The following is a 115,343-nucleotide window of genomic DNA, read 5'->3' on the forward strand; positions in this document are numbered from 1 at the left end:
GCTTCTCTTCTTTGGTAAATTTTCTCTTTTCCATCGTACAAAATTATAGATTTCTATTTATAATTGTGTCCGATTATTTAAGGGGCTGAAACACTAACCAATAGGTCAAATACTATAATGTAAAGTTCATGTTTTTAAAACGAGTGGATGTTACACATTCGTGGAAATAAATTATAACATTCACACTTTTTTATAAATGGCCGTAATTAAATAAGTTAACAGCCTCAGTTTAGGGTTTAATCACAATGGACATAGAAGGTGAAAATAATTTAATTTATTTCTAACAGGTCATTTAGCAAAAGCATTTGCAGGTGCCGAATTTCATTGTCAAAAATATAAGAATGTTTCCGTTTACGATGGAATTTGAGGTTACATTATTCGTACCGATACAGGTATATTCAGTACGCATAATGACCAATATTGGTTAATTGATATAGCAGCAGTTGCAATAATTGATGTTTTATGTAGAAAAACCGCTTATTGTTTGTATGAAAAATTACTTTTCGAAAAAGAAAAAAAACTGCCGTTTTAGTAATTCCTTTTTTTGATGGAAACCAAAAAGTTGCATTTGTAACTTGAATCCAGCTTTAAAAAAAATAAAAGTTAAATATATTCCCCCATTTGAAATAATAATAATAATAATAATAATAATAATAGTAGTAATAATAATTGCCGGTCTAAATTTTTTTATTCTGTTCTAATGTACTCGTACATGCAAACCCTTTTTTGAGGTATAAATTTTGTAGTTTTGTCCTGATACACCTAAATTATAAGTGAAGAATAAACTACTAGACATACCACCAATACCCGCTGTTCTTTTCGCTATAATAAGTGTTCAGTCTGGTGCAGCAATTGCAAAAAGTCTTTTCCCTGTTATTGGCGCAGCTGCAACTGCATCCCTGAGAATTGGTATATCAGCAATACTATTATTAGCAGTTTACAGACCCAACTTATTCCAGATTACTCCTAAGCAATGGAAAATTGTAATTCCCTATGGTTTGTCTTTGGGGGCAATGAATTTAATTTTTTATCTTGCAATAGAGAGAATTCCTATTGGACTGGCTGTTACACTGGAATTTATAGGTCCGTTATTAGTAGCTGTTTTTGGCTCAAAACGTTTCATCGATTATTTGTGGGTGCTTCTGGCGGCAGCAGGAATTGTTTTGATTGCTCCGTGGACAAATAACGGAATAGACCTTTTAGGCGTATTGTTTGCGCTATTGGCAGGTGCTCTTTGGGCCGCTTACATCGTTTTAGGAGGGAAAATTTCGAAAATAATGAAAAGCGGAGAGGCCGTAGCTACAGGAATGCTCTTTGCTTCGCTATTGATTGTGCCTTTTGGAATTATAGGAAACGGACTCAACAGTCTCACACCAACATTTTTTTATTTAGGTTTAGCCCTCGCTCTTTTGTCCAGTGCCATTCCTTTTACATTAGAAATGAAAGCACTTGGCCAACTTCCTGCCCGTACATTTAGTATTTTAATGAGTTTAGAACCAGCAGCAGCTTCTATTTGTGCCTTTTTATTTTTGCAAGAACACCTTACTTTCAATGAAGTTTTGGCAGTTCTTTTTGTAGTTATAGCTTCCGTAGGATCAACGCTTACATCTAAATCATAAGAACATTAATATTTTCAGAAGTCTTTAAACATCTTTTTAAAATTTAATCTAAAAAGGCTGCAGATTATAAAATATAGAGCCTGTTATACATCATGAAAGAAAAACCGGTCTTGACAAAATCTCGGATGTGCATAAAAAAATTGATTTTTTCTTATTTAGAGTATTCTAAACCTTTCATTTTTCACAAAAACCGAATCATTACTTTATAATCTCCGGTTGCATTTTTTCATATGGTTTATAAAAATAAAAGCGATTCCCTTTTGCTCAAAAATGACCTTGTAATAGATAAATAATTCGCGAAATGTACAGTTAGTACTGATTTCATTTTTTTTCTCTCTTTACTAATTTATTTCTTGAAAAAAATCACCTATGTGATAAATGTTACTGTATGCGAAATTTTAACTGACAATCTTTGCAGTATAAAATTTTACAATTATGGAATATATCGGTTATTTTGCGTCAATCCTTATTGGCGTTGCCTTGGGATTAATTGGCGGTGGTGGTAGTATTCTAACAATTCCTATATTAGTTTATCTGTTTCAAGTCAATCCAAAATTAGCCACCACCTACTCCTTATTTGTGGTTGGTTTTACTGCTTCCATTGGTGCGGTCCAACATTATCGCATGGGAAATATCAAGTTAAAATCAGCAGTATTATTTGCCATTCCTTCTCTAATTACACTTTTACTAGTTAGAAAAATCATTTTACCATTAGTTCCAGAAACATTATTTACTTTTAATGGGTTCCTGCTTACAAAAGATGGTTTTATAATGGCATTATTTGCCGTGCTAATGATCGCTGCTTCTTATTCTATGATTAAAAATTCTAAAGAACTTTTTGTCACGTCAGATACAAATCCTTTGAAAGTGGCACTTATTGGAGCGTTGGTGGGAATTGCTACTGGTTTTTTAGGAGCTGGTGGAGGTTTTTTAATTATTCCTGTCTTACTATTTTTTACAGGTATTACCATGAAACAAGCAGTAGGCACCTCCATATTGATAATTTCTTTCAATTCCTTATTAGGATTTTTGGGTGATGTTGTAAATGGCGTCACAATAGATTATGAATTTTTAATTCTTGTTACTGCTTTTGCAACTGTAGGTATTTTTATAGGCACACTTCTTTCTAAAAAAATAGATGGTAATAAACTGAAACCTGCATTTGGCTGGTTTGTTTTAGTGATGGGATTTTATATAATAACCAAAGAGCTTTTTCTAAAATAAAAACCTTTTGTGACATAAGTCACAAGATAAGAATGAAATAAACAGTACTCTTGATAGTTTTATTATTATAAAAAATCTAAAAAATGTCAAACCATTATCAAATACTTGTCATAGGTGGGGGAAATGCAGGACTTTCTGTCGCTTCAAAATTGCTTCGAAAAAGAAGTGATTTAAAAATTGGAATCATTGATCCTTCTGAAAAACATTATTATCAACCTGCATGGACACTGGTTGGCGCTGGCATATTTGATATAAATAAGACCGTTCGAAATGAAAAAGAAGTTATTCCAAAAAATACTACGTGGATCAAAGAAGCCGTGACTGAATTTACGCCAAAAGAAAACAAAGTAAAATGCCTTTCTGGCGACGAATATACTTACGATTACTTAGTGGTATGTCCTGGAATTCAATTGGATTGGAATAAAATAGAAGGACTCAAGAACACATTAGGAATAAATAATGTAAGCAGTAACTATTCTTTTCAACACGCTCCATATACTTGGGAAATGATTGAAAATTTCAAAGGTGGTACAGCGGTTTTCACCAACCCAACTACTCCTATTAAATGCGGAGGAGCACCTCACAAAATTATGTATTTAGCTTGTGATTATTGGCGTAAACAAGGAATTTTGGATAAATGTGATGTTCATTACATTTCTGGAGCAAACTTGATATTTGGTGTCAAAGAATATGCAGAGACATTAAATAAAGTACTGGCCAAATATAATATTCACGTTCACTATGGAGCTAATGTCACAGCTATAAAGGCTCAAAACAAAACGGTGGAATTTGAAATCAAAGAAATGGATGAAAATCTAAATAAAAAACTATCCTCTGAAAACGCAGGCTGTTATGGTATCGTAGAAAATAGTGAAATGGAAGAACTTAAAAAAGTGACCCTGAATTTTGATTTATGCCACGCCGTCCCCCCGCAATCCGCTCCTGATTTTATAAAAAATAGCCCTTTGAGAGATATAGAAAACCCATTGGGATATGTAGAAGTTGACAAAAACACGCTTCAACACACTCGTTTTCCAAATGTATTTGCTCTTGGAGATTGCACCAATGCTCCTTGCAGTAAAACGGGCGCAGCAATTAGAAAGCAAGCCCCAGTCGTGGTAGAAAATCTTTTGGCTGTTATGGATAATAAAGTTGCAACAGCTCAATATGATGGGTATAGCGCATGTCCTATTCCAACGCAATACGGAAAATTAATGTTGGCTGAATTTGATTATTCAAATACACCAAAAATGACTTTCCCTTTCAATCAGGCAAAACCAAATTGGGCTATGTGGATTCTTAAAACTAAGATTTTACCATGGTTGTATTGGAATAAAATACTAAAAGGAACGGCATAATAATCATTACTATTTTTTAAATTATCTTCCCTTTCAAATAAACTTGAAAGGGATATTTTTATTAAAATGGTAGCTAAATTAACAACATAGCAATTACACTAAGAACACAAAAATTTATTTTTGGTAAAATAATCAAGTTATAAAACCCTATGTAACATTAGTCACCAACTTTACCAGAAGTACGCCCTAAATTTGTCGAATAAATTAGAAACTTAAAAAATAAACGATATGTATTTTCAACACATTTACGACAAGAGTCTTGCTCAAGCAAGTTATTTTATTGGCTGTCAAAAAGCAGGAGTAGCCGCGGTAATCGATCCTAAAAGGGATGTAGACACCTATCTGGAAATTGCTAAACAGAACAATATGAAAATTACCCATATTTTAGAAACACACATCCATGCTGATTTTCTTGCTGGCTCAAGAGAACTAGCGGCTTTGACCGGAGCAAAAATGTACCTTTCAGCGGAAGGCGGACCAGATTGGAAATATGAATTTCCTCATGTTGACATAAAAGATGGTGATATTTTAAAAGTAGGAAACTTAAAAATTGAAGTAGTTCACACCCCCGGACATACGCCGGAAAGTATCAGTTTTTTATTAACCGATACGCCTTCCAGCGATGAACCTGTAATGCTATTCACTGGTGACTTTGTATTTGTTGGCGATGTAGGAAGACCTGATTTGCTTGAAAAAGCGGCCGGAATGATAGGAACGCAGGAAATTGGTGCTAAACAAATGTACCAATCGATTAATAAATTTGATGCATTATCTGAATATATTCAAGTATGGCCAGGCCATGGAGCAGGTTCTGCTTGTGGAAAAGCATTAGGGGCAGTACCAAGTACCACTGTAGGATATGAAAAAATAAGAAACTGGGCTTTTCAACATAAAAATGATGAAACTGGATTTGTAAAATATTTATTGGAAGACCAACCGGAACCACCAAAATATTTTGCGATGATGAAAAAACTAAATAAAGTTGATCGTCCGCTTCTTACGGCTGTTCCAAAATTGAAAAAACTGGATTACACCGAATTGACAGCAGCTTTAGTCAATGGGACTAAATTGATTGATGCCAGAGATAAAACGGAATTTTCTACAGGATTTATTCCAGGAAGTATCAACATTCAAGGGAACAATTCTTTTGCCACTTGGGCTGGATGGTTTCTGAGTTATGAAGAACCTTTTATCATTCTTGCCGATGAATCTCAATTGGATGACCTTACCCGAAAACTAATGAGAATAGGATTAGATAACATTCAAGGTTACATTCCTTCTACAAAAATATGGGAAGTAAATGGCGGTTCTTTGGAAAAAGTGAATCAGATTTCATTAGAAGAATTTAAAACTTTAAAAGAAGAAAAAGATGTTCAAATCGTTGACCTTCGAGGTGTTGCTGAATACAATGCAGGTCACATCAAAGGAGCTGACAATCTATTTGTAGGTACTCTATTAAACAATCTGGACAAAATAAGTAAAGATAAAAAAGTATTAATCCATTGCCAAGGCGGGGACAGAGCAGCAATTGCGTATTCTTTATTAGCTAGAAATGGCTATAAAAATGTACTCAATTATTCTCCAGGAATGAATGAATGGGTGAGCCAAAACAATGCTGTTGAATACTAAAAACCACAATTATGTTCGGAATTTTTAAAAATATGTTTTCAAAAAAAGATACAACGCAAATGAAAAAAATACTAAAAGAAGGTGCGTTCCTTGTAGATGTTCGCACACCAGCAGAATTTGCTGAAGGTCACGTAAAAGGATCAACCAATATTCCTTTGGATCAAATACCAAATCAGTTGGCTAAATTTAAAGGAAAAGAGCAAATTATTGTTTTTTGCCGAAGCGGGAATCGCAGCGGGCAAGCCAAAATGATTTTGGAACAAAATGGTTTTAAAAACGTTACCAATGGCGGTACTTGGCAAGATGTGAACGAAGCCATAAGCAAATAAGCAGAGATGGTATTAAAATAATGTGCAGTTTAAAACAAGAAATAAATTTGTTTTAAACTGCACAATTATTTATCTAAAATCAGAATTTAATTTTTGTTTCCCTGAAAAGGATTTAAAATTAATAAAAACCTTAATTGAAAATGAATACAACCAAACTCGGACTGAAAGAAAATTGGAAACAATTTACTATTTTGGTAATCGTCAATGCCTTTGTTGGCGGAATGATAGGAATGGAAAGAACTATTATTCCAAAGTTTGCTGAGATTGAATTTGGCATTGCTTCAAAAACGGCTATTCTATCTTTCATAATTGCCTTTGGAATTACTAAAGCAATAACCAACTATTTTACGGGCAAACTGGCGAATCGTTTTGGCAGAAAAAATTTGCTTTTATTTGGTTGGATTCTGGCTATTCCTATTCCTTTTATTTTGATATATGCGGAATCGTGGAATTGGGTGATTTTTGCCAATATTTTATTGGGCATCAGCCAAGGACTAACTTGGAGCAGCACGGTCGTGATGAAAATTGATTTGGTAGGAGAAAAAGATCGCGGACTGGCGATGGGACTCAATGAATTTGCCGGTTATTTTGCCGTTGGTCTAGTTGCTTTTCTGTCAGGCTATATCGCCCAAAAATATGGAATTACACCCTACCCTTTTTACCTTGGAATTGGAATTTCCATAATTGGTTTTTTATTGACTTTGTTTTTTGTGAAAGACACGAGAAAATTTGTAACCAAAGAAAACACGACCAGTCAAACCGAAAAATTAGAAAATATTTTTCTAGAAACTACTTTCAAAAACAAAACATTAAGCTCGATAACTCAAGCAGGATTAGTTAATAATCTGAATGATGGAATGATTTGGGGTTTGTTACCTATTGTTCTTCTTTCTTTGAATTATGATTCTCAAAACATCGGAATTATAACAGCCATTTATCCTACCGTTTGGGGATTTGGACAATTGATAACCGGAAAAATGTCAGATGTTTATTCGAAAAAAAAGATGCTGTTTTGGGGAATGTTATTACAGGGAATAGCGATACTTTTTATTCCTTTTGCTATAAAATTCTATCAATTGGCAACCATTTCGGCATTTTTGGGATTGGGAACTGCGTTAGTTTATCCTACTTTTTTATCGGCTATTGCCAAGGCCACAACTCCAACTCAAAGAGCGGAAAGCATTGGTACATTTAGACTTTGGAGGGATTTAGGTTATGCAATAGGCGCGATTATTTCTGGAATAACAGCCGATTTATTTGGAGTAAATTATGCCATTGTGCTAATCGGAATTATTACTATTTTGTCGTCCGTGGTCATAAAAACCCGGATGCCACAAGACACTTTATAAAACAACAAAAAATTAAAAAATCAACATATAATTAAAATCCTCTCTTGGTAGCATGGATCTAAAATAAATCTAAAATGAATTGGAAAACACCAAAAAAATCTACTATTCAGAATATTGCTTTTATCGTAATTATAGCATTACTTCTGTTCCCTCCTATAGGCACTTTTGTAAAAGTACAATTGAACCGTCTAATTGCTTTTTCTCCCAAAACAATAGCCGTAACAGATCAAAAAATGTTGTCCAGTTACCAATGGAAATTGGTTGATGCTACTGGCAAGATTGTGAACTTGCAGGAATACAAAGGAAAAATCATATTTATTAATTTCTGGGCGACATGGTGTCCGCCATGTATCGCTGAAATGCCAAGCATGCAAAAGTTATACACTGATTATCAGGATAAAATTGTCTTTCTATTTGTCACTAATGATTCCTTTGAAAAGGCAAATGCGTTTTTAACCAAAGAAAACTTAACGCTTCCAGTCTATCAGTCACTTACAAATTCTCCAGTAGAAATGGAATCATCAACTATTCCGGCAACCTATCTTATTGATCAGTCAGGAAATGTGATTGTAGCCAAAATTGGCACAGCCAATTGGAATAGTGATTCGTTCAGAGAAAAACTAGATGAATTACTAAAAAATTAATCCGATAAGAAAAACACGTCGCAAACCGGTGGGAAAAATCAAAATATAAAAAAAACAGTAGCCAGTTGGACCTAATGTAGCAAAATATTAATTTTTAGGATAGTTATTAGAAGTGTTTGAAAAATCAAACGCTTTTTTTTGGATAAATATTACTTATAAAATGGTTTTTAGAATATTAAATTATTGATTATCAAATATCTACATAATAAAAAATAATTACCATTTTTTTTTAAAATTTTTTCAGTTGTGTGACAAAAGTAACATAACTACTCATTTATAAATTTAATCTTTGCATTAATAAATCAAAAAATATGGAAATTTTAGAATTAATCAGACAACCTTGGCCATGGTACATTGCAGGCCCATTAGTTGGACTTACTGTTCCTGCTCTATTAATTATAGGAAATAAATCGTTTGGTATTAGTGCCTCTTTACGTCATACTTGCGCCATGTGCCTACCTGCAAATATTAAATTTTTCAATTACGATTGGAAAAAAGAAATCTGGAACATGTTTTTCGTATTCGGTATTTTATTTGGTGGTGTGATTGCTTTCAGTTTTTTATCAAATCCAAATCCAATTATTATCAATGCGAACCTAAAAACAGAATTAGCTACTTATGGAATTACAGCCATTAATGGCATGTTACCGGAACAATTATTCTCGTGGGAAAATTTATTTACATTAAAAGGATTGTTTATGATGGTTCTCGGAGGCTTCTTTATAGGTTTCGGTTCTCGCTATGCGGGAGGTTGCACTAGTGGCCACTCTATTTCAGGTTTGTCTAATTTACAAATGCCATCTCTGATTGCAACTTGTTGCTTCTTCGTGGGTGGATTAACTATGGCTAATCTCATTTTACCCTTTATCCTTTCACTTTAAAAAATTAAATATGCAAATTAAAGATCAAAATACAGATTTCGAAACTCGTTCCTTAGATACGGTTTGTATCAACGACAGTCAATTAGAACACAATTGGTACCATAATTTAAAATACTTAGTCATCGGTTTATTATTTGGAATTGTTTTCATTAAAGCCGAAATCATCAGTTGGTATCGCATTCAGGAAATGTTTCGTTTTCAATCCTTTCATATGTATGGCGTTATAGGAAGTGCCGTTGTTGTTGGGATAATATCCGTTTTTCTGATAAAAAAATTCAATATTAAAACCATTTATGGCGAAAAAATTGAATTTCACGACAAAACGTTCAACAAAGGACAAATTTACGGCGGACTCATCTTTGGATTGGGTTGGGCCATAACGGGAGCGTGCCCAGGACCCTTGTTTGCACAAATTGGAACTGGTGCCACAGTGATGATTGTTACCCTGTTTTTTGCTATTGTGGGAACTTGGGTTTATGGTTATTTAAGAGACAAACTACCTCATTAAAGAAATATGAATTCAGAAAAACAAAATTTAGTCCAATTTAGATCCCTAGTAAAGAGATTAATCTATCTTTTTACAACTATTATATTCTTAGTAATGGCACTGTTCATCGTTTTGTTTTTCAATTCATCAATTACCTCTTGGTTTCAAAATAGTGATGCGGATTTCGATTCCCTTTACATTGAAGCAGAAAAAAAGGTGCTTTTACAAAATGAATTGGCAAAAGTTTGGAAACCTGCTGATATTAGTCTGATTAAAGATGCGAACTTAAAACAAGAAGTAGAATATGGCAAAGATTTAATTGCACATACGGCTAAATATTTGGGTCCAAATGGTAGTGTGAAACAAATCACCAACGGTATGAATTGCAACAATTGCCATCTGGATGCCGGTACAAAACCTTGGGGAAATAATTACGGTTCTGTATATTCTATGTACCCAAAAATGAGAGCGCGAAGCGGGCAAGTGGAAAACCTTTATAAAAGGGTAAATGATTGCATGGAAAGAAGTTTAAATGGTCAGCCTCTCAAAGAAGGCGACAAAGAAATGAAAGCCATGATTGCCTACATAGAATATATAGGCAGTAATGTTCCTAAAGGTAAAGAAGCAAATGCTTCTGGAATTTATGATCTAGAATATTTAAATCGAGCTGCTGATCCTGTAAAAGGAAAGGCATTATATGATTCAAAATGTGCCAGTTGTCATCAAGTGAATGGTCAGGGAATTTTGGCAGAAGATAAAAAGGAATATACGTATCCGCCACTTTGGGGTAAAAATTCGTATAATAGTGGTGCCGGTTTATTTAGAATTAGTCGTTTTGCAGGGTATATAAAATACAACATGCCATTAGGTACAACCTATGAAAACCCGCAATTATCAGATGAAGAGTCTTGGGATATTGCAGCTTATGTAGAAAGTCTGGACAGACCATCGAAAGATTTAAGTCAGGATTGGCCAAAAATTGCCAAGAAACCAGTAGATCATCCATTTGGGCCTTATTCCGATAAATATACCGAAATACAACACAAATATGGACCATTTAAACCTATAAAAAAGGAAAAAAAGAAAATGGAAGAAGCAGAGGTAAAATTAAAATCTAAAACATAAAAACAAATGAAAAATTTAAAACTAATAACTCTAATTCTAATTGGATTATTTACCGTTAGTACTTTTGCTCAAAAAAGACCGAATAAGCACAAAGTAGTATTTCAGTTTACCAATGCCAATGATACTTTACAACAAAAAGCATTTGCAAACCAACTAAAAAATTTAACAGACCATTGGCCTAATGCAAAATATGAAGTGGTGGTTTACAATATGGGATTAGAATTTGTTATGGCAACAAAATCAAAGCATATCGCAGCAATTAGAGCACTTCATGCAAAAGGAGTTCGCTTTGTAGTTTGCGAAAACACCATGAAAAATCGAAAAATAACTAAAGAACAACTGATCCCTGAAGTAGAATATGTACCCGCCGGAATTGCTGAAATTGTTGAAAAACAAGAACAAGGTTGGAGTTATATTAAGGGCGGATTCTAAATTAAAATTGTAAATTATATTTTGCACAATCCTACACCATTAATTTGGCTGTAGGTTTTCCTGCAAAAACGCTAAAAACTAAACCAACAAACCTAAAAAAAATGAGTAATAACCGAAGAGATTTTCTGAAATCAGTGGGGACATTAGGTCTGGGTGCTGCGATTATTTCGCCTATTTCAGCTATTTCAAATACAAATCAGACTGAAGAAATAAACTTGGATGCAGCAATCGATAGCACAAAACCTCAAACGATTTCCATTCTTCAAACCACCGATGTCCACTGTCAGATTCATCCACATGATGAGTTGTTTTGGGAAAACGGTAAAATGGTTTTTAGAAAGACGGGTGGCTATGCCTATATGGCAACTCTACTGAAACAATTAAAAAAGAAAAACCCAAACACCTATATAATCGACACGGGCGATATGTTTCAAGGCAGCGAATTAAGCGTAGAAACTACCGGTGAAGCTTTTGTTCCCATTTTAAATGCATTGAATTACGACTTATATCTTCCGGGAAATTGGGAAGTAATTTACGGAAAAAGAAAAATGCAAACACTATTGGGTTCTCTTGATGCACCAAAAATTTGCACCAATATGTACCACGATTTAGGCGAAGGAAAACGAGGTGAACTTATTTTTCAGCCGTATACCATTTGGCATATCGCCGGAGCAAAAATTGGTTTTTTAGGTTACACTGATCCTTTAGTACCCTTAAGACAAAGCCCCAATTACAGCAAGGGAATTCTGTACACTAATCCCGAAGAAAATCTGGCTCATTATGTGGATGTACTAAGAAATCAGGAACAATGCAGTTATGTAATTATAATTGCGCATCTTGGTTTATCACAGCAAATAGCATTGGCAAACCGACCGGAATGTGAAGGTGTAAACTACATTTTGGGTGGCGACACGCACGAGAGAGTTCGTAAACCCATTGTTTGCAACTATTCTAAAGTGGTGGAACCGGGAGCTTTTGGTTCGTTTATTGGAAAATTAGATTTGACTATTCTCAACGGAAAAGTGGTTGAGGATAAGTATGAATTAATAGAGGTTGATTCTCCAAAAATAAAACCAGATCCTAAAATTGAAAAATTATTAAAAGACACAGAAGCTGTTTATCAAGAAAAAATCAATCAGGTTATTGGATACAGCACGATTCCTTTGTACCGTTATTTTGTGGTAGAAAATCCTATTGACACGATGATTTTGAATGCTCTAAACTGGAAATTCCCTGAAATAGACATTAATCTTTCTAATGGATTCCGCTTTTGTCCGCCAAAAACTACACCGGATAATACCGGAAACATTCCCATCACAAATGGATTTATTTTCGACATGTTACCAGTTGACAGTACCGTAAGAACCGCAAAAGTAACCGGAAAGCAATTGAAAAACTGGCTCGAAAAAGAACTGAATAATGTTTTTGCGCAAGACGCTTCCAAACGTTTTGGCGGTTGGGTCGTAAAATTCAAAGGAATGGAGGTTCGCTTCAATGCTTTTGCAGAAATGGACAAAAGAGTGCAAAGTATTACCGTAAAAAATATTCCGATAGATTCTGAAAAACGATATACAATCATGGCTTGTGAACGCGATGGCGATCCTGTGGATATGCTTTGCAGAATGAAAGGCGTAATGGATGCCAAAAACACAAACTCAACCTTGCATACGGTAATGAGAGAATATCTAAAACAAAATTCTCCAGTTACGCCTACACCGCAAAAAAACGCCATAATTCTGGATGCTCCTGAAACCCTTTTAACGCAAGTTACTGGTGTTGATTATACGTTTAGATAGTTTTCAATCGTAAATTAAAAAATCATAAAGTCGAATGTATAAAGCATTCGGCTTTGTTTTTTTTAAGGCAACTGTGATAAAAGTTACTTCCCATTTGTAATGATGGGAGTATTTTTGTACCAAATCTAAACGTTCAAAAATGAAAAAGTTTTCCACTATAATTTATATACTTACCTCCCTACTTTTTGCTATAAATATAAGAGCGCAACATCAGGAAATTTTAGATAAACCAACCGTTTGGAAAGAAAAAAGTAACGAAAAAATTGATTCCACATCGATTTTAAATGCTTTCAAAAACGGAAATTTCAGCGGCCATTTTCGCTATTTTTTTATGGGCACCAATAATGAAAAGGGCTTATCTGATTATTATGCGAATGCCCTTGGCGGAGGCGTAAAGTTTGAAACCGCTAAATTTCATAATTTCCAATTTGGCGTCAGCGGCTATTATATTTTCAATATTGGCTCTTCTGATTTTACTGAAAAAGACTCCATTACCAATGCACTCAATCGATACGAAGTGGCACTTTTTGATATTCAAAACCCATCAAACAAAGACAATCTAAGTCGGTTAGAAGAATTATATTTGAAATACAATTATAAAAATTCAAATGTAACCCTTGGAAAACAACTGCTCAATACTTCCTTTATAAACCTACAGGACGGGAGAATGCGTCCTACAGAAGTGAATGGAATTTGGGTGGATTTTAATGAAATAAAAAAAACTAAAATCAATCTGGGTTACCTCTACGGAATCTCACCACGAAGCACACTGAACTATTTTGAAGTGGGAAAATCAATAGGAATCTATCCAACTGGAGTAAATCCTGATGGAACAAAATCTGATTATGCGGGGAATATAAATAGCAACGGAATTTTTATCATTGGCATACAAAACGAATCGATACAGCATCTAAAAACACTTTTGTGGAACCAATATGCGGATAATTTATTCAATTCGGCATTGTTCCAAATGGATTATACATACCCCATAAATTCAAACTCAAAACTGATTTTTGGATTTCAAACCATATACCAAAGCGCGCTGAATTTTGGAGGAAATGAAGATCAAAGCAAAACTTATTTTCAAAAAAATGGCAACTCACAAACTTTTGGAGGAAGATTCGGCTGGAAAAACAACACACTGGAATTGACTTTAAACTACAACCGAATAACGGCAAAAGGAAGATATTTAATGCCTCGAGAATGGGGACGTGATCCGTTTTACACCTTTATGGCCAGAGAACGAAATGAAGGTTTTGGCGATGTACATGCGGTAATGACTAAAATACAATATACAAATCCTAAGAAGACATTCAAATCTCATCTGGCAGTGGGCTATTTTGATTTGCCGGATGTTAAAAACTTTGAATTAAATAAATATGGATTGCCTTCCTATGTGCAGACAAATGCTGACATTCGATATCAATTTCAAGGATTCTTAAAAGGTTTTGATGCGCAACTATTGTATGTACAGAAATTTAATGTGGGTAAAACTTACGGCAATAAGAATTATGTTTTCAATAAAACTAACATGAGTAATCTCAACTTTATACTCAATTTTAATTTTTAATACTGTTTATTCAATTCCGTAGGATCAACATTTACATCCAAATCATAAGCTTAATTTATACCCGCAAAAAGAAGGTTTCTTTTATTTTTTTAAATTATATAAACCAAGGTGCCACTACAGTAGTTTGGTTCTTTAAGCAATTTTATTCCCCACCTCTCGAATCTCTCTTCTCAACTCCCTAACCATATCTTTTAAACTCTCCGTACTCAAATCATCAGGCGTAAACTCCTTAGTGGCGATACTGCAGGCATACTCCCAAATTTCCAGAATCTCTGAAGCTTTTACTTGATAAGGCAAATAAACCGTATTATCAGAGTGTAACATCAATGCATTCTTTCCGTTTTTGTTTAACCGTTTATAAACGATTCCCTCGCTTTTAGTTACGATTATATACGTTTTTCCATCCATAACATCGCCCAAACGTTCCACATATTGGCCCACAATAAAAGAACCTTCTTTATGAGGAGGCATCGAATCTCCTTCTACCGGAAATGCCCTGAATTTTCCATTCCGCAGAAACGGAAATGAGATATGCTGCAAATTTTCTATAAATTCTGGATCTGCATATCCTGAAGCATATCCGGCTCTCGCTTTGTGTGGTATAATTTCTATAATATTTTCGCCTTGTGGGTCAACGGTTATTGGCAATAATATCCTGTTATCGCCTAGTTTTAGTAAGTCATCAATAGGTATTTTTTGTACGTCAATCGAAAGTAAAACATCAATACTGACATGAAAATAATAGGATATTTTCTTCAAAATATCGTAAGGAGGTTCAGAACTGCCATCTTCATATTTGACATACCTTCCTCTTGTTATCAAAAGATTTTGAGCCAGTTTTTCCTGAGAAATACCCTTTTTAATTCTTAGCTGTCTGATGTTGTCGGAAAATAAAGACATAGTTATTTTGTTATAATTTGTAACAGCAAATATACTTTATTTTGTTATAATCTGTACTAATTTTGTAGTTCAAATTTGCCGATGAATTTTAAGATGAAATGGATAAATGTATAATTATGAAAAATAAATCAGTATGGCAAGGTCAATAGTACACATGGATATGGACACTTTTTTTGTGTCCTGCGAAAGGTTAACCAATTCAAAACTAAATGGTTTACCGCTGATTATTGGTGGTGGTGACAGAGGCGTGGTCGCTTCTTGTTCCTATGAAGCCCGGACATTTGGTGTTCGCTCTGCAATGCCCATTAAAATGGCACTTCGTCTTTGTCCGCAGGCAAAAGTAATGAAAGGAGATATGGAATTATATTCTAAATTATCCCATGATATTACCCAAGTTATTGAAGAAAAAGCGCCCATTGTAGAAAAAGCGAGTATCGATGAGTTTTATCTAGACATTACGGGAATGGATCGATTTCACGGCTGTTACCAATGGACAAATGAACTTGCACAATCAATTACAAAAGAAACAGGATTGCCACTAAGTTTTGCACTATCCGTTAACAAGACCGTTTCAAAAATTGGAACTGGAGAATCAAAACCAATAGGAAAATTAGAAATCCCAGAAACCATGGTGAAAACGTTTTTGAATCCATTGTCGATCCAAAAAATTCCCATGGTTGGTGACGTCACTTTTCAATTGTTGTCGCGCATTGGCATTCGAACCATTCAAACACTTTCAGAAATGCCCGCAGAAGTGCTGCAGCAAATGATTGGTAAAAATGGCATTGATATTTGGAAAAAAGCAAACGGCATTGATAATAATCCGGTGGAACCTTATACGGAACGGAAATCAATTTCGACGGAACACACCTTTGGACAAGACACTATCGACATTCAAAAATTAAAATCAATATTAGTTGGTATGGTCGAAAAACTGGCTTTTCAGTTGCGTTCGGAGGAATGGCTCACCTCAACAGTTGTGATAAAAATACGCTATTCTAATTTTGATACCGAAACAAAACAATGCCGAATCCCATACACTTCGGCTGATTATACTTTGACAAGGAGCGTTACTGAATTGTTCGATAAGTTGTATCAGCGTCGCATGCGGCTGCGCCTGATAGGTATTCGCTTTAGCGGATTGGTTCGCGGAACCTACCAAATCAATATGTTTGAAGATACCGAGGAAATGCTGTCGCTGTATCAGGCGATGGATCGAATGAAAAAACGCTACGGTTTTGATGCGGTAGCCCGTTGTGCCGGCGCAAATCTTAAAACAAAGATTCTACCACGATGAGTGTGGGCGTGACCCCATCCCGACAAAAAGGGCTAATTCACTTTGCAATTATACGCCCTTTTTATCGGGCTGAGGTCGGGCTATCTGCGCTACTTCGGTAGCTTGCGTCTATCCCTCACGCAAATCCCGTAAAACCTGAACTTTTGTCTTTCATACAAAACTTTAATTTAAAAAAACAACCATGTATCTTAATTGCCACTCTTATCACAGTTTACGTTATGGCACTATTCCCTTAACCGAATTAGTGCAACTGGCCGCCGCATCTGGTGTAAAAGCCATGGCATTAACTGATATAAATACGGTTACCGGGATTTATGATTTTATAAAAGAATGCCAGGCTGTTGCTATAAAACCCATTGTCGGAATTGAATTTAGATACCATAACAAACTACTTTACATTGGCTTAGCCAAAAACGCAGCAGGTCTTGCCGAAATGAACCGTTTTCTGACTCAGCATAATTTTGATAAAACGCCCCTACCCCCACAAGCACCAGAATTCCACGATGTAAGTGTCCTCTATCCAGTTGAAAATGTGCCTGAGATTTTGAGAGATTTTGAGTTTTTGGGTATACGTCCAGAACAGCTTCCCCTGCTATTTCATAATCAATGGAAAAGCAAACTGGATAAAATGATGGTTTTGCAACCAGTGACTTTTAGGACAAAAAGAGAATTCAATCTGCATAAAATCCTTCGAGCAATTGATACCAATATCATTTTATCAAAACTTAGCGAAGCTGATTATTGCAGGACATCAGAAACGATGCTTCCATTGGAAGACCTATTGGAAAAATTTAGCGATTACCCTCAAATTATTGAAAACACCGAACAAATCATTGCCCAATGTAATTTTGAATTCGATTTCAAAACACCCAAAAACAAAACCTATTATACCGATAGTGGCGAAAATGACATGCAGCTGCTAACAAGCCTTGCACACGAAGGAATGTTAAAGATATACGGCGACACTAATCTTTTGGCGCAAGCCAGAGTAGAAAAAGAATTGAAAGTCATCGATGAGTTAAAATTCAGTGGTTATTTTTTAATCACCTGGGATATCATTCAATACAGCAACAGTATGGGATTCATGCATATTGGTCGGGGTAGCGGTGCCAATAGCATCGTGAGTTATTGCCTAGGCATTACTGACATTTGCCCGCTCGAACTGGATTTATATTTTGAACGTTTTTTAAACCTCAACCGAAAAAGCCCTCCCGATTTTGATATTGACTGGAGCTGGAAAGAACGGGACAGTATTCTCGAATACATTTTCAATCGGTACGGTCGAGATCATGTGGCTTTTTGTGGTACGAATGTAGAATTCAAATACCGCTCGATATTTCGGGAAGTGGGTAAAGTTTTTGGTTTACCCAAAGAAGAACTGGATGCGCTGGCTAAAAATCCAATGCAGCTGCACGATAACAACTCGGTAGTTGCCTTGGTACAAAAATACGGTATGCTGCTCGAAAAATATCCCAATCAACGCAGCATGCATTCCTGCGGAATCTTGATTTCGGAAGAGCCTATTACAAATTATACCGTTTTAGAAATGCCTCCAAAAGGCTTTCCCATTGTTTTGTTTGACATGCACATTGCCGAAGGGATTGGTTTTGAAAAATTTGATATTTTAAGCCAGCGCGGCATTGGTCATATCGATGACACGGTAAAACTGCTTAGAAAAAACCGCGGTATTGAAGTCAATATTCGCAACACGGCATTGTCAAAAAATGAAGCAAAATGCAATGAATTTTTAAGTACTGGAAAAACCATTGGCTGTTTTTATATCGAAAGTCCCGCCATGCGTGGCTTATTGCGAAGACTCAAATGTGACAATTATAAAATATTAGTCGCTGCTTCCTCCATCATTCGTCCAGGTGTGGCGCAAAGTGGTATGATGAAAGAGTACATTTTCAGGCACAACCACCCCGATCAATTCGAATATTTCCACGAAACATTCCAAGAACATCTGGGAGAAACTTATGGTATTATGGTGTATCAGGAAGATGTGATCAAAATTGCACTGCACTTTGCGGGAGTCCCCGCCTCGGATGGCGATGTTTTACGTCGGGCAATGAGCGGTAAAGGCCGTTCTATGGCAGCATTGCAAAAAGTAAAGGACAATTTTTTTGCTTGTTGTGAACAAAAGGGACATCCTTTAGCACTCAGTCAGGAAATATACCGGCAGATAGAATCCTTTGCGGGTTACTCCTTTTGCAAGGCACATTCTGCTTCCTATGCCGTCGAAAGTTATCAAAGTTTGTACTTGAAAGTACATTACCCAATTGAATTTATGGTGGCCGTCATCAACAACCAAGGCGGTTTTTACAGGACAGAAGTGTATGTACATGAAGCCAAAATGTCCGGTGGTATCATTAACACTCCCTGTGTCAACAAAAGTGAGTATGAAGCAACTATCTATGGAATTGAGGTCTATCTCGGTTTGATGCAACTCGAAGGGCTCGATTCTAAAACTGCGCATCGCATCATTGCAGAGCGCAATAGGGATGGCGAATACCAGTCGCTCGAAGATTTCATCAATCGCATTCCGATAGGTATAGAGGGAATTCAGATCTTAATTTTCATTGGAGCCTTCCGTTTTACGGGTCAGACTAAAAATCAATTACTGGTAATCGCCAGATTGATACTGGTAAATTTCAAACCCGAGAACCGGAATCTAATGCTGCTTCAGGAACCGGTCAAGGAATACAATCTTCCCGTATTAGAACGTTCTCCTTTTGAAGATGCATTCGACGAAATAGAACTACTCAGTTTTCCGGTCTCTTGTTCCCCATTCGATTTGCTGCAAACCAAATACCGTGGCGACGTCTTGGCCAAAGATTTACTGAAATATCATAAGGGTACAGTGAAAATGCTGGCCTATCTTATTTCGAGAAAACACGTCCCTACTAAAAGAGGCACTATGTATTTCGGAACTTGGATTGATGCCGAAGGGGAATTCTTCGATACAGCTCATTTTGCTGATAGCCTGCAAAAATATCCGTTTCAGGGTGGAGGTTGCTATTTGTTATTGGGAACGGTCGAAGTGGATTATCATTTTCCTACTATTACCATAACCAAAATGGCAAAAATGCCTTTTATTCCTGATCCACGTTATTCCAACTCCACAGACCGGCAATACAAAGCGCATCAACAAATTAAAGAGGATGTGAGTATGACACATCGAGCTCCTTATCCGCAGGAAGTCAATCTGCCAAGGCATAAGATGTCTGAATAATTTATCGGTTTATTGTATCGAATGCGCATTGGCGATAAGCAAAACAGAAAAATATTTAAAGAGATTTATTATTAATCTAAGTGGTAAAACTTTTTAATCAAAAAATTTAGAACAAAATAAACCAGTACTGCAACCATTGCAAACGAGAGCATAAAACTTACTAAGTTTATGACAATATTTGGAACAAACTTTAATCTGGGGTGTGTGAAGTAAGGTTCCCGATGCAGCGTTTCGTGAATTTTTTGTTTTGCTATTTTGATTTTCTTTTTGATAATTTAAAAATTTTAAAGACTACCTCATCAATAAATTAAAAGTAATCAAATTGTTATAATGGGTTTGAATTGTTCTTTTTTGTTTGAACTTTAAACACTCTAAATTAAGCAATTAATTTAATATAAAGGAGTTAACAAATACAAAATTATCCTTTACCGATTATTTTCTACTTTTTAATATTAGCAAAACTTCTGTTTCTTAAAACAAATGATATTTTTAGGTATTGAAACACTCTTAATGGTTTACTTAAAAGTACTGACTATAATTTTGTCTCCGTATTAAACGGTATTTGAGCCATTGCTCTTTCTGCAATTGCTGTGATTGAAAGCGAAGGATTTACTCCTGGATTAGCTGATATCATGGCACCGTCTATTACCAACATATTTTTATACCCAAAGACTTCATTATTCTTGTTTATTACTCCTTGCATGCTATCTTTTCCCATCACCGCACCTCCTAAAACATGAGCAGTTGAGGGTATTCCTGCAATGGATTCTAAGGCAAATGAGGTAGGTACCCCATTAATTATTTTACTATACTTTTTAGTTAATTCTATAGATTCAGGGATGTAGGCACTGGGTTTTAATCCTGTGCTGACTGCCGAAGCCATTCCTCCGAAAAAATTATTTTTAAACTTTAAAGTGCTGTCAATGGATTGCATGAATAACAAAACGGTTGTACTTTTTGACCAACTATTTACAAAATAGATTTTGAAGTAGCTTACTGGATATTTTAGTACCTGCTGCGCCATATTTAATAAACGAGTTGGTGTATTTTTACCATTGGATAAAGGCAAATGAAGTAATTTCCAAAAGCCGGAGCCTTCAGAATATCTTACAATTTCCAAGTGACTGTTGTCATCCGTGTGAAGTAAACTTCCGATAGCTACTCCTTTTGATAAGTTTTTACTTTTATCCAAAGAGGAAACACTAATCAGCGTTTCGTTGTTTGTTCTTATATCGTCTCCCAGTTTATCTGACAATAACGGAAGTGATTTTGTTTTTAGTTTTAGGAGCAATTTGATAGTACCCAAAACTCCTCCAGAAAAAATCACTCCTTTGGCAGTAAATTCCTTTTGGTGCTTAAAAAATTTGGTGCTTGATTTTGTAAAAACCTTGTATCCAGTCGATCCGTCTTTGTTATCAATAGGATAAACATCATAGACCTCATTTTCAGCAAGAATTTCTGCCCCAAAATTTTGTGCTAAATAAAGATAATTTTTATCCAATGTGTTTTTTGCATCATACCTGCAACCCGTCATGCATCCGCCACAAAAATTACACCCAGCTCTTTCAGGTCCTTTACCCTCAAAATAAGGATCTTTCACTTTTTCTCCTGCTTTTCCAAAGAAAACCGCGACATCTGGATGCTCAAATTGATCTTCTCTTCCTATATCTTTTGCTAATTTCTTTAACGCAATATCTCCATCAAATAATTTTGGGTTTCTTGATGCACCCAACATAATAAGCGCTTTTTCATAAAACGGTTTCAGTTCTGTCTCCCAATCTTCTAATTCGCTCCAGCTTCCAGATTTGTAAAATGAAGATTTTGGAACAGGCAAAGTATTGGCATAAACTAAAGATCCACCTCCAACACCCGTGCCCGATATAATCACAATATGCTTGAAAATGCTCATTTTCATTATACCAAAGAATCGTAAGGACGGCATCCATAACCATTTAGGAAGATTCCAATTGGTTTTGGCAAAATCGTCGGATTTGTACCATTTTCCTTTTTCAATCACCAGAACTTTATAGCCTTTTTCAGCAAGCCGTAAAGCGCTGACAGAACCTCCAAACCCACTTCCTATAATAATGTAGTCAAAATCGTATTGCATTATTTTTCAATTATATTCCGAAAATAAATAATTAATTAGAATAATATGCATGCATACTACAATACCGTAATTAATTTATGATTGTAATGAAAAATTACTTCGCTGCTTCTAGATTAAATAAGACTTGAGTAATTATTTTGGTATAAAATAATTATAAAAAAAAGAGCATTTCGGTTTGAAATGCTCTTTTAGTTTGTCTTTTCGTTTAAAAAATAATAATTCCTAACTAATCTATTATAAGAAACAAACTATTTTTGCATAGGAAATTTATATTCCTTTGACATTCCCTTTATTTTTTAAGAATATAACTTCAATTATTTTACTGGCCATTCCAAGTTCTATTTTCAGTAGTTTCGATAAAAATTCAATTACATTTTTTTCTTCTTTCTCCAATATTCCATCCGCAAGTAAAACTTCCAATGCGAGAGCAAATACCGTTTCTTTATCCTCTTCTTTAATCCATTCACAACAGGCCGAAACGTATTTTAATTGTCCCATCTCGATTCTTAAATTGAATGCTTTAGCATAAAGTGGCGCCATATCGATTCCAATAAATTTCTCTTTAGAATGCAACAATCTCGATAATGATGCTGTTTCGGAATCGGTAATTTGATTGTCTGCAGAAATACAAGAGTATAAAATTCCAACCCAAGCTTCAAACTCTGAGGTTACAGAATTTTGGCTACTGATATTTTTATCTTCAAATGAGTTCATTTTTTTTATTTTTTGGTTAAAGTTACTACTAAAACATTCGTGAATCGCCCAAATTTAAATTTAAAAAACAACTCCCATTAATAGTTTAAATATGAAAAGTTTAAATATAAGGTAATCTTGAAAAAACCCTTCAAACCGCAAGTTAAATGAGAAATGGATTTGAGACCTTAAAACTGACTTTTTTATAGACTAAATTTTTATTAATTTTTTTTACTTGAATGGAATAAATGACAAACTTTAGCTACAATCATAGTCTTTATCTATTAAAATTGATTTAGACATGGAACATTTTAGGTAAATTCGTAAGGCAAATTTATCAGAAAGAAATCAATCATACTATGAAAAATAACACAAAACCAACATCCTACGCAGTAACAGAATCGAATAATGCCTTTGTAGGAAGTGATCGCATGGATGGTGGATTGAAATGGATTGGAACTCGTGTTGACCTTATTTTTGGTTCGAATTCAGAACTTAAAGCCATTGCCGAAGTTTATGGTTGCGCAGATGCTCAAGAAAAATTTGTAAAAGACTTTATTGCAGCATGGACTAAAGTGATGAACCTTGACCGTTTCGACTTGGTTTAATTTTATAATATTATATTTAGCTTAAAAGGTGGTCTAATAATGGACCACCTTTTTATTTTCCAAATTGATGTGTTTCTACCATTAGACGTAAATCAATTAGAAGTACTTTCGAAGTTGTCAAATCTTTGTCATACTGAGCTTTTCACACGAATGCAAGTTCTAGGAATTTCAAGTTATTGCGTTTGCTTTCATTGGTGGTTATAAATTAAAAACCCTTTTATATTTTTACTAAAAAAATTTCGAAATCCCAAACAACCATAAAAAAAACCATCTCATTTCTATAAACAAGACAGTTTCTTTATATTTTAAAACCTATGAACTACTCCACTATTTTATAATAGAATATTTCTGGAACCCCTTCTACACCTGCATCCATCATCAATTTTTTCTTTGCCTCAGAGGTAATGCTTTCTTTTGCTTTTTTCATATCTGTGATAGCAAAAACTATCGTTACCATATTAGGATCATCAATACCGCGCGCCAATCCTCTATCAATGAAACCTTCTTCCATTCTTTTAGCAGTTCCTTCGGCATCGTACACTTTGAGCCAAGCATCAAAATCTTTTACTTTATGGGTCACCATTACTCTATCTTTCTGTTCAATTGGCGTATCATCATTACGTATCACCTCATGATAAGAAAATTCAGGTTTACCAATCACTCCAGCTTTTTTCATTGCTTCTTTTAGGTATGGAAGTACGCTGAAATCTTTCGCTTTTTGCAAATCGATAAATTTAGTTGCTGTCACAATCATATTGGCATCATCAGTTCCTCTTCCTACCATATAATGTGAAATAGTATAAGCCGTTCGTATCGAATCATGAGCATCATATTCTTTTCTCCATTTATCGTAATCAGCTACTTTGTGCTTAATCACCATTACTTTAAAGGGTTCAAATACGGCAACAGCGGTAGCAGTGTCCTTAGGCATTGCCTCTTCAGTTTCTGTTTTCTCTGTCTTATTGTTTTTACAAGATAAAAATGAAGCGACCAAAAATACTATCAAAACTGGTTTTAAAAATTTTTTAATGTTTTTCATACTATTATTTTTTAAGTTGTTTTTATTACGTAAATATAACTATAAATACTGATAATGAGCTTATTACGTTTTATTTAGATGCGAAATTATTTCCCGTTTACTTGTAAAATTCACTGAATTCACTAAATACCAATTTTACAGAAGAACAATATCATTATATTCGCCAAATAATTAGGCCATTAAACATCACTATCTCGTTTGTTTAAAGCGGATTAGGTTAATTTTAGTAATTTTAAGAATGAATATTGGGAGTAATTAAATAATGTCAAAATTTATAAAATGAAAAGAAAAATAATACAATTGTTATTTTTAACACTGCCTTTTTTATGTAACGCTCAAGAATATATAGATCTATTTTCCGTAAACTATGGAAAATCACAAGAAAAAACATTTGAAAATTCCTCTGTTAATACTAGCATCTCCACATTTCAAACAAATCTTACTTTACCAGTTGTTTTAAATGAAAAATATATTGCTGTTACCGGTGTAAATTTCAGCAGCTATAGCTTACAATTATTTCCCGATTCCAATAACAATCATTTATATTCAACAAATTTACGAGCTGGTCTGAGTGTAAAACATTCCGAACACTGGAGTGGACTATACCTTTTCCTACCAAAAGTGGCATCTGATTATATTAATGTCAGCAGTGAAGATATTTACTTAGGCGGATTGGCTTTATTAAAATATAAAAGAAACGAAAATTTTGGTTACGGTTTAGGACTTTACGGCAGCAGTGAAGCTTATGGTATGTCCGTGGTTCCCATTGTTACTTTCTATTATCATAGTCCGGATAAACGTTTTGAAATAAATGCCTTTATGCCAAATGATGCTGATATCAATTATAGTTTAACTGATAAAACAAGAATCGGTGTTGATTTTCTGGGTCATGGAAACAGTTACAAACTGACCACTGATAATATCCGTTCGAATTATGTCGAAAATAACTCGATAGATTTTTCTTCTTACGTACAACGAAGTGTGCTCGACAAAAAAATTCTTTTACGTCTAAAATTGGGCTATTCTTTAAACGAGTTTAGAGTATACCCAATGGATCAAAAACTTGATTTACAAATTCTGGCTTTAAAATTTGGTGATAACCGCACCAGATTTTTCGAAGACAAATCAAACACGATACTTTTAAAGATGGAAGCCATTTATCGTTTTGATCTGGGAAACGTTAAAAAATAACGCTATACATCGTACTCTAAATTCATAGAAAAAACCGCCTTGTTTTACTATAACGAGGCGGTTTTTATTATTCAAATTAGATTAAATCAATTAGTGATTTTGTACCACTAATTACTTGTTAATCCAGATATTATTTATTGGCGTAGCATCCATGAAAATGCCACCATCAAGTATTACTGATTTTACTTTTTTGTTTCCTCTAAAAGTGAATTTTACCATCTTTTGGTTAGCTTCCCAAACTGCAGGTGTTTTATGCACCGTTTCTTTAGTACCATCCACATAAACAATATTTATATCAAAAGGAATCGCAAAACCACCTTCATTTTTTATAGAAATCGAATTGTTTGAAGCTTTGGAACTTGAGTTTATAATTGCCAAATCAATATAATTATTGCTAAAAAACCAATTATTGAAAAACCAATTTAAATTTTTACCTGCACTACTATTCATGGAATAAAAATAATCCCAAGGAATAGGATGTTTACCGTTCCAGTCTTGCATATAATTGTGTAATGCTTTTTTAAATAAATCATCCCCAAGCAGATCTTTTAAAGCCAAATAAGAAAGTGAAGCTTTTCCATAAGAATTATTTCCGTAACCAACACCTGATAATTGAGAGGACATTGATATTATTGGCTGATCTTCTTCTGCAGATTTATCATTAATGTATCTATTTACTCTAAAATTTTTATAAAATTTATCAGCGGCTTCTTTACCATGCTCTGCAATCCCAATTAAATATTCAAGTGTTGTTGCCCAACCTTCATCCATAAACGCATAACGGCTTTCATTTATACCCATATAAAACGGGAAATAAGTATGCGCAATCTCATGGTCTTGTACCAATTGTGCAAAAACTGGATCACCCATTTGTGAATCGTTAACCATCATAGGATACTCCATATCGGCAAAACCTTGAAATGCAGTCATTTTAGAAAAAGGATATGGGACTCCTGGCCAATTGTTAGAAAACCATGCTAATGCATAGTTGTTGTTTTTTACCGATTTGATAAAATCAGTTCCTTTTACGTCGTAAGCAGCTTGTGTACTTACACGACGATTGGTTTTGTTGTCAACTACAACGCTGCCTGCATCCCACAAATAATGATTACTTAAACCAAAGCAGACATCCGAAATGGAATTTGCTTTGAATTTCCATGTATTCATATCATTCTGCAACGTTACTTTTCCATCTTTCATTTCCTGTTCATTGGCAATATGCATCACCTCATCCGTCGTGTATGATTTTTTTAATCTCGCAGCGTATTCCGCTTGCAAAACCTCATCAGGATTTAGCAAATCACCCGTGGCATATACCACATAATTTTTAGGCGCTTTTATAGAAAAAGTGTAGTCATTGAAATCATTATAAAATTCCTGACGATCGGTATGTGGAAGTCGGTCCCATCCGTTATAATCATCATATACGGAAACGCGGGGATAACTGTAAGCGACAAAAAAAGTAGAATCATCTATTTGACCTTCTCTCCCGCTCTCTTTGGATAACGGATAATTCCAATCGATATTTAAAGTTGCTTTTGTATGAGGAAGCAAAGGTTTTTTGAGTTTAACACTCCCTACAGTCCCCCAATTTTTAGCATTTTCATTATAAATATCATCATTAATTTTTAAGGAAGTCAAAGTCAATCCTGCTGATAAAAAATCTTCAGTCACCTCTCCGCCACGAGGCGACGTTGGCTTATGCAAATTGTTTACGAATCGAATGACAATCGTTTTTAAGGTATCATTACTGTTGTTTTCATAAACAATACTTTCAGTACCGCTTACAATTTTGGTATCGGGATTTACGGAAATTTCCATTGTGTAATTCCCTTTATTCTGCCAGTACTTTTTACCTGGTTTTCCAGTTGTGGAGCGGCTTTCTTTTAGATAAGCTTCCTTAATATTTCTAGGTGTGTATAGCTCTTGTGCTATACCGTTTTGCGCCAAAAAAGCTATTGTAAACAACAATAATAGTGTGTAATTTTTTTTCATAGCCGCGGTCTTTCAAATATAAATGTTAGTAATAAAGTATTAGTAGCAATAGATTCCATTTTGTAACAAAAACAAGCTACGAATAAAAATCAAATGTATTTTCTTCTTGGGGTAAATCCCATAAAAATAGCCATCCAATAAAATACGAGACGGCTTCAATTATAATTATTCAATACTTACAAAATATAATCTCTATTGATAAAATTAGATTCTTTCCTGTTTGATAATTCTTGCAAAATGGCATTGTTATAGCCATTGTCCCTTATCATTCCCAGTAAGCAATAAATTCGTTTAATTTTTTTTTAATGATTCCTTTTTCGGTTGAAGAATTAGAAGATCCTTACTTTTAAAAAGTATTTTAAATTTTAATCATCATAGTTCCTACCCCAAGGTCTTCTTGCCAAATAATTATTACAACTATGACATTCCCTACCTATCTGCCAAGTTAGGGAAAATTCATGAACTCCCTGAGTATTCTCTATTTTTGAAGTGCTTACATCATACGAATAACCAAAAGTGAAGTTATATATTTTAATGGAACCAATCAGATTTACTGAAGTCAGAAGATGGCTGTCAGCACTTTTCATCATAGGATTTGTTGCAGCAATAACTCCTATAATAAATGGATTAAAATGCGCTATACTTCCAAAATCTAATCTATTATATTGTCCTTGTTTCATGAAGTTCGTTGTGAGCACTAATTTGGAATTATCCGGTAAGAACGAAAAACCGGGATTGCTGTCCAGATTAAATGAATATCCACTCTGAAGAGTAAAATTCATATCTAATGGCAGCTTACCTTGTGAGTCAAATGCAATATTGGGTGTGTTAAGATGCTTCATTGAAGCTCCGAGCCAAAAATCATCGGTATAAAGCAAAAATCCCGAAGAAATATCAAAGAAATCTATTTTGTTCTGTAGGCGTAAAAGACTTGGATCTAAACTACCACCGCCAATGCTGCCATCGTTAGTATTGATTTGGTCTTCAAACAAAAGGCTTTTGAAATTAAAATTTTTAGTTCCATAACCTCCTTCTAATCCTAAAATCATTCTTAAACCGGAATAAAAATTATCAAGGTCAAGATTTAGGGAAAATACACCATTGATTTGAGTGTAATTATAATCTGTAAAAACCTCATGCTGGTTTAGCACTGTCAGCCCTATTCCAATATTTTGAAGATTGGAATCGCTTGGACGTGAATCTTCTGATAAGTTTCCGATTGAGCCGTTGATAAATGCATAATCAGTATCCAGTCTTCTGGCTCCATCAGGCCATTGTGTTCTGTGTAGAATTCCTGTGTTTAAAGTATTTACGGTTCCTGTAAATGCGCCGTTCTGTGTTTCGGGAACAAAATAATACTGTGTAAAAATAGGATCTTGCGCCTTAACTTCTACAATCGATATGGAAGTTAACAGTATATATATAATAAATTTTAATTTCATTCTCTTTGGGTGCTTATTTTATTAATACAAAAGGGTGATTTTCATTGACAATAGTTCCATAAAAGGTTTCTGCGCTCACTTTACAATAATAATTACCGTTTTCCGCATTCTGTCCTTTTATTTTACCATCCCATCCCTTTAAAGTGTCTCCGGTTTCTGAATAGATTAGTGAACCCCAAGTATCATAAATATCCAATCGAACATTTTTTAATGCCTTAGTCACGGGTCTGAATGTATCATTCATAGTATCATTGTTGGGTGTGAAGGCAGTGGGAACGACAAATAAATATCCTTTTTCAACATTGAAAGTGTTTTTTTGCACATAGACACATCCAAAAGAATATGTAACAGTTTGTGTCACCACGTACTCTTTTGGATTTAGGAATGTATGCACCGGGTTGACCTCGGTTGAAAAGCTACCATCGCCAAAATCCCAAACCATACTTATAAAATCACCAGTAGCGGTATTAGTAAACTGTATTGGATCGATTATAGAATAAGTGCCATACGTTACAAAAGAATATGAGGTTGCATTAAATGAAGGTGTTCCAAGGGACTGCAATTTAACATTGAAGGAGTAATTTGCTTTACAACCTAAAGCATCCGTTACGTATAATATTGCTGTTCCGTTTTGGCTGGTATTCATCATTTCATTATTCGAACCGCTTACCGTTCCGCTGGACCAGGCCAATTGGTAGGGTGGAACCCCACCCGAAACTTGTGCTACAAATGTTTGCTTTACGAACTTCGTTTCACAGTCAAATTCTGTTTTGGTAGCTACTCCAATTACTATAGGCGGCGGTCTGTTGATACTGTATTGTGCCTGTTTTGAACAGCCCCTGCTATCAATTACGGTAACCAAATAATTTCCAGCAGGAATATTCACTAAATCTTCTGTTGTAGATCCATTTGACCAAGAATAGGTAAAAGGTGGTGTACCTCCGGCAACGAGAAGATTTATTGCACCACTATTGGCATTGTCACAATCAAAGGCATTGGTAGTATTAGCTGATAAAATTAAAGGTTGAGGTTCTAATATGATAAAAGTTCTTTTGATGGTGCAAGGCTTACTGTCAACAATCGTTACCGTGTAAGAGCCTGGTCCTAAATTATTTCTGATATTTCCAGCCACTGCATTATCATCCCAAACCAATTTTACAGGAGTAATCCCTCCAATAATATTTAGATTGATACTACCATCTTGGGCACCAAAACAAGAAATGTTTTTAACAACTGGATTAATTGTAAAAATGGGTGCTTCAGGGATATTTACATTCAGTGTTTTCACGCAATTATTAGCATCTGTAACGGTGATCAGATAATCACCAGCCGAAAGATTATCCTGAAACGTTCCGCCTCCCAGATTACTCCATACAATAGTATAAGGAGTTACACCGCCATTTATAGCAAGAGTTATGGAAGCGTCATTGGATCCATAACAGATTATTGGTGTGGTTGTGGCTGACAAAATAATAGTAGTTGGTTGGGTAAGTGTAACACTTAATGCCTTAGAACAACCCGAATTATCGGTAACCAGTACATTATAAGTCCCTGAAATAACAGCAGTGAGATTTTTATTGGAACTTGTAAATCCGTTAGGTCCAGTCCAAACAAAGTTATAGCCAGAAAGTGTAGGTGTTCCTCCAACTACAGCAATTTCGATAGCTCCTGTAGCTTCTCCATAGCACAATATATTAGTTTGGCTTAATAGGCTTACCGTTAATATTGGTGGTTCGGTAATGGTAAATGTAGCTGTTTTTGGACCGCAATTGTTAGCGTCAGAAACGGTAACCATGTAAATCCCTGGACTTAATTGGGTCAAATCTTCGGTGGTTGCATAAGGAATTCCATCTTTCGTCCAAGTATAATTGTAATTTAATGTACCTCCACTGATTGTGATTTTAATTTCACCATTAGCATCATTAAAGCAAGTAATGTCTTTCTCTAAATCAGTAGTTATACTAATATCGTCGGGTTGCGTAATATTTACTGTTTGAACCTTGGTACAATTATTAGCATCGGTAATGGTCAAATGATACGTTCCTGCAATTAACCCTGTTGCATTTAAAGAAGTTTGTACCGGAATGGTATCCCAGGAGTATGTTAATATTCCCGTTCCACCACTTGCTAAAACGGAAACTGAGCCTGTATTATTTCCAAAACATTTCACATTGGTTTGTGAGGCTATTGAAACTACTATGCCGTTTGGCTCTGTGATAGTGGCTTGAGTGGTTGTAGTACAACCATTAGCATCTGTAATGGTGGCTGTGTAAGTACCAATTGCCAGATTTGTTGCTGTATCTGAAGTTTGAACTGGTGTTGTATTCCAAGAGTAGCCATATGGCGCTGTGCCTCCATTAGCAGACACAGTTGCTGAACCGCTGCTATTCCCTGAGCAGAAAACATCCGTTTGAGCGGACATAGTTGCGGACATTCCTACTGGTTCTGTGATTGTGATAGGGCTTGAAATGGAGCATCCATTCGAGTCTGTAACCGTTACATTATAAGTACCTGCTGTTAATCCTGTAGCTGTTACCGAGGTTTGAATTGGGTTGGTATTCCAAGAGTAGGTATAAGGTGAAGTCCCTCCAGTAACTGCAACGGTAGCATTTCCATTATTTCCTCCAAAACAACTCACGTTAGTTGAATTTGAAATCATAGCGCTTAATCCTGCTAAAGGCTGAGTAATAAGTGCTGTCCGCACATTTGAACAACCATTAGCATCTGTTATGGTTACTTTATAAGTTCCTGCTACTAATCCCGTTGCTGTTACCGTAGTTTGAATTGGAACTGTGTCCCATGAATAGGTTGAAACTCCTGTGCCTCCAGTGGCGGATACCGTTGCTGAACCCGTATTATTACCAAAACATAGCACATTGGTTAGAGAAGTGATTGATGCAACAATACCGTTTGGTTCCGTAATTACAGCCTGTTTTTGTATCGAACAATTATTGGCATCTGTTATGGTAACAGTATAAGTACCTGCTATTAAACCTGAGGCTGTCTCCGTCGTTTGAATTGGATTTGTATTCCAAGAATAAGTTAGAGTCCCTATTCCTCCCGTAGCAGTTACCGTTGCCGAACCCGTTGCACTTCCAGCACAACTGATATTTGACGGATATGATATGGAAGCTGAAATACCGCTGGGTTGTGTGATTTCTATTCCGAGAATTGTCTTACTACTTCCATTTGCATCGGTAACTTTAATGTCATAAATGCCTGCTGCCAAACTCGTAAAAGTATAATTTGTAGACGTTGCGTTAATAATGCTACTGATTGTTCCACCTCCTTGCAAAGTCAATAAATAATCATAAGGTCCAATTGATTGTTGTGTAATATCAACTTTAATAGCGCCAGTCAAATAACCAAAACACAATACATCAATTTGTGCTGCAGTATCTTCCTTAATAAGTAAAGGTAATGGTGACGTTAAGTTAAAATTTAATACTACAGGATTACAAAGTACGTCGTTAATAGTTAATGAATATGCGCCCGCTGGAACATTTAAAATGTCTTGGCTCATTGTAAGCGGAAAACCGCTTGGTCCAGACCATAAATAAGTGTAAGTACCTGAACCTCCTGTAACGGTAACATTTATTGCGCCATCATTGGCACCAACACTGCTCACATTAAAACCATTATAATTAGACAGAATACTGGATGTAATAATAGCAGGGTTTACCGTTATTTTATAATCTAATGTCGGGCCCGAGCAAGAAATCCCATTGTTTTCGAAAGTTGCTATCGCAGTATAAATTACAGTGAGTGGAGTTGTACTTAAATTGATCAGCGTTTGAATTGGGATTGTATCCGTTCCAGAAGCTGTTGCTCCAGTAATTCCAGCAGGAATCGTTGCTGTCCAATTGAAGGTAACATTTCCTGAAGTTAGAGTGGATAGAGTTATGGGTAAACTAGCACTTCCAGAACATATTGTTTGGTTGGCTGCCGAAAATTGAACTTTTGGAGAAGGATTAACTGTTATTACTGCAGTAAATGATGTTCCTGTACAAGTTCCAGATTTTGGAGTTATAGTATATGTAGCTGTTTGAACATCATTTGTTGAATTAATTAACGTACCCTTGATGGTTGTTTGGTTTGCTAAGGCTGTGCCTCCCGTAATTCCTCCCGTAACGATTGGAATTCCCCAAGAATAGGTTGTTCCTGCTGGGATTGTATTGCCACCATCGTCTATTGGGGTTATAGAAAAAGAAGTGGTAGAGCAAATGGTTTGTGCTTGAGGGGTTGTTATTGAAGGATAGGCATTTACATTAACTGCAGCTGTATTTGAAGTGATTAACGAACAACCTCCCGAAGGGAAAGTTACTGTGCAATAATAATATATTGTGCCTACAGCAGTTGAATTGGGAGTAAAACTACCACTTGTAGCATTAGCAATTGGAGTTCCTCCTGAATTACTATTTGTTGTATTACTATACCATTGATAGCTCGGCGTCCCTGTGCCATTGGTATAACCAACAGTCAATGCACTTGTACTTCCGTTAAGACAAACCGATTGGCTCACTAAAGGTTGTGGGTTTATTGCTGGAGCCACAACAACAATAACTGCTGCCGTGGTACTTGTTACGCTGCAACCTAAACCTGTTTGGGTAAGAATACAATAATAATATTTTGTACCCACAGTGTTGGTTGGCGGTGTGTAAGTTGAAGATATGGCAGTTCCTATTACAGTTCCTCCTGTTGTATTATTTGCAGTATTGCTATACCATTGATAATTAAAAGTTCCCACACCACCACTAGCTACCACCGATAGATCTGTCGGCGTAGCGTTTTGACATTGGGGTTGAGTTGCCAAGGGTTGAGTGGTAAGAATTGGGTCAGCAACAACAACAACTTCTGCCACGGCACTTGTTGTATTACCGCAACCGCTTCCTGCTAATGTTACTGTCACATAATAGTAATTGTTTCCAATAACTGTAAATGCTGTTGGGGTATAGCTTACTCCAGTTGCTCCTGAAATCGGAGTTCCTCCAGTAACACTATTGCTTGTATTCGAATACCATTGATAACTTGCTGTTCCAACACCTCCTATATACACTATAGATAAAGGTGCTATAGTTCCGCCAATGCAGATGCTTTGCGTACTTAAAGGTTGCGTGCTTATGGTTGGCAAGGCATTTACAATAACTGCAGCTGTATTTGAAGTGATTAACGAACAACCTCCCGAAGGGAAAGTTACTGTGCAATAATAATATATTGTGCCTACAGCAGTTGAATTGGGAGTAAAACTACCAGTTGTAGCAGTAGCAATTGGAGTTCCTCCTGAATTACTATTTGTTGTGTTACTATACCATTGATAGCTCGGCGTCCCTGTGCCATTGGTATAACCAACAGTCAATGCACTTGTACTTCCGTTAAGACAAACCGATTGGCTCACTAAAGGTTGTGGGTTTATTGCTGGAGCCACAACAACAATAACTGCTGCCATGGTACTTGTTACGCTGCAACCTAAACCTGTTTGGGTAAGAATACAATAATAATATTTTGTACCCACAGTGTTGGTTGGCGGTGTGTAAGTTGAAGATATGGCAGTTCCTATTGCAGTTCCTCCTGTTGTATTATTTGCAGTATTGCTATACCATTGATAATTAAAAGTTCCCACACCACCACTAGCTACCACAGATAGATCTGTCGGCGTAGCGTTTTGACATTGGGGTTGAGTTGCCAAGGGTTGAGTAGTAAGAGTTGGGTCAGCAACAACAACAACTTCTGCAGGCAAACTTGTGGCTGTTCCGCAACCACTACCACTAAATGTTACCACTGCATAATAATAAAGAGAGCCGACAGCATTAAAAGTGGCGGGTGTATAAGAACTATTGGTTCCCCCTGTTATTAATGTTCCGCCTGAATTATTGCTGCTTGCATTTGAATACCACTGGTAAGTAGCGGTGCCAGCTCCTCCGGTAAAAGAAACGTTTAGTGCTGTTATTGTCCCTCCAACACAAATACTTTGAGTCGGCGTAGGCTGGATTGAAATAGTTGGTACACTATTCACAATTACTGTTGCTGAACCCGTCTGTACTTTTGAACAATTTGTTGGACTAGAATCACTAATGCTTACTAAATTATAAATAAATGTTCCAACCGAAGAATTAGGCAAAGTTAAAAGTGCAGAATTTCCTGACGTAGTGGTAATGGTTTGATGAGTTCCACCATTTACATTATAAGTAAAAATATAAGGAGAAATACCGTTGGCTCCGGTAAAAGTGATTTGCGCTGCAGAATTTAAACAGACACTAGTATTCCCGGATATCGTGGCCGTTGGAGATGGATTCACGGTAAATAATGCCGTTGTTTGACATCCTACACTATTGGTATAAGTTATGGTCGTGGTTCCTGCGGATTTACCGGTTACCAATCCTGTTGAGCTGACAGTTGCTACGGTAGTGATTGAAGATCCCCAAGGGCTGGTTGCAGCAGCAGTTGCCGAACCCGTCAATTGCGATGTGGAACCAACACAAGAAAACAAGGTACCCGATATGGTTGGTGAAGGATTGATAGAAAATGTTCGATCTCCTGCCACAGTAGTACCACATTCATTGGTAACGGATAATGAAACTGTGAAAGTACCAATTGTAGCATAACTAATGGTTCCAGGTACTGCCGCAGTTGATGTTGCTGGTATACCTCCAGGGAAGCTCCAAAGGTATGTTAAAGCTTGCGTTCCACAATTCGTTGGAGTTGAAGTCACTGTTGGACTAATTGTATTGTTTGGCATAGCTTGGCAAAGAGACGTTATTGGACTGATGCTTACTATTGGTTGTTTTTTGACTGTTACAGTTTGTGAAGTTACTTGTGGTGGTGAGCAGGAATTTGATGCCGTGAGTGTAATGGTATAGGTTCCGGGTTGGGTAAAATTAAAGGAGGCATTTGTAGTGGTTTGATTTGGAATCGTTGAAATACTTGTTCCGCAATATGCAGGAGAATGTGCTACACTCCAAATATAGGTTGGGGTAGTGCAAGAAGTTGTCGTAACAGTTGTATTGGTTGCTGTAACTGACATTGGAATGCAACCTGCATTGTTATTGAGTGTGAATTGAGGAGTTAAAGGAGGTTCAATGCAGATTGTTTGCATTTTTGTCGTTGTTCCACATCCGTTTTCAGCAGTAAGGGTAACTGTATATGTTCCTGAATTTGTGTAGGTATGATTAATATTTTGAGGAGAGGATATTGGAGTTGTAATTATTGGTGTGCCGTCACCAAAATTCCATTTGTAAATAGAACCTTGAACACAATTTTGACCATATCCTGAAATAGTTGTATTCGTAAATAGAACACTAGTATTACTACACGAATTAACGGGAGCAGTAAAATTTGCTGTTGGTTTTGTTAATATAGATATGTTGCCTAATGTAAATGGGGTCGTACCACATGCATTAGTAACATCTAATTTCACTTCAAAACTTGTTGCAGGACAACTAGTTGAAGTGTAAATATGAGGAATAGGATAGTTTGCTGAATTGGAAGGACTTGATGAATTATAATAGGTAGAGCTATTTAATTGATTTTGAGTTAAAGTAATTATTGGAGAGCCATCACCATAATCAATTTTGTAAGTGGTATCAAGAGAATTGGTACCCCAATTTGAAATTGAAAACTGTAAGTTTGGCGTTGGAGCGCACAAATTTTGTGTAGAACCAGGGCTGTTTAAGCCACCAAGTGGGTTGGAAACATTTTTGATTATATAGGTTTTGGAATTAACACAACCATTAACTCCAGTAGCAGTAATGGTCATTGAATAAGCTCCAATAGAAGAGTATGTATGTGAAATAGGGAATGCAATATTAGCTTGTGTATTTCCATCCCCCCAATTAATAGAAAAGGATGAAATACAGGTTGAAGCAGAAGTATTTCCTACACTAATTGAATACGTAGAATTTGATGATGCATTACCACAATTACTAAATGGATCAAATTGATTACCAATATCAATAAAACTAATATCCGGTTTTTGTTTTACAGTTACTGTCTTAGTTTTAGTTACCGTACATCCGCCACCTGTTACCGTTAAACTAACATTGAATGTTGCATTAGTACAACCTAGTGAAACAAACGAATGACTGGGGTTTTGTTGTGTTGAGGATGTGCCATCCCCAAAATCCCATGAATAATTGTACGGTCCTGCCGTCACAGTAGACGAAAATTGAATTGCAGTTCCCATGCAGCTGTTGTCATTGGTAAATGTAAAATCGACTACTGGAGGTAAACTAATATTAACTGTAGCACTACCAGAACTAGCTTGTTCTGTAATTGGGGTAGTGGCATCATGGAGACTGTCCAAATTATAAATGAAGGTTCCTGCATTTGAAGTACTTACCACTACTGTCACGGAACTATTAGTTGCTGATGTTACAACCGTTTGCGGGCTACCATTATTAATATGATATGTAAAAGTATATGGTGCAGTGCCTCCAGAACCTGTAAAAGTTATAAGTTGAGGTTGTGTCGCATTCATGCATACTGTTGCATTCCCGGCTATATTTCCCGATAGATTGGCAACCGTTTTTATTAAGTTGCTTTTTTCTACTTTAGTTGAAGAATAAACAGAGCTGGCATTAAAAGTTAGTAGAACGAATAAAAATACAATCTTGTAAATATGTTTCATAATTATGCATTAATTCAACCAGCGTATACTATTGTATCTACGGAGGAAGAAAGTGGTTTGGCCAAATATAACGTAATGATTTTCCATTCCTTTACGGTTTACCGTAAAGGACACTATTTTATTGTTATTTAAAAAAACATAACACATTATCTAAATTTAGCAGAAAATAAAAACCAAAATTCTATACAAAACTCCATAAAAAAACCGTCTCGTTACAATAAACGAGACGGTTTTTAATTTTTGAATAAAACTCAATTACAATATGTAATCCGTAGTAATAAAATTTGACTGATCACTATTCAATAAAGCCTGTAAAATTGCATTATTATATTCATTGTCTTTTGAGGCTACAAAAGTTCGAATAGAGAACGATCGCAAAGCATCATGAATACTCAATGTTCCCACAGCGGAGTCTTTACGACCTGTAAACGGGTAAATATCTGGGCCTCTTTGACAAGAACTATTAAGATTGACACGACAAACTAAATTTACTAAGGTGTCGATAAGCGGCGCAATTGTTTTGATATCTTTTCCAAACAAACTTACTTGTTGTCCATAATTAGACTCTGCCATATCGTCTAACGGCGCTTGTATATCTTTGAAAGTTAAAATAGGCACTATTGGTCCAAATTGTTCTTCATGATACACACGCATCTCCTTGTTTATGGGATATAAAACGGCTGGAAAAATATAATTAGGGGAATGTTCCCCTCCTTTTTCATTGATTATCTTCGCTCCTTTTGCAATAGCATCATCAATCAATTCTTGGATATAAGCTGGTTTTTCCTTCTCCGGTAATGGCGTTAAAGAAACTGCTTTATCCCAAGGATTTCCAAAAACAAGCGCATCTACCTTAGCAACGAAACGTTTATTAAATTCTTCCGCTATAGATTCGTGCACATATAAAATTTTAAGGGCGGTGCAACGCTGTCCGTTGAAAGATAAAGTGCCGGCAATACATTCTTGAATAGCCAAATCTAAATCGGCGTCCGGTAAGATTATCGCAGGATTTTTGGCTTCCAAGCCTAAAATTAATCGCAATCTGTTTTTATTTGGGTGCTGATCCTGCAAAGCAATTGCTGACTTACTATTTCCTATTAATGCCAAAACAGCCACTTTGCCTGATTTCATAATAGGTGACGCTACTTCTCTACCTCTACCATACACAATATTGATTACACCCGCTGGAAAACTGTTTCTAAAAGCTTCCAATAAAGGCGAAATTAATAAAACTCCATGTTTTGCGGGTTTAAATACAACTGTATTTCCCATAATTAAAGCAGGGATTAATAAGGAGAAGGTTTCGTTTAGAGGATAATTGTATGGTCCAAGACACAATACAACTCCTAGTGGTCCGCGACGTACCATTGCATTTACGCCTTGGCTCTTCGTAAAACGGGCACTATTCCGATCCAGTTGTTTGTAATCTTCAATTGTATCATATATGTATTCTACGGTTCTGTCAAATTCTTTTTGGGAATCGGGCAATGTTTTTCCTATTTCCCACATCAAGTACTTCACTACTTCTTCACGGGTCGCTTCCATTTGAGTAACAAATCGTTTCATGCATTTAATACGGTCAGCGACTTTCATGGTAGGCCATAATCCTTGACCATTATTGTAGGCAGCATAGGCAGCATCAACCGCTTCCACTCCTTCTATTTCTCCCATAAAAGGAATAGACCCTAAGATGGTTGGATCATATTTTTCTGTTGATGAAATCGTAGAAAATACTGGAGTTGTCTGCCCTTCCCATTTTATTAATTCACCATTTACTAAATAAGTATCTTGGTTTAATAATGTCTTTATCTGAAATTCTTCTGGTATTGAATTCATTTTTGGTTGTTTTTGTTTTTTGGTGTTTTAAGGCACGAAAAGAGATTATAGCCTACTTTAGTTTTATGGCGAAACGATGTCTCCGTTCCAAGCCAAAATCCCTCCCGTTAAATTATAGGCGTTTTCAATGCCTAATTCATTCATAATTTCACAGGCTTTTGCGCTTCTTGCTCCTGAACGACAATAGACATAATAATTTTTACTTTTATCTAATGCATCTATTTCTGAAACAAAAACCGTTCCTTGGTGAATATCAATATTTACCGCATTGGATATAATTCCGTCATTGTATTCGTCCTCTGTTCTTACGTCTAGTATTACTGCATTCTCATCTGCTTCGAGCTGAGAAATCCAATCTTCTTGTGTTAAATTCATGATGATGTTTTTTGTAAAAATACAACGTTTTTAAATAACTATAAACGGTCTTCTTCTAAATTATATTATATTTCAAAGAAAACGTTTTAGTTAAACATTAATACTCAGTAAATTATATTTTTGTTTACGAAATTATTAAAAATTAGTCCATTAAATCTATAGGAAATATATTTATTTCCTGCCTTGAATTTTGTTTGATATCCAAATTTACAATTAAATAGTTCTCCTGAATTATTAACTTTTTAGCTTACTTTTACAATACTTATCTTGATTATTTTCAAAATAAAATTCCTTTTTTAAACTAAAATATATTTTTAAAAGAAACCTTGAAATGCATAATTCTGACGATTTAAAAAAAATATTTCCATCGTTTTCAGACGAACTTATTAACGAAATTGAAACTAGCGCTGTTAGACAATCGTATAAAGCCGGAGATATCATCATGCGCACAGGCCAGTATATTAACAATACACTTTTGATTACTAAAGGTCAAATTAAGATTTATAGAGAAGGTGAAAACGGAGGCGAGTTTTTCATGTATTATTTACAACCGGGACAAGCTTGTGCCGTTTCTATGATTTGTGCTAATAAAAATCAAACAAGCCAAATTATGGCAAAAGTAGTCGAGGAAGTTGAGTTAATTATGATTCCACTTTCCTTGATGGAAAAATGGATGATGGCACACCGTACTTGGTATGAATTTGTAATCTTTACGTATCGAACTCGCTTTGAAGAAGTCTTGGAAGTTGTTGATAGTATAGCATTTAGAGCCATGGATGAACGATTAGAGTTTTATTTAAAACGCCACGCTGAGGCTTGCGGTTGTAAAGAGTTAAAATTATCGCATCAAGAAATTGCCACTGAACTCAATACTTCTAGAGAAGTAATTTCCCGCTTGCTTAAAAAGATGGAACAACGAGGTTTAGTTCGATTATACCGCAATAATATTGAACTTTTGACCTAAAAAATGTTCAATGTGACATATGTTACTGTTTGTAAATTAAATACAAGCGACCTTTGCAATAAAAAATTTAAAGATGGAATATTTAGGTTATTTTGCTTCAATTATTATTGGACTTTCTCTAGGTTTAATAGGAGGTGGCGGATCTATTCTTACCATACCAATTTTAGTCTATTTATTTAAAATAGAACCCGAATTAGCCACAAGCTATTCTTTATTTATAGTTGGAATTACTGCTTTATTTGGTTGTATAAGCCATTATAAAATGGGGAATCTTAAAGTAAAATCAGCGTTATACTTCGCCATTCCTTCCGTGTTTTCTATTTTGATAATTCGTGAAGTCATTTTCCCCAAAATAGCATCTACAATTTTCTCCATTGCTTCCTACCAAGTTTCAAAAAGTTTCTTGATAATGATTGTTTTTTCTGTACTTATGATGGCAGCGGCGATATCGATGATACGGAAAAGAAAATCAATCCCGAATCCACCAAAAACAAATTACACACAACTGGGAGTAATTGGATTTATAGTGGGAATTGTAACTGGGTTTCTAGGTGCTGGTGGTGGATTTCTAATCATACCCGCACTATTATTTTTCGCTAATTTACCAATGAAACAAGCAGTTGGAACATCTTTACTAATTATATTTATAAATTCAAGCCTCGGTTTTGCTGGGGATTTATATATTGGCACACCTATTAATTATTCGTTTTTACTTCTGATTTCGAGTATTGCCTTTGTAGGAATGATTATTGGAATCCAGCTTTCAAAAAAAATTGATGGGGCTAAACTTAAACCAATTTTTGGTTGGTTCATATTAGTCATGGGAATATATATTATTGCCAAGGAAATATTCTTTAAATAAAATACTTTGTGTAACAATAGTCACTGTCATATTGAAATACAAGAATTATCTTTGTATTAGAATCTTTAAAAATAAAATCATGAAAATAGAACAAATATATACCGGATGTTTAGCTCAAGGTGCGTACTACATAACTTCAAATAACGAAGCTGTAATTATAGACCCACTGCGCGAAATACAACCTTATCTGGACCGATTAAAACGCGATAATGTCAAACTTAAATATATTTTTGAAACCCATTTTCATGCTGATTTTGTTTCAGGACACATCGATTTAAACAGAGAAACCGGCGCCCCAATCGTTTATGGACCAAGTGCTAATCCAGAATTTGAAGCAATAATAGCAACAGATGGCCAAGAATTTCCTCTAGGAGATATTAAAATAAAAGCACTGCACACGCCAGGGCACACAATGGAAAGTACAACTTACTTGTTGCTTGATAAAACCGGAAAAGAATACGCCATTTTCTCTGGCGACACTTTGTTCATTGGCGATGTAGGAAGACCTGATTTAGCTCAAAAGTCTGCTCATATGACACAGGAACAATTAGCGGGAATATTATATAATTCGCTACGAACGAAAATAATGACTTTGCCCGATGAAGTCATTGTTTATCCGGCTCATGGTGCCGGAAGTGCTTGTGGAAAAAATATGAGTAAAGAAACAGTTGGTACAATTGGTAACCAAAAAGCAACTAATTACGCTTTGAGAGCTAATATGACTGAGGATGAATTTATCAAAGAAGTTACTGATGGTTTATTGCCTCCCCCAGCCTATTTTGGTATGAATGTAGCGATGAATAAACAGGGATATGAAAGCTTTGATACCGTATTACATAACGGAATGAAAGCAATAGAAGTAAATAATTTTGAAGCTGTTGTCGAAGAGACTGGCGCTTTAATCTTGGACACTCGTCAAAATGGGGCTTTCGCCCAAGGATTTATTCCACAATCAATAAATATAGGTATTGACGGAGATTTTGCTCCGTGGGTAGGTGCTTTAATTGCAGATGTAAAACAACCGATTATTCTCGTGACAGAACTAGGTCAGGAAGAAGAGTCGGTAACGCGATTAAGCCGAGTGGGTTTTGACAAATTAATTGGTCATCTCAAAGGTGGTTTCGACGCTTGGAAAAACGGGGGAAAAGAAGTTGATACTATAAACCGAATTACCGCAGAAGAGTTTGCCAAAAAAGTAAAAATTGGAGAAAGCAAAGTAATAGATATCCGCAAAGAAAGTGAATATTGTGCGGAACATGTTGACGAGGCTTTCAGCAAACCTTTGGCCAGCATAAATGATTGGATTAAAGATATTGAACCTAAAGAACCGTTTTTCCTTCATTGTGCGGGCGGATATCGTAGTATGATTGCGGCTTCTATCTTACAGGCACGTGGTTTCCGGAATTTTACGGATATTGAAGGAGGATTTAACGCTATTGCAAAAACTGTTGTACCAAAAACAGATTTCATATGCCAAAGTAAAGTGTTATAAAAACCATTTTTTAGTGCAATATTTTATTAAAAGAACTCTATTTCAGCAAATTAAACCTTAAATTTACTTTAGATTTAAGTCATTTAAATTTTAATATCATGAAAAAAAACATGGGGCTCACTGATAAAATAATTAGAAGTAGTATTGCGGTTATTATTGCAATATTATATTTTACCAATTTAATTAGCGGAACGCTTGCTATAATTTTGGGTATTTTTGCGATTATTTTTTTGATTACAAGTTTTGTAAGCTTTTGCCCGCTGTATTTTCCTTTTGGTTTTTCAACTCGAAAAGAAGTATAAAATGGAAGAAACTAAATGTTGTGTAGTGTCTTGCGAAAAACCATTGGATCAACAGTATTGGGATGAACAATACAAAGCCAAATCCACCGGTTGGGACTTGGGTGAAGTTTCCCCACCTATTAAAAGCTATATCGATACTTTAGAAAATAAAAATAGCAGTATTTTAATTCCTGGATGTGGCAACACTTATGAAGCGGAATATCTTTTGCAAAAAGGGTTTACCAATATTACAGTTATAGATATTTCACCAACACTGGTCGAAAATATAAAACAAAAATTTGCAAAAAAAAGTAACATAAGAGTTGTATTAGGCGATTTTTTTGCTCATCAAGGCAAATATGATCTGATTATTGAACAAACTTTTTTCTGTGCTTTACCTCCTACAATGCGTCAAAAATACGTTTGGAAAATGCATCAACTTTTAGCTGATGATGGAAAGCTTGCGGGGTTATTATTTAACAGAAATTTTGAGGTAAGTCCACCATTTGGCGGAAACAAAGAAGAATATACTCTTTTATTCAAAGAGGCTTTTAACTCTATAAAAATGGCTATATGCCAAAATTCTATTGCTCCTAGAGCTAATTCAGAATTATCTATTGAATTCCAAAAAAATGCTGGTTCTATTGTAAATCTATACCAATTTGAAGGGATTACCTGCAGTGGTTGCAGTGAAACCATTACCAAAAAAATCACTGAAATAGACGGAATTTTAAACGTTAGTATCAGTAGTGATTATTTGGAAATACTAATTGTCAGTAAAAAAGAAATTGAGTTAGAAGAATTACAAAAAGTAATTTCTTATGATAAAAAGTATACCATTAAAAAAATTAGTCACTTATGTTAGATTATCTAATTAAACAAAAATGAAAGAATTATTATTTACCAATTGGCATGCAATGCGTTGGGTTCGTTTAGCCTTTTCTTTGTTTTTATTTGCGCAAGCATTTATACTAAGAGAATGGATGTTTATCGCTTTTGGTTTGTTTTTCTTCATTCAGGTCATTTTTAACTTAGGATGCGGACCAAATGGTTGCGCTATTCCGAACAAAAAATAAAATAAAGATGAGTAATTTCGATACTATTATAAAATCTGAAAAGCCAGTATTAGTTGACTTTTTCGCTACATGGTGCGGGCCGTGCAAAATGTTAGGTCCTATTTTAAAAGAAGTAAAAGACAGTTTAGGAGATCGTGTTTCGATCATAAAAATTGATGTGGATAAAAACCAAAAAATAGCGTCGCAATACCAAGTGCGAGGAGTTCCCACTATGATTCTGTTTCAAAATGGAAAACAATTATGGAGACAATCTGGCGTTCTGACTAAAGAGGATCTTATTAAAACTATCTTAGAAAAAAGCAATGAATTGCTAAAAAAGGAATTGTTATAGGTTCAACAGCGGGGTAATTATATTATCAATTTACAGATTGTGCTTCAAGAACTTGTGCTATAACTTCTAAACCTTTTAACTCTGCATTGTATGGCAGTTTAATGGGAGGATTGACATTTAATATGTTTTTAAAAAAAGTTAGATTTCTTTTTTTATCTTTAAAATCAGTATGGAAAACCAACCAAAATTCAGGCTTTCAAAATCCGAATCTTCATTTAGTAGGAAACTTTTATCAAGATTTAAAAACTTGCTTTTCAATTTTAAAGTGTAAAATAACTTTATTAAAGAATTTCGTAAAATGCATTACATTGGACCTTGAGTGACTATTTTTGGTTCTGCCAGAGTTAGCCCGGCAACAAATCTTTATCAAGATGCAGAACAAATTGGTGCGGAACTGGCTAAACTTGGGTTTACAGTCATGACAGGTGGCGGCCCCAGAATCATGGATGCAGCAAATAAAGAGGCTTACGAAATGGGAGGTTATTCGGTAGGATGTAATATTGTTCTCCCTGTTGAACAAAAACCAAATCCATATTTGCATAAATGGATTTATATTCCTTACTTTTTTGTTAGGAAAGTAATTCTAATAAAATATTCCTATGCCTTTGTTGTTATGCCCGGTGGAATTGGCACTTTAGACGAATTATTTGAAGCACTAACGCTAGTTCAAAATAAAATCATCAACAGTTTTCCAATTGTAATTTATGATTCAAAGTATCATAAGGAACTTTGGCACCATATTCAAATGATGTCAAAAAATGAGAGTAAAACTCCGGAAGAGATGAAGATGTTGTTTGTTACGGATTCTGTTGAAGATTTAATAGAACATATTAAAAAATACTCCATCAAAAAAGTTGGATTAAAAAAAGAACCATATAAATCCAAATGGTAGTTTAGAGAAAAAAGAAGATGAAACGATTTATTTAGCTATGAAAAAAAAGCGACTTGACAACTTAAGCAACTCATCTTCCAATTTATTTATTCCTATTTTGAAACCAAAAATTTTATTAAACTATCCATTTCAAAAGTACTTTTTCTAAATCAGATTGGATTATGGGTTTAGAAATATAATCATTCATTCCTGACTTTAAACATTTTTCTTTCTCTTCAACAAATATTCCAGCGGTTAAAGCAATTATGGGAGGATTTTTAGAATGGCTCAATTTCCGAATTTCCTCAGTGGTTTCAAAGCCATTTTTTTTGGGCATTTGAATGTCCATTAAAATAATATCCAGTTTTTCTTTTTTATATAGTTTTATCGCTTCTTTACCATCTATAGCTTCAAAAATAATACAATTGGGAATTATTTTCTTTATTAGTTTTTTAACCAGCAACATATTAATCCTATTGTCCTCGACGATCAGTACTTTGGTGTAATTGAGATTTTCTTTTATTGGTTCTTTTATTTCATCAAATTGAAAAGGAAAAGGTATTTTTAAGCTTTTAGATTTTTTAAATTCTACAGAAAAATTGAAATCACTTCCTTTTCCATAATGACTGTTAAGTTGTAACTTACTCTTCATCAATTCCAGAAGTTGATTAGAAATTGCCAGTCCTAAGCCTGTCCCTCCAAATTTTCGGGTGGTTGAAGCATCTTCTTGTACAAAAGAATGAAATATTTTTTCTTGATTGTTGTGTTTTATTCCAATGCCGGTATCTTTTACAGAAAAATTAATAGCAGCAATATTTTCATCAACAGAAGGTAATCCAGTAATATCTAAACTTATTTTCCCTTCGGAAGTGAATTTTAATGCGTTACCAATTAAGTTTACGATAATCTGTTTGAGTCTTACGGAGTCAGCATAAACAAACTGAGGTACATTCTCATCAATAGTCAACATTAACTCGATATTTTTTAAATTTGCTTGGTGTTTAAAAAGACTGACGACTTGATGAGTTAGCAAAAAGAGATCAACTTCTTCCATATGTAATTCTAATTTCCCTGCTTCAATTTTAGAAAAATCTAAAACATCATTAATTATATCCATCAATATAACTGCTGATTCATTAACAATATTTATATATTCTAATTGATTGGTGTCCAAGTTCGTTTTCATTAGCAAATCCGTAAACCCAATAATTCCATTCAACGGAGTCCTAATTTCATGACTCATATTCGTTAAAAAATTAGATTTAGCCTTATTGGCAGCCTCGGCCAGGTCTTTTGCTTTTGTAAGTTCTTTTTGCATTAGCTTAATCTCAGTAATCTCAACAAAGCTGATTACTATTTCAGTTAATTCTCCCAGTGTATTTTTCTCTGAGAAACCATTGACCAAAAGCGAAATAATTTCTTTGGAATGGGGATGTTTAACTCCAGCTATGAAATTTTTGAGCGGCTGTTGGCTCGTTAAAATTTGGTTTACCGGATAGTGTTCAAGTCGTAATGGAGCATTATTTTCATCTAAGAATTTCCATTCTGAATCAATTATTTGTTTCCCTTTCATCTGATCTTCACTTAAGCTAAGCAGTTCAGAAGCTTTAGGATTACACATAATAATGGATCCATTCGGGGCATGAACTACAATACCTACATCCAGATTATTTAGTAAATCCCGATATCTAACTTCGCTATCTCGTAACGCAACCTCTGCTTTCTTAAGTTCAGTTATATCAATCAATGTTACTAGACACTGTTCTTGATCTTTTGCAACAACCCCAGTCAGGTAACCATAAAATACTGTAGTGTCATTTATCAAAAAACTTAACTCACAAGATTCTTTAACCTTACTTTTAAAGATTTTATCTAAAAAAAGATTGAAAATAGTTTTAGTGTCATTAGAAATAAAAAAGCCAAACATACCACTTATTATTTTGGATCTTTCTCTTAATAGCATGTGAGAACCTGCTAAATTAACGTCAATAATTTTTCCTTCATTAGAAAGGGTAAAATATCCTGAAGGGGCAAAATCATATAATTCTGTATATTTTCCATTGGCGATTTCAGCTTGCTCTTTTGCCAAAAGCAATTCTTCGTTCTGCATTTCAAGTTCAATCTGATGCACTTCCAGTTCATGAATGAGTTTCAAAGTCATGGCTTCAGAAAGTTTTCCGACCGCTTTTTCTTGAATTTTATTTGCTTGTAATTCTTCGGCTTTTTCGCGAAGAATTGCAATAATTTTCGATTTGTTTTTGGTAATTTTCATAGGTTTGAACTATTTAAAAATATGCTGAAATTGTCAATCCAGTATTTAAAAAAATCTCTTAAATCTAATTTATTCAGTTAATCATGGGGCGTAATTAAATTCTGTACAACTATTTCTTGATCAAAAATTATAAATTTCCCTACAGATCAAAATAGTGGTGTCAAAATCAATCGTTAAATAACTTCAAAATTATAAAACTCCAAAAAAAATACCTCGATATCAATATATTGCTTTTAGGAGCGTCAAGGTACTGAATTTTAACATATTAACCAATGTAAAATCGATTTATTTTATTTTAAAAAATTGCTTTCAAAGGCTTATTACAAGAAATCATTTATCCAACCACTTGTGTAAAATGTTTTCTAAATCAGTTTGAATAATTGGCTTTGATAAATAATCATCCATTCCTGCTTCTAGACATTTTTCTTTATCGCCCATCATTATTCCCGCTGTTATCGCTACAATAGGCGTTTTAACAACATCTTCTAATTCTCTTATTTCTTGAGTGGCTTCGTAGCCGTTTTTATTTGGCATTTGTATGTCCATTAATATAACATCCGGTTTCTCCATATTATATTTTTCTAAAGCTTCATTTCCATCTTTGGCTTCAAAAATAATACAGTTTGAAATTATTTTTTTTACAAGTGTTTTAGCCAAAAGCATGTTGATTTTATTATCCTCAACAATTAAAACTTTTTTATTGGTAAGAATTTCATAGGAAATTGCAGTTTCCTCTGCATTTGCATTTATTTCTTCAAGCGGCATTTGTTTTTTTTCTTTAGGCTTTCTAAATTTAATCTCAAAGAAAAAATCGCTACCATCTCCATATTTACTGATTAACTGCAGTTTGCTGTTCATTAAGGCCAAAAGCTGATTTGAAATCGCTAACCCTAATCCGGTTCCACCAAATTTTCGATTGGTAGAGTTATCTTCTTGCACGAAAGAATTAAATATTTTTTCATTATTATTTGTTTTAATACCAATTCCAGTATCCTTCACAGAAAACTTCAGGGTGGTCCATTTTTTTTCCGCAGCAGCGATTTCGTTTATATCTAGCTGTATTTGACCAAAGCTTGTAAACTTTACGGCATTACTCAATAGATTTACCAATATCTGTTTTAACCTAATTGAATCCGCTAGAATACATTTTGGAACATTGCTATCAATATTTAGCGACAAGACTATGTTTTTTTGATTGGCTTGGAATTTAAATAAATCTATAACCTGATGAGTCATATCAAAAATGTCTATTTCTTCAATATGCAATTCTAAATTTCCCGATTCAATTTTAGAAAAATCCAAAACATCATTAACAAGATGCATTAATGTTGTAGCGGATTCATTGACTGTAGACATATATTCCAACTGATTTTTTTCCAGATCTGATTTCATTAACAAATGAGTAAACCCAATTATTCCGTTTAATGGAGTTCGAATTTCGTGACTCATATTGGCTAGGAAATCTGTTTTCGCTTTATTAGCGGCTTCTGCTTGTTCTTTGGATTTTAACAATTCAATGTCCATCAATTTTCGCCCAGTAATATCAATATAACTAATCACAATTTCAGTAATTTCATCTTTGCTGTTGTAAACAGGAAAACCATTGCCTAAAAGCCAAATTATATCATTACATAGAGGTCGATTGACACCAAGTGTAATGTTTTTAATTGATTTCCCAGTACTAATAATTTGATTTACTGGATAGTTTTCTACCTGCATTGCAGAATTATCTTCATTTAAAAATCTCCATTCGGGATCAATCGCATTTCTCCCCAACATTTGATTCACACTTAAACCAAATAATTCTGATGCTTTCATATTGCTTATAATTATTGAAGTATCAGGCTTATGCACAACAATCGCCGCATCAAGATTTTGTAACAGACCGCGATATCTTTCCTCACTTTTCTGTAGTGCATCATCCACAAGTTTAACATTAGTGATGTCACGTGAAAGACATATAAAATGCGTATCATGTTCGGCAGTTTCTTTCATCGGAGCTATGGAAAGTTCGTACCAACGCAGTTCCTTTTGTTTAACTAAAACATACTGGCGTCCTGTTGAAAATCCTTTTTCCGCTGCTTCTTGGATTGCTAAGTAGGCTAAATTAGCAGCATCCGCTGGTAATATTTCTGAAATTTTCTTGCCAATAAATCGATCAGATGGACTTAAAAGTTGATCTTTTCCATGCGAATGATAGTTGTAAATGGTTCCGTCTAAACCTACTTCAATCATTAAATCAGGAATAGCATTAATTATTGCCTGCATTTTTTTATTGGTTTTCTTGAGTTGTTCTTCCGCTTTTTTGCGTTCACTTACGTCTCTAACTATTGCAACAATACGTCCATCAACAAGCATTTTAGCAGAAATTTCTACGGGTATCAACGATTGATCTTTTCGCAACATATTCCGTTCAATTGAAGTTTTTTGTCCCCCGAGTAATTCTTCTCGCATTATTGGCCGAATTGCAATCTCAAAATCAGTATATAGATCTGTTATATTTTTTGTACAAAGTTCTTCTTTGGTATAACCAAGCATAGCACAAGCGCTTTCATTCACTTCCAATAAATCACCTGAAACATCATTAATAAAAATAGCATCTGAAGCCTGTTCAACAAGACTTCTATATTTCTCTTCACTGTTGATTAATAACTCTTTAACATTATTTAATTCGGTAATTTCAGTCATTGCTCCGTTTAAACGAATTGCTTTTCCAGATTCATCTCTGGATATTATTCCTCGATCGTAAAATATTCCATAACTGCCATCCGATTTTTGAAAACGAAATTCATCGGACCATAAATCTGAAGTTCCAGCATAAGAATCATCCAAATTTTTTATAACCCGTTCCCTATCATCAGGGTGAACTCTTGATCGCCATATAGCACTGTTGTTTTGACCATCTGACAAACTGCTTCCAAAGCCTAAAAGATCAGCAAAAGCTTGATTGTTCCAACTTTCTCTAGTAACTATATCGTATTCAAATACCGCATCATTAGTGGCGCGTGAAATCATTTCAAATCGTTCGTTGGCAATTTTTATTTTTTCCTCCGCTTTTTTAATGTCAGAAAGATCAAAACCCATTCCTAAGAGGCATTTATTTTCTTTATACGCAAAAGCAAGGGAATTAATATAATATGGAATTTTATCTTTGTTTTTTGTAAATAATTCGACTTCTATTCCTTGTGATTTTTTTTCAAATACGGTCTTTATTCTTGTTTTTATTTTTTCTTTAAAATCCTCATCATAAAAATCAACCGGCTCCATTTGAGCTATTTCTCCTGTTGTATAGCCAGTAATGGTCTCTAAATTTTTATTCCACTTCACAAATTTTCCACATTCATCATACAAATAAAAAATACCGGGAAGGTTATTGATTATTATTTCCGATAGTTGTTTCTCGTTTAAAATTGCATCTTCAGCAATCTTGCGTTCCGTTATATCAGTGGTTGTGCCAATATAACCCACAATTTGATTTTCTAAGTTTCGCTCTGGAATAGCCTGACTCATTGCCCAGACGATGGTACCATCTGGACGAACAAAACGATATTCTGACTCAGAGATTTCCTGATGTGAGGTAGCATTCTCCCAGCTTTTAATTAATGCTATTTTGTCTTCGGTATGGACCGCATCCATCCAACCATTTCCTAGAGCTTCCAGACGGGATAGGCCCGACATTTTGCACCAACGAGGATTAACATAAGTGGTACTACCCGATGCATCAGTTCGAAATATCCCCACTGGAGATAGCTCAGTTAGGGTATGATACCGTTGTTCGCTTTCAAAAACTGCTTGCTCTGCTTTTTTTCTCAAAGACTCTTTTTCAAAAATTTCCATTGCAAAGACAACATCATTAGTTGCTTCTTCTAATAACGCAATTTCCTTTTCATCAAAAAAGTTTTTCTCACTGGCATAAAAAGCAAAAATTCCAATTACTTTTCCGAATTTTTCTATTGGAAGTGTCATTAAAGAGAGAAAACCCCGCTCTAAAGCTTCTTCCTTCCATGGTTTCATCATTAAATCGTTTTCAACATCATTGCAAACAATATATCTGCGTTCTCTTATCGCAGTGGCACTTGGACCTCTACCTTCTGGGAAATCGTCATCAATAGAAATAGTTTTTATTGTAGAAAGATACCCGCGATCTTCACCTGCACTTATAACTGGAATAACTTTTTTAGTAGCTTCATCTACAATTCCAATCCATGCCATTCTAAACTTACCTACGTTTACAGCAATCTCACAAGCCTCTCTGAACAGTGTTTGCTCATCAGTAGTACGAACAATCGTCTGGTTGATTTGACTGATAAAAAAATAAAGTCGATTCGCTTTTTCAATTTTATGTTCAGCTTCTATTCTCTTAGTAACATCGCTGATAATTCCATGACAAATTACTGTTCCTCCAGATTCAAGGACCGGTAATGCGTTTAATTCATGCCAAACCAATCCTTTTATTGGATGAAAATAGCGATATTCCACTTTAAGAGGAGCTAACTTCGACTTGGTTTTTTCTATGCTACTCATCACTTTCCCCAAATCATCTGAATGAATTAAGGCGAAAATTTTATTCGCATCATTCTCAATATCTTCATAAGTAAATCCGCAAATTTCTTCAATTGCATGACTGGCATAAGGATAAGATAATGAACCGTCTTTATTTTGACGCATGGAATAAATTACTCCAGGCGAAGTAGCCGCAATTTTAGCAAATTTATCTTTTTCATTTAGTAATATTTCATTGGCTATTTTACTATCGGTGACATCTCTTAAATTAGCAATAATACCTTGCACACCGCTATGCTCAATCAAATTATTCAGTACACCTTCCAGCCAGATATAATTTCCCTTTTTATGTTTTACCTGAAACAAAACTGGATTTGATTTTCCAGGATTATCCAATGTTATTTGCATAATCTGTTCCATATATTCAATATAATCTGGATGAAAATAGTCCTTATTAGAAATTTCTCTTAATTCTTCATGTGAATATCCAGTAATTCTAGCCGAAGAAGGACTGCGAAAAACAGTATTTAAATTTTCGTCCAATAAGGTGATTATACTGTCATTATTTTCTACCAATGCACGAAAACGTTTTTCGTTTTTTTCTATTATAAAATCTACTTTTTTACTTTCTGTTATATCTTTTACAAATGCAATAAAACGATTCTCAGAAAGTTTCACTGCATCAACAAAAACATTTACGATTTCGCCATTTTTATTTAACGTTACAAGCTCTCCTTTTAAGCTGCCCGTCGACAAAAGAATTTTGAATTGTTGATTAGAATTCTCAAGTGATTCTGACGTTGATAAATCACCAAATTTCATTAATTGCAATTCTTCTTTTGAATAACCCGTTATGGAACATGCAGCAGGATTGACTTCTAAAAAATTTCCGTTTTTATCCACAACAAAAACTCCGTCAGGTGCATTTTCTATATAATTTTTAAATTTAGCGTTACTTTTTTCTTCAATTAATTTGGCATTAAGAACGATTTCAACTTGCTCTTTGGCTCTTAAAGCTTCTTCGTTTTGCTTTTTTAAGGTAATATCTTGAGTGTTTCCTCTAAGGACAATAACTTTTCCATTAGTATCTAATACCGGAATAACAATTACATTTAGCCATTTAATTCTTTTGTCCGCAAATACGACACGCTGCTCATACTCAAATCGTTTTTTATCAAATAAAGACTGTTTAATTTTACTTTGAAATACAGCAACATCCTCCTTCGTAAAACGACTTAAATAAAGCTCAAATAAATTTTGCTTCGGTTTTTTTTCAATTTCACAAATAGAAAACAATTCCTGAGACCAAATCATTTTTTTATTAATCAAATTAAATTCCCAACTTCCAATCTTAGCAATCCTTTGCGAAACATTTAAAAGATTTTCGCTCGATAGTAAATTTTCCTGAGCTTGTCTTATTTCAGTAATATCTCTCCCTATTCCATAAATAAGGTTCATCGACGGATTTACGCTGCTAGTCCACTGAATAATAACAGTTTCTCCATTTTTTTTTAAATATCTATTTTCAAAATTTAATGATGTTACACCTTTAGATAATCTTTCGACTTCAGCATCAGTATTTTTTACATCTTCGGGGTGAATGAATGTAACAAAAGGATTGTTAAGTAATTTCTGCTTTGAATATCCCAATTTATGTACAAAAGCTGGATTTATTTCTTTGAAATAACCATCAGTACCTAATATACAGAGTAAATCTTCCGATTCTTTGATGTAGAATTCAAAATTGGATAGTTTATGCCCTTTGGTCGCTAATCGAATTATTTCTAATTCTTGCTCGTGCGTTTTTTTGAGTAACTCGTCGTACGTTGGTCTGGCTTCTTTCATACCCATAAAATTCAAATAATTAGCAATAAATCTGATGTAAAGTCTAAATATAATAAAATAAAAACAACAAATATAATTAGACACATTATTATTAGAAAATACAATCCAAGCGATAAAGTGATTTGACGATGCTATTTCGGCTTAAACACTTTTTTAATTTAACACAAACAATATAATTAGAGAAAAAATAAAGAAAACAAACGAAAATAAATTTTCAGCCCAGATTGGGTTGGTAAAATGAAACTCCGCACCTTTAAAATTTCGCTACAAACAACTCCAAGTTTCATATATTAATTCGTTAATTGTAAATCACCAAACACAAAAAGAAAAATTATCCATGAAATAAGTCCATTTAACAAATATTTTTAGACAAGGACTAAGCACATTAAAAAACATCACTTTAACTATTTTTCAGTATCATAAATAAAAAAACCGAAATTTTCATTTCGGTTTTTTCTCGACTGTATAGTTAGGTTTTAAATTAAAAAAAATCCATTATAGCTCTTCCTCACGATCCCAAAAACGATGTTTGCCCATAGCGTCTATAAAAGAAGTTGTAAAGGTTTTGTCTGGATTTTTTGAATTTAAAATAATTCCATTTTCACCATCTTTCAAATCCAATTTATCTTTTACATTCGTATTGATAAAAATATCAGATTCATCAGCGCCAATAACTTTACAATGTTTGTAGGATTCGTTTATAAATTCAATCACTGCTGCATTGGAATTCATGAATTTAGCATTTTTTCCTGCTGGAATATATACCGCATCAAATAAAACTGAGGAGGCAATCAGAAAACTTTGATCCACTTTGACTTCACTACCATCATTCGTTTTTATATGTCCTAAATGTGGTGCGATAATTTTTATGCTTGCGCCTTCTTTTTCCAACGCGGCTTTCAAAGCATTGACAGAAGACCTTTCAACTCCCTCTGAACATAAAAACGCCACTTGTCTTGTCGCAATCGTTTTGGATAGTGTTTTGTTTTTAAGCATACTTAACGCATCGGAGGATTTCACGCTTTGTATCACTTTTTTAGGTTCATATTTCATTTTGTCCGCATTTGCACCCACTCCATGATTTATTGGTTTTGCTGGACTTTTTGGGACTTTCAGTCCTAAACCGTGTGCTACTTTATCCGCCAGTGTTGTATCTATTTGAGATAATAATCCCAGCATTCGGGTTTGAATAGCTATCGTTTCTAGTTTACCCAGCTCAAAACGCAAGGCAGTTATAATATGACTCTTTTCTGTTTGAGTCTGACTGTTAAAGAATAAAGTCGCCTGACTGAAATGATCGGAAAAACTTTCGCTACGGTCACGCACTTTTTGGGCATCTATTCTTTCATTAAAACTAGCAAAACCACCTTCTTCAATTTTTGCTTGAAAAGGACAGCCACCACCTAAAGAGTTTGGGTGGTAACTAACTCTACCTACATTAATTTCCTGGCGCATGTGTCCGTCACGCTGATTATTGTGCATTGGGGCAATGGTTCTATTGATTGGAATTTCATGAAAATTTGGACTGCCTAAACGCGATAATTGCGTGTCTGTATAAGAAAACAAACGTCCCTGCAATAAGGGGTCGTTCGTGAAATCAATTCCGGGAACAATATGTCCAGGATGAAAAGCCACTTGTTCGGTCTCGGCAAAAAAGTTATCCGGATTGCGGTTGAGCACCATTTTCCCTATAATAGTAACCGGAACTAATTCTTCGGGCACGAGCTTAGTGGGATCTAATAAATCAAAATCAAATTTGTGTTCATCGGCATCTGGTATGATTTGCACTCCTAATTCCCACTCGGGAAATTGTCCGTTTTCGATGGCTTCCCATAGGTCCTGACGATGGAAATCTGAATTTTTTCCTGATATTTTTTGGGCCTCATCCCAAAGCACTGCATGTGTTCCTAATTTTGGTTTCCAATGGAATTTAACAAAATGAGATTCGTTTTTTTTATTTATAAAGCGGAAAGTATGCACCCCAAAACCTTCCATCATTCGCAAACTTCTCGGAATTGCTCTATCGGACATCACCCACATGATGGTATGCATCGTCTCTGGCATTAGGGAAATGAAATCCCAAAAAGTATCGTGTGCAGAAGCAGCCTGTGGCATTTCATTATTAGGTTCTGGTTTAACGGCATGGATTAAATCAGGAAACTTAATGGCATCTTGAATAAAAAATACCGGTACGTTATTTCCAACTAAATCATAATTGCCTTGCTCTGTGTAAAATTTTACCGAAAATCCTCTAATATCTCTTGCTAAATCTGTAGAGCCTCTAAATCCCGCAACCGTAGAAAAACGGGTGAAAACCGGAGTTTTAATGCTTGGATCTTGCAGAAACCCTGCTTTAGTATATTTCTCCATAGATTCGTAAACCTGAAAATAGCCGTGTGCTGCTGAACCTCGAGCATGCACGATTCTTTCCGGGATTCTTTCATGGTCAAAGTGAGTAATTTTTTCTCGTAAAATAAAATCTTCCAGTAACGAAGGTCCACGTTCACCAACCTTAAGCGAATTATTATCATCGTTTATTTTAAGACCCTGATCAGTCGTCATAAACTGATTGTTGGCATCGGATCTATTAAATTCTAAATCGAGATTTTTCTGGTTTTCAGAATCGTCTACATGTTTTTTTTCTTTTTTCATTTCTGTAGTTTTTACAATTTCTAAATTCTTAAAATTTTACTGTTCAGAATATTTTTTTTTATTTTTTTTAAAAAAAAACTAAATTTACAAAACATATATGACTGTTTCACATAACATTACAATTTTACTTCAAAATTATTTGAAGAATTTGGTCGGGGCACTTTTCAAATAAAAATTATTAAAAATGTACTTGCAAATCTGAAGGCTCCCGCACAAATCCTTTCTTCTGGAAATCGTAATTCCATAACCATGAACTGTCCAACGATATTGCTTTTTTAAATGGCTCCCGACTTTGCCCACATAAAAATAGACAACACAAACTACCCAACCTACAATAATCACTTCATTAATTAAATACACAATGTTTTCCTAATAAATTCTCCACTACAAAACAATTGATTACATTTGTATCGCACACGACATAAATAAATACAATTAAAAAAAAAAGATGATAAAATCCGTAGAAACCACATTGACACAAAACATTTTCAGAATTCTATTGTCCATTTTCATGGTCTTTGCCGGATTCAGCCATCTAACTTTTAATAGAGTTGAGTTTCAGGCACAAGTACCAGATTGGATTCCGTTAAGTAAAGACTTGGTAGTAGTATTATCAGGTATAGTAGAAATCTCGTTGGGTCTAGGTTTAGCTTTTTGGAAAAAGGAACGAGCATTATTTGGTTGGGCATTGGCACTGTTTTTCGTTTTAGTGTTCCCTGGCAATGTTGCGCAATACTTAGGCCACAAAGATGCTTTTGGCGCTTTAGATTCAGATAACGCGCGTTTAATACGTCTGTTTTTTCAACCTGTTCTTATTGTTTGGGCATTATGGTCAGCAGGTTCTTATAAAGCTTGGAAAAACAGTGAAATAGAAGACTAATGGAAGACGCTCAATTAAAATTAAGCAACCAAATTTGCTTTCCCATCTATTCCGCATCTCGTCTAATCACGAAGGCCTATAAACCTTATTTAGACGAAATGGGTCTTACGTATCCACAATATTTGGTACTGATGGTCTTATGGGAAAACGATGGTCTTTCTGTAAATCAGATTACCGAGAAACTACTCCTGAACACCAATACCCTTTCACCTTTGCTGCAACGCATGGAGAAAATGGGGTTGTTACAACGGAATCGTTCCATTAAAGATGAACGAAGTGTTATTGTACAGCTTACCGAAAAAGGAAGGAATTTGAAAACCCAGGCGAAGCCCATTCCAGAAAAACTCATCAAAATATTACTGACTGAAAATATCAAGGTATCGGATGTCCTTCAGTTAAAAGAAATGCTGAATGAATGGATTAAAATACTCACAGAAGAGAGCAAAGATTTAGAATAAACATAAAAAAAGTTAAAACAATTGACATGGAATTATTAGACAAATTAAAGTGGAGATACGCTGCTAAAGCAATGAATGGCAAAAAAGTGCCACAAGAAAAAATTGACAACATCATTGAAGCGATATCACTTGCTCCAACCTCAAGTGGTCTGCAACCGTTTGAGATTATTGTAATCACAAATCAAGAAGTAAAAGAAAAAATCAGACCTATTGCTTGGAATCAATCCGTAATCACTGATTGTTCCCATTTATTTGTATTTGCAGCTTGGGACACTTATACTGCGGACCGAATTAACAAAATGTTTGATTTAACAAATGCAATTCGTGGCTTTAAAAACGAAGGATGGGAAAATTACCGTCAAATGTTGTTAAGCAGTTATCCGCAAAAAGACGCGGAAGAAAACTTTAACCATGCCGCTAAACAAGCGTACATTGCCTTTTCGCAAGCCATTGCCGCTGCAGCTTTCGAAGGAGTCGACAGTACGCCTTTGGAAGGTTTTGATGCTGCTTCATTGGATGAAATATTAGGATTAAGAGCCAAAGGACTTAGAAGCTGCGTGATGCTTCCTGTGGGTTATAGAGACAGTGAAAACGATTGGTTAGTAGATCTTGCTAAAGTGAGAAAAAGTAAAGAAGATTTAGTCACTGTAATTGATTAAAAGCAGTAGCTTACTTTTTATAAGCAAAAGCGGTTTGGGTAAACACTCAAACCGCTTTTTTTTAATTCCTATGAGTGTACCAGCTAAATTAAATTGTTAAACATCTCAAGTCAATCGCAGAAATAATTTTTAGGAAAGCTACTACCAAATCAATTGAATGCTCATCTATTGAGTACATAGATACAAAATAAATCGGAGATTTTCCCTCTCCGAAAGGACAAGTTTACATGTAAATAAAACTTCTGCTGTAAAACTATTGCTAATGCCAAAAGTACAACAAGGAAACTTTTTTTAAACCGTATAATTCTAATAAACAATACTTTAAAATACATTTTATGAAATTAAAATAAAAATATTAACAAAATAATAACTAACACTTGTATATACAAATAAAAAAAGTGTTACATTTGTACCAACAAATAAAACTTTGTTGGTATGAAAATTGAAGAAATTATAAAAAGTACAGCTCCATTAAACATTTCGACACGAACTGTTTTGAATGTAATGTACACTCAAAATGTAATTACAGATAATTTTAATGAAATCCTGAAGCCTTTTGATCTTTCTGGAGAACAATATAATGTTTTACGAATTTTAAGAGGTCAAAAAGGATGTCCAGCGAATATGTGCGTCATTCAAGAACGCATGCTAGCCCGAACCAGCAATACGACGAGATTAGTGGATAAATTATTATTAAAAAATCTTGTGACAAGGAATGTTTGTCCTGAAAACAGAAGAAAAATTGAGGTATTGATTACTCAAAAAGGATTAGATATTCTAAAAGAATTAGACCCTAAAGTAACAGATCACGAACAATTTTTTTCAAAAAATTTAAGGCCAGAAGAATTAGAACAATTAAATCATTTATTAGAAAAATACAGAAATAAATAACAATCATTATGAGTACATTTTTAGAACACCAAAACTGGAGATACGCAACAAAGAAATTTGATGCTACAAAAAAAATTTCAACAGAAGATTTAAACACATTAAAAGAAGCCATTCGTTTAAGTACTTCTTCTTTTGGATTGCAACCATACAAGGTTATCATCGTTGAAAATCCTGAACTAAGAGCACAATTGCAACAAGCTTCTTGGGGACAATCACAAGTAGTTGATGCTTCCCATCTATTTATTTTTGCTAACCAAATTAACATAGGTGATGCTGAAGTTGATGCTTATGTAAAAAATACTAGTATTGTTAGAGAATTACCAATCGATGCTTTAGCAGGTTTTGGTGATTATATGAAAGGATATATCAAACCGTTAACGGAAGACGCAAAAAACATTTGGACTTCAAAACAAACTTATCTTGCGATGGGTAATTTATTGAATGCCGCTGCCGAATTAAAAATTGACGTTACCCCAATGGAAGGTTTTGTTCCAGCGCAAGTAAATGAAATTTTAGGATTAGACAAACTAGGTCTTAACGCTTCTCTTATCGCCACTTTGGGTTACAGACACGCAGAAGATGCGTCGCAACATTACAAAAAAGTTAGAAAATCAAACGAAGAATTATTTATCACATTATAATTATTAATCAAAATCAAATTAAACACTTTACACATGAAAAATTTAAAATCAATTGCATTAGCATTAGTAGTAGTTTTATCTACTTTATCATTAACAGCACAAACTAAAAAAGTAGATGCTTCAAAAAGTAGCATCAATTGGCTTGCTAAAAAAGTTACAGGAAAACACAATGGTACAGTAAACCTTAAAGATGGTAAATTAGTTTTCAAAGGAAAAAAATTAATTGGTGGTGCTTTTAATGTTGATATGACATCATTAACATGTACAGATCTTACTGGAGAATACCAAGGAAAATTGAACGGTCACTTGAAATCAGAAGATTTCTTTGGAACTGAAAAATTTCCAACTTCAACATTAGTTTTCAAAAAAGTAGTTCTAAAAGCGCCTAATTTATATACCGTAAATGGAGACTTAACAATAAAAGGAATAACTAAACCTATTACTTTTGATCTTGCAACGACAAAAAATACTGCTGCAACTACATTCATGGTAGACAGAACAAAATACGATATCAAATATAATTCTGCAAGTATCTTCAGCAGTATTGGAGATAAAGCAATTTCAGATGAATTTGAATTAGCTGTTGCTTTGAAATACTAAACTCTTTCACAAAATACACTAAGCCCCAACAAGAAATTGTTGGGGTTTCTTTTTACATTACAATTTAATAAACAAATTCAAACTTGAAATTCTTACGAAAAATAAGTCGTCCTCCATTTTACTCCTTTAAAATAAAAATCATACTTTGACAACTATAAGAAATGTCCTAAATGCATCTATTTATCAGGCTACTAATTAATACATTATCGATTAATTCTAATTGATTACTCTTGTTTTTTGTAACTTTGATAATCAATATATAAACATAATCCTTGTTTAAATTTTAGTACAACATTGGCAATTAACTTAAATTTTTGGACCATGAAAAGTATAAAAAAGATTATTATTGTTCTGATAGTTACGCTATCTTTTCTTCAGACTGAAGCACAAACCTACAAAATTGACGTTTCTAAAAGTAAAATTACATGGATCGGTAAAAAAGTGACCGGACAACATGAGGGAATTGTAAAATTTAAAGATGGAAATCTAATTTTCAAAAACAAAAAATTAGTTGGAGGAAATTTCAATGCAGATATGAAATCGCTAACAAACACCGATCAATCAGGCACATCGAAAATGAAATTGGAAGGTCATTTAAAATCAAATGATTTTTTTGCGGTAGATGATTATCCAATAGCAAACTTAATTTTTAAACATATTAGAAACCAAGGTGACAATGTGTATTCCATTTCCGCCGATTTGACCATTAAAGGAAAAACCAATCCTGTAAAATTTGATCTTGTTGTTAAAAAGAATTCAGCAAAAGCGGATTTCACCCTAGACCGAACTAAATTTGACATTAAATATGGTTCAGGCAGTTTTTTTGATGATTTGGGAGACAAGACTATCTATGATGATTTTGATATGAATGTCAATTTGGTATTCTAAGAAAAAATTTAACAAAAAAATAAAAAAATAATGTTTTTTTAGTTTTTTTAGTTTTGTAAAATCAAAATTCATTTATATATTTGTATTCAAGAAATAAAAATGAAAACAATTCTAAACAATACTTGGTGGTGGAACAATTTACGTCAGTCGTCGTGAACAAAGCTCCTGTATAGTATTAGTAAACTATAAAAATAAAAGGCTTGTCATCACGACAAGCCTTTTTTTATACCTTATTTATTCATTATCAAATAATAATAAAATTTACAACTTGAAACATTTTAAACTAAATACAAATTACAAGCAAATACTCGCAGACACGATAACTCCGGTAAGTGTTTATTTTAAAATTAGAGATAAATTCCCTAATAGTTTGTTGCTGGAAAGTAGTGATTATCATGGCAGTGACAACAGTTTTTCCTACATCTGTTGCAACCCGATAGCATCCATAAAAATAGAAAATGAAACCATTTACAAAACCTATCCCGATGGAAGTTTTGAAAATAGTACAATAGATAAAAACACTAACATCCCGGAAGTAATTCAAGAATTTTCAGGACAATTCCAATCGGAGAAAAACGGTTTTAAATTTATAAATAATGGTTTATTTGGATATATTTCCTATGATGCTGTTCGCTATTTTGAGAAAGTAACTATTGCCAAAAAAGACAACAGCATTTCTATTCCTGATGTGTATTATGCGGTTTACCAAAATATAATAGCCATCAATCATTTTAAAAATGAAGCGTATATTTTCTGTCACAGTTTAGACGGTAAAAATAATATTTCGGAAATAGAACAATTATTACAGTCCCGAAATATTGCATCCTATAAATTTTATAAAGAAGGTGAGGGTTTTTCAAATCTAACCGACGAAGAATTCAAACATAATGTGGCTTTGGCCAAAAAACATTGTTTCCGCGGTGATGTCTTTCAATTAGTTTTATCCCGAAGATTCACGCAAGGTTTCAAAGGAGATGAGTTTAATGTTTACAGAGCGTTACGCAGCATTAACCCTTCCCCTTATTTATTCTTTTTTGATTATGGTGATTTCAAAATATTTGGTTCTTCACCCGAGGCCCAAATAATTGTAAAAGATCGTAAAGCCGAAATTCATCCTATTGCAGGAACTTTTAAACGAACAGGTGATGATGAAAAAGATGCTGTTCTTGCCAAACAATTATCGGAAGATAAAAAAGAAAACAGCGAACATGTGATGCTTGTTGATTTGGCCAGAAATGATCTAAGCAGAAACGGTCATAATGTAAACGTAGAAAAATATAGAGAAGTTCAGTTTTTCTCTCATGTGATTCATTTGGTTTCCAAAGTAACAGGCCATTTGCATGAAAAAGCAACAACTATGCAAGTCGTCGCCGATACATTCCCCGCAGGAACATTGAGCGGAGCGCCAAAACACCGAGCGATGCAATTGATTGAAGATTATGAGAAAACCAACCGTAATTTTTATGGCGGTGCCATAGGTTTTATGGATTTTGAAGGAAACTTTAATCATGCAATTATGATTCGGACTTTCTTGAGCAAAAATCATCAGTTGCACTCACAAGCGGGTGCGGGAATTGTTGCCGGTTCCGATGAAGAAAGCGAAATGCAGGAAGTCTATAATAAATTGCGCGCTTTGAATACTGCTTTGGATTTAGCCGAAACGATATAAATAATTTAAAGATTCAATAATTTAAGAATTTAAAGATTGCTGAAACACTAGAATTTTTCAATCTTTAAATCTTTCAATTTTTCAATAAAAAAAATGAAAAAAATACTAGTTATAGATAATTACGATAGTTTCACTTATAATTTAGTGCATTATCTGGAAGATTTGAATTGTGAAGTCACCGTTTATAGAAACGATGAATTTGATATTGACGAGATAGCAATCTTCGATAAAATACTACTTTCTCCAGGTCCCGGAATTCCTGATGAAGCTGGATTGTTAAAAGAAGTGATTCGGAAATATGCGCCTACCAAAAGTATTTTTGGAGTATGTTTGGGTCAACAAGCGATAGGAGAAGTTTTTGGAGGAACACTCTCCAATCTTGACAAAGTATATCATGGTGTAGCAACAATGGTAAAAACGGTAGTCGATGATGAACTTTTATTCGAAGGTCTAGGAAACGAATTTGAAGTGGGACGTTACCATTCATGGGTTGTAGATTCCGATTTACCTGATGTTCTCGAAGCCACTTCATTCGATGAAAATGGACAAGTAATGTCCTTGCGACACAAAACATTCGATGTGCGTGGCGTTCAATTTCATCCGGAAAGTGTATTGACACCTAATGGAAAAAAGATATTGGAAAACTGGGTGAACTCATAGTTTGCAGTGTTCAGTCTCAGTGTTCAGTAGTAATCAGGTAGCAAAAATTATATTTTAAACATTGCCAATGTGTAATTCTTTGTGTGTAAAAACCATTTCGGTAAAACAATCAAAGTATCCAACAATAAAAAACCTTTGTGTCTTAGCGCCTTCGAGGCAAATAACAACAAAATGAAAAACATATTAAACAGACTTATCAATCACGAAATGCTTTCGAAAGAAGAAGCAAAAAATGTATTGGTAAATATTTCCAATGGAAGTTACAACACCAGTCAGATTGCTTCATTTCTTACCGTTTATATGATGCGCAGCGTTAGTATCGATGAACTTTCGGGATTCCGAGAAGCCTTGTTGGACTTGTGTATTCGAGTAGATTTATCCGCTTATAATACGATCGATTTGTGTGGAACTGGCGGCGATGGAAAAGATACTTTTAACATTTCTACTCTAGCCTCTTTTGTGGCTGCTGGTGCTGGGATAAAAGTAGCAAAGCATGGGAATTATGGTGTTTCATCAATTTCTGGGTCCAGTAACGTTATGGAAAAACTAGGAATTAAGTTCAGCAATGACAACGATTTCTTGGAAAAATGTATGGACAAAGCAGGAATTGCGATATTACACGCTCCGTTATTTCACCCCGCTATGAAAAATGTAGGTCCAATTAGAAAAGAACTGGCGGTTAAAACCTTCTTCAATATGTTGGGTCCAATGGTAAATCCATCGTTTCCAAAGAACCAATTAGTGGGAGTTTTCAACTTGGAATTAGCCAGAATGTACGCGTATTTATACCAAAATACCGATGTGAATTTTACTATTCTGCATTCGCTTGACGGTTATGATGAAGTTTCATTGACAGGTCCGACGAAGATTATTACAAGTAGCATGGAAGGAATGTTAAATCCTAAAGATTTTGGAGTTCGCCTTTTGCTGCAAAGCGAAATTGAAGGTGGAACAACGATTGATGAATCGGCGCAACTATTTACTGATATCATTTCAGGTAAAGGAACCGAAGCACAAAATAATGTCGTTTCTGCCAATGCTGGAATGGCAATCGCAACGGTCACAAAATGCACTCCTTTAGAAGGATTTCAAATAGCGAAAGAAAGTTTATTATCCGGAAAAGGACTTTTATCTTTGAATACGCTACAGGAATTGAGTAGATAAACACTGATTGCACAGATTAACACACATAAAAACTTAGTGACTTAGCGCCTTTGCGGCAAAATACAAAATGAATATACTTGATAAAATAATAATCGATAAAAAAAGGGAAGTCATTCTCAAGAAATCAATCATTCCTGTTTCACAATTGGAAGCGTCGATTTTCTTCGAAAAAAAGACGATTTCGTTACGTGATAATTTGTTAAACAGTACCTCTGGAATAATTGCCGAGCATAAACGTCGATCCCCTTCAAAAGCAGAAATCAATTATAGTTTCACTGTGGAAGAAGTGACAAAAGGATATGAAAATGCGGGCGCTTGTGGAATTTCGGTTTTAACGGATGGGAAATATTTCGGTGGTTCCTTAGACGATTTACTTTTGGCAAGAGCCACAGTAAGTATTCCTTTATTGCGAAAAGAATTTATTGTTGATGAATACCAAATACTGGAAGCCAAAGCACACGGAGCCGATTTGATTCTACTAATAGCAGCCGTTTTAACAAGAGACGAAATAAAAACCTTATCTGAATTTGCTAAAGGTATTGGACTGGAAGTTTTATTGGAAGTCCACAATCAGGAAGAATTAGAAAAATCGATTATGCCAACATTAGACATGATTGGGGTAAATAACAGAAACCTAAAAACTTTCGAAGTGAGTTTGGATTTCAGCAAGCAATTAGCAGCACAAATTCCAGATGATTTTGTGAAAGTTTCCGAAAGCGGAATTTCATCTATTGAAGCAATTAATGAATTAAAACCTTACGGTTACAAAGGATTTTTGATTGGAGAAAACTTTATGAAAACGGATAATGCCGGTAAAGCAGCAAGCGAATTTATTTCAAAATTGAATAAAAAATAAAACACAAATTTCACAAATTCACACAGATTTAATTTGTGAAAATTTGAGAAATCTGTGTTAAAAAAAATACTATGAAACTCAAAATCTGCGGCATGAAATACCCCGATAATATTATCGAAGTAGGCTCGCTCCTACCCGATTATATGGGTTTTATATTCTGGGAGAAATCAGCTCGATATTTTGACGGAGTGATTCCAGATTTACCAAAATCAATTAAAAAAGTGGGCGTTTTTGTAAACGAAACCGCCGAAGTAATTTTGGCGAAAGCCATAAAATACGATTTGCAAGCTATTCAATTACACGGTCACGAATCCGTTGAATTTTGTTTAAATTTAAAAAATGAATTAGATTCTAAAATCGAGATAATTAAAGTTTTTTCGGTCGATGATGATTTTGATTTTGAAGTATTGAAACCATTTGAAGCGGTTTGTGACTATTTCCTTTTTGATACCAAAGGGAAATTACCCGGCGGAAACGGAACCACATTCGACTGGAAAGTATTAGAAAAGTATCCTTCAAGCAAACCATTCTTTTTAAGTGGTGGAATTGGAATTGAGGAATTGGAAGCTGTGAAAGAAATATCAAAAACCAATTTACCCCTTTACGCCATCGATGTAAACAGTAAATTTGAAATCGAGCCAGGATTAAAAGATAAAAAAATATTGAAAAAGTTTCAGAACAATTTGAAACTTTAAACTTATAAACTTTAAACAAAATGAGTTACAACGTCAACGAAAAAGGCTATTACGGAGAATTTGGAGGAGCCTACATTCCTGAAATGTTATATCCAAATGTAGAAGAATTACGTCAGCAATATCTGAAAATTACAGCTGAACCTGAGTTTCAAGAAGAATTTGAGGCACTTTTAAAAGATTATGTAGGTCGCCCTACTCCACTTTATTTTGCAAAGCGCTTATCAGAACAATACAACACCAAAATCTACTTGAAAAGAGAAGATTTGTGTCATACCGGTGCGCATAAAGTCAACAATACTATTGGACAAATCCTTTTGGCAAAACGTTTGGGCAAAACCAGAATCATCGCCGAAACTGGTGCCGGTCAACATGGCGTGGCAACGGCCACCGTTTGTGCGCTAATGGGATTGGAATGTATTGTGTACATGGGTGAAATCGACATCAAGCGTCAAGCGCCAAATGTGGCTCGTATGAAAATGCTGGGTGCCGAAGTTCGTCCCGCACTTTCAGGTTCAAAAACCCTTAAAGACGCGACAAATGAAGCCATCCGTGACTGGATTAATAACCCAGTTGATACCTATTACATCATTGGATCTGTGGTAGGACCACATCCTTATCCGGATATGGTGGCCCGTTTTCAAAGTGTAATTTCTAAGGAGATCAAGGAACAGTTACTGGAAAAAGAAGGACGTGAAAATCCGGATTATGTAATTGCTTGCGTAGGTGGCGGCAGCAACGCCGCTGGTACTTACTATCATTTTCTAGACAACGAAGACGTGAAAATTATCGCAGTGGAAGCAGCTGGTTTAGGTGTTGATTCTGGCGAGAGTGCTGCAACTTCAGCTTTAGGAAAAGTGGGTGTTATCCACGGTAGTAAAACGCTGTTGATGCAAACTACGGATGGCCAAATCACCGAACCGTATTCCATTTCAGCAGGACTTGATTACCCTGGTGTAGGCCCTATGCATGCTAATTTGTTCACCACTGGCAGAGCACAATTCATCTCTATTACTGATGATCAAGCCATGCAATGGGGAATTAAATTATCCCAAATGGAAGGGCTTATTCCCGCCATCGAAAGTGCTCACGCCTTTGCCGTTCTCGATGAAATGAAATTCAAACCAGAGGATATTGTAGTGATCAATCTTTCTGGTCGTGGCGACAAAGATTTGAATACCTATATCGATTATTTTAAATTATAGTTGCGTTTAGCCCGAATTTATTTCGGGGCGTTCCCTCGCTTTCACTACCGTTACAGCAAGGTCAGGCTTTCCGTTACAATCTTTTTTATCTTGTTAAAAAACAAGATAAAAAAGGATTTTCACTATAATCCTTAACGCAAACCCAACAACATTAAATGAATTCAGATTGACATTTTCAAAATACAAACTATGGAAAAATTATTCACTTACGGCAGCTTGCAGCATGATGAAGTACAACAAGACCTTTTTGGGCGAACACTACAAGGAATTTCAGAAACGTTAATTGGTTATGTGGTAAAAGAAATCCAAATCGAAGAAGAATTTGGATTAGTACAATATCCAATCATCGTAGAAACGCATAAACCCGAAGATACCATAAACGGAATTGTATATACCATTTCGTCCCAAGAACTTCGCCAGTGCGATCTTTATGAAGGAGTACATTATAAACGTGTTGAGGTTCATTTGCAATCGGAACAAAAAGCTTGGGCCTACAGCGCTTCAATATAAGATGTTACATTAAATAAACCTGTAAGTATTAAAACTTACAGAAGCTACTGAAAATTATAAAATACACCTCTAACCTCCCAATAAAATTAGGAGATGAGTTCTGAATAGGGAAATAAAAAAATTAAAATGAACAGAATAAACCAAAAATTACAAGAGACTAAAAAGATACTTTCGATCTATTTCTCAGCGGGATATCCCAACTTAAATGACACCGTACAAATCATTCAGGATTTAGAAAAAAACGGCGTTGATATGATCGAAATCGGATTGCCATTTAGCGATCCTTTGGCTGATGGACCAACCATTCAAGCCAGTTCTACCCAAGCGTTACATAACGGAATGACAACACAGGTTTTGTTTGACCAATTAAAAGACATTCGGAAAACAGTTTCAATTCCGTTAGTAATTATGGGATATTTCAATCCAATGTTGCAATACGGAGTAGAAAATTTCTGCAAGAAATGCGCGGAGATTGGTATCGACGGATTAATCATTCCTGATCTTCCGGTGGATGTCTATGCCGATGAATACAAAGAAACTTTCGAAAAATACGGCTTGAAAAATATTTTCTTGATTACACCACAAACCTCAGTAGAACGGATTCACTTTATTGATTCCGTCTCTGATGGATTTATTTATATGGTGAGTTCTGCGAGTGTCACCGGTTCACAAACTGGTTTTGGAAGCGTACAAGAAGACTATTTCAAACGGATTGCCGACATGAATATAAAAAACCCTCAAGTAATTGGATTTGGAATCAACAATAAAGAAACCTTCAACCAAGCCACGCAATTTGCCAAAGGAGCCATTATAGGAAGTGCTTTTATTCAGGATTTAACTGAGAATGGAACAGGGAAAATTGGGGAGTTTGTTGCTGGAATTCGGAAATAACATCCATTTCAAGTTATAAAAAAATCCTTCTTTACATTCTTTGAACGGAATGAGAGAGGGATTCTATATTTTAATTTTATTACAAAGTTTTCTTTAAATTTCTTTAGCTTCTTTTAGTGCCTGAAGTTCAATTTCTGCTGTAATTCTAAAGTTTGTTTCTTTAATTTTTTCAATATAGGGCTTGATAGAAGGAATAACGCCATTCAATTTTGCTTTAATAATAACTCCAATAGTTCCAGTAAATACTAATCCTAGATGGCTAGCTATTTTTCTTGCTTTGAAATCATCAAGAATTAAAACACTATTTGAAATTTCCAGAGCCAATGCAATTGCACTCGACTCTCCTTTGTCAGTTTGCATTTCGAGTATTTGCTGTCTGTATTTATCAATGACATTTTTAATAACAATCCATTCTGGCAGCAATTCTCCAAATTCTTCTGCAATAACTGATGTCGTTATAATTTGACCGTAAACTTTTTTTAGTAAATCAAGTTCACCAATTTTTGATAAGATGATAAAACAACTGGTATCTGAAATAATTATTTTATGCGTTTGCGACATCATTACTTAAATCATTTGAAGGAAAATTAAATATCGAAACATTGTAACGATTTAGCAATTCTGCAAATGTACGTTTAGTTAATCCCGCTAGCTCGGCGGCTTGCCCCAAAGAGAGTTTTCCCTGTTCATATAATTTAGATGCAAGAAGCATTACAAGCTCTTTGTTGTCTATATCTAAATTGTCTGGTATGGTAAGAGTTATTGTTTTCATATACCAAATGTACAAAAAATATTGACATTCATAATTTTACATTCTGTTTGTCTCTCTAAAGTAAATCGTTTAATCAAGTCACACAATTTGAAAAAGGAGCGATTATTGGTAAGGCGTTCACCCAGCATTTAACAGAAAATGGAACAGGAAAAATTGGGGAGTTTGTAAAAGCAATTCGATAAATTCTTTTTTTATATAAAAGCAAATGGCGTTTAAAGTTAATTTAAACGCTGTTTTTTTTTATGCCGCCAATTTATCAAATGCCATAATAATTTGTAATAATTTATTTATATATTTACAAAATAACAAAAGCGATTTTTGTGTCATAAAGCCAACCTAAATTGAGTTCTTGGATTCACTTTATGGCTGTTATATACAAGTTAGGCAAAATATAACAACAAAATCAGAAAACAGAGATAATGGCAAAAAGAGCTACACCAACTCCACAACAAACAGAACCAACTTTTTTAATAAAATCTAAATCTATTTTTAAAACTGAAATTGAAGATAGAATTTCCAAAGGAGAAGAGATTTTAAAAAGTACTATTCAAACTGAAACTGACTTCATAAATATTAAAAAAGGATATTCATTGTGGACAGATTATAACCTTGAATTGCTTAAACAATCTTTCAATAAACCAATAAATGAATATCGTAAAAGTTATGATGATGCTGGTGAATGGAGCGGGTTATTTGTCTCAACAATGGATTCTAGAACAAGTGTTGGAGAGCAAGTTCAAAAATTCACTAGTAAATTCAGTACTAAAATAGATAATCTTAAAAAACTATTGCAAAAAATTGATTTATTAAAATCGAGTGAACCTGAAATTGAACAAAAGGAAAATTTAAAAGCTGAATTTGACATGACCCAAGTTTTTATTGTACATGGACATGACGAACTAGCAAAATCAGAAACTGCTCGATTTGTTTCAAAACTAGGATTTGAACCAATAATTCTTCATGAGCAGGCAAGTTCTGGAAAAACAATTATTGAAAAAATTGAAGAATATACTAATGTAGGCTTTGGGATAGTTCTTTATACACCTTGTGATTTAGGAGCCAGAAAAGGAGATGAAGAGCATTTAAAAAGTAGAGCTCGTCAAAATGTCGTATTTGAACATGGATATTTAATCGGAAAAATTGGTAGAGAAAATGTTTGTGCTTTAGTTAAGGGAAATATTGAAACGCCTAACGATATTTCGGGTGTAGTATATGTTTCAATGGATGGAAATTGGAAACTAGATTTAGCTAAAGAATTAAGGAATAGTGGCTATAAAGTAGATATGAATTTAGTTATTTAAACAAATATACTGTGCCTAACACCCGCTTGTGCCCGCTAAAATAAGAGGGGAAAAAATCAATTAAAAAATCAATTCACCCGATAGTGCAAGCGTCCGCTATCAAAAAATAGCTAAAACAATCAATTCAAAACAGATTCCTCAACAATTTTAGCGACCTATTTTTAAATTATAAACCGCAAATTCGCAAATTAAATAGTCCTAAATGGAATTTTTAATTTGTGAATTTGCGGTAATTTTCTTTATCAGAATGACTAGGAAACTGGTTCCTCTTCAACGGCAAATTCCATGTGATCCACAATCTCTACTGCTACTTCAGGTTTGGAGGCTTTTACCGCATTAAATTTTTCTATTTGTTCTAGTTCACCTTCTTCACCAGAAAAATAAGGGAACACATCCATAATAGGAGATTCCATAATAGCGGGAATTGTGTAGTCACCCATCGTGCCTTTCATCACGCCTGTGGTATTGTCAAAAGCTTCTTTTACATCATTGGCTTGCACCAATAAATACATGCTCGTTTTGCGCTCTTTACCGCTTTCTTCATCATAAGCCAATAAAGAAACTTTCGATTTAAACCAACGATCCGCATTTTCAAAAGGATGAATCTCGGCATAATTTGCCATTTTTATATTCGTGATTTTAAACTCTTCACTAATATAAGCCGACATCTCTTCGGTAATTCTGCTTTCGGCTTCTGTATAAGACATAGCGTCAACCAAATAAGGTTCGGTTGTAATCTTTTGTCCGCCAGTTTCATCTGTTTTTCTATATTTAACTTTGCATTCGTACCAAATTGTGCTCATCTGTTTTTTTTTAGGATGTCAAAGATAGATTTTAAAGAAAAAAAATAGCGCAATTCACAAAATAGATATTCACAATTTTGGATAACCAATCTTTTCATTTTGGAAACATCAATGTGTGACTGCTCAATCAGGTGAACTAATTTTTCAAAGAAGGGATTAATGGAAAAACCTTTTTACCGCATTTGACAGAAAATGAAACGGCAAAATTGAGGAATTCTGCAATAACTTATTTTGCACTTTCATCGATATCCCAGATTATGGTTATGATTGTAGTTAAAACGGTTTGTTTTCGTCCTTCCGATAAAGGACGAAAAATGTACCGCAAGTGTTATTTTTCAAACAAAAATTAGGCAGCCGCCACATTGGAAACTGCCTTTTTTTAATCTAATAAAAATAAATTATTGCTTAACTATCTTAGCGGAACGTTGCTCTGCTCCTTGATTCAAATGCACAATATAGACTCCCGACAATAAGCTACCTCCAAAGGAAACATTTTGATCTAAAGTCACATTTTCCCTGTGTTCGATTATTCTGCCTAATACATCTACAACATCCATATTAACTGCGCTAGTTTGATCCGGTGAATTTACATTAAGAGTAAATGCACTTGTACTTGGATTGGGATAAATCAAGGTTTTAAAATCATTTATAGTTTCAACTTTAACGGATGCTATCTGTGTATTTATTTTCGCCAAAGCTCCATTAAATGCAACAGTTCCTGCAGCTATCGTCACGTTGTCAGGGTCAAATTGTACCGTAGTGGGTGTAAAAGGTAAAGTAATTGTGATTTTATTGGTTCCTGTTCCGGCACTAATAGTTCCATTCCCAGCAATAGAAAGATCTCCTCCATTATCATATAAAACTATATTTTGTGATATACCTGCTGCATCCTTTACTTTGATCACAACTGGCATTCTAAAATAAGTAACATTAGAATTGCTACTTCTGGTCTGTGTCAGTTTCAAAGTAACCTTATTACCAACATTATTCCATTCTACATTATAAGATGGCGTTCCTACTCCATTTACCCAATCCGCAAAAAAACCAGACAAATCAGCTCCAGCTAAGGCCGTTTGGATATGCTGTCTCAGGTTATCGGTATCAGCAGATGCATAGGAAAGAGCTGCCACATAATTTTTGATGGCTTCGAAAAACTTGGTATCACCGGCCAGTGTACGCAACATAGACACAATCATACCTCCCTTGTCATAAACAGCCGTTGTATTGGGTCCTGTCCAAACAGTGTTGGAATTACTTACATCGGTAATATAAACCGGAACGGTGCAACTACGAGCAGACGTTTTTATAGATGAGATACGTGTAAAGGCTGATTTCCCTAAAGAAGGAATTTGCTCAGCCGCCAACACTTCCATGTAAGTGGCAAAACCTTCATTGAGCCAGAGATGATTCCAGGTTTTACAAGTTATTCCATCGCCAAACCATTGGTGGGCCGTTTCATGCGCTATAACAGACCAATTGGTTAAACTGCCTGCATCAAGTCCAATATTGGTCTGATGTTCCATCCCTCCAGGGAAGCCAAATTCATAAATACCATATTTTTCATTCTTAAAAGGGTAATCCCCAAACTTACTGCTAAAAAGTTGCACTTCGAGTTTAGAAAAATCCAAAGCAGCCAGAATCGAAGTATAAGACGAACGAGGAAACAATTGATAAGTAACTGGAACAATAGTACCGCCGACGGCTATTGCTGGGCGATTGAATTCGTTAAACTTTGCCACGCATATACTTACCAGATAGGAAGCAATAGGATATGAATGTCTATAGGTATATAAGGTGTTTGCCCCACTTACAACTGTTTTCAAAATCTTGCCTTGGGTTGCTACTTTATAGGTCGAAGGCGTACTTACGGTAATATCCATTCCTTCAATCTTATCTTGCATATCCGCTTTACAAGGCCACCAATCCCGATCTTCATAGGATTCTGACAAAGTATAAATATAACTGTTCCCTTTATAAGTAGCTTTTTGGTAGCCTAGAGCCTGCCCACTTTCGGCAGGCGGAACTCCTTTATAGGATATAGTCACCGAATCCATGACATTAATGGCTAAAAGACTTGGCAAAACAATGGTTAGTAAATTTTGATTTCCAGATGTTGGAAAGGTTTTAGCCACCGAAACACCATGGTAATTAACAACTAAGCCCGTATTGTTAAAAGAGGTTTTGTTCAAATCGAAAGTGACTGTACTTACATTAGCAACCTTGGTAAGGAATTTTGTAGTAACCGTCCCTCGAATATATTTGGTTGAATCAGGATTAACTCGCCAATAAATAGTATGGTGCTTTACATCAATATTAGCACCAGATCCACTAGTACCCGTAGTTTGACCCAACAATGTAGTCGTGGCAAGCATAAAACTAAAAAGCAATAGCATTGTATTTTTAAAAGTATTTTTTTTCATAATTTATATTTTTAACTCAAAAATAAAAAAATAACAATATACTTCTTATTTTTTTTGCAATAAAATGAGAAATAAGTATTTATTTATGATTTTTAATAACGAATTAAAAATATCATACTCTATCTATTTGTCAGTAAAAAACCGTTATCTGTCATTCCGACGAAGGAGCAAGCTTAGTTATGCGAGCAGTTTGATGCCATTCCTCCTTCTTCGGAATGACAAATAATACTTTACATCTGTTTTACAAGAAAAAAGATGCAAAATAATAGATTTATAGTAAAATCACACTCTTAACTATTAGGATAGAGGCCACAGCTGAGAAGTTACCTCCTATTTAATTAAAACACGTCCAGCCAAAGACCATATAGAAGTCCAGACCGGAGTGGCTTTAACCAAAACTCGGTATAAATTTTGGCGAAAGCCAATAAAATTTACTCCTTTTTTAACGAAAAATACACAAAGCAAGCCGTGTTAAAATTATGTTAAATGAAATATTAAACAATCGTTTAAATTAAACAGTTGTTTAATTTTGTGTCATATTTTTAAACGATGGTACTGGAAGATAATTTTAACGACAAACAAATTCAAATTCTAGTAGTAGCAGAAACGCTATTTGCCGATAAGGGATTTGATGGGACTTCAATTAGGAATATTGCCAAAGAAGCCAAGATAAATATTGCGATGGTTTCTTATTATTTTGGTTCCAAAGAACGTTTGCTTGAAGCTTTGATAATATACCGGACTTCCGACTTAAAATCGCAATTGGACAATCTCGTAAAAGAAAATCTTGAACCGCTGGAGAAAATCAACAAACTAATTAATTTATATATCAATCGAATCAATACTAACAAAGGTATTTACAGAATTATCCACTTTGAATTTACAGCTAAAAAAAGAGATGGTGATCTTCTGGTTTTCTCTGAATTAAAAAAAGGAAATCTGAATTCATTAGAAGCCATTATTCTAGAGGGTCAAGCCAAAGGTGTTTTCAGAAAAGACATTGTTATTCCGCTTATAACTCCCACCATTCTTGGGACTTTTTTTCATTTTCACATGAACAGACCATTCTTCGAAAATTTATTAAATTTGAAAACCGAAGATTTATATAACAATTACATAAAAACTATTTTGACAAATCACATCCAACAAATTATTAAAGCACTTCTGATATATGAAAGTTAGTCAATTAATGCTCTTCGGGATTTTCTTTATGGGGATTTCGGCTGTAGAAGCACAGGAAAAAAAGAGTTTAAAACTCGATGAAGCCATCAGTATGGCTTGGAAAAACAGTAATGAAGTGAGTTTAGCCAATGCTAAAGTAGCCACTAAAAAATACGAATTACAATCCACAAAAAACAGTCAATATCCTGATTTGAAAGTTTCGGGACAATACCAAAGATTGACAAAAGCTTCCATTGATTTGAAAATCAATAAAAGAGCCACATCTACTCCTCCTCCTATTGTAGATCAATTGATACTAGGACAAATCAATGCGTCCGTGCCGGTTTTTGCAGGATTTAAAATCCAAAATAGCATAAAAGCTTACGAAAATTTGTACCAGGCAGAAGCAGCTACCGCTTCTCAAACAAAGCAAGAAATAGCGATGAAAGTAGTCAGTCATTATGCTGATTTATACAAAGCACAAAGAACGATTGAGCTGCTAAAAGAAAATCAGAAGAGCGCACAACAACGCGCAACCGATTTTAGTGATTTAGAAAAAAACGGAATTATCCCCCGAAATGATTTATTAAAGTCACAATTGCAAGTGTCAAAAATTCAGTTGTCCGTAGATGAAGCAACGAAGAATTTAAATATTGTGAATTTTTATTTAGTGACGTTATTAAAATTGCCTGCTAAAACAAAACTGGAAATTAAAGAAAGTGATTTTGCCAACTTTCAGATGGATAATGTTCCAACGAATGATGAACCTGCACTGCAAAATCGTAAAGATCTTGAAGCGGTCCGTTTTCAAGAAAAAGCAAGTCAGGCTAACATTAAAATTGCAAAAAGCGCCTATTATCCGTCAATTGCATTCATTTGTGGTTATACCGCATTAGACCTAAAAAATGTAGTAACTGTTAAAAATGCAATGAATATTGGTGTGGGTGTTTCTTATGATATAAGCTCCATTCTAAAAAATGGAACTATGGTAAAAATAGCGGAAAGCAAAGCAATTGAAGTACAAAATTCTGAAGCGATACTTACCGATTATATCAAATTGGAAGTTCAAAATGCAATCGAAGACTACGATTTAGCACTGAAACAAAATATTGTTTATGCACAAGCGGTGGAACAATCATCAGAAAATTATAGAATCATAAAAGACAAGTATGACAACGGTCTTTCGGACTCCAATGATTTACTCGAAGCTGATGTAGAACAACTGGGTTCAAAAATTAATAAAGCATTAGCAAAAGCAAATATTATTCAAAAATATTACGAATTGCTTTCAGTTACCGGACAATTATCTCAATCTTTCAATCTTTCAAAAATATAATCAATCTACATGGAAAAGAAAAAAACAAATACAAAATTTATTATTATCCTAGTGGTTTTGGTAGTATTAGGTGGAACTTACGGAGTTTATAAATACATGCATTCACTGGTTCATGAAGAAACTGACGATGCTCAAATAGAAAAAAACATGAACCCTATAATCCCTAAAGTTTCCGGGTATGTGGATAAAGTGTATATAAAAGATAATGAATTTGTAAAAAAAGGTGATACTTTATTTACAATTGATCAGCGCGATTACCAATTAAAAATTGAAGATGCAAAAGCTGGATTACTTGCTGCCGAAGGGAATTATGAAGTTTCTAAAGCGGATATAGGAAGCGCTTTGGCTAATATTTCTGTTTCAGATGCCAATGTATTATCTGCCGGTGGAAATATTGAAACTGCAAAAATTAGATTGGGAAGAGCAAACAGCGATTACATTCGATACAATAATTTGTATAAAAATCATTCAATTACCAAGCAACAGTACGAGCAATCCTTAGCCGCAAAACAAGAAGCAGAGAATCAAGTCCAAATTTTAGAACAGCAACAAAGAGCCAGTGCTTTTCAAAAGTCAGTTGTTGTTGCTAAATCTAAAGTTTCCAGTAAGCAAACTGAGGTTGCTGGCGCAAATATAAAAAGAGCAAAAGCGATGCTTGACGCTGCAGAATTGAATTTAACGTATACCGCAATTACAGCAGCCATCGATGGTCAGGTTTCTAAAGTTGATATCCAACCGGGACAATTGGTTCAACCGGGGCAATCATTATTTTATATTATCAACAATAAAGTTGCTTGGGTAATTGCCAATTTCAAGGAAACTCAATTGAATAAAATGGTTATCGGTCAGAAAGTAACAGTAAATGTAGATGCTTATCCAGACTATAATTTTGAAGGGACGGTTACCTCATTTTCACCAGCGACTGGGTCCCGTTTCTCTATTTTACCTCCAGATAATGCAACAGGTAATTTTGTAAAAACTATTCAACGCTTGCCGGTAAAAATAAACTTAAACGCGTCAAATGATGTCGAAAAAATTAAATTATTACGACCAGGAATGAATGTTGATGTTGATGTACACTTAAAATAATGATTGAAGATCGGAGATTGAAGATTAACGATTTTTGATTTAAAAATCGTTAGTCATTTCATTAAATCTACATTCTAAACCCAAGCTTTTGCGAACTGGCGAAGCAATCGTTGATCAAAAATCTAAAATCCTTTTAAATGGTACAATCAGAAGATGATTTAGTAGAATACGGCTATAGACGAGTTATTATTACGATAACGGCAGTACTTTGTGCTTTGCTGGAAATCGTAGATACAACTATTGTAAATGTGGCTTTGACCAATATGAGAGGAAGTCTAGGCGCTACATTAAATGATGTTGCTTGGGTGATCACTGCTTATGCGATAGCCAATGTAATTGTTATACCAATGACGAGTTGGTTATCACAACAATTTGGGCGACGTAATTATTTCGTGGTTTCCATTATCATTTTTACCGTCGCCTCTTTCATGTGCGGGAACTCTGATAATATTTGGGAACTCATTGTTTTTCGATTTATTCAGGGACTTGGTGGTGGCGCTTTATTAGTCACCGCACAAACTATTATAACCGAGAGTTATCCTATCGCTAAGCGAGGAATGGCGCAGGCAATTTATGGTATGGGTGTAATTGTAGGCCCTACTTTAGGTCCGCCATTAGGAGGCTATTTAGTAGATCATTTTTCCTGGCCCTATATTTTTTATATTAATATTCCTCTTGGTATTATTGCCACTATTTTGGCTTTCAGTTTTGTACGAAGTCCAAAATACGGAGAGAAACTTAAAGCCAGTCAAGTCGATTGGTGGGGGATTTTTCTTTTGACAGCATTTATTGGCTCTTTACAATTTGTTTTAGAACACGGGCAACAAGATGATTGGTTCAACAATACAACAATTGTAACCTTAAGTACCGTATCATTATTTGGATTAATATTATTTATATGGCGAGAACTCACATACAAACATCCTATTGTAAACTTAAGTGTTTTAAAAGACGGAAATCTTAGAATTGGTGTTTTAATGTGTTTTATCCTTGGATTTGGTCTTTATGGGTCTACGTTAATTATTCCAATTTACACACAATCGATTTTAGGTTGGACGGCAACGGATGCTGGTTTATTACTTATTCCAGGGTCAATTACCACTGCTTTTATGATGCCAATTATTGGAAAATTAATTCAAAGAGGCATTCCTCAGGGCTATATGGTTGGTGTTGGATTTTTAGTTTTCTTTTTCTTTACTTTCATGATGCACAATAGAATGACACCTGATACTGGTGCCGAACATCTATTTTGGCCATTAATATTAAGAGGAATTGGATTAGGATTACTTTTTGTTCCTATAACGACTTTATCGCTTTCTACTTTAAAGGGAAAACATATTGGGGAAGGTGCTGCTTTTACTGGAATGATGAGACAATTAGGTGGTTCATTTGGTATTGCAATTATCACCACTTTTATCACGCGATTTAGTCAAAAACATCGCGTTGACTTAGTTGCGCATTTAGACGGAAGTAAATTTGAAGTGCAACAACGTATAGCTCTATTACAAAAAGGTTTCATGTCCAAAGGATTTAGCAGTAATGCAGCCTTGAAAAAAGCCTATCAGGCCATTGATTATTCTATCATGAAACAAAGTACCGTTTTATCATATATGGACATTTTCCTTTATCTGGGAATTATGTTTCTATGTTGTATTCCTATTATATTTTTGATTAAAAAAGGAAAAAACAAAATTAATCCTGCCGATGCCATGCATTAATGGATTTGATTTCAAAAAATAAAAAACGCCGAACTCTTTTTGAATTCGGCGTTTTTATTTTTAGTTTAATGCTACTATCTCGTGAAAACCAAATGATTTCCTTTTGATAAATTGGCATCAAATTGATATCCGTCGTAATTGAAACCTTTCAAGTCATCAATAGTCTTGGCATTGGTATCAATAATGTAACGCACCATCATTCCCCTTGCCTTCTTGGCAAAAAAGCTAATCATTTTTAATTTTCCATCTTTATAATCTTTAAAATCCGGGGTGATTACCGGGACTTTCAAAGCTTTGACATCGATTGCCGAAAAATACTCATTACTGGCCAGATTGATGAACAATTCATCTTTTTTGAGTTCTTTATTTAATGCTTTTGTAACGGTTGTTTTCCAAAATTCGTAGAGATTTTTGCTTTCGCCAATAGGAAGTTTTGTTCCCATTTCCAGTCGGTACGCTTGCATCAAATCCAATGGTTTCAGTAATCCATACAATCCTGATATTATTCTCAAACTGTCTTGTAAAGTTTCTAATTTTTCGATTGGAATTGAATAAGCGTCTAATCCAGTATATACATCACCATCAAAAGTAAAAATGGCGGGACGGGCATTTTCTGTAGTGAAAGGCGTTTTCCATTTTTGGTTGCGTTGCCAATTCAAATCGGATAATTTATCCGAAATATCCATCAAATTAGATAATGCTGCAGGCGATTTTTGTTTTAAAACGGTATGAACTTGTCGCGCTTCTTTTAGGAAGGAAGGCGCTGTATGCAGTGCTGTTGGTAACTCTTTTTCAAAGTTTAAAGATTTGGCTGGCGATATAACAATTTTCATTTGCAGAGGCTGTTTCAGTTCATTTTAATAATAGATTCAAAAGTACAAATTGAAAGTAAGAAATGAGTGCCTCTGAATTGTTTTGTTTAATGATACAATAGATAATAAAAATCGTTACAACTATATTTTTACTATTTTTGATTGAATCAAACCATACTACCATTATTCTATTATGTCCAAAATTGAAATTAAAAAAGCGTCAATATCTGACCTTAAAGCATTGCAAATAATAAGCATACAAACCTTTTCTGAAACTTTTGCAGAAGTGAACACGCCCGAAAATATTGAAAATTATAATAAGGAAAGTTTTAGCGAGGTACATTTAACTTCGGAACTAAACAATCCAAATTCCCAGTTTTTTATTGCTTATTCGGATTCAGAACCTATTGGATATTTAAAAATAAATTCTGGCAAGGCCCAAACTGAAGCCATAAGCGATCATGCTTTAGAAATTCATCGAATCTATGTCTCGCAATCTTTTCACGGAAAAAAAGTAGGCCAATTATTGCTGGACAAAGTAATCGAAATTGCGCAACAAAGTGCGGTAGATTATATTTGGCTTGGAGTCTGGGAAGAAAATCATAGAGCATTACGCTTTTATACAAAAAATGGTTTTTTCAAATTTGATACTCATGTTTTTATTCTTGGCGACGATAAACAAACCGATTTACTAATGAAATTGGAAATACACAAAAAATCATAATGAATAATAATTCTCTGGACATAAAAAAATCGGTTTCTATTCTTAATGCGGCAGTAATTGTGGCTGCGCTTGGCTATTTTGTAGACATTTATGATTTACTACTTTTTGGAATTGTACGTACCGATAGTTTAAAAGACTTAGGAATCACGGGCGATGCCATCAGGAATCAAGGAGAATATCTAATAAGTATGCAAATGTTTGGAATGCTTTTTGGCGGTATTCTGTGGGGAATTTTGGGTGACAAAAAAGGCAGGATTTCTGTTTTATTTGGGTCTATTTTGATTTATTCTGTGGCCAATATTGCGAACGGAATGGTAACTACAGTGGATGGTTATGCTTTTTGGAGATTGATTGCAGGAATAGGACTTGCAGGAGAATTAGGCGCAGGAATTACCCTTGTTACTGAATCCTTACCCAAAGAAAAACGAGGTTATGGAACCATGATTGTCGCTTCGGTAGGTGTTTCGGGTGCCGTAGCCGCTTATTTAGTCTATCAGATTTTTCAGGATTGGCGTTTGTGCTATTATGCCGGAGGAGTTTTGGGAATCCTCTTACTGTTTCTAAGAATAAGCATTTCCGAATCAGGAATGTTCAAAAAAGTGCAAGAAAGTGAGGAGAAAAAAGGGGATTTCTTGTCTTTATTTACCAATAAACAACGTTTTTCAAAATACATTCAATGCATTCTTATTGGTATCCCTTTGTGGTTTTTGGTTGGTGTATTGATTACTTTTTCCCCTGAATTTGCCAAAGCTTTGGGTGTCCAGGGTTTTGAAACTATAGCTGCAGGAAAAGCTATCGCCTGGTGTTACGGTGGATTGGTTTTTGGCGACATTGCCAGCGGTTTATTGAGTCAGTGGCTGAAAAGTAGAAAAAAAATCATGTATTTATTTTTGGTTTTCAATCTCTTAATGGTTTTTGTTTATCTGAATGCGTTTGGAATTAAAGCTAGCACTTTCTACACCATTTGCTTTATTATGGGATTCTCCGTGGGCTATTGGGTATTATTTGTAACTATTGCTGCAGAACAGTTTGGAACCAACATCCGTGCAACGGTAACAACTTCAGTTCCTAATTTTGTTCGAGGTTCACTTCCGCTCATTATTATAATTTATGGTTTTTTCAGAAACAAAATCTTCGACGGAAACATTCTTCAATCCGGAATGATTGTAGGTTCTATACTTTCGATAATCGCATTATTGGCGCTTTGGAAATTAAAAGAAACTTTTTATACCGATTTGAATTATTTAGAGCAGGACACACAAAATTTACCTTAGACCATTAAATTCAATATCAAAAAATTCATCAGGACTCGATTAAGGCTTAGTAGGTAAGAACCCCAAATAATACGTAGTTGTGTATGGTAAAAAAAATAATTTTAAATTTTAAATTGTCCCTTATTTGAGCCACTCGAAAACCGTATTTGGCTTATTTTTGTACAAAACATTATCAAAAAAACATGAAACAGGATGTAATTATTGTTGGAGCGGGACTGGCGGGATTATCTGCGGCTGTTCATTTGCACCGTCAAGGGCGAAAAGTACTTCTTCTAGAAGCAAGTGACCGTGCGGGAGGAAGAATAAAAACCGATTCTTACGAAGGGTTTCTATTAGATAGAGGTTTCCAAGTACTTTTGACCGCTTATCCGGAAACAAAAGCATTACTCAGTTATAAAGACTTAAAACTAAAAAAAATGTTACCCGGAGCAACTGTACTCTATGAAGGAGGCTGTTTTGAAATCGCAGATCCATTCCGAAGACCTTCAGCGGCATTGGCCACCCTTTTTGCTCCCGTTGGCACATTAAAAGATAAAATTAATACCCTTTGGTTAAAAAATAGATTGCAAAAATTAACAATCGAAGCCATTTTCGAACAACCGGAACAAACTACCCTTAAGCAGCTGGGTGATTATGGTTTTAGTCCAAAAATGATTCAGCGTTTTTATGCCCCTTTCCTTTCTGGAATTTTTTTGGAAAATGAATTGCAAACTTCCAGAAGAATGTTCGATTTTGTGATGAAAATGTTTTCCGATGGTGACGTGGCGGTTCCTGCTTTAGGAATGGAAGAAATTCCAAAACAATTAGTCGCCATGCTTCCAGAAGGGAGTATTCATTGTGATACAAAAGTAACTGCCGTTGATGGAAATAAAGTTACCACGGCAGACGGAACCGTTTTTGAAGCCAACCAAATCCTTTTGGCTACCACCGCAAATGCTCTTACCCAAAAATTCTTTCCTAAACAAAAAATGACATCACATCAAGTGACTAACATTTATTTTGAAGCAAGTGAAGCGCCTACAAAAAAAGCGGTGGTGGTTCTAAATGCTTCAACACAGAAAAAATGGGTGAATAATTTGACGGTGATGTCCAATGTTTGTGCTGCTTATGCTCCAAAAGGAAAAGTACTTATTTCTGTTTCCTATAATGGAATTCCAGCTGCTGATGACGTGACTTTGGCTGAAAACATGAAACAAGAATTGAAACAATGGTACGGTGAAAAAGTAAATTCGTGGAAAATGCTTAAGGCATACCAAATTGAATATGCTTTGCCAACTCAGGAAAGTGTACGGAATGAAATCCCTGCTTCTGAAATAAAAATCTCCGATACATTATATATTTCTGGAGACAACTTGCTGAATGGCTCTATCAATGCCGCTATAAAAACGGGACGATTAGCTGCTGAAGCAATGAAAATATAGCTTATTATTTTTAAAAAAGATAGGAGTTTATGTTCTAAATTTTTAAATTCAAGCAAAAATATCCATCTTTGACCAATTAATTTTTTTCAAACAAACTTTAGAAGAAAAACTAAAAGACAAATTTTGAAACATTAAAAAAACAGATACTTCAATAAAAAATATTCTATGAAATTATTTCTCTCCTTTTTTCTTTCCATGCTGTTAAACGTTGGTTATTCACAATCAACAAATACCTATTTTGAAAAGATTAGAGATAATGAAGCGGCTTTAACTGCTTTCTTTTCGCAAATGCCCAAAGGAGGCGATTTGCACCACCACTATTCTGGATCAATCTATGCTGAACCTTTACTAGCACATGCGATTAGTGAAAATTTTTACCTCAATACCGAAACGATGCAGGTGCAAAAAGAAAAACCAGCAAGCGGTAATTGGGAACAATTTTCAACATTGAAAAGTCGCGGAGAATTAGATATTTACAAACAAAAAATAATGCAAAAATGGTCCGTGAAAGATTATAATCATGTTAATTATCCTTCGGACAAGTTGTTTTTTGAATCCTTTATGAAGTTTGAGCCAGCAATCAAAGGAAATTTTGAACAAGGATTATTGGAATTGAAAAATAGAGCCCTAAAAGAAAATCTAAGCTATATAGAAACCCAATTATCTACAATTCCCTGTTCTATGAATACAGATGATTTGGTTAAGTTTAATGCTCGATTACGACAATTGGCGATTCGTCAAGATGAAAAGGCGATCTTAACTTCATTAGATTCCTTGTACAATTCCTTGCTGAAAAAAGATGCTCCGGCTTACGCCAAAGATTTCAATACTAATTTTGTTACTAAGATGCACAATGAGCTTAAGATTGATGACGCCCGTTTCACGATGCGTTATCAAAATTTTGTATTGCGTTTTATGGAACCGGTTGATTTATTCAAAAATCTGGTCATTGCATTTATCTCCGCAGATAGCAGCACTCTTATGGCTGGTGTAAATATCGTTTCTCCCGAAGATGGCGAAACTTCCATGAAGGATTACTGGTTGCACATGGTTATGTTTAAATATTGTCATTCCCGTTTTCCAAATGTAAAATACTCGATGCATGCGGGGGAACTAACCTTAGGATTAGTTCAACCAGAAGACCTTACTTGGCATATTAGTGCCGCTGTTTACACTGCTGGCGCAAATAGAATAGGACACGGCGTTGACATGGCTTATGAACAGAATTCATATGATTTATTGCAATATATGGCTAAAAAGGACATCCCTGTAGAGATCAATTTAGTGAGTAATGAGTTCATTTTAAAGGTCAAAGAAAACCGCCATCCATTAACTTTATATAAAGAATTTGGCGTTCCAATAGTTATCAGTACCGATGATGCAGGGATTCTGCGAACTAATATGACCGAGCAATATGTTCTATTAGCAAAAAGATACAAGGACATCACTTATGCCGATATTAAGCAATTTGTTTACAATAGCATTAATTACAGTTTCATAAAAGATGCTTCGGTAAAAAAAGATTTACTGAAAAATTTGAACACGAGATTTAAAACTTTTGAATCTCATTTTCCGCAAAATAAATAATTTCAACAAAATAAATTATTCTATAATCGAATAAAATAAAGCATCTAAAACAAGAAAAGTTCCTATTCGGGACTTTTTCTGTTTTATAATTTCCCTCTCCCTAAAATTTAGTTTTTTTTTACAAATATTTTTTTATACTTTTATAGTACCTACTTAACTACATGATAGTTACACTTTACAATAAATCCCAATTATTTTTAATTTTGAAATTTTAATTGTTTGCTAACTATCTAAATTAGTGAAGATGAGTAGAACTTTCCTTTGGTATTTAAGAAGACATCCTTTACTGTATAAAATAAGATTTAGATTAGTTTCTAAGAAGACTTCTATCGATAAAATTGAACGTTTTTGTTATAATGGCTTGAACAAAAAAACGGATATGCCAGTTATTTATTTTCAGCTAAATAATATGATTTTCACCCGTAAAAAAACTGACTTAACCGATATAGAAAAAGTCAAAAAAATAGCAAAATGGCTCAGAAATCACATAAAAGGAGGACCCGGATTAGGTAAATCTTCTGAAAATGCGCTATTAAAAATGATTAAAGGCGAAGGAGGCGTTTGCAGTGATTTCTCGCAGATTTTTAATAATTTTTGTGTCATTAATGATTTGAAAGTAAAGGAATGGGGACTGAAAATTTCAAAGGGAAACTCTTCCGTTTTAGGCGGACATTCCTTTAATGAAGTGTATTGCAAAGAATTTCAAAAATGGATTATAATCGATGTGTCCAAATCAATATTTTTTTATCATATCAGTCCAAAATTACCCTTGTCAGTTTTGGAGCTAATTGATTTAAAAAAACAAAATAAAGAAATCTATTACTCAATTTTCAATAAAAAATTGATTTCCGATGAACAAAACATTGATGACCTTTATCTTAGTTCTGACTCGTCTCCTTTCGTAATCACTAATTACTGCAACAAAACGTATGACTATTACCTAAACAAACTAACCATGTTTCCAGAGTCAATTATTCATGGTATTGTTTTTCTTAGTGGCAACAGTTATGCCTATGAGTTTCCGAAGTATAAATGTTAATAATCTATCCCTTGCTCCTGTATAAATAAATTATTCCAGTAAAAGTCTCATCTGCTAAGGATTGGGGTTTTCTGTAACATAAAAGTGAATCTCCATAAAAAAAGCCCCAATCCGGGGCTTTATATATTTTAATTTTCTTCTTCTTCAGTGCTATGTGATTTCGAGTAATTTCTCCATTTCTCTATACAATCCTGAAAATCTTGAGGGAGTTCTGTATCAAAACGCATCATTTCTCCCGTTGTTGGATGCACAAAGCCCAAAGTTTTGGCATGTAACGCTTGGCGAGGCAACGCTTTAAAACAATTTTCTATAAACTGTTTGTATTTGGTAAACGTAGTTCCCTTCAAAATCAAATGACCACCATAACGCTCGTCATTAAACAAAGTGTGCCCTATATGTTTTAAGTGAACACGTATTTGGTGTGTTCTGCCTGTTTCCAGTTGGCATGAAATCAAAGTAACATAACCAAAACGCTCCAACACTTTATAATGCGTTACAGCAGGTTTTCCTATTTCCGGATCAGCAAAAACTGCCATTTGCATGCGGTCTTTGACGTGGCGCGCCACATTCCCTTCAATCGTACCTTGATCAGCAATTACGTTCCCCCAAACCAAAGCTATATATTCCCTTTCAGAGGTTTTGGCTTCAAACTGTTTGGCAAGATGCGTCATTGCCGCTTCGGTTTTGGCAATCACCAGTAAACCCGAAGTGTCTTTGTCAATTCTATGAACGAGTCCTGGACGTTCGCTGCTGTTCATTGGCAAATTATCAAAGTGATACGCCAAAGCATGAACCAAAGTCCCTGTATAATTCCCATGACCGGGATGAACTACCATTCCTGGCTCTTTGTTTATCAATAACAACGCATCGTCCTCATAAACAATATTCAACGGGATATTCTCGGGAATAATGTGATTTTCAAACGGTGGATGCGACAACATGACGCGAACCACATCATTTGCTTTCACTTTGTAATTCGACCTCACTGTGACGTCGTTTACAAAAATATTCCCTTCTGTTGCTGCAATCTGTATTTTATTCCGTGTTGCATTTTGTATCAGACTCATCAAGTATTTGTCTATTCTTAAAGACGCTTGGCCTTTAGGAACTTCAAATCTAAAATGTTCAAATAACTCCTCTTCTAAATCTATTGTTTCTATATTATTGTTCATTTTCTGGTGCTTGTTCTGGTACTGGTACCGCCGTACTGTCTACTGTGCTTTCATCTACATAACTCGCTTTTCCGTCTCCTAAAACCAAATCAATTTTAGAAGATTTCAAGACCCTGTCCCCTACTTTTAGGTTTCTTCCCTTATAACGCATTTCCAGAACCATATCCTTTCCAAGATTTGGAATATAAGTAATCGTCCCTTCTTCAAGTCCCAAAGCTTTCAACGTTGGAACCGCCTCACGGTATGTTTTTTCAATTAAATCAGGTATTTTCACGGACGAAAACCCCGAAGCATTTATTTTAATATATACTTTTCTACCTACTTTTACTTTTTCGCCAGGCAAAGGATCTTGCTCAACTACACTAAATTTAGGGAATTCACTTCTAAAATCTACGCTGTCCAAAAGCACATAATCTAAATCCAACTCGTTTAACTTATCCTCCACCTGCTCGACAGTCAATTTTCTCAAATCTGGAACCGTAATTTCATGCCCATGATCAGTGGTAAAAGTCAACCAATGGATAAACAAATAACCTAAAACGGCAATAATAGCAATAGCAATTAATATTTGACCAAAAAAGACACGGCTAGTAAGATACTTACGTAAACTCATAAATTTATTTTTATATGCGGCAAAGATAAAGCTATTTCGTTTCAAAAAAAATGATAATTTTGTTTAATGCTTATCGTCATCCTGAGCTTAGTCGAAGGGAGGAGCTATTTCCCGCTATTCGTTACAATCTTTTTATCCGCCGAAAAGGCTGACAAAAAGGATTTTCACTGCTATCGGGGCTAAAAACAAATCGTTTTCACAACACATAATTTATAAAATGAAAAACATTGCTATTATCATGGGCGGCTATTCCAGCGAGTACAAAATCTCACTCATTAGCGGAAACGTCGTATATCAATTTCTGGACAGAAATAAATTCAACGGATTCCAAATTCATATTTTCAAAGAAAAATGGGTGTATGTTGATGTTAATAATGTTGAATTCCCTATAGATAAAAATGATTTTTCAGTAACAGTGGATGGAGCTAAAATTACTTTCGACTGTGTTTTTAATGCGATTCATGGTACTCCTGGCGAAGACGGATTGATGCAGGCGTATTTCGAATTGCTAAATATTCCACAAACATCTTGTGATTATTACCAAGCCGCATTAACCTTCAATAAACGCGATTTACTGTCAGTATTAAAACCATACGGAATTAAAACAGCTATTTCCTATTATTTAAATAAAGGTGACATCATCAACACCGAAGAAATTGTAACTAAAGTAGGATTGCCTTGTTTTGTAAAACCAAATAAAGCGGGTTCCAGTTTTGGAATTTCAAAAGTAAAAATGGCCGCCGAATTGCCAATCGCTATCGAAGTGGCTTATAAAGAAGACAACGAAATCATCATAGAAAGTTTCCTTGATGGAACCGAAGTTTCTGTTGGCGTCATCAATTACAAAGGAACCGTGACCGTTTTACCCATAACCGAGATAGTTTCTGATAATGATTTCTTCGATTATGAAGCCAAATATCTAGGTAAATCGCAGGAAATTACGCCGGCAAGAATCTCAGATGAAATGACACAAAAAGTAAGCGAAATAGCCAAACGTGCCTATGAAGTGCTAAAAATGAAAGGCTTCTCCCGTAGCGAATTTATCATTGTAAACGATGAACCACACATGCTGGAAATGAACACTATTCCCGGTCTGACCACCGAAAGTTTAATTCCGCAACAAGCCAAAGCTGCCGGAATTTCATTGGAAGATTTGTTTAGTAATGCCATAGAATTGGCTTTAAATAACTAAATTTCCAATATGACAGAAATATTTGAATGGAACCGCTTATTGTACAATGATTTACCCGAATCCTTCCTTTTAGAAGTTATTTTCCGATCAACGATAATGTTTACGGTTTTACTTCTGACCTTAAAAGTGGCCGGTAAACGTGGCGTGAAGCAGTTGTCTGTTTTTGAAACAGTGATCATTATCGCGTTGGGTTCTGCAGCTGGAGACCCCATGTTCTATGAAGAAGTTGGAATAATACCACCCATTACAGTCTTTTTAGTCATCATTCTTTTATACCGTTTAGTTACATGGCTCACCGGAAAAAGTAAAAAGTTTGAAGAGTTTATAGAGGGCAAAACGGAATGTATAATCAGCGAAGGAAAATTTTCAATTGCTACTTTTAAAAAAGAAAGTCTGGCACAAGATGAATTCTTTTCGGAACTTCGATTGAAATCAGTGGAACATTTGGGTCAGGTAAAAAATGCTTTCATGGAAACCAGCGGTGAAATCAGTGTTTTCTATTATGAAGATAATGAAGTGCCACCAGGATTACCAATCCTGCCATTTTTATTCGATCTAAAAAGTAAAATTATCCCTTCTGAAGGTATTTATTCATGCACTTTTTGCGGAAATACAGAAAGTCATAAACCTGGAAATGCGGAATGCACAATTTGTGAAAAACTGGAATGGGTAGAAGCTATAAATACAGTCCGAAAAACCTAACTTAGCCCTAAATAAAACATCTGTTTGATGTACTTATATTTGCAAAATGAAAAAAGCTATATTTCCCGGATCGTTTGATCCCATTACCTTAGGCCATGAAGACATCATCAAAAGAAGCATTTCGTTATTTGATGAAATCGTAATTGCTATTGGTATCAATGCCGAAAAAAAATACATGTTTTCCCTTGAGGAAAGAAAACGCTTTATCGAAGAGACATTCAAAAATGAACCCAAAGTTTCGGTGATTACGTACGAAGGTTTGACAATAGATTTGTGTCATAGAATAAAAGCGGACTTTATTCTCCGTGGCTTACGCAATCCCGCCGATTTTGAATTCGAAAAAGCCATAGCACACACCAACCGCCGTTTGTCAAAAATAGAAACCGTGTTTTTGTTGACTGCAGCCAGAACTTCCTATATCAGTTCCAGTATTGTAAGAGACGTTATTCGCAATGGCGGACAATACGAAATGTTAGTTCCCGATGCCGTAAGAGTGAAAGATGTATATTTATAGAAATACTAAAGCAACCCTCTTCCTAACTTCAATATAAATTTGTGGAAAGCACTATTTAGCCGTATTTTCGCCAAAAATAAAAGCCATTAGACATGAGTATAGAAAGAGAATTAAATAAACGCAGCGGATCTAAATGTGAACTTTGTGGAGCAACTGAAAACCTAAAAGTGTATGAAGTGCTACCAACAAAAAAAGGAGGAATCGACGAAAGTATTATGGCTTGCAGTACGTGTATCGATCAAATAGAAAATCCTGATAATATAGATTTAAACCATTGGAGATGTTTGAATGATAGCATGTGGAATGAAAATCCAGCAGTACAAGTTGTTGCATGGAGAATGTTAAGTCGCTTACGCTCTTCTGGGTGGCCGCAAGAATTATTGGATCAAATGTATTTAGACGAAGATACTTTGGCTTGGGCTCAAGCAACTGGTGAAGGAGAAGAGGAAGAAAACAAGGTGATTCACCGCGACAGTAATGGCGTAATTCTTGAAATTGGAGATTCTGTAGTTTTAATTAAAGATTTAAAAGTGAAAGGATCGAGCATGGTTGCTAAACAAGGAACTGCAGTGCGTAACATCCGTTTAGACCACGAAAATGCTGAATACATTGAAGGTAAAGTAGACGGTCAAACTATTGTAATTATTACACAATACGTGAAGAAAATATAGTATTTATAGTTTTCAGTTGCAGTCACAGTTTTCAGTGCCTGAAGTTGAAAAAAGTACTCGGTTGCAATGCACTATTTTCAATTGATCTAACTAAAAAAATCGTTAAAAGTAAATTTGATTTATTGTTAACGATTTTTTAATTGTTAGGCCATTTTTACTGCTCATTAAAAGCCAATCACTGAATACTCCCCTTTTTTCACTGATCACTGCTCACTCTTTTAAAACTGAACACTGAAAACTGATCACTAATTACTCCTCTTCTTTTTTTATCACTTTTCGGGCAACTTCAATTTTAAATTTCTTGCCCTTCATTTTTTCATCTTTTATATTGTGCAGCAAATCTTTTACTTTATTGAATTTAACAGCAGCAAACGAGATAAAATCTTTTACTTCTATCAATCCTAAATCTCCTTTTTCCAACTTTCCTTTTTGGGAAAAGAAACCCATAATATCAATTTTATTTAGTTTGTTTTTCTTTCCACCACTGATGTAAATCGTTTGAAATTCAGGTGGTTTTGGCAATGAAGTTGCGCTTTCTATATTGAAAACACTCATTCCATAATCAATATAATCCATTTTTTTCTCACTTTCATGAGCAATAATATAAGCGGTTCCGGATGCAAGCATACGAGCCGTTCTACCGTTTCTATGGGTAAATTCGTCTTCTTTGGATGGCAAATGATAATGAATTACGTGATTCATTTCAGGGATATCAAGTCCACGAGCGGCTAAATCTGTAGTGATTAAGTAACTCGCACTTCCATTACGAAACTGGATTAATGCGCGTTCGCGTTCATCCTGATCCATTCCACCATGATAATAAGTAGAATAAATCCCTTTTTCATTCAATGTATCGCTGATGCGTTCTGCAGCATCACGATGATTACAAAAAACAATGGCCGATTGCGATTTCAACGAACAAATCAGGTTGAATAAACTTCCTATTTTATCCTTCTCTTTTGAAACTACCATTTTCATGGAAAGATTCGTCTCTTCTAAATTTTCTGGAATAAAGTCCAAAATCGTTGGATTCACCACTCTGGTATATCTTGGAATCTCAATATCGGAAGTTGCAGAAACCAAAACACGTTTGTTCAGTTTCGTCAATTTTCCAATGATAAACGACATTTGTTCATGGAAACCCAATTGCAACGATTTATCAAATTCATCCAGAATCAAGGTTTGGATTTTATCCACGCGGAAAGTTCCTCTGTCAATATGATCAGCAATTCTCCCTGGCGTTCCTATTAAAACTGCCGGTGGATTGCTTAAATTCTTGATTTCTGTATCGATGGAATGTCCACCGTAGCAAACATTTACTTTATAATCAGTTCCCATTTTTTTCCAAACCTGCTCAATTTGCAATCCTAATTCACGAGATGGAACTAGAATTAAACATTGAACCGACTGGAATTCAGGTTGCAACATCTCCAAAATAGGCAATAAAAAAGCTAAAGTTTTCCCTGATCCTGTTGGCGAAAGCAATAAAACATTGTTATCATTCAAGATTGCATCTTGGGCTACTTCTTGCATTTCGTTCAGACTTTCGATGCCTAAATTCAAAAGTATATTGTTGGAATGGTGTTTCTTATTCATTTTTTCTATTTCGGCAAAGGTAATTTTTAATTTTGAGTTATGAATTTTGAATTATGAATTTTCATATTTTTTAATGACAACCTTCCTTTTCTAACTATCTTTCTGTACTTGTCTAAAAAAAGCTACATTTGAAATTCAAATTAAAAACCGAAATATGAGATTTTTCACATTCCTTTTTTTACTATTTTCCTTTAGTACATTTGCTCAAAAAGGCAATAAATACGACACTTTTTTCGAAAAAGGAAACGGAAATCAATCCGCTACCTATCAAGAAACCATCGCATATTACAAACTTTTAGCTCGTGATTTTCCTACCATAAAAATGCAGGAAATGGGCCTGACAGATAGTGGAGAGCCTCTGCACATAGTAACTTTCAACCCTGAAAAACAATTTGATTTTGAAGAAATTCAAAAAAATAAAGTAGTATTATTTATCAATAACGGCATTCATGCTGGCGAACCGGACGGCATTGATGCAACCATGCAATTGTTTCGGGATTTGGCTTTAGGCAAAATAAAAATTCCAAAAAATACTGTCATTGTTTGTATTCCGGTATATAATATTGGCGGTGCTTTAAATAGAAATTCTACGACAAGAGCGAATCAAAACGGTCCTGAATCTTATGGCTTTCGTGGAAACGCAAGAAACTATGATTTAAATCGTGATTTCATCAAATCAGATACAAGAAACACGAAGAGTTTTGTCGAAATTTTTCATAAAATTAATGCTGATGTTTTTATTGATAATCATGTTAGTAATGGCTCTGATTATCAATACAAACTCACCTACATCATGACGCAACAAAACAAACTAGGGACCGTTTTAGGTGTTTTTTTAAATACCGAAATGATGCCTGCTTTAGTTAAGGATTTACAAAAGAAGAAAATAGAAATGACGCCGTATGTCAACTCATTTGCAGATACGCCAGACAAAGGTTTTGGGCAGTTTTTTGAAAGCCCAAGATTTGCAACGGGTTACACTTCATTGTTTAACACCATTGGGTTTGTGGTAGAAACACACATGCTGAAAAAATATGCGGATCGCGTGAAAGTAACGTATGAATATATGAGATCTGCAATTGATTACACCGATGCTAATTTTGAAAAAATTAAGCGGCTCCGTTTGAAAAATGAAGAACAATACCAACCCAAAAAATCGTACACCATAAAATGGGAAATCGACAGTACAAAAAAGACAACTTTCCCCTTTTTAGGGTATGAAGCCATTTATAAAAACAGTGATGTTACCGCAGGAAACCGTTTATTTTACGACAGAACAAAACCATATAAAAAAGACGTTCCCTACATTAAAGAATTCAAATCTGTAAAAGAGATTATTATCCCAACAGCGTATATTATTCCGAAAGGATTTTGGCCAGTTATTGACTTATTGATAAGCAATACCATTACCTACACTCAATTAAAAAAAGATACAATAATTGAAGTTGAAAGTTACAAAATCGCTGATTTCAAAACGACAACATCGGCTTATGAGGGGCATTATTTGCATAGAAATACTACTATAAATTCAAAAATTGAAAAATTGGCTTTCGCCAAAGGAGACTACATTATTCCAACGCAACAAAAGGGCATAAAATATTTATTGGAAACATTAGAACCCGAAGGAATTGATTCTTTTTTCAATTGGAATTTTTTCGACACAATGCTACAGCAAAAAGAGGGATATTCTGATTATGTTTTTGAAGATACTGCAACACGAATTTTAAAAGATAATCCAAAAATAAAAGCAGAATTTGAGTTAAAAAAGCAGAATGACTCAAGTTTTCTTAAAAATCCGGAAGCACAATTAGACTGGATTTACAAGCATTCCGTTTATTATGAAAAAGCGCATTTACAATATCCGGTGTATAGAATTTTAAAATAAAAAAACTTCTATTTCAGGAGTTCTTCTTCTTCGAATAATAATTTTATATTTTCATAGGAATTTTTTAGCGCTTCCTTAATTTGTTCTGGGTTCATCCAGGCCACTTTTTCTATTCCTTCTTCTAATTGACCTTCTGGCGTGCCTTCAAAATCAGATTGCATTTCGAACCAATGCGTAATTTTTAGTTTGTATTTTCCATTACGTCTAAAAACGTGATATGTTTTTTGAAGTTTATGAGAAATGGATAGTAAATTAACACCTGTTTCTTCCTCTACTTCTCGCATGGCGGTATCTTCAATTTCTTCTCCTTTTTCGATTCCACCTTTAGGTAAATCCCATTTTCCGTTTCTAAAAATAAATAAAACCTCCCCTTTTTTATTGTAGACTAGTCCTCCACCAGCTTTGGTAACCGGAATTTTAGCCTTCAAAGTCTTCATGATTTCCTTTTCATCAGGATGATACAAGTAGGCTTTTTGAATTTTATTTTGAAATATTTTTACTATAAGTTGCTCGATGTCAATGCTCTCTAACAGGAACAATTGAAAATCTGTCTCTTTAGAGATGTGATTTGTCAAAAAAAGTGGTTTGTCGTTAACAAAAACTTTATACATTTGTATTATGATTTTTAATAAAGAAACAGCCGAGAAAACAGCCGAATTGCTTTTGCAAATAAATGCAATTAAATTGAATCCAAGAAATCCTTTTACGTGGGCTTCGGGATGGAAATCGCCTATTTATTGCGATAACCGTTTAATCCTCTCATTTCCAGCCATAAGAAATTATGTGCGAGATGAGTTTTCCAAAAATATTGAAAAACAATTTGGAAAACCAGATGTTATTGCCGGTGTAGCCACTGGAGCGATAGGAATTGGTATGCTAGTTGCAGAAAGTTTAGGATTACCATTTGTGTATGTTCGTCCAGAAGCAAAAAAACATGGAAGGTTAAACCAAGTGGAAGGATTTTTACAAAAAGGACAAAACGTTGTCGTTGTAGAAGATTTGATAAGTACTGGAAACAGCAGTTTACTTGCCGTAGAAGCATTACGAGCAGCTGGGGCCAACATTAAGGGAATGGCGGCAATATTCACATATGGATTTGATGTTGCGGAACAAAATTTTAAAAATGCCAATATCGATTTATTGACATTAAGTAATTATCAGAATCTGTTAAATTTGGCTGTAGCCAAAAAATATATAACTGAAGAAGAAGAACAAACTCTGAGAGAATGGAACGGAAGTCCATCAACTTGGAATGTTCAAGTGTAAAAATTAATAATATATTTTTTTTTAAAATAAACAAAAACAAATCTATGAACTTAGAAAGTCCAAAAGTTACCGTCGAAAAATCAGCACAAGAATTATTTGAATTATTAAGCAATGTTCAAAATTTCGAAAAATTAATGCCTGAAAACATTGCGAAATTTGAAGTTATCGGTGATGATGCGTTTATTTTTGGATTGAAAGGCATGCCGGAAATAAAATTAAAAATGAAAGAAAAAGTAGCGCCAAATAAAATAGTTTTGGGTGCTGCCAGCGACAAACTTCCATTTACATTGGTTGCTAACATTAATGCTGTAACAGATAATTCAAGTGATGTTAAACTTGATTTTGAAGGAGATTTCAATCCCATGATGGCTATGATGATAAAAGGCCCTATTGGGAAATTTATTGAAACTTTAGCCACTAATATGGTGAAATTATAAGCCCCCTAACCCCCGAAGGGGGAATTGGAAAACTTTGGTAACGAGAGAAAAGAATATAGAGAAGTAGATATACTATTCTATATTCTTTTTTCTTTTTCTCTTTTTCTCTTTTGCCTTCTGCCTATTTTCTTCCCTAATACAGCATTTGAATTTCCTTGATATCAAACTCAACAACACTGTCGTCTTCAAGCAGAATTTCAAGTTTACCAATTGCTGTTATTCCTTGGATAATCCCCATAAAATTTTGATTATTTTGGTCTGAAAAAGGCATTGGAACTCCTTTCTTAAATAATTTATTGGAGTAGTCCGTCCAAAAAGTATCCGAATTTTGTTTACCTACCGATACCTTTCTTTCTATGTTGTCAATTATCGAAAAAAGCAAATCCTCTTTATTAAATTTTAAGTTACAAATAACCGACAATGAAGATGCTTTAGGTAAATTTTCGAATTTGGTTTGATTGACATTTAAACCTAAACCTACAATAGAAACAATAGTTCCGTCACTTTTAATACTGTTTTCAATTAAAATGCCACCTATTTTTTTATTGTCTGACATTATGTCGTTTGGCCATTTGATACTAAGATTTGGTATATTATACCATTCAAGAGCATCAATTACTGCAAGTGAAGCTATAATATTGAGATCATATATCTGACAAATATCTGATAAAAAATCCTTTACCAAAACACTCAATATTAAGTTTTTACCCACCTCAGATGCCCAAACGGCTCCCATTTGTCCTTTTCCTTTAGTTTGATTTTCGGCAGTGACAACCGTAAAGTTTTCTAGTTCTTGTTTGTTCGATAATCCTTTCAGGAATTCATTTGTTGAATCTATGGCATCGAGTTTGATTAGTTTCATATAACGTATTTTGTGAAACAGAATTTAATATTATGTTAAGGTTCAAAAATAATCACAAAAAATGGTAACTTTACAAACTTATATAAAAATAATTCATGGCGAAAAAGACTATAAATAATGATGACCTATTGGCGAACATCATTAAGGGAATAGAAGAAGTAAAAGGAAATGATATCGATATTCTTGATTTAAGAGAAATAGACACCGCAGTTTGTGATTATTTTATCATTTGCAATGGTAATTCAAATACACAAGTTAACGCTATTGTTAACTCAATTCAAAAAACAGTTTCAAAAGAATTGAAAGATAAGCCTTGGCATGTTGAGGGAACTGATAATGCAGAATGGGTTCTTATGGATTATGTAAATATAGTTGTCCATGTTTTCCAAAAACACATCCGAGAATACTACAATATAGAAAGTCTTTGGGGTGATGCAAAAATCACTACTATCCAAAACAAATACTAAAGAAAAAACTTCTAATGGCTAAAGATAATAATCCAAATTCGAATAAATTTAAAGTAAGTCCTTGGTTAATTTACACTGCAATCTTATTAATTTTCTTGTTTATAAGTTTTATAACTGGTGGCTCGAGTTTAAATGAACCTGCACAACTGACCTCTTCTAAATTTAATAATTTTTTAGAAAAAGGACAAATTGAAAAAGTAATAGTTTACAACAAAACGGAAGCAGAAGTATACCTAAATGCTGCTGCATTAAAGGATGCGGTGCACAAAAACGTAGCTAAAGATGTTTTTGACAGACCAAACAAAGGTCCTCATTACTCTTTTGATATTGGTAATGATCAAATATTCCAAAATAAACTGGAAAAAGCGGTTAGTGAAGGAAAATTGAAAGATTTTAATTTCTTACCAAAAAACAATTGGACAGATATCCTAATTAGTTTATTGCCTATTATTATTATAATTGGAGTTTGGATTTTTATAATGAGAAAAATGTCAGGCGGCGGCGGAGCTGGTGGCGGACAGATTTTCAATATTGGAAAATCGAAAGCTAAACTTTTTGACGAAAAAACAGATATTAAAACTACATTTAAAGATGTTGCTGGACTAGAAGGTGCAAAAGAAGAGATACAAGAAATTGTAGAATTCTTAAAAAATCCTGAAAAATATACTAACCTTGGTGGTAAAATTCCAAAAGGAGCACTACTTGTAGGACCTCCTGGAACAGGAAAAACTTTATTGGCGAAAGCCGTAGCTGGTGAAGCACAAGTGCCATTCTTCTCTTTATCAGGTTCTGATTTTGTGGAAATGTTTGTTGGTGTAGGTGCATCACGTGTACGTGATTTATTCAAACAAGCTAAGGAAAAATCTCCTGCTATCATTTTTATTGATGAAATTGACGCAGTAGGTAGAGCTAGAGGAAAAAGCAACATGTCAGGTGGAAATGATGAACGTGAAAACACATTAAATCAACTATTAACTGAAATGGATGGTTTTGGTACCAATTCAAATGTAATTGTTTTAGCTGCAACGAATAGAGCTGATGTACTTGACAAAGCATTAATGCGTGCAGGTCGTTTTGACAGACAAATTTTTGTAGATCTTCCAGATATTCGCGAACGTGCTGAGATTTTTAAAGTGCATCTTGCGCCTTTGAAAAAAGTAGAAGGACTTGATACCGACTTTTTAGCGAAACAAACTCCTGGTTTCTCCGGAGCGGATATTGCTAATGTATGTAATGAAGCAGCACTTATTGCTGCCAGAAATAACAAAACAGCGGTTGATAAACAAGATTTTTTAGATGCTGTTGATAGAATTGTAGGTGGTCTTGAAAAGAAAAATAAAATTGTAACTCCAGAAGAAAAGAAAGCAATTGCTATTCACGAAGCTGGTCACGCAACTGTAAGTTGGATGTTAGAACACGCTGCCCCTCTTATAAAAGTAACGATTGTTCCAAGAGGACAAAGTCTTGGAGCGGCATGGTATTTACCAGAAGAGCGCTTAATCGTTCGTCCTGACCAAATGCTAGATGAAATGTGTGCAACTATGGGAGGAAGAGCTGCCGAAAAAGTAACTTTCAACAGAATTTCAACTGGCGCATTGAGTGATTTAGAAAAAGTAACTAAACAAGCTCGTGCCATGGTTACGGTATATGGTTTGAATGAAAAAATAGGTAATGTAACTTATTATGATTCGACGGGACAAAGTGAATATAGTTTTGCAAAACCTTATTCTGAAGAAACAGCTAGAATAATTGACGAAGAAATCTCATTACTCATTGAAAGTCAATACCAAAGAGCCATCCAAATTTTAGAAGAAAATAAAGACAAGCTTAATCAGCTGGCTAATATTTTAATTGAAAAGGAAGTTATTTTCAAAGATGACTTAGAAGCTATTTTCGGAAAACGAACATTTGATAAAAATCTTGAGGAAGTAGTGTCTTAATAAAACACAAATTATTTAATTATTTTTAAAATCTTAATTCAAAAACAGCTTTTGAATTAAGATTTTTTTATCTTTGAACGTTTTCAAGTAATAAATTAAGTAGTTTAAAAGTATATGAGTCTTTTTAGAAAATTTTTTGGTTCTAGTAATCTAGCTTCTGATGAAGATAAAGAAAGTGAGAGTAGTAAATACTTTACTGAAAACGCTACATCTATAGATGAGAAATTCATCTATAATTTTAAGAAAAATGGTGGTAAATTTTTATACTGTGAAAACTCAGAAGAAGTAAGCGAACATTTTGAAAACATACTCGCAGAGAACGACTGGTTCGAAAGTGACGTTCTATGTTATGATCCTACTCTTTTCAAAATTCTTGATGACAATAAACTGACTTATAATAAATCAGCTAATCCTAAATTTCTACTTGCAAGTTGTGAAAATTTAATCGCTGAAGAAGGGTCTATTTTATTTTCTTCAAAACAAATAAAGCAAAATAAACCACACGAATTACCTACCAATATTGTAATTTTAGCTAATACAAGCCAAATTCTAGCGGCAAAAAGCGATGGACTGAGTGCCATAAAAAAGAAATACGAAAGAGACTACCCTACCAATATTACTACAATAAAATATTTCGAAAAAGCAAAAGAGGAAGATTTTACACAATACGGAAGTTCAGCTAAAAATCTTTATTTATTGCTTTTAGAAGACCAATAAGATGAATGAAACACTCAAGAGAGCCATATCTGGTGCTATCTACGTAATTTTATTATTAGTTTCAATATTATATTCAACTGAAAGCTTTTTCCTTTTATTTGGAGTTTTCTTACTTATCGCTGTATATGAATTTTGCAATTTAGTTCAAATTAACAAAGTAATTCCAATACTATTTGCACTAATATTTTATGGCGGAATCAATCTAATCTCTTTCTACAAACCTCTTACCGAAGAAATAATATATTCCATTGTTGGAGAAAATTATATTATCCTTTTGGATATGGACATTATATATAAAGTATTATTGCTCATTACCATCTTAGTGTCTTTAAAATGTATTTATTTTCTGTTTAATGACAAAATCCAATCGATTACACCTACTTCTAAATATATTTATTTACTGGGATACATCATACTGCCTTTCGTTTTTATTACAAAAATATCCTTTGGTATAAAAGATTACAACCCTAAAATAATAATAGGTCTTTTCATTCTTATCTGGACGAACGACACTTTTGCTTACATTGTTGGCAAATCTATTGGAAAACATAAATTATTAGAGCGTATTTCTCCAAAAAAAACCATCGAAGGTTTAATAGGGGGTGTTGTTTTTGCAGTTTTTGCAGGTTTTTTAATATCAAAATATTATATTCAAGCTAGCCCGAATCATTTAGAGAAGTCAATTATCATTTGGACAACAATCGCTATTATTGTTGGCTTTATTGGAACAATTGGAGATTTAATTGAGTCCAAATTTAAAAGAATTGCTGGTGTAAAAGACAGCGGAAAAATAATGCCAGGACACGGTGGCATTTTAGATCGATTAGATAGTGTTATATTTGTAGCACCATTTGTATATTTATTTTACCAAATTTTAAATTATGTTTCATAAAGAAGGAACCCCGTCTATATTAATAGGCATCATTTTCAGTACTTCGGTGCTTTTATTGTCTGATAAATTTATAGACACAAACTGGATTAAAATGTTAATTCAACTAAGTGCTTTCTTAGTGTTAATTATCATTTTACAATTTTTCAGAAATCCAAAAAGAACTGTACTTCTTGACGAGAATCAAATTCTTGCTCCCGTGGATGGAAAAGTAGTCGTTATTGAAGAAGTTTTTGAGGCTGAATACTTCAAAGACAAACGCATTCAAGTTTCGATTTTCATGTCACCTATAAACGTGCATGTAACTCGTTATGCCCTTAGCGGAATTGTAAAGTTCAGTAAATATCATCCCGGAAAATTTTTGGTAGCTTGGCATCCTAAGTCAAGTGAAGAAAATGAACGAACTACAGTTGTAATTGAAAATAACACATTTGGTGAAATATTATATCGTCAAATTGCCGGTGCTTTGGCGCGAAGAATTGTAAATTATGCTGAAGAAGGCATGCAGGTGATTCAAGGAACTGATGCTGGTTTTATAAAATTTGGTTCAAGAGTAGATATCTTTTTACCTCTTGGCACACCTATAAATGTAGTACTTAACCAAAAAGCCATTGGCGGAAAAACTATTATTGCAACCAAAGGGTAATGATCGAAAAAGATTTAGATACACGATTTCAAGAGGCAGTTGAAATTGCTTCTGATATGACTCAGGCATCTTTACCCCAAGATGTGCAATTAAGGCTTTACGCGTTCTATAAGCAGGCTACTTTAGGAACTTTGGACCTAAAACAAACGACTAATTATCATTTAAGAGATGCTTTCAAAACCAATGCTTGGATGCAAATTAGCCATCTTACTTCGGAGGAAGCCAAAGAGCACTATATAGAAATCATTGAAACTCTTTTAAAAAAATAACTTCCAAATGAAACAAAATATTTTTTTAATATCTAATTTACTGTTAGTTACAATATTATTTTCTTGTAATAACAAAAAGCTTACTGAAGTTGTTGAAGTTCCACTTCCTACCGCCCAAGAAAAAATAGCTATTGGACTCCCTGAAGATGTGAAAGCGAATGAAGGTGCTTTTCAAATGGAAAAATTATCTTATGCGTACGATGCTTTAGCCCCAAACATTTCGGCGATAGCATTAGAGATGCATTATTCGAAACATTATCTGACGTACACTAATAATTTGAATAAGGCGATTGCAGGAACAGACTTAGAAAATCTGACTATTGAAGAATTATTATCAAAATTAGATTTGAATAATGCCAATATCAGAAATAATGCAGGCGGTTACTATAATCACACCTTGTACTGGCAATGTATGGGTCCTAAAGCTGGAGGAGAACCCAAAGATACTCTGGCAGACGCAATCACCAAAAGATTTGGAACATTTGCAAATTTCACTTCACTGTTCAAAAATGAATCAGAAAAAATATTTGGTTCCGGTTGGGTTTGGTTAGTCGTTGATAAAGCAGGTCAATTACAACTTACTAGTACTCAAAATCAGGACAATCCTTTAATGGCAGATGCATTAATCCAAGGAAAACCTATTTTGGCTCTGGACGTTTGGGAACATGCTTATTACCTTGATTATCAATATAAAAGAAAAAATTATATAGACGCTTTTTTTAATGTCATCAATTGGAAAAAAGTGGCTGAAAATTATGAAGCTGCCATAAAGAAATAGTCGTTTCGCTTTTAAGCTAAAAAAATGCTGTTACAAAAAATTGTAACAGCATTTTTTTTTAAATGGAAATCAATAAAATTTATATAATTGATTTATTTTATAACTGATAAATAAACGATTCTGATGGAGCAATAGTGATTTGGGCTTTTCCTTCTCCGTTCTGAACTTGTAATCGTATAGAACTCTTTTTATACAATTGATCTGTTAAAATATAATTTCCATCTTTCAAATTCCACTTTTTAATAATATCCGAAGGGATTTTCAGTTCGAAATTACTGGTTGTAAGCCAAGAAAAATTAGTTACCACAAGTAACTTTTGAGAATCAGACCAACGAACAAATGAATAGATTCCAGGAGCGTAACCCTTTGTAACTTGACGATTAACGGTTTGAATTTCTTGATATTTCCCCATTAATGCAGAACTATTGATAGAAAAATTAAGCAAACGTTTGTAAAAATCACGTAAGTCTTTTTCATCTTGAGTCAATTGACCTCCGTCAAATTTACCACCGTTCATCCAGCGTTGATGATTCGGCACACCAACATAATCAAAAATTGAAGTTCTGGAGTGTGTCCCGAAACCTGCATTTTCATTTCCCGCCTCTCCTACTTCTTGCCCAAAATAAATCATGGTTGGCGACGTACTTATTGTTGTGGAAACAACCATCAGTGGTTTTCCTTTTTGTGGCGTTCCTGCAAATTCTGGGCTTGCCAAGCGCTGTTCATCATGATTGTCTAAAAAATGCAACATATGATGTTCGATATTTTGAATCCCTTTTTGGATATCAGATAACCCGTCAGGTAACGATTTACCTTTAATGACATCTTTCAATTTATCGTACGTTTCGACTTTATCATATAAATAATCCATTTTACCCAGATGAATGTAATTCCTATATTCTTTAGGATTATACACTTCGGCTAGTAAAAAAGCATCTGGATTTTTTGTCTTTATTGCTGAATTCATATAACTCCAAAATTCATACGGAACCATTTCAGCCATATCATATCGGAAACCATCTACTCCTTTAGCTGTCCAATACAATGCAATATCTCTAAATTTAGTCCATGAATTTGGAACCACTTTTCCTTTCCAAAATGCGAAATGTTCTTCATTTGATTTGGTATCAAAACCAGCGGGAAGTTCTGGAAAATCTTTCGAACCGTCAGGACGAATTCCATAATTTACTTTTACGGTTTCGTACCAATCATTCTTATCTGGTTTTGCCATTCGTGAACCATTACCAGTCCATTTAGCTGGATTTTCTTCAAATTTCCCGTCAATTAATGGATTACTTTCTCCATTTAATGGTTTTACATTATCTGGAATTTCAAAATGGGTATTTGGAATATAATAGAAATTATTGTCTCTTTTATATTCAACAGAAACATCATCATCAGCACCAAAATCTTTAATCCCGACCGGGTTACTCTTTCCTTCGTATTTGCGTGCAATATGATTAGGAACAATATCAATAATCACTTTTAATCCCGCTTTATGGGTTCTGGCAATTAAGGACTCAAATTCTTGCAAACGATTAGCTGGATTTACAGCTAAATCAGGGTTTACATTATAATAATCTTTTACGGCATAAGGTGATCCGGCTCTTCCTTTTACTACTTCCGGATCATCATTCGAAATTCCTATAGCAGTGTAATCCCGAACCAAAGCATGATGTGGAACTCCAGTATACCAAATATAAGTTACACCTAAATCTTTTATTTCATGAAGTGCTTTATCCGTAAAATCATTAAACTTCCCAACTCCATTTTCTTCAATAGTTCCCCAAAGTTTATTAGTGGTATTTTTATTTCCGAATAATCGGGTAAAAACTTGATATACTACAATTTTCTTCTCAGAGACTATCTCTTTCTTTTCTGCATTCATTTTTAAATCTTTTGTTTTGCAAGCAGTTGCTAAAAGCACCACGCTAATCCCTGCAACTATAATTGTCTTTTTTATCATATAAAATTATTTATGCTGGTTTCAATTCGTATTTTTTTAGATAAATCGTCCTATTTATTTATTCAATTTTTAAAATTAATATAATTTATAGAAAGAAGAGAAGATTGATATCAATTAAAACAAATACACTTTTCAAAAGAACTACTACAACGAAAGAGTAGCTTTATTTGTTGATAACTTTAAAAACGGAATCCCACCATTTTTTGCTTATTTTTCAACTATTATAAATAAATCCTAATATCGATTAGGATTGTAACCTTTTTCATAAATTTGACAAAAAATAAATCCATTGAAGAAATTCCTATTTCGTTGTTGTTTAATACTGCTTGGTACAAATTTAGTTTTGGCTCAGGCTCCTAAAAAAATTATTGTTGAACATTCTGATTTTGCAGATGTTAATCAAGTAGAAATTCCGGATGCTTTTTTGCTTACAGGAAATGTGCGTGTCAACCATGACGGCGTAGTTCTGACCTGCAATAAGGCGTATTTTTTTCAAAAAGAGAATTATATAAAAGCATTTGGAAATGTGCAAATAGTGCAAGGTGATACTTTATTTTTAAACAGTAAATATGCGGAATACAATGGAAATGTAAAACAAGCATTTGCGACAGGAAATGCGGTAATGAGTTCTCCAGATGCAACATTAGCCACAGATACAATCAACTTTAACAGAAACACTCAAGAGGTATATTACAACACACAAGGCACAGTTACTAACAAGGAGAATACTTTGCAAAGTAAGTCAGGAAAATATTATGTCGCACAGAAAAAGTTTAAATTCCTTACGGCGGTGACAATTACTAATCCAACTTATGTTATAAAATCAAACCATTTAGATTATTACAGTAATTCAGGTCACTCCTATCTTTTTGGACCATCAACCATTACTAGCAAAGCTAATTATATTTATACTGAGAAAGGGTTTTATGATACTAAAAAAAACCTGGCTCATTTTGTCAAAAAATCCTATATCAAGTACGACGATCGAATAATTAGGGGAGATAGTTTGTATTATGACCGAAACAGGGAATTTGCGTCGGCAACACGAAATGTAAAAATCACAGACTCTATCAACAGAGGAATTATTAAAGGACATTATGCCGAATTATATAAAAAAAAGGATTCTGTTTTTGTAACCAAAAGAGCGGTGGCTATAAACTTTGTCGATAATGACTCCGTTTATATTCATGGAAAAAAATTGATGGTAACTGGCAAAGAAGGCAATCGCATCATTCGTGCTTTTAATAATGTCCGTTTTTATAAAACGGATATGAGTGGCAAATGCGATTCGATACATTCAAGTTCAAAAACTGCCTTGACAAAAATGATAGGAAACCCTATACTTTGGAATGGAGAAAGCCAAATTACGGGCGATGTTATGCACCTTATTGGAAATAATAACACGCAAAAACTCGATTCCCTCAAAGTCCTCAATAACACCTTTCTGGTCTCTAAAGACACACTGGGAACAGGCTATAATCAGGTAAAAGGGCAAAATCTATATGGGAAATTCGAAGAAGGGAAACTCCATGATGTGGACATTGTAAAAAATACTGAGGTCATTTACTATATGCGAAATGACGCCAAGGAACTCATTGGGATCAACAAAAATGTGAGCAGTAAAATCAATCTTATTTTAGAAAAAAATGCGATTGAAAGTATTACTTTCTTCAAACAAGTGGATGGCGATATTTATCCCGAAAAAGATCTGCCAGAAAATGCACGAAAACTAAGAGGATTAGTGTGGCGCGGTGACGAAAGGATAAAATCGAAAGATGATATTTTTCCCCCAGAAGAAAATGAACTTAATGACAAATTAGTCAAACAAGGAAAAACGGAAGATGCGAAAGAAAATGTTCCAATGAAAGTGCGAAAGGAAACCTTTAATTACGATAAAAAGAAAGTGAAGAAAAAGTGATAAATGTTCATCCCGAAGCTTCGGGAGCAGTCTTCAGTCTGAGACACACGAGTAAATAAGCCTCTTTAAAAACTTCGTGAACTTTGCGAAAATCTTTGCAAACTTTACGGTTAAATTTCTAAAAAAGTGAACACCGATTTCTTAAAATACCAAGCACAAACTTCTCCTTATCCGTTGGGTATGGAAGTTTCTCATGCTATGGGCTCCTATATTTACGACACCAATAATAAAAAATATTTGGATTTTGTGGCCGGCGTTTCGGCTTGTGCGCTTGGACATCAGCATCCCAGAGTAAACCAAGCTATTAAAGATCAATTGGACAAATATTCGCACGTGATGGTCTATGGCGAATATTCCCAAAGTCCCGCCGTCCAATATTGCAAACTATTAGCTTCACTCCTGCCAAAACCATTAGACAAAACCTACTTGGTAAATTCTGGTACGGAAGCCATAGAAGGCGCCTTAAAACTCGCCAGAAGAACTACGGGAAGAAGTCAATTAATATCTTGCCATAATGCCTATCACGGAAATACTATGGGCTCAATGAGCGTGATGGGATTTGAAGAGCGCAAACAAATCTTTCGCCCATTGATTCCTGATGTGGATTTTATAACGTTCAATAATGTAGAAGATTTACAAAAAATAACGACTAAAACGGCAGGAATTATTCTGGAAACCATTCAAGGTGGTGCAGGATTTATTCAGCCGCACAACGATTTTCTCAAAAAAGTGCGTCAGCGTTGTACTGAAGTTGGTGCGATCATGATTCTTGATGAAATCCAACCGGGTTTTGGAAGAACCGGAAAACTCTTTGGATTCCAAAATTATGACGTCGTTCCTGATATTCTTGTGATGGGAAAAGGAATGGGTGGGGGCATGCCGGTAGGCGCTTTTACCGCTTCATCTTCCATGATGGATTTATTGAGCGATAATCCAAAACTGGGACATATCACGACTTTTGGAGGCCACCCTGTCATTGCGTCAGCCTGTTTGGCGACTTTACAGGAAATTACTGAGACCAATTTAATGGCTGAAGCGCTGGAAAAAGAAAACCTATTCAGATCACTTTTGGTACATCCTTTGATAATAGAAATAAGAGGAAAAGGATTAATGCTTGCCGCAATGACCAAAAGTGCCAATATAACAAATGAAGTAATTCTCATATGTCAAGACAAGGGACTCATATTATTCTGGTTACTGTTTGAAGGATGCGCAATCCGAATCACGCCGCCGCTTACCATTTCTATTGAAGAAATTCGCGAAGGCTGCGCTATAATGCTAGAAGTAATGGATGCCATTTTGAATAAAAATTAGTTTTTTTAGGAGCTATATCCTGCTGTCCATTACAATCTCTCTAATCTCGTTTTAAAAACGAAATTATAGAGGATTTCCACTTCCATCAGGGCTATGGCATTTGTAATAAATCAGCACTAATTTTGTTAATTAAATTGTTCAAAACAATTCCTACTTTTCCTCACAATAACAGTAAGGATGTTTACTTTTAAGTAGGCCAAATTCTAAAAAAACAAAAGATGCAATTAAGCAACGAAGAAGAAGACTATAACTTATCCCTGTCTAAATTTGAGTCGATGTTGAAAACCAACAAAGTCCTCTTTTTTGACTCCGAAGAATTTGAAGAAATTATACTTCATTACCTCGATATGGGGAAGGCCGCTTTGGCAAAAAAAGCACTAAAACTAGCACTGGATCAACACCCAACATCAACAGGACTAAAATTAGTCCAAGTGGAGATGTTAGTCTATGATGACAAACTAGAAATAGCTGAAAAACTATTGAATGAGTTATATGCGATTGAGCCAACTAATGAAGAAATTTACATTCAAAAAGCCAATATTTATTCGAAAAGAGACCAACACGAAAAAGCAGTTGAATTATTAAGAATTGCTTTAAAATATACGGATGACTATGCCGATGTCTATAATTTAATCGGGATGGAATACTTATTCATGGACAATCTAGAATTGGCGAAAGAAAGCTTCATTAAATGTTTAGAAGAAGATCTTGAAGACCAATCAGCATTATATAATGTGGTGTATTGTTTTGAATTCTTAGATCAAAATCAAGAGGCCATAACCTACTTGAATAAATATATCGATAAAAACCCGTACAGCGAAATTGCCTGGCATCAGTTGGGACGTTTGCATTATGGCGTAAAAGAATATGAAAATGCAATTCGCGCCTTCGATTACGCTACTTTAATCGATGATGAATTCCTAGGTGCATTCATGGAAAAAGCGAAAGCTTTTGAACGATTAAAAAAATACGAAGAAGCAATAGAAAGTTATGAAAGAACAATCGAATTAGACGATGCCACTTCTTATGCTTTACTCCGAATAGGAAAATGTCATGAGAAATTAGGACACAAAGCCCTAGCATTGAAATATTTCAACAAAACAGTTCATGAAGATCCCCTTTTGGACAAAGGTTGGATTGCAATTACTGATTTTTATGTTCGCCAAAAAAACTATCAGAAAGCACTTATTTATGTCAACAAAGCATTAGCTATTGACAATCAAAATCGTTTGTACTGGAAACGTTTTGCATCTATAAACAAACAAATGAACTTTTTTGAGGAAGCTGAATTTGGCTATAGAAAAGCGGTGGAATTTGGTGATTATCAAATAGACACTTGGTTGTTCTGGGTTGATATTCTTCAGTTTTTAGGTGAATTCGAAAGTGCGATTCAAACCTTGTTACAAGCATCCGAATATTTTCCGGAAGAAAATGAAATCGAATATCGTTTAGCTGGATTGTATTTTATGATACAAGACAATACGAAGGCAAAATTCCATTTGAGTAATGCCATGAGATTGAATTTTGATAACTATATTATTATTGAGGATTTATTTCCTGTAGTTTGGACCAGAAAAATGGTGCAAAATTATATTGCAAAACATAAAAAATTATAATGATTGAAATAGTAAGAAAACGTTTTGGTTTGTTGGGAAGAAATATCCATTATTCCTTTTCGAAAGGGTATTTTACAGATAAATTCAATAGCGAAAACTTTGAAGGGTGTACATATGAGAATTTTGACATTCAAGAAATAGCTACATTTCCTGAGATAATAAAAAGTACCATCGACTTAAAAGGTTTGAATGTTACTATTCCGTATAAAGAAACAGTGATTCCATTTTTGGATAAACTTTCAAAAAAAGCAATGGTAATTGGTGCCGTAAATACGATCAAAATTACCAAAAAAGGAAAACTGAAAGGCTTCAATACCGATTATTTTGGTTTCAAAAAATCATTAGAAACTCTATTGCAACCCCACCATAAAAAAGCTTTGATTTTAGGAACAGGCGGCGCGTCAAAAGGTGTTGCATATGCTTTGGACGAATTGGGTATTTTATACACCTTTGTTTCCAGAGAAGCCAAAGAAAATGCAATTGACTACAATAGAATCAATGCTACAACTTTTGATAATTACCAAATAATTATTAATTCAACTCCTGTAGGAACAAGTCCCGATACGGATTCATTCCCATTAATTCCTTACGAATACTTTACGGAAAATCATATTGCTTTTGACTTGATTTACAATCCCGCAGAAACGCAATTTCTTAAAAAAGCAAAAGAACAAGGAGCGCAAATCAAAAACGGTTTGGACATGCTTATTTTTCAAGCAGAAAAAGCTTGGGCAATTTGGAATAAGTAATTAAAACAAAATACTATTCTCCGAAGTATTCGTTGCGACTGATGATTTAAAATTTCTGAATTTACTTTGTTGCAATAAAATAACAAATTATTGAAAATAAGATTAAAACAAAATAATTATCTTTGAGATGCTAAAAATATAGAAATCATGGACTTGCAACTCACAAAAATGGAATTAATAGAAATGCTTTTAAACACCCAAAAAGAAGAAATTTTAGAAAAAGTAAGAGCTGTTTTAGAAGAAGATCAAGAACAACTTAATGAAGATGATTATAAAATAATAGACAGCCCAAGATAAAGACATTTAAAAGGGGAAAGCAATTCGTGCACTTGGGAAGATGTGCGACAAAATATAAGTTCTTAATTTTATGAATTACATATTGGATATTAAAGAAGATGCAGTCTACGATATCAAGGAAGTTTACCAATATTAGGAAGAAAAAAGAGAAGGATTAGGAGAACGATTTTTAGATACGTTAGAAAATTATTTAGAGCGAGTAAAACAATTTCCACAACATTATCAAGTAAAACGAGAACTTTAGAGAGAAGCTTTTATAAAAGATTTCCCTTATCCATAATTTACGAAATCGAGAAAAATAAAATCATTGTTTATGCAATTTTTTGCACTTGGAGAAATCCAAACAATAAGCCAAAATAATAATATCCTATCCAAAAATGATTAAAACTACAACCTTAAAAGTTGTAGTTTTTTTTTGAAATACATCTTATTTCCAAATTATTGAATCATTTCATGGTTTATTTCTATACAATTTGTTTCGGCTAAAATTTGTCAAAATAAACTTATGAAAACTATTTAAAGTAATTACAAACGAACCAAAAAAAAATTTTTTTATCAAAAATTTTCTGTATTCAAATAATTTATTTTGTAAATTAGTACTGCTTTCACTACCTTTCGAATTCGGAAAAAAAATAGAAACCTTATACATTGAAAAAATGTTAGAAGAAATGAACGATAACCTGTCCCATAATGAAAATGAGACAGATGGAAAATTATCACAGGATTCAGCTGAATCAAATCAATCCAAAACAGAAGTATTGGAGACAGAACAGTTGGCTGAACCAATTGATGTGCCTGCAGAAGAAAATGTTGTTGTTCCTCTTACTGAAGACGTGACAACTATTGAAACTGCTTCTAAAACGGAAAACCAAACAGCTCTTAACGCCATTGCTGATACAAACGCTGAAGAAAGTGAAGACGAAACTCTGAAAGATCGTCACGAAATTCCCATGCAAAACTTTGATGCGTTATCATTGGAAGAACTGGTAGAGGAATTGATAAATTTGGTTTCCGATGAAAAAGTGATGTCGGCTAAAGACCATATCGAAGAAATCAAAAAATCATTCGTCGCAAAATACAACCATCTTTTAGAAGAGAAAAAAGAAGAGTTTCTTGCCGAAAATCAAGATATAAACGAAGAATTTCAATATCATTCTCCATTAAAGACCAATTTCGATAAATACTATTCCATTTTTAGGGATGCAAAAAATACTCATTTCAAAAGTTTACAAACGAATCTAAAAACTAATTTAGAAAATCGTTTGGCAATTGTTGAGGAATTAAAAGAATTAATCAACCCGCAAGAAAACATCAAAGACACTCTAAAACATTTTAATGATTTAAGAGAAAGATGGAAAAATGCCGGACCAATCCCGAAAGATAAATACAATCACGTTTGGAATAATTTTCACTTTCATGTAGAAAATTTCTATGATTATTTACATCTTGACCGAGAAGCACGAGATTTAGATTTCAAACACAATTTAGAACAAAAACAAAAAATTATTGCTCGCGTTGAAGAACTGATCAACGAAGCTGATATCAACAAAGCATTCCGTGAATTGCAAGATTTACATAGAATTTGGAAAGAAGATATAGGTCCGGTTTCTAGAGAAAATCGCGATGAAATCTGGAACAAGTTCAGTGATTTGACTAAACAAATGCATGATAAACGTGAAGTTCTTTTCGAAAAATTAAGAGGAACCGAAGTAGAGAATTTAGAAAATAAAAAACAAATTGTAGCTAAAATTGAAGTTTTGGCAACAGAGAAAGTAGACGCTCATTCTCAATGGCTAGCTCAAATTGAAAAAGTGGAAGCCTTACGTTCTGAATTTTTCTCAGCTGGAAAAGTGCCTTCGGATGTAAATGAAGAGACTTGGACGAGTTTTAAAACTGCTGTCAGAAATTTTAATACTTTCAAAAATGCTTTTTATAAAGACATCAAGAAAGACCAAAATGACAATTTAAGCAAAAAAAATGCACTTGTAACCAAAGCTAAAGAATTACAAGAAAGTATTGATTTTGCTACTACTACTCCAATAATGAAACAAATTCAAGAGGAATGGAAAGAAATAGGTCATGTTCCTAGAAAATATTCTGATAAAATTTGGAAAGAGTTTAAAGATGCCTGTAATCACTATTTTGAAAAATTAAAAGAGCAAAAAAACGAGGAAAACGTTGAAGAAGTGGAAGCTTTCAATAATAAGAAAGCTTACTTAGAAACCTTGCGCGAATATGAATTAACAGGAGATCACAAAACTGATTTGGATGCTATCAAATTACATATTGAAACTTGGAAAAATTTTGGTAGAGTTCCTTTTCCAAGAAGACATATAGAAGGAAAATTTAATAAAATCCTAGATGCCCTTTTTGAAAAATTAAGTTTGAGTAAAAAAGATACTGAAATGCTGCGTTTCTCCAATAGAATGGATCATTTATCAGATAGTAACGACACCCGAAAATTAGATAACGAAAAGATTTTCTTAATGCGTAAAATCGAAGAAGGTAAGAACGAAATTTTCCAATTGGAGAATAACATTCAATTTTTCACCAATACCAGAAATGCTAAAAAAGAAAATTCCATAGTTTTAGAGGTTCGTAAAAATATTGCTGTTCATAAAGAAAGTTTAGATGTTTGGAAAGAAAAACTAAAACAATTGAGAAATTTGAAGCAAGAATAAAAAAATATTCAGTTAATTGGACCCGTACAAATAGTACGGGTTTTTTTTGTTTCAAAATTAAAGATATGATAAATATCATTTTAAATATTTAAGAGTTGCGGTACTTTTGATTCATGATAAATGTTCTTCCCATGAAAAATTCTCTAATTCGAAAGTACAATGTTCCGGGTCCTCGATATACCAGCTATCCAACTGTTCCTTACTGGGATGAAAGTGATTTACCGTATGACATTTGGACAGCTACTTTAAAAAAATCATTTAAAGCAAGCAATACTTCAGAAGGAATAAGTCTATACATTCACTTACCTTTTTGTGAAAGTTTGTGTACTTTTTGCGGTTGCAATAAACGAATTACTAAAAACCATACATTAGAAAATCCATATATAGACGCCGTTTTGAAAGAATGGTCTATCTATTGTAAAATTCTTGAGGAAAAACCAACAATTAAAGAAATACATTTGGGAGGCGGAACACCCACTTTTTTTTCTCCAAAGAATTTAGAAGATTTGATCAACGGGATTTTAAGCCATGCAAACAAAGCAAAAGATTATAAATTTAGTTTTGAGGGACATCCCAATAATACTTCACATGAACATTTACAAAAACTCTATGATTTAGGATTTAGAAGAGTCAGTTTTGGTGTGCAGGATTACTCCGAAAAAGTACAAAAAGCAATTCATAGGTTGCAGCCATTTCACAATGTAGCCAAAGTCACTTTTTGGGCAAGGGAAATTGGTTATACTTCCATTGGTCATGATATCATTTTCGGATTGCCGTTTCAGGAAATTGAAGATATTGTAGATACCATTGAAAAAACAAAATCATTACAACCCGATAGATTAGCCTTTTATAGTTATGCCCATGTTCCTTGGATAAAAGGCAATGGACAACGTGGATTTAATGATGAAGATATTCCGAAAGATGGTAAAAAACGAATGCTGTATGAAACAGGGAAAAAATTATTGTTTGAAAATGGATATCATGAAATCGGAATGGATCATTTTGCATTGGAAACGGACAGCTTATACAAAGCGTTTCAAAATGGAAATCTACATCGTAATTTTATGGGTTACAGCTCTTCAAAAACTCAATTGATGATTGGTTTGGGCGTTTCTTCAATAAGTGATAGTTG

At 34.4% G+C, this 115,343-nt stretch carries 94 protein-coding genes and 1 pseudogene (1 of these 95 running past the window's edge); 72 read left to right on the forward strand and 23 right to left on the reverse strand.

What is annotated here, in order from left to right; translation table 11 throughout:
• Positions 1-773 precede the first annotated feature (773 nt).
• From IWX84_RS09125 to IWX84_RS09185, 13 genes are all read left to right on the forward strand, one after another.
• The gene (locus tag IWX84_RS09125; protein ID WP_196850437.1) at positions 774-1,619 is read left to right on the forward strand and encodes an EamA family transporter; all 846 of its coding nucleotides are present in this window, start codon (positions 774-776) and stop codon (positions 1,617-1,619) included.
• Positions 1,620-2,054: 435 nt separating this feature from the next.
• Positions 2,055-2,843, forward strand: a complete 789-nt coding sequence (locus IWX84_RS09130; protein WP_196850438.1) for a sulfite exporter TauE/SafE family protein — start codon at positions 2,055-2,057, stop codon at positions 2,841-2,843.
• An 83-nt stretch (positions 2,844-2,926) separates the two neighbouring features.
• Positions 2,927-4,201, forward strand: a complete 1,275-nt coding sequence (locus IWX84_RS09135; RefSeq protein ID WP_196850439.1) for an FAD/NAD(P)-binding oxidoreductase — start codon at positions 2,927-2,929, stop codon at positions 4,199-4,201.
• A 228-nt stretch (positions 4,202-4,429) separates the two neighbouring features.
• Positions 4,430-5,830, forward strand: a complete 1,401-nt coding sequence (locus IWX84_RS09140) for an MBL fold metallo-hydrolase (protein WP_196850440.1) — start codon at positions 4,430-4,432, stop codon at positions 5,828-5,830.
• A 59-nt stretch (positions 5,831-5,889) separates the two neighbouring features.
• Complete coding sequence (locus tag IWX84_RS09145) at positions 5,890-6,159, forward strand: rhodanese-like domain-containing protein (RefSeq protein WP_317192114.1); 270 nt, start codon at positions 5,890-5,892, stop codon at positions 6,157-6,159.
• 140 nt (positions 6,160-6,299) lie between these two features.
• Positions 6,300-7,508, forward strand: coding sequence for an MFS transporter (locus IWX84_RS09150; RefSeq protein WP_196850442.1), 1,209 nt, complete (start codon positions 6,300-6,302; stop codon positions 7,506-7,508).
• 74 nt (positions 7,509-7,582) lie between these two features.
• Entirely contained in the window at positions 7,583-8,152 is a 570-nt protein-coding gene (locus tag IWX84_RS09155) for a TlpA family protein disulfide reductase (protein WP_196850443.1), read from the forward strand.
• Positions 8,153-8,463: 311 nt separating this feature from the next.
• Entirely contained in the window at positions 8,464-9,033 is a 570-nt protein-coding gene (locus IWX84_RS09160) for a YeeE/YedE thiosulfate transporter family protein (protein ID WP_231385455.1), read from the forward strand.
• A 10-nt stretch (positions 9,034-9,043) separates the two neighbouring features.
• On the forward strand, positions 9,044-9,541 hold the full coding sequence (locus IWX84_RS09165; protein ID WP_196850444.1) for a DUF6691 family protein: 498 nt from the start codon (positions 9,044-9,046) through the stop codon (positions 9,539-9,541).
• Between the two features lie 93 nt (positions 9,542-9,634).
• Positions 9,635-10,645: a c-type cytochrome gene (locus IWX84_RS09170; RefSeq protein WP_196850445.1), complete on the forward strand. Its 1,011-nt coding sequence runs from the start codon at positions 9,635-9,637 to the stop codon at positions 10,643-10,645.
• A 6-nt stretch (positions 10,646-10,651) separates the two neighbouring features.
• The gene (locus IWX84_RS09175; RefSeq protein WP_196850446.1) at positions 10,652-11,077 is read left to right on the forward strand and encodes a DsrE family protein; all 426 of its coding nucleotides are present in this window, start codon (positions 10,652-10,654) and stop codon (positions 11,075-11,077) included.
• 101 nt (positions 11,078-11,178) lie between these two features.
• On the forward strand, positions 11,179-12,873 hold the full coding sequence (locus IWX84_RS09180) for a bifunctional metallophosphatase/5'-nucleotidase (RefSeq protein ID WP_196850447.1): 1,695 nt from the start codon (positions 11,179-11,181) through the stop codon (positions 12,871-12,873).
• A 139-nt stretch (positions 12,874-13,012) separates the two neighbouring features.
• Positions 13,013-14,443, forward strand: a complete 1,431-nt coding sequence (locus IWX84_RS09185) for an OprD family outer membrane porin (RefSeq protein ID WP_196850448.1) — start codon at positions 13,013-13,015, stop codon at positions 14,441-14,443.
• A gap of 132 nt (positions 14,444-14,575) precedes the next feature.
• On the opposite strand, the gene IWX84_RS09190 is transcribed toward IWX84_RS09185, so the two are convergent.
• Positions 14,576-15,343 (reverse strand): XRE family transcriptional regulator, encoded by a 768-nt coding sequence (locus IWX84_RS09190; RefSeq protein ID WP_196850449.1) that lies wholly within the window; start codon positions 15,341-15,343, stop codon positions 14,576-14,578.
• A gap of 133 nt (positions 15,344-15,476) precedes the next feature.
• Between IWX84_RS09190 and dinB the strand changes: the two genes are divergently transcribed.
• Together dinB and IWX84_RS09200 are read left to right on the forward strand one after the other, a co-directional pair.
• On the forward strand, positions 15,477-16,640 hold the full coding sequence (gene dinB / locus IWX84_RS09195; protein ID WP_196850450.1) for a DNA polymerase IV: 1,164 nt from the start codon (positions 15,477-15,479) through the stop codon (positions 16,638-16,640).
• A 181-nt stretch (positions 16,641-16,821) separates the two neighbouring features.
• Complete coding sequence (locus tag IWX84_RS09200; protein ID WP_196850451.1) at positions 16,822-19,872, forward strand: DNA polymerase III subunit alpha; 3,051 nt, start codon at positions 16,822-16,824, stop codon at positions 19,870-19,872.
• Between the two features lie 532 nt (positions 19,873-20,404).
• On the opposite strand, the gene IWX84_RS09205 is transcribed toward IWX84_RS09200, so the two are convergent.
• Both IWX84_RS09205 and IWX84_RS09210 read right to left on the reverse strand, forming a co-directional pair.
• Positions 20,405-21,982: a GMC oxidoreductase gene (locus IWX84_RS09205; RefSeq protein ID WP_196850452.1), complete on the reverse strand. Its 1,578-nt coding sequence runs from the start codon at positions 21,980-21,982 to the stop codon at positions 20,405-20,407.
• A 267-nt stretch (positions 21,983-22,249) separates the two neighbouring features.
• Positions 22,250-22,696 carry a tellurite resistance TerB family protein gene (locus tag IWX84_RS09210; protein WP_196850453.1) on the reverse strand — a complete coding sequence of 149 codons (447 nt, stop codon included), beginning with the start codon at positions 22,694-22,696 and terminating at the stop codon, positions 22,250-22,252.
• A gap of 398 nt (positions 22,697-23,094) precedes the next feature.
• On the opposite strand from IWX84_RS09210, the pseudogene IWX84_RS09215 reads away from it, so the two are divergent.
• Positions 23,095-23,283, forward strand: a pseudogene (locus tag IWX84_RS09215) (hypothetical protein); the annotation flags it as partial.
• Between the two features lie 319 nt (positions 23,284-23,602).
• On the opposite strand, the gene IWX84_RS09220 reads toward IWX84_RS09215, so the two are convergent.
• The gene (locus tag IWX84_RS09220; RefSeq protein ID WP_196850454.1) at positions 23,603-24,322 is read right to left on the reverse strand and encodes a hypothetical protein; all 720 of its coding nucleotides are present in this window, start codon (positions 24,320-24,322) and stop codon (positions 23,603-23,605) included.
• Between the two features lie 279 nt (positions 24,323-24,601).
• On the opposite strand from IWX84_RS09220, the gene IWX84_RS09225 reads away from it, so the two are divergent.
• The gene (locus tag IWX84_RS09225) at positions 24,602-25,513 is read left to right on the forward strand and encodes a DUF6268 family outer membrane beta-barrel protein (protein ID WP_196850455.1); all 912 of its coding nucleotides are present in this window, start codon (positions 24,602-24,604) and stop codon (positions 25,511-25,513) included.
• 111 nt (positions 25,514-25,624) lie between these two features.
• Here IWX84_RS09225 and IWX84_RS09230 read toward each other — a convergent pair whose 3' ends face one another.
• From IWX84_RS09230 to IWX84_RS09240, 3 genes are all read right to left on the reverse strand, one after another.
• Positions 25,625-27,508 (reverse strand): M1 family metallopeptidase, encoded by a 1,884-nt coding sequence (locus IWX84_RS09230; protein WP_196850456.1) that lies wholly within the window; start codon positions 27,506-27,508, stop codon positions 25,625-25,627.
• Between the two features lie 365 nt (positions 27,509-27,873).
• The gene (locus IWX84_RS09235; protein ID WP_196850457.1) at positions 27,874-28,950 is read right to left on the reverse strand and encodes a PorP/SprF family type IX secretion system membrane protein; all 1,077 of its coding nucleotides are present in this window, start codon (positions 28,948-28,950) and stop codon (positions 27,874-27,876) included.
• A gap of 13 nt (positions 28,951-28,963) precedes the next feature.
• The gene (locus IWX84_RS09240; protein WP_196850458.1) at positions 28,964-37,573 is read right to left on the reverse strand and encodes a PKD domain-containing protein; all 8,610 of its coding nucleotides are present in this window, start codon (positions 37,571-37,573) and stop codon (positions 28,964-28,966) included.
• Here IWX84_RS09240 and IWX84_RS09245 point away from each other — a divergent pair.
• Positions 37,565-37,705 carry a hypothetical protein gene (locus tag IWX84_RS09245; protein WP_196850459.1) on the forward strand — a complete coding sequence of 47 codons (141 nt, stop codon included), beginning with the start codon at positions 37,565-37,567 and terminating at the stop codon, positions 37,703-37,705. The two genes, IWX84_RS09240 and IWX84_RS09245, sit on opposite strands and share 9 nt — an antisense overlap.
• Before the next feature lie 123 nt (positions 37,706-37,828).
• On the opposite strand, the gene IWX84_RS09250 is transcribed toward IWX84_RS09245, so the two are convergent.
• Complete coding sequence (locus IWX84_RS09250; protein ID WP_196850460.1) at positions 37,829-39,409, reverse strand: NADP-dependent glyceraldehyde-3-phosphate dehydrogenase; 1,581 nt, start codon at positions 39,407-39,409, stop codon at positions 37,829-37,831.
• Positions 39,410-39,472: 63 nt separating this feature from the next.
• Positions 39,473-39,784: a rhodanese-like domain-containing protein gene (locus tag IWX84_RS09255; protein ID WP_196850461.1), complete on the reverse strand. Its 312-nt coding sequence runs from the start codon at positions 39,782-39,784 to the stop codon at positions 39,473-39,475.
• A gap of 331 nt (positions 39,785-40,115) precedes the next feature.
• Here IWX84_RS09255 and IWX84_RS09260 point away from each other — a divergent pair, with 331 nt between their 5' ends.
• The 8 genes from IWX84_RS09260 to IWX84_RS09295 all read left to right on the forward strand — a co-directional run bounded on the left by IWX84_RS09260 (position 40,116) and on the right by IWX84_RS09295 (position 45,682).
• Positions 40,116-40,748 carry a Crp/Fnr family transcriptional regulator gene (locus IWX84_RS09260; RefSeq protein ID WP_196850462.1) on the forward strand — a complete coding sequence of 211 codons (633 nt, stop codon included), beginning with the start codon at positions 40,116-40,118 and terminating at the stop codon, positions 40,746-40,748.
• A gap of 73 nt (positions 40,749-40,821) precedes the next feature.
• Positions 40,822-41,610, forward strand: coding sequence for a sulfite exporter TauE/SafE family protein (locus IWX84_RS09265; RefSeq protein WP_196850463.1), 789 nt, complete (start codon positions 40,822-40,824; stop codon positions 41,608-41,610).
• 79 nt (positions 41,611-41,689) lie between these two features.
• Positions 41,690-43,102 (forward strand): MBL fold metallo-hydrolase, encoded by a 1,413-nt coding sequence (locus tag IWX84_RS09270; protein ID WP_196850464.1) that lies wholly within the window; start codon positions 41,690-41,692, stop codon positions 43,100-43,102.
• Between the two features lie 98 nt (positions 43,103-43,200).
• On the forward strand, positions 43,201-43,404 hold the full coding sequence (locus IWX84_RS09275; protein WP_196850465.1) for a DUF2892 domain-containing protein: 204 nt from the start codon (positions 43,201-43,203) through the stop codon (positions 43,402-43,404).
• 1 nt (position 43,405) lies between these two features.
• The gene (locus IWX84_RS09280) at positions 43,406-44,248 is read left to right on the forward strand and encodes a methyltransferase domain-containing protein (protein WP_196850466.1); all 843 of its coding nucleotides are present in this window, start codon (positions 43,406-43,408) and stop codon (positions 44,246-44,248) included.
• 19 nt (positions 44,249-44,267) lie between these two features.
• Positions 44,268-44,459, forward strand: coding sequence for a hypothetical protein (locus IWX84_RS09285; protein WP_196850467.1), 192 nt, complete (start codon positions 44,268-44,270; stop codon positions 44,457-44,459).
• A gap of 7 nt (positions 44,460-44,466) precedes the next feature.
• Entirely contained in the window at positions 44,467-44,790 is a 324-nt protein-coding gene (gene trxA, locus IWX84_RS09290) for a thioredoxin (RefSeq protein WP_196850468.1), read from the forward strand.
• Positions 44,791-45,109: 319 nt separating this feature from the next.
• Complete coding sequence (locus IWX84_RS09295) at positions 45,110-45,682, forward strand: TIGR00730 family Rossman fold protein (protein ID WP_317192115.1); 573 nt, start codon at positions 45,110-45,112, stop codon at positions 45,680-45,682.
• 115 nt (positions 45,683-45,797) lie between these two features.
• Here IWX84_RS09295 and IWX84_RS09300 read toward each other — a convergent pair whose 3' ends face one another.
• The 3 genes from IWX84_RS09300 to IWX84_RS09310 form a co-directional block, all read right to left on the reverse strand.
• Complete coding sequence (locus tag IWX84_RS09300) at positions 45,798-47,933, reverse strand: PAS domain-containing hybrid sensor histidine kinase/response regulator (protein WP_196850469.1); 2,136 nt, start codon at positions 47,931-47,933, stop codon at positions 45,798-45,800.
• 330 nt (positions 47,934-48,263) lie between these two features.
• The gene (locus tag IWX84_RS09305; RefSeq protein WP_196850470.1) at positions 48,264-54,281 is read right to left on the reverse strand and encodes a PAS domain S-box protein; all 6,018 of its coding nucleotides are present in this window, start codon (positions 54,279-54,281) and stop codon (positions 48,264-48,266) included.
• Positions 54,282-54,776: 495 nt separating this feature from the next.
• Positions 54,777-56,933, reverse strand: a complete 2,157-nt coding sequence (locus IWX84_RS09310; protein WP_196850471.1) for a catalase — start codon at positions 56,931-56,933, stop codon at positions 54,777-54,779.
• Between the two features lie 448 nt (positions 56,934-57,381).
• Between IWX84_RS09310 and IWX84_RS09315 the strand changes: the two genes are divergently transcribed.
• From IWX84_RS09315 to trpA, 15 genes are all read left to right on the forward strand, one after another.
• Positions 57,382-57,813 (forward strand): DoxX family membrane protein, encoded by a 432-nt coding sequence (locus IWX84_RS09315; RefSeq protein ID WP_196850472.1) that lies wholly within the window; start codon positions 57,382-57,384, stop codon positions 57,811-57,813.
• Positions 57,813-58,271, forward strand: coding sequence for a MarR family winged helix-turn-helix transcriptional regulator (locus IWX84_RS09320; protein WP_196850473.1), 459 nt, complete (start codon positions 57,813-57,815; stop codon positions 58,269-58,271). Before IWX84_RS09315 ends, IWX84_RS09320 begins: the two co-directional genes overlap by 1 nt.
• A gap of 26 nt (positions 58,272-58,297) precedes the next feature.
• Positions 58,298-58,930: a nitroreductase family protein gene (locus tag IWX84_RS09325; RefSeq protein ID WP_196850474.1), complete on the forward strand. Its 633-nt coding sequence runs from the start codon at positions 58,298-58,300 to the stop codon at positions 58,928-58,930.
• Positions 58,931-59,365: 435 nt separating this feature from the next.
• The gene (locus IWX84_RS09330; protein WP_196850475.1) at positions 59,366-59,821 is read left to right on the forward strand and encodes a MarR family winged helix-turn-helix transcriptional regulator; all 456 of its coding nucleotides are present in this window, start codon (positions 59,366-59,368) and stop codon (positions 59,819-59,821) included.
• Positions 59,822-59,829: 8 nt separating this feature from the next.
• The gene (locus IWX84_RS09335; RefSeq protein WP_196850476.1) at positions 59,830-60,462 is read left to right on the forward strand and encodes an NAD(P)H-dependent oxidoreductase; all 633 of its coding nucleotides are present in this window, start codon (positions 59,830-59,832) and stop codon (positions 60,460-60,462) included.
• 33 nt (positions 60,463-60,495) lie between these two features.
• On the forward strand, positions 60,496-61,062 hold the full coding sequence (locus tag IWX84_RS09340; RefSeq protein WP_196850477.1) for a YceI family protein: 567 nt from the start codon (positions 60,496-60,498) through the stop codon (positions 61,060-61,062).
• Between the two features lie 321 nt (positions 61,063-61,383).
• On the forward strand, positions 61,384-61,950 hold the full coding sequence (locus tag IWX84_RS09345) for a YceI family protein (protein ID WP_196850478.1): 567 nt from the start codon (positions 61,384-61,386) through the stop codon (positions 61,948-61,950).
• A gap of 268 nt (positions 61,951-62,218) precedes the next feature.
• The gene (locus IWX84_RS09350) at positions 62,219-63,619 is read left to right on the forward strand and encodes an anthranilate synthase component I family protein (protein WP_196850479.1); all 1,401 of its coding nucleotides are present in this window, start codon (positions 62,219-62,221) and stop codon (positions 63,617-63,619) included.
• A gap of 93 nt (positions 63,620-63,712) precedes the next feature.
• Positions 63,713-64,279, forward strand: coding sequence for an anthranilate synthase component II (locus IWX84_RS09355; protein ID WP_196850480.1), 567 nt, complete (start codon positions 63,713-63,715; stop codon positions 64,277-64,279).
• Between the two features lie 171 nt (positions 64,280-64,450).
• Positions 64,451-65,443 (forward strand): anthranilate phosphoribosyltransferase, encoded by a 993-nt coding sequence (gene trpD / locus IWX84_RS09360; protein WP_196850481.1) that lies wholly within the window; start codon positions 64,451-64,453, stop codon positions 65,441-65,443.
• A 67-nt stretch (positions 65,444-65,510) separates the two neighbouring features.
• Entirely contained in the window at positions 65,511-66,299 is a 789-nt protein-coding gene (trpC, locus tag IWX84_RS09365) for an indole-3-glycerol phosphate synthase TrpC (RefSeq protein ID WP_196850482.1), read from the forward strand.
• A 71-nt stretch (positions 66,300-66,370) separates the two neighbouring features.
• A complete protein-coding gene (locus tag IWX84_RS09370; protein ID WP_196850483.1) occupies positions 66,371-66,994 on the forward strand; it encodes a phosphoribosylanthranilate isomerase in 624 nt (207 codons plus the stop codon).
• Between the two features lie 20 nt (positions 66,995-67,014).
• Positions 67,015-68,196: a tryptophan synthase subunit beta gene (gene trpB, locus IWX84_RS09375; RefSeq protein ID WP_196850484.1), complete on the forward strand. Its 1,182-nt coding sequence runs from the start codon at positions 67,015-67,017 to the stop codon at positions 68,194-68,196.
• A 189-nt stretch (positions 68,197-68,385) separates the two neighbouring features.
• Positions 68,386-68,706, forward strand: coding sequence for a gamma-glutamylcyclotransferase family protein (locus tag IWX84_RS09380; RefSeq protein ID WP_196850485.1), 321 nt, complete (start codon positions 68,386-68,388; stop codon positions 68,704-68,706).
• 126 nt (positions 68,707-68,832) lie between these two features.
• Positions 68,833-69,597 (forward strand): tryptophan synthase subunit alpha, encoded by a 765-nt coding sequence (gene trpA, locus IWX84_RS09385; protein ID WP_196850486.1) that lies wholly within the window; start codon positions 68,833-68,835, stop codon positions 69,595-69,597.
• Positions 69,598-69,690: 93 nt separating this feature from the next.
• Here the strand turns inward: trpA and IWX84_RS09390 are convergent, their stop codons facing one another.
• Together IWX84_RS09390 and IWX84_RS09395 are read right to left on the reverse strand one after the other, a co-directional pair.
• Complete coding sequence (locus tag IWX84_RS09390) at positions 69,691-70,161, reverse strand: DUF3368 domain-containing protein (RefSeq protein ID WP_231385456.1); 471 nt, start codon at positions 70,159-70,161, stop codon at positions 69,691-69,693.
• Positions 70,142-70,369, reverse strand: coding sequence for a UPF0175 family protein (locus tag IWX84_RS09395; RefSeq protein ID WP_196850487.1), 228 nt, complete (start codon positions 70,367-70,369; stop codon positions 70,142-70,144). The genes IWX84_RS09390 and IWX84_RS09395 overlap by 20 nt, the downstream gene beginning before the upstream one ends.
• 419 nt (positions 70,370-70,788) lie before the next feature.
• Here IWX84_RS09395 and IWX84_RS09400 point away from each other — a divergent pair, with 419 nt between their 5' ends.
• Entirely contained in the window at positions 70,789-71,670 is an 882-nt protein-coding gene (locus IWX84_RS09400; protein ID WP_231385457.1) for a TIR domain-containing protein, read from the forward strand.
• 251 nt (positions 71,671-71,921) lie between these two features.
• Here the strand turns inward: IWX84_RS09400 and IWX84_RS09405 are convergent, their stop codons facing one another.
• Both IWX84_RS09405 and IWX84_RS09410 read right to left on the reverse strand, forming a co-directional pair.
• Complete coding sequence (locus IWX84_RS09405) at positions 71,922-72,473, reverse strand: DUF4494 domain-containing protein (protein WP_196850488.1); 552 nt, start codon at positions 72,471-72,473, stop codon at positions 71,922-71,924.
• A gap of 398 nt (positions 72,474-72,871) precedes the next feature.
• Positions 72,872-74,893: a M1 family aminopeptidase gene (locus IWX84_RS09410; RefSeq protein ID WP_196850489.1), complete on the reverse strand. Its 2,022-nt coding sequence runs from the start codon at positions 74,891-74,893 to the stop codon at positions 72,872-72,874.
• 549 nt (positions 74,894-75,442) lie between these two features.
• On the opposite strand from IWX84_RS09410, the gene IWX84_RS09415 reads away from it, so the two are divergent.
• From IWX84_RS09415 to IWX84_RS09430, 4 genes are all read left to right on the forward strand, one after another.
• Positions 75,443-76,075 (forward strand): TetR/AcrR family transcriptional regulator, encoded by a 633-nt coding sequence (locus tag IWX84_RS09415; protein WP_196850490.1) that lies wholly within the window; start codon positions 75,443-75,445, stop codon positions 76,073-76,075.
• Complete coding sequence (locus IWX84_RS09420) at positions 76,065-77,390, forward strand: TolC family protein (RefSeq protein WP_196850491.1); 1,326 nt, start codon at positions 76,065-76,067, stop codon at positions 77,388-77,390. The genes IWX84_RS09415 and IWX84_RS09420 overlap by 11 nt, the downstream gene beginning before the upstream one ends.
• A 9-nt stretch (positions 77,391-77,399) precedes the next feature.
• Positions 77,400-78,479, forward strand: coding sequence for an HlyD family secretion protein (locus IWX84_RS09425; protein ID WP_196850492.1), 1,080 nt, complete (start codon positions 77,400-77,402; stop codon positions 78,477-78,479).
• Between the two features lie 137 nt (positions 78,480-78,616).
• Positions 78,617-80,197: an MDR family MFS transporter gene (locus IWX84_RS09430; RefSeq protein WP_196850493.1), complete on the forward strand. Its 1,581-nt coding sequence runs from the start codon at positions 78,617-78,619 to the stop codon at positions 80,195-80,197.
• Between the two features lie 74 nt (positions 80,198-80,271).
• Here the strand turns inward: IWX84_RS09430 and yaaA are convergent, their stop codons facing one another.
• Positions 80,272-81,030: a peroxide stress protein YaaA gene (gene yaaA, locus IWX84_RS09435; RefSeq protein WP_196850494.1), complete on the reverse strand. Its 759-nt coding sequence runs from the start codon at positions 81,028-81,030 to the stop codon at positions 80,272-80,274.
• Positions 81,031-81,202: 172 nt separating this feature from the next.
• On the opposite strand from yaaA, the gene IWX84_RS09440 reads away from it, so the two are divergent.
• The 5 genes from IWX84_RS09440 (at position 81,203) to IWX84_RS09460 (ending at position 87,054) form a co-directional block, all read left to right on the forward strand.
• Positions 81,203-81,733 (forward strand): GNAT family N-acetyltransferase, encoded by a 531-nt coding sequence (locus IWX84_RS09440; RefSeq protein ID WP_196850495.1) that lies wholly within the window; start codon positions 81,203-81,205, stop codon positions 81,731-81,733.
• Positions 81,733-83,007: an MFS transporter gene (locus tag IWX84_RS09445; RefSeq protein WP_196850496.1), complete on the forward strand. Its 1,275-nt coding sequence runs from the start codon at positions 81,733-81,735 to the stop codon at positions 83,005-83,007. The genes IWX84_RS09440 and IWX84_RS09445 overlap by 1 nt, the downstream gene beginning before the upstream one ends.
• A 146-nt stretch (positions 83,008-83,153) precedes the next feature.
• On the forward strand, positions 83,154-84,428 hold the full coding sequence (locus IWX84_RS09450) for an NAD(P)/FAD-dependent oxidoreductase (RefSeq protein ID WP_255549320.1): 1,275 nt from the start codon (positions 83,154-83,156) through the stop codon (positions 84,426-84,428).
• 165 nt (positions 84,429-84,593) lie between these two features.
• Positions 84,594-86,015 (forward strand): adenosine deaminase, encoded by a 1,422-nt coding sequence (locus IWX84_RS09455; RefSeq protein ID WP_196850498.1) that lies wholly within the window; start codon positions 84,594-84,596, stop codon positions 86,013-86,015.
• Between the two features lie 244 nt (positions 86,016-86,259).
• Positions 86,260-87,054, forward strand: a complete 795-nt coding sequence (locus IWX84_RS09460) for a transglutaminase domain-containing protein (protein ID WP_196850499.1) — start codon at positions 86,260-86,262, stop codon at positions 87,052-87,054.
• 128 nt (positions 87,055-87,182) lie between these two features.
• Here IWX84_RS09460 and IWX84_RS09465 read toward each other — a convergent pair whose 3' ends face one another.
• Positions 87,183-88,226 (reverse strand): RluA family pseudouridine synthase, encoded by a 1,044-nt coding sequence (locus IWX84_RS09465; protein ID WP_196850500.1) that lies wholly within the window; start codon positions 88,224-88,226, stop codon positions 87,183-87,185.
• Positions 88,216-88,839 carry a PASTA domain-containing protein gene (locus tag IWX84_RS09470; RefSeq protein WP_196850501.1) on the reverse strand — a complete coding sequence of 208 codons (624 nt, stop codon included), beginning with the start codon at positions 88,837-88,839 and terminating at the stop codon, positions 88,216-88,218. Before IWX84_RS09470 ends, IWX84_RS09465 begins: the two co-directional genes overlap by 11 nt.
• Before the next feature lie 217 nt (positions 88,840-89,056).
• On the opposite strand from IWX84_RS09470, the gene IWX84_RS09475 reads away from it, so the two are divergent.
• The 4 genes from IWX84_RS09475 (at position 89,057) to IWX84_RS09490 (ending at position 91,918) form a co-directional block, all read left to right on the forward strand.
• Positions 89,057-90,031, forward strand: coding sequence for a D-alanine--D-alanine ligase (locus IWX84_RS09475; protein ID WP_196850502.1), 975 nt, complete (start codon positions 89,057-89,059; stop codon positions 90,029-90,031).
• 9 nt (positions 90,032-90,040) lie between these two features.
• The gene (locus IWX84_RS09480) at positions 90,041-90,733 is read left to right on the forward strand and encodes a DUF421 domain-containing protein (protein WP_196850503.1); all 693 of its coding nucleotides are present in this window, start codon (positions 90,041-90,043) and stop codon (positions 90,731-90,733) included.
• 46 nt (positions 90,734-90,779) lie between these two features.
• On the forward strand, positions 90,780-91,247 hold the full coding sequence (gene coaD / locus IWX84_RS09485) for a pantetheine-phosphate adenylyltransferase (protein ID WP_196850504.1): 468 nt from the start codon (positions 90,780-90,782) through the stop codon (positions 91,245-91,247).
• Positions 91,248-91,339: 92 nt separating this feature from the next.
• A complete protein-coding gene (locus IWX84_RS09490) occupies positions 91,340-91,918 on the forward strand; it encodes a PhnA domain-containing protein (RefSeq protein ID WP_196850505.1) in 579 nt (192 codons plus the stop codon).
• Positions 91,919-92,167: 249 nt separating this feature from the next.
• On the opposite strand, the gene IWX84_RS09495 is transcribed toward IWX84_RS09490, so the two are convergent.
• Positions 92,168-93,514 (reverse strand): DEAD/DEAH box helicase, encoded by a 1,347-nt coding sequence (locus IWX84_RS09495; protein WP_196850506.1) that lies wholly within the window; start codon positions 93,512-93,514, stop codon positions 92,168-92,170.
• A 154-nt stretch (positions 93,515-93,668) separates the two neighbouring features.
• Between IWX84_RS09495 and IWX84_RS09500 the strand changes: the two genes are divergently transcribed.
• Complete coding sequence (locus IWX84_RS09500; protein ID WP_196850507.1) at positions 93,669-95,399, forward strand: M14 family metallopeptidase; 1,731 nt, start codon at positions 93,669-93,671, stop codon at positions 95,397-95,399.
• A gap of 8 nt (positions 95,400-95,407) precedes the next feature.
• Here IWX84_RS09500 and IWX84_RS09505 read toward each other — a convergent pair whose 3' ends face one another.
• Positions 95,408-96,010, reverse strand: coding sequence for an NUDIX hydrolase (locus IWX84_RS09505; RefSeq protein ID WP_196850508.1), 603 nt, complete (start codon positions 96,008-96,010; stop codon positions 95,408-95,410).
• 7 nt (positions 96,011-96,017) lie between these two features.
• Here IWX84_RS09505 and pyrE point away from each other — a divergent pair, with 7 nt between their 5' ends.
• Together pyrE and IWX84_RS09515 are read left to right on the forward strand one after the other, a co-directional pair.
• Positions 96,018-96,665 (forward strand): orotate phosphoribosyltransferase, encoded by a 648-nt coding sequence (gene pyrE, locus IWX84_RS09510; RefSeq protein ID WP_196850509.1) that lies wholly within the window; start codon positions 96,018-96,020, stop codon positions 96,663-96,665.
• A 44-nt stretch (positions 96,666-96,709) separates the two neighbouring features.
• A complete protein-coding gene (locus IWX84_RS09515) occupies positions 96,710-97,102 on the forward strand; it encodes an SRPBCC family protein (RefSeq protein WP_196850510.1) in 393 nt (130 codons plus the stop codon).
• Positions 97,103-97,235: 133 nt separating this feature from the next.
• Here IWX84_RS09515 and IWX84_RS09520 read toward each other — a convergent pair whose 3' ends face one another.
• Positions 97,236-97,964, reverse strand: coding sequence for a biotin--[acetyl-CoA-carboxylase] ligase (locus tag IWX84_RS09520; RefSeq protein WP_196850511.1), 729 nt, complete (start codon positions 97,962-97,964; stop codon positions 97,236-97,238).
• Between the two features lie 95 nt (positions 97,965-98,059).
• Here IWX84_RS09520 and rsfS point away from each other — a divergent pair, with 95 nt between their 5' ends.
• From rsfS to IWX84_RS09555, 7 genes are all read left to right on the forward strand, one after another.
• Positions 98,060-98,431 carry a ribosome silencing factor gene (rsfS, locus tag IWX84_RS09525; RefSeq protein WP_073207166.1) on the forward strand — a complete coding sequence of 124 codons (372 nt, stop codon included), beginning with the start codon at positions 98,060-98,062 and terminating at the stop codon, positions 98,429-98,431.
• Between the two features lie 14 nt (positions 98,432-98,445).
• Positions 98,446-100,371: an ATP-dependent zinc metalloprotease FtsH gene (gene ftsH, locus IWX84_RS09530; protein ID WP_196850512.1), complete on the forward strand. Its 1,926-nt coding sequence runs from the start codon at positions 98,446-98,448 to the stop codon at positions 100,369-100,371.
• 114 nt (positions 100,372-100,485) lie between these two features.
• Entirely contained in the window at positions 100,486-101,088 is a 603-nt protein-coding gene (locus IWX84_RS09535) for an LUD domain-containing protein (protein ID WP_196850513.1), read from the forward strand.
• A 1-nt stretch (position 101,089) separates the two neighbouring features.
• Entirely contained in the window at positions 101,090-101,980 is an 891-nt protein-coding gene (locus tag IWX84_RS09540; protein ID WP_196850514.1) for a phosphatidate cytidylyltransferase, read from the forward strand.
• Positions 101,970-102,623: a phosphatidylserine decarboxylase family protein gene (locus IWX84_RS09545; RefSeq protein WP_196850515.1), complete on the forward strand. Its 654-nt coding sequence runs from the start codon at positions 101,970-101,972 to the stop codon at positions 102,621-102,623. The genes IWX84_RS09540 and IWX84_RS09545 overlap by 11 nt, the downstream gene beginning before the upstream one ends.
• Entirely contained in the window at positions 102,623-102,892 is a 270-nt protein-coding gene (locus IWX84_RS09550) for an acyl-CoA-binding protein (protein ID WP_196850516.1), read from the forward strand. The genes IWX84_RS09545 and IWX84_RS09550 overlap by 1 nt, the downstream gene beginning before the upstream one ends.
• A gap of 7 nt (positions 102,893-102,899) precedes the next feature.
• Positions 102,900-103,670 carry a superoxide dismutase gene (locus IWX84_RS09555; RefSeq protein ID WP_196850517.1) on the forward strand — a complete coding sequence of 257 codons (771 nt, stop codon included), beginning with the start codon at positions 102,900-102,902 and terminating at the stop codon, positions 103,668-103,670.
• Positions 103,671-103,767: 97 nt separating this feature from the next.
• Here the strand turns inward: IWX84_RS09555 and IWX84_RS09560 are convergent, their stop codons facing one another.
• Entirely contained in the window at positions 103,768-105,636 is a 1,869-nt protein-coding gene (locus IWX84_RS09560) for an alpha-amylase family protein (RefSeq protein WP_196850518.1), read from the reverse strand.
• A 289-nt stretch (positions 105,637-105,925) separates the two neighbouring features.
• Between IWX84_RS09560 and IWX84_RS09565 the strand changes: the two genes are divergently transcribed.
• From IWX84_RS09565 to hemN, 7 genes are all read left to right on the forward strand, one after another.
• Complete coding sequence (locus tag IWX84_RS09565; RefSeq protein WP_196850519.1) at positions 105,926-107,554, forward strand: OstA-like protein; 1,629 nt, start codon at positions 105,926-105,928, stop codon at positions 107,552-107,554.
• A gap of 126 nt (positions 107,555-107,680) precedes the next feature.
• Positions 107,681-108,868, forward strand: coding sequence for an aspartate aminotransferase family protein (locus tag IWX84_RS09570; RefSeq protein WP_196850520.1), 1,188 nt, complete (start codon positions 107,681-107,683; stop codon positions 108,866-108,868).
• 218 nt (positions 108,869-109,086) lie between these two features.
• The gene (locus IWX84_RS09575; RefSeq protein ID WP_196850521.1) at positions 109,087-110,484 is read left to right on the forward strand and encodes a tetratricopeptide repeat protein; all 1,398 of its coding nucleotides are present in this window, start codon (positions 109,087-109,089) and stop codon (positions 110,482-110,484) included.
• Positions 110,484-111,233 (forward strand): shikimate dehydrogenase family protein, encoded by a 750-nt coding sequence (locus IWX84_RS09580; protein WP_196850522.1) that lies wholly within the window; start codon positions 110,484-110,486, stop codon positions 111,231-111,233. Before IWX84_RS09575 ends, IWX84_RS09580 begins: the two co-directional genes overlap by 1 nt.
• Before the next feature lie 147 nt (positions 111,234-111,380).
• Positions 111,381-111,530 (forward strand): hypothetical protein, encoded by a 150-nt coding sequence (locus tag IWX84_RS09585; protein WP_196850523.1) that lies wholly within the window; start codon positions 111,381-111,383, stop codon positions 111,528-111,530.
• Positions 111,531-112,186: 656 nt separating this feature from the next.
• Entirely contained in the window at positions 112,187-114,211 is a 2,025-nt protein-coding gene (locus IWX84_RS09590; RefSeq protein WP_196850524.1) for a DUF349 domain-containing protein, read from the forward strand.
• A gap of 131 nt (positions 114,212-114,342) precedes the next feature.
• Positions 114,343-115,343 carry the 5' portion of an oxygen-independent coproporphyrinogen III oxidase gene (gene hemN / locus IWX84_RS09595; RefSeq protein WP_196850525.1) on the forward strand. 364 nt of this gene lie beyond the right edge of the window, so the window shows 1,001 of its 1,365 coding nt (coding positions 1-1,001); the start codon lies at positions 114,343-114,345; the stop codon falls past the right edge of the window.

It is taken from the genome of Flavobacterium sp. CG_9.10 (assembly GCF_015752245.1).
In the GTDB taxonomy this organism is placed as follows: Bacteria; Bacteroidota; Bacteroidia; order Flavobacteriales; family Flavobacteriaceae; genus Flavobacterium.

Excerpts from the sequence above, each read along its gene's own strand:
- IWX84_RS09130 (WP_196850438.1), top strand. The coding sequence starts at position 2,055 with ATGGAATATATCGGTTATTTTGCGTCAATCCTTATTGGCGTTGCCTTG.
- IWX84_RS09135 (WP_196850439.1), top strand. The coding sequence starts at position 2,927 with ATGTCAAACCATTATCAAATACTTGTCATAGGTGGGGGAAATGCAGGA.
- IWX84_RS09140 (WP_196850440.1), top strand. The coding sequence starts at position 4,430 with ATGTATTTTCAACACATTTACGACAAGAGTCTTGCTCAAGCAAGTTAT.
- IWX84_RS09145 (WP_317192114.1), top strand. The coding sequence starts at position 5,890 with ATGAAAAAAATACTAAAAGAAGGTGCGTTCCTTGTAGATGTTCGCACA.
- IWX84_RS09150 (WP_196850442.1), top strand. The coding sequence starts at position 6,300 with ATGAATACAACCAAACTCGGACTGAAAGAAAATTGGAAACAATTTACT.
- IWX84_RS09155 (WP_196850443.1), top strand. The coding sequence starts at position 7,583 with ATGAATTGGAAAACACCAAAAAAATCTACTATTCAGAATATTGCTTTT.
- IWX84_RS09160 (WP_231385455.1), top strand. The coding sequence starts at position 8,464 with ATGGAAATTTTAGAATTAATCAGACAACCTTGGCCATGGTACATTGCA.
- IWX84_RS09165 (WP_196850444.1), top strand. The coding sequence starts at position 9,044 with ATGCAAATTAAAGATCAAAATACAGATTTCGAAACTCGTTCCTTAGAT.
- IWX84_RS09170 (WP_196850445.1), top strand. The coding sequence starts at position 9,635 with ATGGCACTGTTCATCGTTTTGTTTTTCAATTCATCAATTACCTCTTGG.
- IWX84_RS09175 (WP_196850446.1), top strand. The coding sequence starts at position 10,652 with ATGAAAAATTTAAAACTAATAACTCTAATTCTAATTGGATTATTTACC.
- IWX84_RS09180 (WP_196850447.1), top strand. The coding sequence starts at position 11,179 with ATGAGTAATAACCGAAGAGATTTTCTGAAATCAGTGGGGACATTAGGT.
- IWX84_RS09185 (WP_196850448.1), top strand. The coding sequence starts at position 13,013 with ATGAAAAAGTTTTCCACTATAATTTATATACTTACCTCCCTACTTTTT.
- IWX84_RS09190 (WP_196850449.1), bottom strand. The coding sequence starts at position 15,343 with ATGTCTTTATTTTCCGACAACATCAGACAGCTAAGAATTAAAAAGGGT.
- dinB (WP_196850450.1), top strand. The coding sequence starts at position 15,477 with ATGGCAAGGTCAATAGTACACATGGATATGGACACTTTTTTTGTGTCC.
- IWX84_RS09200 (WP_196850451.1), top strand. The coding sequence starts at position 16,822 with ATGTATCTTAATTGCCACTCTTATCACAGTTTACGTTATGGCACTATT.
- IWX84_RS09205 (WP_196850452.1), bottom strand. The coding sequence starts at position 21,982 with ATGCAATACGATTTTGACTACATTATTATAGGAAGTGGGTTTGGAGGT.
- IWX84_RS09210 (WP_196850453.1), bottom strand. The coding sequence starts at position 22,696 with ATGAACTCATTTGAAGATAAAAATATCAGTAGCCAAAATTCTGTAACC.
- IWX84_RS09220 (WP_196850454.1), bottom strand. The coding sequence starts at position 24,322 with ATGAAAAACATTAAAAAATTTTTAAAACCAGTTTTGATAGTATTTTTG.
- IWX84_RS09225 (WP_196850455.1), top strand. The coding sequence starts at position 24,602 with ATGAAAAGAAAAATAATACAATTGTTATTTTTAACACTGCCTTTTTTA.
- IWX84_RS09230 (WP_196850456.1), bottom strand. The coding sequence starts at position 27,508 with ATGAAAAAAAATTACACACTATTATTGTTGTTTACAATAGCTTTTTTG.
- IWX84_RS09235 (WP_196850457.1), bottom strand. The coding sequence starts at position 28,950 with ATGAAATTAAAATTTATTATATATATACTGTTAACTTCCATATCGATT.
- IWX84_RS09245 (WP_196850459.1), top strand. The coding sequence starts at position 37,565 with ATGTTTCATAATTATGCATTAATTCAACCAGCGTATACTATTGTATCT.
- IWX84_RS09240 (WP_196850458.1), bottom strand. The coding sequence starts at position 37,573 with ATGAAACATATTTACAAGATTGTATTTTTATTCGTTCTACTAACTTTT.
- IWX84_RS09250 (WP_196850460.1), bottom strand. The coding sequence starts at position 39,409 with ATGAATTCAATACCAGAAGAATTTCAGATAAAGACATTATTAAACCAA.
- IWX84_RS09255 (WP_196850461.1), bottom strand. The coding sequence starts at position 39,784 with ATGAATTTAACACAAGAAGATTGGATTTCTCAGCTCGAAGCAGATGAG.
- IWX84_RS09260 (WP_196850462.1), top strand. The coding sequence starts at position 40,116 with ATGCATAATTCTGACGATTTAAAAAAAATATTTCCATCGTTTTCAGAC.
- IWX84_RS09265 (WP_196850463.1), top strand. The coding sequence starts at position 40,822 with ATGGAATATTTAGGTTATTTTGCTTCAATTATTATTGGACTTTCTCTA.
- IWX84_RS09270 (WP_196850464.1), top strand. The coding sequence starts at position 41,690 with ATGAAAATAGAACAAATATATACCGGATGTTTAGCTCAAGGTGCGTAC.
- IWX84_RS09275 (WP_196850465.1), top strand. The coding sequence starts at position 43,201 with ATGAAAAAAAACATGGGGCTCACTGATAAAATAATTAGAAGTAGTATT.
- IWX84_RS09280 (WP_196850466.1), top strand. The coding sequence starts at position 43,406 with ATGGAAGAAACTAAATGTTGTGTAGTGTCTTGCGAAAAACCATTGGAT.
- IWX84_RS09285 (WP_196850467.1), top strand. The coding sequence starts at position 44,268 with ATGAAAGAATTATTATTTACCAATTGGCATGCAATGCGTTGGGTTCGT.
- trxA (WP_196850468.1), top strand. The coding sequence starts at position 44,467 with ATGAGTAATTTCGATACTATTATAAAATCTGAAAAGCCAGTATTAGTT.
- IWX84_RS09300 (WP_196850469.1), bottom strand. The coding sequence starts at position 47,933 with ATGAAAATTACCAAAAACAAATCGAAAATTATTGCAATTCTTCGCGAA.
- IWX84_RS09305 (WP_196850470.1), bottom strand. The coding sequence starts at position 54,281 with ATGAAAGAAGCCAGACCAACGTACGACGAGTTACTCAAAAAAACGCAC.
- IWX84_RS09310 (WP_196850471.1), bottom strand. The coding sequence starts at position 56,933 with ATGAAAAAAGAAAAAAAACATGTAGACGATTCTGAAAACCAGAAAAAT.
- IWX84_RS09315 (WP_196850472.1), top strand. The coding sequence starts at position 57,382 with ATGATAAAATCCGTAGAAACCACATTGACACAAAACATTTTCAGAATT.
- IWX84_RS09320 (WP_196850473.1), top strand. The coding sequence starts at position 57,813 with ATGGAAGACGCTCAATTAAAATTAAGCAACCAAATTTGCTTTCCCATC.
- IWX84_RS09325 (WP_196850474.1), top strand. The coding sequence starts at position 58,298 with ATGGAATTATTAGACAAATTAAAGTGGAGATACGCTGCTAAAGCAATG.
- IWX84_RS09330 (WP_196850475.1), top strand. The coding sequence starts at position 59,366 with ATGAAAATTGAAGAAATTATAAAAAGTACAGCTCCATTAAACATTTCG.
- IWX84_RS09335 (WP_196850476.1), top strand. The coding sequence starts at position 59,830 with ATGAGTACATTTTTAGAACACCAAAACTGGAGATACGCAACAAAGAAA.
- IWX84_RS09340 (WP_196850477.1), top strand. The coding sequence starts at position 60,496 with ATGAAAAATTTAAAATCAATTGCATTAGCATTAGTAGTAGTTTTATCT.
- IWX84_RS09345 (WP_196850478.1), top strand. The coding sequence starts at position 61,384 with ATGAAAAGTATAAAAAAGATTATTATTGTTCTGATAGTTACGCTATCT.
- IWX84_RS09355 (WP_196850480.1), top strand. The coding sequence starts at position 63,713 with ATGAAAAAAATACTAGTTATAGATAATTACGATAGTTTCACTTATAAT.
- trpD (WP_196850481.1), top strand. The coding sequence starts at position 64,451 with ATGAAAAACATATTAAACAGACTTATCAATCACGAAATGCTTTCGAAA.
- trpC (WP_196850482.1), top strand. The coding sequence starts at position 65,511 with ATGAATATACTTGATAAAATAATAATCGATAAAAAAAGGGAAGTCATT.
- IWX84_RS09370 (WP_196850483.1), top strand. The coding sequence starts at position 66,371 with ATGAAACTCAAAATCTGCGGCATGAAATACCCCGATAATATTATCGAA.
- trpB (WP_196850484.1), top strand. The coding sequence starts at position 67,015 with ATGAGTTACAACGTCAACGAAAAAGGCTATTACGGAGAATTTGGAGGA.
- IWX84_RS09380 (WP_196850485.1), top strand. The coding sequence starts at position 68,386 with ATGGAAAAATTATTCACTTACGGCAGCTTGCAGCATGATGAAGTACAA.
- trpA (WP_196850486.1), top strand. The coding sequence starts at position 68,833 with ATGAACAGAATAAACCAAAAATTACAAGAGACTAAAAAGATACTTTCG.
- IWX84_RS09390 (WP_231385456.1), bottom strand. The coding sequence starts at position 70,161 with ATGATGTCGCAAACGCATAAAATAATTATTTCAGATACCAGTTGTTTT.
- IWX84_RS09395 (WP_196850487.1), bottom strand. The coding sequence starts at position 70,369 with ATGAAAACAATAACTCTTACCATACCAGACAATTTAGATATAGACAAC.
- IWX84_RS09400 (WP_231385457.1), top strand. The coding sequence starts at position 70,789 with ATGGCAAAAAGAGCTACACCAACTCCACAACAAACAGAACCAACTTTT.
- IWX84_RS09405 (WP_196850488.1), bottom strand. The coding sequence starts at position 72,473 with ATGAGCACAATTTGGTACGAATGCAAAGTTAAATATAGAAAAACAGAT.
- IWX84_RS09410 (WP_196850489.1), bottom strand. The coding sequence starts at position 74,893 with ATGAAAAAAAATACTTTTAAAAATACAATGCTATTGCTTTTTAGTTTT.
- IWX84_RS09415 (WP_196850490.1), top strand. The coding sequence starts at position 75,443 with ATGGTACTGGAAGATAATTTTAACGACAAACAAATTCAAATTCTAGTA.
- IWX84_RS09420 (WP_196850491.1), top strand. The coding sequence starts at position 76,065 with ATGAAAGTTAGTCAATTAATGCTCTTCGGGATTTTCTTTATGGGGATT.
- IWX84_RS09425 (WP_196850492.1), top strand. The coding sequence starts at position 77,400 with ATGGAAAAGAAAAAAACAAATACAAAATTTATTATTATCCTAGTGGTT.
- IWX84_RS09430 (WP_196850493.1), top strand. The coding sequence starts at position 78,617 with ATGGTACAATCAGAAGATGATTTAGTAGAATACGGCTATAGACGAGTT.
- yaaA (WP_196850494.1), bottom strand. The coding sequence starts at position 81,030 with ATGAAAATTGTTATATCGCCAGCCAAATCTTTAAACTTTGAAAAAGAG.
- IWX84_RS09440 (WP_196850495.1), top strand. The coding sequence starts at position 81,203 with ATGTCCAAAATTGAAATTAAAAAAGCGTCAATATCTGACCTTAAAGCA.
- IWX84_RS09445 (WP_196850496.1), top strand. The coding sequence starts at position 81,733 with ATGAATAATAATTCTCTGGACATAAAAAAATCGGTTTCTATTCTTAAT.
- IWX84_RS09455 (WP_196850498.1), top strand. The coding sequence starts at position 84,594 with ATGAAATTATTTCTCTCCTTTTTTCTTTCCATGCTGTTAAACGTTGGT.
- IWX84_RS09460 (WP_196850499.1), top strand. The coding sequence starts at position 86,260 with ATGAGTAGAACTTTCCTTTGGTATTTAAGAAGACATCCTTTACTGTAT.
- IWX84_RS09465 (WP_196850500.1), bottom strand. The coding sequence starts at position 88,226 with ATGAACAATAATATAGAAACAATAGATTTAGAAGAGGAGTTATTTGAA.
- IWX84_RS09470 (WP_196850501.1), bottom strand. The coding sequence starts at position 88,839 with ATGAGTTTACGTAAGTATCTTACTAGCCGTGTCTTTTTTGGTCAAATA.
- IWX84_RS09475 (WP_196850502.1), top strand. The coding sequence starts at position 89,057 with ATGAAAAACATTGCTATTATCATGGGCGGCTATTCCAGCGAGTACAAA.
- IWX84_RS09480 (WP_196850503.1), top strand. The coding sequence starts at position 90,041 with ATGACAGAAATATTTGAATGGAACCGCTTATTGTACAATGATTTACCC.
- coaD (WP_196850504.1), top strand. The coding sequence starts at position 90,780 with ATGAAAAAAGCTATATTTCCCGGATCGTTTGATCCCATTACCTTAGGC.
- IWX84_RS09490 (WP_196850505.1), top strand. The coding sequence starts at position 91,340 with ATGAGTATAGAAAGAGAATTAAATAAACGCAGCGGATCTAAATGTGAA.
- IWX84_RS09495 (WP_196850506.1), bottom strand. The coding sequence starts at position 93,514 with ATGAATAAGAAACACCATTCCAACAATATACTTTTGAATTTAGGCATC.
- IWX84_RS09500 (WP_196850507.1), top strand. The coding sequence starts at position 93,669 with ATGAGATTTTTCACATTCCTTTTTTTACTATTTTCCTTTAGTACATTT.
- IWX84_RS09505 (WP_196850508.1), bottom strand. The coding sequence starts at position 96,010 with ATGTATAAAGTTTTTGTTAACGACAAACCACTTTTTTTGACAAATCAC.
- pyrE (WP_196850509.1), top strand. The coding sequence starts at position 96,018 with ATGATTTTTAATAAAGAAACAGCCGAGAAAACAGCCGAATTGCTTTTG.
- IWX84_RS09515 (WP_196850510.1), top strand. The coding sequence starts at position 96,710 with ATGAACTTAGAAAGTCCAAAAGTTACCGTCGAAAAATCAGCACAAGAA.
- IWX84_RS09520 (WP_196850511.1), bottom strand. The coding sequence starts at position 97,964 with ATGAAACTAATCAAACTCGATGCCATAGATTCAACAAATGAATTCCTG.
- rsfS (WP_073207166.1), top strand. The coding sequence starts at position 98,060 with ATGGCGAAAAAGACTATAAATAATGATGACCTATTGGCGAACATCATT.
- ftsH (WP_196850512.1), top strand. The coding sequence starts at position 98,446 with ATGGCTAAAGATAATAATCCAAATTCGAATAAATTTAAAGTAAGTCCT.
- IWX84_RS09535 (WP_196850513.1), top strand. The coding sequence starts at position 100,486 with ATGAGTCTTTTTAGAAAATTTTTTGGTTCTAGTAATCTAGCTTCTGAT.
- IWX84_RS09540 (WP_196850514.1), top strand. The coding sequence starts at position 101,090 with ATGAATGAAACACTCAAGAGAGCCATATCTGGTGCTATCTACGTAATT.
- IWX84_RS09545 (WP_196850515.1), top strand. The coding sequence starts at position 101,970 with ATGTTTCATAAAGAAGGAACCCCGTCTATATTAATAGGCATCATTTTC.
- IWX84_RS09550 (WP_196850516.1), top strand. The coding sequence starts at position 102,623 with ATGATCGAAAAAGATTTAGATACACGATTTCAAGAGGCAGTTGAAATT.
- IWX84_RS09555 (WP_196850517.1), top strand. The coding sequence starts at position 102,900 with ATGAAACAAAATATTTTTTTAATATCTAATTTACTGTTAGTTACAATA.
- IWX84_RS09560 (WP_196850518.1), bottom strand. The coding sequence starts at position 105,636 with ATGATAAAAAAGACAATTATAGTTGCAGGGATTAGCGTGGTGCTTTTA.
- IWX84_RS09575 (WP_196850521.1), top strand. The coding sequence starts at position 109,087 with ATGCAATTAAGCAACGAAGAAGAAGACTATAACTTATCCCTGTCTAAA.
- IWX84_RS09580 (WP_196850522.1), top strand. The coding sequence starts at position 110,484 with ATGATTGAAATAGTAAGAAAACGTTTTGGTTTGTTGGGAAGAAATATC.
- IWX84_RS09585 (WP_196850523.1), top strand. The coding sequence starts at position 111,381 with ATGGACTTGCAACTCACAAAAATGGAATTAATAGAAATGCTTTTAAAC.
- IWX84_RS09590 (WP_196850524.1), top strand. The coding sequence starts at position 112,187 with ATGTTAGAAGAAATGAACGATAACCTGTCCCATAATGAAAATGAGACA.